At 70.4% G+C, this 104,159-nt stretch carries 102 protein-coding genes and 1 tRNA gene (1 of these 103 only partly in view); 40 read left to right on the forward strand and 63 right to left on the reverse strand.

What is annotated here, in order from left to right:
• Both DEJ02_RS11215 and DEJ02_RS11220 read left to right on the forward strand, forming a co-directional pair.
• Positions 1-851, forward strand: the 3' portion of a protein-coding gene (locus DEJ02_RS11215) for an LLM class flavin-dependent oxidoreductase (RefSeq protein ID WP_111033138.1). Its footprint begins 199 nt before the window's first position; the window shows 851 of its 1,050 coding nt (coding positions 200-1,050); its start codon lies off the left edge, out of view; it ends in the stop codon at positions 849-851.
• A 95-nt stretch (positions 852-946) separates the two neighbouring features.
• Entirely contained in the window at positions 947-1,147 is a 201-nt protein-coding gene (locus tag DEJ02_RS11220) for a hypothetical protein (RefSeq protein ID WP_110864786.1), read from the forward strand.
• Between the two features lie 406 nt (positions 1,148-1,553).
• Here DEJ02_RS11220 and DEJ02_RS11230 read toward each other — a convergent pair whose 3' ends face one another.
• The 3 genes from DEJ02_RS11230 to DEJ02_RS11240 all read right to left on the reverse strand — a co-directional run bounded on the left by DEJ02_RS11230 (position 1,554) and on the right by DEJ02_RS11240 (position 4,134).
• Positions 1,554-2,768, reverse strand: a complete 1,215-nt coding sequence (locus DEJ02_RS11230) for a glycosyl transferase (RefSeq protein WP_111033140.1) — start codon at positions 2,766-2,768, stop codon at positions 1,554-1,556.
• Positions 2,765-3,577 (reverse strand): mannosyl-3-phosphoglycerate phosphatase, encoded by an 813-nt coding sequence (locus DEJ02_RS11235; protein ID WP_111033201.1) that lies wholly within the window; start codon positions 3,575-3,577, stop codon positions 2,765-2,767. Before DEJ02_RS11235 ends, DEJ02_RS11230 begins: the two co-directional genes overlap by 4 nt.
• A 170-nt stretch (positions 3,578-3,747) precedes the next feature.
• Complete coding sequence (locus DEJ02_RS11240) at positions 3,748-4,134, reverse strand: MerR family transcriptional regulator (protein WP_111033141.1); 387 nt, start codon at positions 4,132-4,134, stop codon at positions 3,748-3,750.
• Positions 4,135-4,346: 212 nt separating this feature from the next.
• Between DEJ02_RS11240 and DEJ02_RS11245 the strand changes: the two genes are divergently transcribed.
• From DEJ02_RS11245 to DEJ02_RS11260, 4 genes are all read left to right on the forward strand, one after another.
• Positions 4,347-5,864 carry a SulP family inorganic anion transporter gene (locus DEJ02_RS11245; RefSeq protein ID WP_111033142.1) on the forward strand — a complete coding sequence of 506 codons (1,518 nt, stop codon included), beginning with the start codon at positions 4,347-4,349 and terminating at the stop codon, positions 5,862-5,864.
• 60 nt (positions 5,865-5,924) lie between these two features.
• Positions 5,925-6,707 (forward strand): NADPH-dependent F420 reductase, encoded by a 783-nt coding sequence (locus DEJ02_RS11250; RefSeq protein WP_111033143.1) that lies wholly within the window; start codon positions 5,925-5,927, stop codon positions 6,705-6,707.
• A 133-nt stretch (positions 6,708-6,840) separates the two neighbouring features.
• Positions 6,841-7,380 (forward strand): RNA polymerase sigma factor, encoded by a 540-nt coding sequence (locus DEJ02_RS11255; protein WP_083389453.1) that lies wholly within the window; start codon positions 6,841-6,843, stop codon positions 7,378-7,380.
• Positions 7,381-7,405: 25 nt separating this feature from the next.
• Positions 7,406-8,185, forward strand: a complete 780-nt coding sequence (locus DEJ02_RS11260; RefSeq protein ID WP_111033144.1) for a hypothetical protein — start codon at positions 7,406-7,408, stop codon at positions 8,183-8,185.
• A 61-nt stretch (positions 8,186-8,246) separates the two neighbouring features.
• Here the strand turns inward: DEJ02_RS11260 and DEJ02_RS11265 are convergent, their stop codons facing one another.
• Positions 8,247-9,317, reverse strand: a complete 1,071-nt coding sequence (locus tag DEJ02_RS11265) for a magnesium and cobalt transport protein CorA (protein WP_111033145.1) — start codon at positions 9,315-9,317, stop codon at positions 8,247-8,249.
• A 254-nt stretch (positions 9,318-9,571) separates the two neighbouring features.
• Between DEJ02_RS11265 and DEJ02_RS11270 the strand changes: the two genes are divergently transcribed.
• Together DEJ02_RS11270 and DEJ02_RS11275 are read left to right on the forward strand one after the other, a co-directional pair.
• Positions 9,572-10,267: a YafY family protein gene (locus DEJ02_RS11270; RefSeq protein WP_111033202.1), complete on the forward strand. Its 696-nt coding sequence runs from the start codon at positions 9,572-9,574 to the stop codon at positions 10,265-10,267.
• 112 nt (positions 10,268-10,379) lie between these two features.
• Entirely contained in the window at positions 10,380-10,754 is a 375-nt protein-coding gene (locus tag DEJ02_RS11275) for a VOC family protein (RefSeq protein ID WP_111033146.1), read from the forward strand.
• A 9-nt stretch (positions 10,755-10,763) separates the two neighbouring features.
• On the opposite strand, the gene DEJ02_RS11280 is transcribed toward DEJ02_RS11275, so the two are convergent.
• Complete coding sequence (locus tag DEJ02_RS11280) at positions 10,764-11,159, reverse strand: MerR family transcriptional regulator (RefSeq protein ID WP_111033147.1); 396 nt, start codon at positions 11,157-11,159, stop codon at positions 10,764-10,766.
• Between the two features lie 56 nt (positions 11,160-11,215).
• Between DEJ02_RS11280 and DEJ02_RS11285 the strand changes: the two genes are divergently transcribed.
• Positions 11,216-11,926: an SDR family oxidoreductase gene (locus DEJ02_RS11285; RefSeq protein ID WP_111033148.1), complete on the forward strand. Its 711-nt coding sequence runs from the start codon at positions 11,216-11,218 to the stop codon at positions 11,924-11,926.
• A 9-nt stretch (positions 11,927-11,935) separates the two neighbouring features.
• On the opposite strand, the gene DEJ02_RS18685 is transcribed toward DEJ02_RS11285, so the two are convergent.
• Positions 11,936-12,382 carry a hypothetical protein gene (locus DEJ02_RS18685; RefSeq protein ID WP_309147170.1) on the reverse strand — a complete coding sequence of 149 codons (447 nt, stop codon included), beginning with the start codon at positions 12,380-12,382 and terminating at the stop codon, positions 11,936-11,938.
• Positions 12,383-12,406: 24 nt separating this feature from the next.
• A complete protein-coding gene (locus DEJ02_RS11295; protein WP_111033149.1) occupies positions 12,407-13,597 on the reverse strand; it encodes an FAD-dependent monooxygenase in 1,191 nt (396 codons plus the stop codon).
• A gap of 55 nt (positions 13,598-13,652) precedes the next feature.
• On the opposite strand from DEJ02_RS11295, the gene DEJ02_RS11300 reads away from it, so the two are divergent.
• The 3 genes from DEJ02_RS11300 to DEJ02_RS11310 all read left to right on the forward strand — a co-directional run bounded on the left by DEJ02_RS11300 (position 13,653) and on the right by DEJ02_RS11310 (position 17,058).
• Positions 13,653-14,135: a MarR family winged helix-turn-helix transcriptional regulator gene (locus DEJ02_RS11300; RefSeq protein ID WP_111033150.1), complete on the forward strand. Its 483-nt coding sequence runs from the start codon at positions 13,653-13,655 to the stop codon at positions 14,133-14,135.
• 421 nt (positions 14,136-14,556) lie between these two features.
• Complete coding sequence (locus DEJ02_RS11305) at positions 14,557-15,753, forward strand: MFS transporter (RefSeq protein WP_181440334.1); 1,197 nt, start codon at positions 14,557-14,559, stop codon at positions 15,751-15,753.
• A 57-nt stretch (positions 15,754-15,810) separates the two neighbouring features.
• Positions 15,811-17,058: an MFS transporter gene (locus DEJ02_RS11310; RefSeq protein ID WP_111033152.1), complete on the forward strand. Its 1,248-nt coding sequence runs from the start codon at positions 15,811-15,813 to the stop codon at positions 17,056-17,058.
• A gap of 32 nt (positions 17,059-17,090) precedes the next feature.
• Here the strand turns inward: DEJ02_RS11310 and DEJ02_RS11315 are convergent, their stop codons facing one another.
• On the reverse strand, positions 17,091-17,318 hold the full coding sequence (locus DEJ02_RS11315; RefSeq protein WP_146249272.1) for a hypothetical protein: 228 nt from the start codon (positions 17,316-17,318) through the stop codon (positions 17,091-17,093).
• 421 nt (positions 17,319-17,739) lie between these two features.
• Positions 17,740-18,162 carry an ester cyclase gene (locus DEJ02_RS11320; RefSeq protein ID WP_111033154.1) on the reverse strand — a complete coding sequence of 141 codons (423 nt, stop codon included), beginning with the start codon at positions 18,160-18,162 and terminating at the stop codon, positions 17,740-17,742.
• A 44-nt stretch (positions 18,163-18,206) separates the two neighbouring features.
• Between DEJ02_RS11320 and DEJ02_RS11325 the strand changes: the two genes are divergently transcribed.
• The 8 genes from DEJ02_RS11325 (at position 18,207) to DEJ02_RS11360 (ending at position 29,245) form a co-directional block, all read left to right on the forward strand.
• Complete coding sequence (locus DEJ02_RS11325) at positions 18,207-18,701, forward strand: MarR family transcriptional regulator (RefSeq protein WP_111033155.1); 495 nt, start codon at positions 18,207-18,209, stop codon at positions 18,699-18,701.
• On the forward strand, positions 18,698-19,681 hold the full coding sequence (locus DEJ02_RS11330; RefSeq protein WP_111033156.1) for a zinc-binding alcohol dehydrogenase family protein: 984 nt from the start codon (positions 18,698-18,700) through the stop codon (positions 19,679-19,681). Before DEJ02_RS11325 ends, DEJ02_RS11330 begins: the two co-directional genes overlap by 4 nt.
• Before the next feature lie 89 nt (positions 19,682-19,770).
• Complete coding sequence (locus DEJ02_RS11335) at positions 19,771-19,956, forward strand: hypothetical protein (RefSeq protein WP_071244971.1); 186 nt, start codon at positions 19,771-19,773, stop codon at positions 19,954-19,956.
• A gap of 232 nt (positions 19,957-20,188) precedes the next feature.
• A complete protein-coding gene (locus DEJ02_RS11340; RefSeq protein ID WP_111033157.1) occupies positions 20,189-22,006 on the forward strand; it encodes a histidine-type phosphatase in 1,818 nt (605 codons plus the stop codon).
• A gap of 330 nt (positions 22,007-22,336) precedes the next feature.
• The gene (locus DEJ02_RS11345; protein ID WP_220038383.1) at positions 22,337-26,182 is read left to right on the forward strand and encodes a TIM-barrel domain-containing protein; all 3,846 of its coding nucleotides are present in this window, start codon (positions 22,337-22,339) and stop codon (positions 26,180-26,182) included.
• 218 nt (positions 26,183-26,400) lie between these two features.
• Entirely contained in the window at positions 26,401-27,306 is a 906-nt protein-coding gene (locus DEJ02_RS11350; protein WP_111033158.1) for a hypothetical protein, read from the forward strand.
• Entirely contained in the window at positions 27,294-28,586 is a 1,293-nt protein-coding gene (locus DEJ02_RS11355) for a hypothetical protein (RefSeq protein ID WP_111033159.1), read from the forward strand. Before DEJ02_RS11350 ends, DEJ02_RS11355 begins: the two co-directional genes overlap by 13 nt.
• Complete coding sequence (locus tag DEJ02_RS11360; RefSeq protein WP_111033160.1) at positions 28,583-29,245, forward strand: ABC transporter ATP-binding protein; 663 nt, start codon at positions 28,583-28,585, stop codon at positions 29,243-29,245. The genes DEJ02_RS11355 and DEJ02_RS11360 overlap by 4 nt, the downstream gene beginning before the upstream one ends.
• 382 nt (positions 29,246-29,627) lie before the next feature.
• Here DEJ02_RS11360 and DEJ02_RS18310 read toward each other — a convergent pair whose 3' ends face one another.
• The 5 genes from DEJ02_RS18310 to DEJ02_RS11385 form a co-directional block, all read right to left on the reverse strand.
• Complete coding sequence (locus tag DEJ02_RS18310) at positions 29,628-30,083, reverse strand: hypothetical protein (RefSeq protein ID WP_146249273.1); 456 nt, start codon at positions 30,081-30,083, stop codon at positions 29,628-29,630.
• 490 nt (positions 30,084-30,573) lie between these two features.
• Entirely contained in the window at positions 30,574-31,506 is a 933-nt protein-coding gene (locus DEJ02_RS18315; protein ID WP_146249274.1) for a hypothetical protein, read from the reverse strand.
• 344 nt (positions 31,507-31,850) lie between these two features.
• Positions 31,851-32,276, reverse strand: a complete 426-nt coding sequence (locus DEJ02_RS11375; RefSeq protein WP_111033163.1) for a hypothetical protein — start codon at positions 32,274-32,276, stop codon at positions 31,851-31,853.
• Positions 32,269-32,760 (reverse strand): hypothetical protein, encoded by a 492-nt coding sequence (locus DEJ02_RS11380; RefSeq protein ID WP_146249275.1) that lies wholly within the window; start codon positions 32,758-32,760, stop codon positions 32,269-32,271. Before DEJ02_RS11380 ends, DEJ02_RS11375 begins: the two co-directional genes overlap by 8 nt.
• A 101-nt stretch (positions 32,761-32,861) precedes the next feature.
• Positions 32,862-33,704, reverse strand: a complete 843-nt coding sequence (locus tag DEJ02_RS11385; protein WP_146249276.1) for a hypothetical protein — start codon at positions 33,702-33,704, stop codon at positions 32,862-32,864.
• A 434-nt stretch (positions 33,705-34,138) separates the two neighbouring features.
• Between DEJ02_RS11385 and DEJ02_RS18480 the strand changes: the two genes are divergently transcribed.
• Positions 34,139-34,297 carry a hypothetical protein gene (locus DEJ02_RS18480; RefSeq protein WP_181440335.1) on the forward strand — a complete coding sequence of 53 codons (159 nt, stop codon included), beginning with the start codon at positions 34,139-34,141 and terminating at the stop codon, positions 34,295-34,297.
• Between the two features lie 272 nt (positions 34,298-34,569).
• Here DEJ02_RS18480 and DEJ02_RS11390 read toward each other — a convergent pair.
• From DEJ02_RS11390 to DEJ02_RS11400, 3 genes are all read right to left on the reverse strand, one after another.
• Positions 34,570-34,643, reverse strand: a tRNA-Pro gene (locus DEJ02_RS11390).
• A gap of 83 nt (positions 34,644-34,726) precedes the next feature.
• Positions 34,727-35,362, reverse strand: coding sequence for a hypothetical protein (locus DEJ02_RS11395; protein ID WP_146249277.1), 636 nt, complete (start codon positions 35,360-35,362; stop codon positions 34,727-34,729).
• On the reverse strand, positions 35,359-36,189 hold the full coding sequence (locus DEJ02_RS11400; protein ID WP_111033167.1) for an endonuclease/exonuclease/phosphatase family protein: 831 nt from the start codon (positions 36,187-36,189) through the stop codon (positions 35,359-35,361). The genes DEJ02_RS11395 and DEJ02_RS11400 overlap by 4 nt, the downstream gene beginning before the upstream one ends.
• 70 nt (positions 36,190-36,259) lie before the next feature.
• Here DEJ02_RS11400 and DEJ02_RS11405 point away from each other — a divergent pair, with 70 nt between their 5' ends.
• Positions 36,260-37,735, forward strand: coding sequence for a hypothetical protein (locus tag DEJ02_RS11405; protein ID WP_111033168.1), 1,476 nt, complete (start codon positions 36,260-36,262; stop codon positions 37,733-37,735).
• 65 nt (positions 37,736-37,800) lie between these two features.
• Complete coding sequence (locus DEJ02_RS11410; protein ID WP_181440336.1) at positions 37,801-39,930, forward strand: ATP-dependent DNA helicase RecQ; 2,130 nt, start codon at positions 37,801-37,803, stop codon at positions 39,928-39,930.
• Between the two features lie 234 nt (positions 39,931-40,164).
• Here DEJ02_RS11410 and DEJ02_RS11415 read toward each other — a convergent pair whose 3' ends face one another.
• The 15 genes from DEJ02_RS11415 to DEJ02_RS11485 all read right to left on the reverse strand — a co-directional run bounded on the left by DEJ02_RS11415 (position 40,165) and on the right by DEJ02_RS11485 (position 54,173).
• Positions 40,165-40,686 (reverse strand): hypothetical protein, encoded by a 522-nt coding sequence (locus tag DEJ02_RS11415; RefSeq protein ID WP_017885892.1) that lies wholly within the window; start codon positions 40,684-40,686, stop codon positions 40,165-40,167.
• A 139-nt stretch (positions 40,687-40,825) separates the two neighbouring features.
• Complete coding sequence (locus DEJ02_RS11420; RefSeq protein WP_111033169.1) at positions 40,826-41,452, reverse strand: hypothetical protein; 627 nt, start codon at positions 41,450-41,452, stop codon at positions 40,826-40,828.
• A gap of 114 nt (positions 41,453-41,566) precedes the next feature.
• Positions 41,567-43,087: a ribosome biogenesis GTPase Der gene (gene der, locus DEJ02_RS11425; RefSeq protein WP_071405612.1), complete on the reverse strand. Its 1,521-nt coding sequence runs from the start codon at positions 43,085-43,087 to the stop codon at positions 41,567-41,569.
• 109 nt (positions 43,088-43,196) lie between these two features.
• Positions 43,197-43,892 carry a (d)CMP kinase gene (cmk, locus tag DEJ02_RS11430; protein WP_111033204.1) on the reverse strand — a complete coding sequence of 232 codons (696 nt, stop codon included), beginning with the start codon at positions 43,890-43,892 and terminating at the stop codon, positions 43,197-43,199.
• A 194-nt stretch (positions 43,893-44,086) separates the two neighbouring features.
• Positions 44,087-45,199 carry a prephenate dehydrogenase gene (locus tag DEJ02_RS11435; protein ID WP_111033170.1) on the reverse strand — a complete coding sequence of 371 codons (1,113 nt, stop codon included), beginning with the start codon at positions 45,197-45,199 and terminating at the stop codon, positions 44,087-44,089.
• 58 nt (positions 45,200-45,257) lie between these two features.
• A complete protein-coding gene (locus tag DEJ02_RS18690) occupies positions 45,258-46,046 on the reverse strand; it encodes a pseudouridine synthase (protein WP_228501111.1) in 789 nt (262 codons plus the stop codon).
• 1,279 nt (positions 46,047-47,325) lie between these two features.
• A complete protein-coding gene (gene scpB, locus DEJ02_RS11445) occupies positions 47,326-48,015 on the reverse strand; it encodes an SMC-Scp complex subunit ScpB (protein ID WP_244993436.1) in 690 nt (229 codons plus the stop codon).
• Positions 48,005-48,808 carry a ScpA family protein gene (locus tag DEJ02_RS11450; protein ID WP_181440337.1) on the reverse strand — a complete coding sequence of 268 codons (804 nt, stop codon included), beginning with the start codon at positions 48,806-48,808 and terminating at the stop codon, positions 48,005-48,007. Before DEJ02_RS11450 ends, scpB begins: the two co-directional genes overlap by 11 nt.
• Positions 48,792-49,667, reverse strand: a complete 876-nt coding sequence (locus DEJ02_RS11455) for a ParA family protein (protein WP_017885900.1) — start codon at positions 49,665-49,667, stop codon at positions 48,792-48,794. Before DEJ02_RS11455 ends, DEJ02_RS11450 begins: the two co-directional genes overlap by 17 nt.
• 59 nt (positions 49,668-49,726) lie before the next feature.
• Entirely contained in the window at positions 49,727-50,542 is an 816-nt protein-coding gene (locus tag DEJ02_RS11460) for an SseB family protein (RefSeq protein WP_111033173.1), read from the reverse strand.
• 4 nt (positions 50,543-50,546) lie between these two features.
• Positions 50,547-51,293, reverse strand: coding sequence for a bifunctional 1-(5-phosphoribosyl)-5-((5-phosphoribosylamino)methylideneamino)imidazole-4-carboxamide isomerase/phosphoribosylanthranilate isomerase PriA (gene priA, locus DEJ02_RS11465; RefSeq protein ID WP_017885902.1), 747 nt, complete (start codon positions 51,291-51,293; stop codon positions 50,547-50,549).
• A gap of 97 nt (positions 51,294-51,390) precedes the next feature.
• On the reverse strand, positions 51,391-52,029 hold the full coding sequence (gene hisH, locus DEJ02_RS11470; protein WP_071405609.1) for an imidazole glycerol phosphate synthase subunit HisH: 639 nt from the start codon (positions 52,027-52,029) through the stop codon (positions 51,391-51,393).
• The gene (gene hisB, locus DEJ02_RS11475; protein ID WP_111033174.1) at positions 52,026-52,628 is read right to left on the reverse strand and encodes an imidazoleglycerol-phosphate dehydratase HisB; all 603 of its coding nucleotides are present in this window, start codon (positions 52,626-52,628) and stop codon (positions 52,026-52,028) included. Before hisB ends, hisH begins: the two co-directional genes overlap by 4 nt.
• Complete coding sequence (locus DEJ02_RS11480) at positions 52,625-53,731, reverse strand: histidinol-phosphate transaminase (protein ID WP_111033175.1); 1,107 nt, start codon at positions 53,729-53,731, stop codon at positions 52,625-52,627. Before DEJ02_RS11480 ends, hisB begins: the two co-directional genes overlap by 4 nt.
• Before the next feature lie 64 nt (positions 53,732-53,795).
• Positions 53,796-54,173 (reverse strand): LysM peptidoglycan-binding domain-containing protein, encoded by a 378-nt coding sequence (locus DEJ02_RS11485; protein ID WP_027464774.1) that lies wholly within the window; start codon positions 54,171-54,173, stop codon positions 53,796-53,798.
• 236 nt (positions 54,174-54,409) lie between these two features.
• Between DEJ02_RS11485 and lexA the strand changes: the two genes are divergently transcribed.
• Positions 54,410-55,054 carry a transcriptional repressor LexA gene (lexA, locus tag DEJ02_RS11490; RefSeq protein ID WP_027464773.1) on the forward strand — a complete coding sequence of 215 codons (645 nt, stop codon included), beginning with the start codon at positions 54,410-54,412 and terminating at the stop codon, positions 55,052-55,054.
• A gap of 198 nt (positions 55,055-55,252) precedes the next feature.
• Here lexA and hflX read toward each other — a convergent pair whose 3' ends face one another.
• A complete protein-coding gene (hflX, locus tag DEJ02_RS11495; RefSeq protein WP_111033176.1) occupies positions 55,253-56,794 on the reverse strand; it encodes a GTPase HflX in 1,542 nt (513 codons plus the stop codon).
• Between the two features lie 61 nt (positions 56,795-56,855).
• On the opposite strand from hflX, the gene DEJ02_RS11500 reads away from it, so the two are divergent.
• On the forward strand, positions 56,856-57,467 hold the full coding sequence (locus DEJ02_RS11500; RefSeq protein WP_111033177.1) for a class I SAM-dependent methyltransferase: 612 nt from the start codon (positions 56,856-56,858) through the stop codon (positions 57,465-57,467).
• A 151-nt stretch (positions 57,468-57,618) separates the two neighbouring features.
• On the opposite strand, the gene dapF is transcribed toward DEJ02_RS11500, so the two are convergent.
• From dapF to DEJ02_RS11570, 14 genes are all read right to left on the reverse strand, one after another.
• Complete coding sequence (gene dapF / locus DEJ02_RS11505) at positions 57,619-58,509, reverse strand: diaminopimelate epimerase (protein WP_027464770.1); 891 nt, start codon at positions 58,507-58,509, stop codon at positions 57,619-57,621.
• Positions 58,506-59,417: a tRNA (adenosine(37)-N6)-dimethylallyltransferase MiaA gene (miaA, locus tag DEJ02_RS11510; protein WP_111033178.1), complete on the reverse strand. Its 912-nt coding sequence runs from the start codon at positions 59,415-59,417 to the stop codon at positions 58,506-58,508. Before miaA ends, dapF begins: the two co-directional genes overlap by 4 nt.
• A 58-nt stretch (positions 59,418-59,475) precedes the next feature.
• Complete coding sequence (miaB, locus tag DEJ02_RS11515; protein WP_111033179.1) at positions 59,476-60,972, reverse strand: tRNA (N6-isopentenyl adenosine(37)-C2)-methylthiotransferase MiaB; 1,497 nt, start codon at positions 60,970-60,972, stop codon at positions 59,476-59,478.
• A gap of 26 nt (positions 60,973-60,998) precedes the next feature.
• Complete coding sequence (locus DEJ02_RS11520; RefSeq protein WP_111033180.1) at positions 60,999-61,913, reverse strand: regulatory protein RecX; 915 nt, start codon at positions 61,911-61,913, stop codon at positions 60,999-61,001.
• Complete coding sequence (recA, locus tag DEJ02_RS11525) at positions 61,910-62,971, reverse strand: recombinase RecA (protein ID WP_027464767.1); 1,062 nt, start codon at positions 62,969-62,971, stop codon at positions 61,910-61,912. The genes DEJ02_RS11520 and recA overlap by 4 nt, the downstream gene beginning before the upstream one ends.
• Before the next feature lie 272 nt (positions 62,972-63,243).
• Positions 63,244-63,468, reverse strand: coding sequence for a DUF3046 domain-containing protein (locus DEJ02_RS11530; RefSeq protein ID WP_017885915.1), 225 nt, complete (start codon positions 63,466-63,468; stop codon positions 63,244-63,246).
• A gap of 86 nt (positions 63,469-63,554) precedes the next feature.
• Complete coding sequence (locus tag DEJ02_RS11535; RefSeq protein WP_027464765.1) at positions 63,555-63,863, reverse strand: helix-turn-helix domain-containing protein; 309 nt, start codon at positions 63,861-63,863, stop codon at positions 63,555-63,557.
• Positions 63,864-64,017: 154 nt separating this feature from the next.
• Entirely contained in the window at positions 64,018-64,545 is a 528-nt protein-coding gene (locus DEJ02_RS11540) for a CinA family protein (protein ID WP_110864739.1), read from the reverse strand.
• Complete coding sequence (gene pgsA, locus DEJ02_RS11545; protein WP_164941245.1) at positions 64,542-65,186, reverse strand: CDP-diacylglycerol--glycerol-3-phosphate 3-phosphatidyltransferase; 645 nt, start codon at positions 65,184-65,186, stop codon at positions 64,542-64,544. Before pgsA ends, DEJ02_RS11540 begins: the two co-directional genes overlap by 4 nt.
• Positions 65,187-65,191: 5 nt before the next feature.
• Positions 65,192-68,125 carry a DNA translocase FtsK gene (locus tag DEJ02_RS11550; RefSeq protein WP_111033181.1) on the reverse strand — a complete coding sequence of 978 codons (2,934 nt, stop codon included), beginning with the start codon at positions 68,123-68,125 and terminating at the stop codon, positions 65,192-65,194.
• Between the two features lie 128 nt (positions 68,126-68,253).
• Positions 68,254-69,930 (reverse strand): ribonuclease J, encoded by a 1,677-nt coding sequence (locus tag DEJ02_RS11555; RefSeq protein WP_027464761.1) that lies wholly within the window; start codon positions 69,928-69,930, stop codon positions 68,254-68,256.
• A gap of 49 nt (positions 69,931-69,979) precedes the next feature.
• Positions 69,980-70,957 carry a 4-hydroxy-tetrahydrodipicolinate synthase gene (dapA, locus tag DEJ02_RS11560; RefSeq protein ID WP_017885921.1) on the reverse strand — a complete coding sequence of 326 codons (978 nt, stop codon included), beginning with the start codon at positions 70,955-70,957 and terminating at the stop codon, positions 69,980-69,982.
• A 125-nt stretch (positions 70,958-71,082) separates the two neighbouring features.
• Positions 71,083-71,583, reverse strand: coding sequence for a dihydrofolate reductase (locus DEJ02_RS11565; RefSeq protein WP_111033182.1), 501 nt, complete (start codon positions 71,581-71,583; stop codon positions 71,083-71,085).
• Positions 71,583-72,413: a thymidylate synthase gene (locus tag DEJ02_RS11570; protein WP_111033183.1), complete on the reverse strand. Its 831-nt coding sequence runs from the start codon at positions 72,411-72,413 to the stop codon at positions 71,583-71,585. Before DEJ02_RS11570 ends, DEJ02_RS11565 begins: the two co-directional genes overlap by 1 nt.
• A 38-nt stretch (positions 72,414-72,451) precedes the next feature.
• Here DEJ02_RS11570 and DEJ02_RS11575 point away from each other — a divergent pair, with 38 nt between their 5' ends.
• A complete protein-coding gene (locus DEJ02_RS11575; RefSeq protein WP_111033184.1) occupies positions 72,452-73,366 on the forward strand; it encodes a TIGR01777 family oxidoreductase in 915 nt (304 codons plus the stop codon).
• A gap of 19 nt (positions 73,367-73,385) precedes the next feature.
• On the opposite strand, the gene DEJ02_RS11580 is transcribed toward DEJ02_RS11575, so the two are convergent.
• The gene (locus tag DEJ02_RS11580) at positions 73,386-73,850 is read right to left on the reverse strand and encodes a tetratricopeptide repeat protein (RefSeq protein WP_017885925.1); all 465 of its coding nucleotides are present in this window, start codon (positions 73,848-73,850) and stop codon (positions 73,386-73,388) included.
• A gap of 14 nt (positions 73,851-73,864) precedes the next feature.
• A complete protein-coding gene (locus DEJ02_RS11585) occupies positions 73,865-74,611 on the reverse strand; it encodes a 4-hydroxy-tetrahydrodipicolinate reductase (RefSeq protein WP_228513608.1) in 747 nt (248 codons plus the stop codon).
• 23 nt (positions 74,612-74,634) lie between these two features.
• Here DEJ02_RS11585 and DEJ02_RS11590 point away from each other — a divergent pair, with 23 nt between their 5' ends.
• Positions 74,635-75,126 (forward strand): GNAT family N-acetyltransferase, encoded by a 492-nt coding sequence (locus tag DEJ02_RS11590; RefSeq protein ID WP_111033186.1) that lies wholly within the window; start codon positions 74,635-74,637, stop codon positions 75,124-75,126.
• Positions 75,127-75,175: 49 nt separating this feature from the next.
• Here DEJ02_RS11590 and DEJ02_RS11595 read toward each other — a convergent pair whose 3' ends face one another.
• Positions 75,176-75,778, reverse strand: a complete 603-nt coding sequence (locus DEJ02_RS11595) for a histidine phosphatase family protein (protein WP_027464756.1) — start codon at positions 75,776-75,778, stop codon at positions 75,176-75,178.
• Between the two features lie 8 nt (positions 75,779-75,786).
• Entirely contained in the window at positions 75,787-77,121 is a 1,335-nt protein-coding gene (locus DEJ02_RS11600; RefSeq protein ID WP_111033187.1) for a pitrilysin family protein, read from the reverse strand.
• Between the two features lie 251 nt (positions 77,122-77,372).
• Between DEJ02_RS11600 and DEJ02_RS11605 the strand changes: the two genes are divergently transcribed.
• Entirely contained in the window at positions 77,373-78,020 is a 648-nt protein-coding gene (locus tag DEJ02_RS11605) for a TetR/AcrR family transcriptional regulator (protein WP_110891918.1), read from the forward strand.
• A 287-nt stretch (positions 78,021-78,307) separates the two neighbouring features.
• Positions 78,308-78,835 carry a YbhB/YbcL family Raf kinase inhibitor-like protein gene (locus DEJ02_RS11610; protein ID WP_111033188.1) on the forward strand — a complete coding sequence of 176 codons (528 nt, stop codon included), beginning with the start codon at positions 78,308-78,310 and terminating at the stop codon, positions 78,833-78,835.
• Between the two features lie 184 nt (positions 78,836-79,019).
• Here the strand turns inward: DEJ02_RS11610 and DEJ02_RS11615 are convergent, their stop codons facing one another.
• Positions 79,020-81,299 carry a polyribonucleotide nucleotidyltransferase gene (locus tag DEJ02_RS11615; RefSeq protein ID WP_110864729.1) on the reverse strand — a complete coding sequence of 760 codons (2,280 nt, stop codon included), beginning with the start codon at positions 81,297-81,299 and terminating at the stop codon, positions 79,020-79,022.
• A 281-nt stretch (positions 81,300-81,580) separates the two neighbouring features.
• On the opposite strand from DEJ02_RS11615, the gene DEJ02_RS11620 reads away from it, so the two are divergent.
• Positions 81,581-82,798, forward strand: coding sequence for a hypothetical protein (locus DEJ02_RS11620; protein WP_111033189.1), 1,218 nt, complete (start codon positions 81,581-81,583; stop codon positions 82,796-82,798).
• Positions 82,799-82,817: 19 nt separating this feature from the next.
• On the opposite strand, the gene DEJ02_RS11625 is transcribed toward DEJ02_RS11620, so the two are convergent.
• From DEJ02_RS11625 to DEJ02_RS11635, 3 genes are all read right to left on the reverse strand, one after another.
• Positions 82,818-83,435, reverse strand: a complete 618-nt coding sequence (locus DEJ02_RS11625; protein ID WP_071245007.1) for a CE1759 family FMN reductase — start codon at positions 83,433-83,435, stop codon at positions 82,818-82,820.
• Positions 83,436-83,770: 335 nt separating this feature from the next.
• Positions 83,771-84,040 carry a 30S ribosomal protein S15 gene (rpsO, locus tag DEJ02_RS11630; RefSeq protein WP_017885935.1) on the reverse strand — a complete coding sequence of 90 codons (270 nt, stop codon included), beginning with the start codon at positions 84,038-84,040 and terminating at the stop codon, positions 83,771-83,773.
• Between the two features lie 100 nt (positions 84,041-84,140).
• The gene (locus DEJ02_RS11635) at positions 84,141-84,590 is read right to left on the reverse strand and encodes a VanZ family protein (RefSeq protein ID WP_084741173.1); all 450 of its coding nucleotides are present in this window, start codon (positions 84,588-84,590) and stop codon (positions 84,141-84,143) included.
• A gap of 182 nt (positions 84,591-84,772) precedes the next feature.
• Between DEJ02_RS11635 and DEJ02_RS11640 the strand changes: the two genes are divergently transcribed.
• The 3 genes from DEJ02_RS11640 to DEJ02_RS11650 are packed head-to-tail and all read left to right on the forward strand — an operon-like array spanning position 84,773 to position 87,254.
• On the forward strand, positions 84,773-85,849 hold the full coding sequence (locus DEJ02_RS11640) for a glycoside hydrolase family 6 protein (protein ID WP_128781326.1): 1,077 nt from the start codon (positions 84,773-84,775) through the stop codon (positions 85,847-85,849).
• Between the two features lie 56 nt (positions 85,850-85,905).
• Positions 85,906-86,955 carry a M4 family metallopeptidase gene (locus tag DEJ02_RS11645; RefSeq protein ID WP_111033191.1) on the forward strand — a complete coding sequence of 350 codons (1,050 nt, stop codon included), beginning with the start codon at positions 85,906-85,908 and terminating at the stop codon, positions 86,953-86,955.
• 29 nt (positions 86,956-86,984) lie between these two features.
• The gene (locus tag DEJ02_RS11650; protein ID WP_111033192.1) at positions 86,985-87,254 is read left to right on the forward strand and encodes a protealysin inhibitor emfourin; all 270 of its coding nucleotides are present in this window, start codon (positions 86,985-86,987) and stop codon (positions 87,252-87,254) included.
• A 150-nt stretch (positions 87,255-87,404) separates the two neighbouring features.
• Here the strand turns inward: DEJ02_RS11650 and DEJ02_RS11655 are convergent, their stop codons facing one another.
• The 3 genes from DEJ02_RS11655 to DEJ02_RS11665 all read right to left on the reverse strand — a co-directional run bounded on the left by DEJ02_RS11655 (position 87,405) and on the right by DEJ02_RS11665 (position 90,934).
• Positions 87,405-89,648 (reverse strand): ATP-binding domain-containing protein, encoded by a 2,244-nt coding sequence (locus tag DEJ02_RS11655; RefSeq protein WP_241660464.1) that lies wholly within the window; start codon positions 89,646-89,648, stop codon positions 87,405-87,407.
• A gap of 78 nt (positions 89,649-89,726) precedes the next feature.
• The gene (locus DEJ02_RS11660) at positions 89,727-90,563 is read right to left on the reverse strand and encodes an aldo/keto reductase (RefSeq protein WP_027464743.1); all 837 of its coding nucleotides are present in this window, start codon (positions 90,561-90,563) and stop codon (positions 89,727-89,729) included.
• Positions 90,563-90,934, reverse strand: a complete 372-nt coding sequence (locus DEJ02_RS11665; protein WP_173035534.1) for an FKBP-type peptidyl-prolyl cis-trans isomerase — start codon at positions 90,932-90,934, stop codon at positions 90,563-90,565. Before DEJ02_RS11665 ends, DEJ02_RS11660 begins: the two co-directional genes overlap by 1 nt.
• Before the next feature lie 69 nt (positions 90,935-91,003).
• On the opposite strand from DEJ02_RS11665, the gene DEJ02_RS11670 reads away from it, so the two are divergent.
• Together DEJ02_RS11670 and DEJ02_RS11675 are read left to right on the forward strand one after the other, a co-directional pair.
• A complete protein-coding gene (locus DEJ02_RS11670) occupies positions 91,004-92,323 on the forward strand; it encodes an MFS transporter (protein WP_111033194.1) in 1,320 nt (439 codons plus the stop codon).
• 191 nt (positions 92,324-92,514) lie between these two features.
• The gene (locus tag DEJ02_RS11675; RefSeq protein WP_111033195.1) at positions 92,515-93,600 is read left to right on the forward strand and encodes a YihY/virulence factor BrkB family protein; all 1,086 of its coding nucleotides are present in this window, start codon (positions 92,515-92,517) and stop codon (positions 93,598-93,600) included.
• Positions 93,601-93,659: 59 nt separating this feature from the next.
• Here the strand turns inward: DEJ02_RS11675 and DEJ02_RS11680 are convergent, their stop codons facing one another.
• The 3 genes from DEJ02_RS11680 to DEJ02_RS11690 form a co-directional block, all read right to left on the reverse strand.
• Positions 93,660-95,144: an aspartate ammonia-lyase gene (locus DEJ02_RS11680; protein WP_111023188.1), complete on the reverse strand. Its 1,485-nt coding sequence runs from the start codon at positions 95,142-95,144 to the stop codon at positions 93,660-93,662.
• 555 nt (positions 95,145-95,699) lie between these two features.
• Positions 95,700-95,996, reverse strand: coding sequence for a hypothetical protein (locus tag DEJ02_RS11685; protein ID WP_111030495.1), 297 nt, complete (start codon positions 95,994-95,996; stop codon positions 95,700-95,702).
• On the reverse strand, positions 95,996-97,252 hold the full coding sequence (locus DEJ02_RS11690; RefSeq protein ID WP_035807670.1) for an inorganic phosphate transporter: 1,257 nt from the start codon (positions 97,250-97,252) through the stop codon (positions 95,996-95,998). The genes DEJ02_RS11685 and DEJ02_RS11690 overlap by 1 nt, the downstream gene beginning before the upstream one ends.
• Before the next feature lie 115 nt (positions 97,253-97,367).
• Between DEJ02_RS11690 and DEJ02_RS11695 the strand changes: the two genes are divergently transcribed.
• The 3 genes from DEJ02_RS11695 to DEJ02_RS11705 all read left to right on the forward strand — a co-directional run bounded on the left by DEJ02_RS11695 (position 97,368) and on the right by DEJ02_RS11705 (position 100,891).
• Positions 97,368-99,056: a sodium:proton antiporter gene (locus DEJ02_RS11695; protein ID WP_027464738.1), complete on the forward strand. Its 1,689-nt coding sequence runs from the start codon at positions 97,368-97,370 to the stop codon at positions 99,054-99,056.
• A gap of 229 nt (positions 99,057-99,285) precedes the next feature.
• A complete protein-coding gene (locus DEJ02_RS11700; RefSeq protein WP_111033196.1) occupies positions 99,286-100,587 on the forward strand; it encodes an ABC transporter permease in 1,302 nt (433 codons plus the stop codon).
• 16 nt (positions 100,588-100,603) lie between these two features.
• Positions 100,604-100,891: a hypothetical protein gene (locus DEJ02_RS11705; protein ID WP_027464737.1), complete on the forward strand. Its 288-nt coding sequence runs from the start codon at positions 100,604-100,606 to the stop codon at positions 100,889-100,891.
• Between the two features lie 10 nt (positions 100,892-100,901).
• Here the strand turns inward: DEJ02_RS11705 and DEJ02_RS11710 are convergent, their stop codons facing one another.
• Positions 100,902-101,426 carry an 8-oxo-dGTP diphosphatase gene (locus tag DEJ02_RS11710; protein ID WP_181440338.1) on the reverse strand — a complete coding sequence of 175 codons (525 nt, stop codon included), beginning with the start codon at positions 101,424-101,426 and terminating at the stop codon, positions 100,902-100,904.
• A 64-nt stretch (positions 101,427-101,490) separates the two neighbouring features.
• Between DEJ02_RS11710 and DEJ02_RS11715 the strand changes: the two genes are divergently transcribed.
• On the forward strand, positions 101,491-101,841 hold the full coding sequence (locus DEJ02_RS11715; protein ID WP_027464736.1) for a tryptophan synthase subunit alpha: 351 nt from the start codon (positions 101,491-101,493) through the stop codon (positions 101,839-101,841).
• Between the two features lie 68 nt (positions 101,842-101,909).
• A complete protein-coding gene (locus DEJ02_RS11720; protein ID WP_027464735.1) occupies positions 101,910-102,800 on the forward strand; it encodes an aminodeoxychorismate lyase in 891 nt (296 codons plus the stop codon).
• 88 nt (positions 102,801-102,888) lie between these two features.
• On the opposite strand, the gene DEJ02_RS11725 is transcribed toward DEJ02_RS11720, so the two are convergent.
• Positions 102,889-104,088 carry an amidohydrolase gene (locus DEJ02_RS11725; RefSeq protein WP_111033198.1) on the reverse strand — a complete coding sequence of 400 codons (1,200 nt, stop codon included), beginning with the start codon at positions 104,086-104,088 and terminating at the stop codon, positions 102,889-102,891.
• Between the last annotated feature and the right edge of the window lie 71 nt (positions 104,089-104,159).

The raw sequence follows: 104,159 nt of genomic DNA on the forward strand, positions 1-104,159 counted from the left end.
CCTCGCAGCGCACCTCGCGCATCGACCTCGGCACCGCCGTCACCCCGCTCGGTGCTGAGAACCCGTTCCGCCTGGCGGAGGACCTGAGCACGGTCGACGTCCTGCTCGGCGGCCGTCTGAACCCCGGGTTCTCGGTCGGCACGCCGATGAACTTCGACCTGTACCGCGACGCGATCTACCCCGACACCCTGGAGCACGAGGACCTCGGCAACGACCGGCTCCTACGCTTCCGTGACCTCGTGCGCGGCGACCCGGTGACGGCCACCGAGACCGTCGAACGCCGCGGCATCGAGGAGTTCGCGAGCACCGTCCAGCCGCACAGCGCCGGCCTGGCCGACCGGATCTGGTACGGCACCGGCAGCACGAAGTCGGCCGTGTGGGCAGGTGAGAACGGCTTCCACCTGCTCACCTCGAGCGTCACCCGCAGCGAGGTCGGCACGGACTTCGCCACGAACCAGCGCGCCCAGATCGACGCCTACCTCGACGTCCACCCCGACCCCGCTGCCGCCCGCGTCTCGCAGGGCCTGGTCGTCATCCCCACCGACACCGCGACCGCCGAGCAAGCGGCCCGCTACCGCGCCTACGTCGACAGCCGCTCGGGTCGCGTCGGCGTGCCGCAGGGCCCCGCCGGGATGCTCTTCGCCGCCGACCTGGTGGGCACCTCGGCCGAGATCGCGGACCGGCTGCGTGCCGACGTCGGCTACCAGGCGGTCACCGAGGTCGCCTTCGCGCTCCCCTTCTCGTTCGAGCCCGACGACTACGCGCAGATCATCACCGACATCGCTGAGCGTCTCGGTCCGGAACTCGGTTGGGCGCCGGGATCCGACGGGTGGGACCCGCAGCACGGATGACGAGTCGGCCGATTGCACCGGTGATGGTCAAGGCACCCGATGTCGGGCAAGATCGACGGGAGGGTCATCAGCACCCGTCGACTCTGGGGGGTCACATGCACGACCAGCGTCCCGAAGAACCGGTCCGACAGCACTCGACCGACTTCCTCCCCGGGGTCAGCGGCAACCCGGTCGCCCCGTTCCAGCGAGACCATCAACCGGGTAGCGCGCCGATCCGGAACGACTGGATCTTCTTCGTTCCCATCGGCGGTGTCGTCGTCCTCGGGGTCGTCGCGTACGTCATCTGGGGCTCGTGATGCGGCTCCGGGTGGGGTTCGCAGAGTCAGAGCCCGGCAGCACGCCGACGATCGAACACGATGAACGGCTCGTCCGGACCTTCCGGCACACCGCGAGCCGACTGTTGTTCTGGGGCTGTGTGCTGTGTGCGCTCGGCGGCGCCTCGATCGGCTGGTCGGTAGTCGGTCCGATCCGAATTACGGGGCTGGCTCTGGCGGGCTTCTTCGTCCTCGTGGGCTCGGGCTTCCTCGTCTTGCGGAGCCGCGTGATCCGGCGGGCTCGGCCTGCCGTGGCAGCCGCGCAGGGGCGCATCGACCGTTTCCGATCGTGGCAACGCTCGCAGCCAGGGTGGGTCCCCCTCGACGGCTTGCGCCGGTCTGGTCGTTGACGGCTTCGTCGACGCCGTCACCCGGTCGAGCGAACCGGTCAGTCCTGCTGGTCCGCCTCCACCGCGTCCCGCAGCCGGTCGAGCACGTCCGGAACCGCTGAGCGCACCCGGCTCCAGCTCGGGATGAACGGCTTGTCGTTCGGCCGCGCCGTGAAGGCGCCGCCGGCGTCGAGGATCGCCTTGGTGAAGAGCTCCACGGCGGCTTCCTCGGCGTGCTGGTCGAACGCGAGCCCGCTCATCTCGGCTTCGTGCCGGTAGACCTCGACGATGTCGAGTGCGTTCCGGTAGTACGTCGCCTTGAGCACCCGGAACGAGTCGGACGTGAGCGGGACGCCCATCGTCGCGAGCTTCCGGAGCAGCGACTGCACGATGTCGTTGCCCATCCGGGCGAGGCCGCCGGTGCCGTCGGCTTCGGCGAGGGGCTGGTGCTTGTGGTCGTACGCGTCGGCGATCTCCACCTGGCACACCTGCCGTGTCGCGTAGTCGCGGTAGACCTCGGAGAGCATGCCGATCTCGAGTCCCCAGTCGCCGGGGATCTTCAGGCCGTTCAGCACGTGGGCGCGCATCGCGAACTCGCCGGACAACGGGTACCGGAAGCTGCTGAGGTACTCCAGGTACTCGGACTCCCCGTAGACCTGGCGGAGCGAGCGGAGCAGGGGCCCGACGAGCAGCCGTGCGGCGCGGCCGTTGATCCGGCCGTCGGCGACGCGGGCGTAGTAGCCCTTCGAGAACTCGTAGTCGAACGCGGGGTTCGCGACCGGGTAGAACAGCCGCGCGAGCATGCCCCGCTCGTAGGTGGTGATGTCGCAGTCGTGCAGGGCGATGCAGTCCGCCCGCTCCGACGCCAGGGCGTACCCGGTGCAGTACCAGACGTTCCGGCCCTTGCCGGGCTCCCCCGGCGCCAGGCCCGCGCGCTCCAGTTCGGCGTCGAGCTCGCGCAGTCGCGGCCCGTCGTTCCACAGGATCCGGTGCCGCTGCGGCAGCCGCGAGAAGAACTCGCGGGCGTGCTCGAACTGGGAGCGGTCGGCGCGGTCGAGCCCGATCACGATCTCGCTGAGCCAGTCGGCCTCGGCCAGCTCGTCGACGATCCGCGACAGGGCCGGACGCTCGAGCTCGGAGTACAGCGCCGGCAGGATCAGGCTCATCGGACGCTTCTCGGCGAAGCCCCGCAGGTCGTCCTCGAGGCTCGCGGTGCTGCGGCGACCGAGGTCGTGGAACGTCGTGATGACGCCGTTCTGGTGGAAGTCGCTCATCGGTGGCTCCTGACGGACGGGGTGGTGAACCGGGTGAGGCCCTCGGTCCAGCCCTGCGGGCCGGGGGAGGTCGTGCGGTGGACGCGCTCGGGGCGGTCGTCGGCGAGTGGTCCGGGTGCCGGGCCGTGTCCGCGGACCACGACGGCGAAGTCGACCGCGTCGAGCAGCGCGGTGTCGTTCGGGCCGTCACCGAGTCCGACCGTGCGCGGGACCGTCCCCGTCCGACGCTCGTGGTCGGCGATCAACGTCCTGACGGCCGCGCCCTTGTCGCGGCCCGTCGGCAGCACGTGCCAGAACCGGCCGCCGCGCACCAGGTCGAGGCCGACCGCGGCGAGCGCCGCGCGGAACGCGTCCGCTCGGTCGTCGTCCTCGGCGTGCCAGAGCAGCACCTCGGACGCCTCGCGCTGCTGTGCTCGTCCGGCCGCTTCGAGGTCGAGGCCGGTCCACGCGGCGACGACCGCGTCGGTCACGTCGCCGAAGGTCTCGAACCGCAGCTGAAGTGACTGGCGGACGCGGTCGAGTTCCGCGTGCAGCCGCTCGAGGTCTCCGGCGACCGGTCCGACCAGCACGTCGCCCGCCGGTCCGACGACGACCGCGCCGTTCTCCGCCACGAACGCATGTCCGTCGAGCCCGGTGCGTGCCTGCAGCGCCGTGATCTCGGCACGCGTCTTGCTGCTGCAGAACACCACGGGGACGTCGTCCGCCCGCAGCTGTTCCAGCATCGGCAGGGCCGCGTCGAACGAGTAGTCGTGGTGGTCGAGGAACGTCCCGTCGAGGTCCGTGACGATCATCAGGTCGGGTGTTGGCATCGTGCTCCGCTGGCGGCTGGCTGGGCTGCGGGCGACGATGCCCCGGACCACCCTGCCACGCGCATGCGTCGGTTGGGTGAACAAGCCGGCGTCGGTCGCGCGACGCGACCAGCGGACGGACGGGAGGCACGGCGCCAGCTGGCACCGCGCCTCCAGTCCGTCACGGCGTGTCAGTGCGCGCGCAGGATGCCGAGGAACTCGTCGGCCCACTCGAGGTTGCGGGCGAGCTTCGCGCGGCGCTCCTCGGTGTCCACGACGTACGCGTCGAGCTGCGCCTGCAGCCGGTCCCGCTCGGTGCCGTCCGCCACCTGGAGCCCGTCGAGGATGCCGAGGAGCTCGGCCATCTGCTCGAGGGAGTAGCCGAGGGGCTTCATCCGGCGGATGACGAGCAGGCGTTGCAGGTCGTCGTCGGAGTACAGCCGGAAGCCGCCCTCGGTCCGGCCGGTGGGGTGGAGCAGCCCGACGTCGTCGTAGTGCCGCACGGTCCGGATGGAGAGCCCGGTCAGGTCGGCGAGTTCACCGATCCGCATCGTCGATGCTCCTGCCGCGTCCGTCACTGCTGACCCCTTCCGCCCGGTTGCCCGGTCCCGACCGATCGTACCGATGCTTGCGCAGCAACCCTTCCGTTGCGTTAGAGTCGAACACGACCAACCCTTCCGTAGCGGAAGGTTCGGGTCCCTGGCCGCACTCGGTCAGTGCGCGCGACGAAGCGCCCCACGACATTCCCTCGCGGACGCCGAGCGTCCGCATCCCTCACCGAAGGAGAACCGTGACGACCGTCACGCCCGCACCGGCTCCGGTGCACACAAGCCCCACCGTCCTGTCCGCCCTGCGGAACCCGAAGATCCTGCTCCGCGAGGTCCTCGCCGGCCTCGTCGTGGCCCTCGCGCTGATCCCGGAAGCGATCTCGTTCTCGATCATCGCGGGCGTCGATCCCCGCGTCGGGCTGTTCTCGGCGTTCGTGATGGCCGTGGTCATCTCGTTCGTCGGCGGACGTGCCGCGATGATCACCGGCGCCACCGGAGCCATCGCGCTCGTCGTCGCCCCCGTGGTCAAGGAGCACGGCTTGGACTACCTGATCGCCACCGTCCTGCTCGGCGGCGTGTTCCAGCTCGTCCTCGGTGGGCTCGGCGCGGCCAAGCTGATGCGCTTCGTGCCGAGGTCGGTGATGGTGGGGTTCGTCAACGCCCTCGCGATCCTGATCTTCACCGCGCAGCTGCCGAACATCATCGGCGTCGACTGGCTCGTCTGGCCGATCGGCGCCGTCGGCATCGCGATCATCGTGCTCCTGCCCCGTGTCACCAAGGCCATCCCGGCACCGCTCGTGGCGATCGTCGTCCTGACGCTCGTCACCGTGCTGGCGTCCATCGCCATCCCCACCGTGGGCGACGAGGGCAAGCTCCCGGACAGCCTGCCGACCCTGTTCATCCCGAACGTCCCGCTGACGCTCGAGACGCTGACGATCATCGCCCCCTACGCCCTCGCGATGGCGCTGGTGGGCCTGCTCGAGTCGCTGATGACGGCGAAGCTCGTCGACGAGGTCACCGACACCGGTTCCCGCAAGACCCGCGAAGCCCTCGGGCAGGGGGTGGCGAACATCGCCTCCGGCCTGTTCGGCGGCATGGGCGGTTGCGCGATGATCGGCCAGACGATGATCAACGTCAAGGCCTCCGGCGCCCGTACCCGGATCTCGACGTTCCTGTCCGGGGTCTTCCTGCTGGTCCTCGTCGTCGGACTCGGCGACGTCGTCGCGATCATCCCGATGGCCGCACTCGTCGCCGTGATGGTCATGGTCTCCGTCGGCACCTTCGACTGGCACAGCATCAAGCCGTCCACACTGCGGCGTATGCCGGTCGGCGAGACCATCGTCATGGTCCTCACCGTCGTGATCGTCGTCGCCACGGACAACCTGGCCATCGGCGTGATCATCGGTGTCATCGCCGCGATGATCGTCTTCGCACGCCGCGTTTCCCACTTCACCACCGTGTCGCGGAGCATCGAGACCCTCCCCACCGGTGAGCAGCACGCGCTCTACACGGTCGAGGGCGAACTCTTCTTCGCGTCGAGCAACGACCTCACCACCCAGTTCGACTATGTCGACGACCCCGAACTCGTCGTCATCGACATGACCGGGTCACACATCTGGGACGCCTCCACCGTCGCCGCGCTCGACGCCATCGAGACGAAGTACCACCAGCACGGCAAGCGCGTCGACATCCGCGGTATGAACGACGCCAGCCAGGCGTTCCACAGCCGCCTCGCCGGGAACCTCGGCGCCGGTCACTGACCCCCTGACCCTCCCCCCTACGTCACGTGACGGAAGACACCGGGTCCGAGCCGCCCCACGATGGACCGAGGGCGGCAGGACCGTGGTGCGACCTGTGCCGCACGCCGCCCACGACACGGCAGGAGCGTCGCCATGAAAGTCATCGCAGTGATCGGCACCGGCAAGGTGGGAGCGGGGTTCGCGCGGGCAGCCGTCGCCGCCGGCCACGATGTCGTCCTCGCCAACTCGCGCGGCCCGGAGAGCCTGTCCGAGATCGTGGCCGCACTCGGCGAGCGGGCATCCGCGGACACCGTGGTCGGGGCAGCGGAGCGGGCGGACATGCTGCTGCTCGCCGTCCCGCTGCACCGGTACGACCAGCTCCCGGCGGCCGCGCTGGACGGCCGGATCGTCATGGACGCGGGCAACTACTACACCGACTGGTCCGGACACATCGAAGCGCTCGACGACGAGTCGACCACCACGTCGGAACTCCTGCAGGCTTCGTTCCCGGCCGCTCGTGTGGTGAAGGCGTTCAACAGCATCTACGCCGAGGAGATCGCCACGGACGCACGGCCGGGCGGAGGACCCCGGCGAGCGCTGCCCGTCGCGGGCGACGACGCCGCAGCCAAGGACACCGTCAGCGAGCTCATCCAGAGCATCGGCTTCGACGTCGTGGACGCCGGTCCGCTCCGCGAGGGCTGGCGGTTCCAACGCGGAACCCCGGCGTACGTCGTCCCGCTGACCGCCACCGAACTCGTGCGGGCACTGGCCGACGCGCGCCGCTACCGGGACATGGAGGCGGACGACGTCGTCTCGCGTCGGACCCACCTGATGCCGGAGGCCGAGAGGGAGACCGACATCTGACGCGACCGGGCGACGCGATGGCACCCCTGTGACCGCCGACTCCGGGGTGCCCCTCGGCCACACGACACGCCCGGCGGCGAAGGATCTGTGAGGATGTCCCCTCCGTGCACACTGCGGAGTGAAGGGGGTGGACATGAACCGATCAGCCGAGCCGGACAGCGCGCTCGTGGCGGCAGCAGCGCGCGGCGACCGCAGTGCGGTCACCGCGTTGTTCGACCGTCACGCCGAGACCATGACCCGGTACACGTGGGCACTGGTCACGCGGCGCATGGACGTCGAGGAGATCGTGCAGGACGCGTTCCTGACCCTCTGGCAGAAAGCCGACACCGTGGAGGTCCCCGGGGAGTCACTCCTGCCGTGGCTGCTCGTCGTGTGCCGGAACCACGCCGCGAACCTGCGGCGACAGCAGCGGCGACACGAGGGTGTCGACCTGCCCGACGAGCTCGCCGCGCCCGAGCCGGACGACGACGCCCGCGAACGGCTGCGGTGGGTCCGCGCCGAGATCGACGCGCTCGCACCACTCGATCGCCAGGTGTGCGAGCTCTGCCTCATCGAGGGCCGCTCCTACGCCGAGGCCGCCGACCTGCTCGGCATGAGCGTCGGCGCCGTCACCCAGCGCGTGTGGCGGTCCCGTGCACGGATCAAGAAGGCGGTGACGAACGATGAACGATGAACGACGAACCGACCACGGGTCCCCGATGAGCAACGAGCCGCCCGGAGGCGACGAGATGCAGCGGATGCTCGCCGGCATGCGGCAGCAGGTCGTCCGGGGCATGCACGACAAGCCTCGCCCGGCTTCCACACACCGTCGCGCCGGGCTCATCGTGGCGTTGATCGCCGTGCTCGGCATCGGCACCGCGAGCGGTTCGGTGGCGCTCGGACTCGTTCCGACGCCCTTCGCCGCAGCTCCCGCACCCGCGCCGTCCTCTGCACCGCCGACACCGGCACCGACCGGGTCACCGTCACCGTCCGCGGCCCGCATCACGCCGACCCCCGCGCCGGCCGACACCACGGCGACGATCCCCGGGGCGTGCACCGACGCCGTGCCCGCCGCCGACGCTCCCCGCTTGTTCGGTTCGCTGGAGATCACCCAGTTCCGCCCCCAGGTACCGGGCGGCAGGACCGACTACTACATCGACCCCGAGATCCCGTTCAAGGAGGACGCGGAGCTGGTCTGTTCCTGGACACCGGGCGGTACCTCCGAGGGCGACGAGGGGCTGTTCCTCGAGATGGGCACGGCAGATCGTGACGTCCTGCAGGCTCGCCTCCGCGTCATCGCCGACAAGGGCTGGACCTGCACCGACACGCTCGGTGGACGTTCGTGCCAGCACACCGAGACGGCGATGTACTACTCGGACCGGGTGGAGACGACGCACACGTTCTTCGTGCGCGGCGACACCTGGATCTCGATCACGCAGTCGAACGTCCCGACCGACGGTCTCCTGAAAGCGCTCGTCCAGCAGACCTGGACGGACTGACCGGCGGACTGGAGGCACGGTGCCAGCTGGCACCGCGCCTCCAGTCCGTCGTCACGCACGCTCAGAGCCAGTGCCGCCGCTTGAACACCGCCCACAGCACGACCGCCAACAGGACCATCGCGACGATCGCCGCCGGGTACCCCCACACCCACCGCAGCTCGGGCATGTGCTCGAAGTTCATGCCGTAGATCGACGCGACCAACGTGGGCGCGAACAGGATCGCCGCCCACGACGAGATCTTCTTCACCTCTTCGCCCTGCTCCATTGACGCCCGCGCCAGCCGCCGGCTCTCCTCCCCCTGCGCCAGGCTCGCGCTGGTCATCCGGCGCATCGCGTCGTTCTGCTCCTGCGTCACCAGGGTCGAGTGCAGCGTGAGGGCGTTCTCGAGCAGTGTCCGGAACGTGTCGACCCGCTCGGTCACGCGGATCGCGTGGTCGAGCACGTTCCGCAGCTGGTTCTGCACCTCGATGTCCGTGCCGTACTTCTCGGCGCCGCGCAGCAACGCGTTGAGCATCCCGGAAAGCGGGCCGATGGCGCGCTGGAACCCGATGACCTCGCTGAGCAGCTGGTAGATCCGCCGCGAGGACGCCGGGTCGACGTCACCGTCGAACAGGTCGTCCTCGATGTCGTCGATGTCGTCCTGCAGCCCGGCGACGACCGGGGCGTAGCTGTCGATGACCTCGTCGAGGACCGCGCAGAGCACCGCCTCGGACCCGCGCCCGAGGGCGTCCGGATCGGCTTCGAGTCGTTTCCGCACGTCGGCGAGGTTCGGCTGCTCCGCATGCCGGACGGTCACGACGAAGTCGCGCCCGGTGAACAGGTGCACCTCACCGAACTCGACGGTCGCCTCGTCCTCGTCGTACCAGGCGGGTCGCAGCACCACGAACAGGGTGTCGCCGTAGCGCTCGAGCTTCGCCCGCTGGTGTCCCTTGTGCGCGTCCTCGACCGCGAGCGGGTGCAGCCCGAACTCGTCCGCGACCGAGGCCAGCTCGGCGGCCGTCGGTCGGAAGAGCCCGATCCAGGCCATCGCGCCGCTTCCGGCAGCGTCGAGCGCCTCGTCGGTCAGGCTGAGGTCCTGCGGCGACTCCGTTCGGGTTCCGTTGACGTAGATGCCGTTGTCGATGAGGGCCACCGGTGTCCTCCTGGTTCCGTGGTGCATGCGGGCAACCTGCCGATCATGCCGGACCGCCGACGGCGGCCGCGCTTCCCTGACGGAGCCCTCACGCTTCGCGCCGGATTCCTGTCGGAGTCCTGACACGCCCTGGGCGCGACCCCAGGACGGACTGGAGGCGCGGTGCCAGCTGGCACCGCGCCTCCAGTCCGTCACGTGGCAGACGAGACGGCGTGGATCTGACGGAACGTCGGCACGACGGCGAAGATGGCGAGGTGAATCGCACCGATCGGCTCTACGGCCTCGTGGAGGAGTTGCGCGCCGTCTCCCCGCAGTCGCGGAGCGCGCGTCGTCTCGCGGACCGGTTCGAGGTGTCGGTCCGGACCATCGAACGGGACATCTCCGCGCTGCAGCAGTCGGGTCTGCCCATCTGGGCGGAGCCCGGCCGGACCGGCGGGTACGTCATCGACGCGTCCGCGACGCTCGGCCCGGCGGGCTTCACGCCGGACGAGGCCCTCGCGGTGCTGATCGGGCTCGGCTCGCTGGGGCGGAGTCCGTTCCGGCAGGCGGCGCAGACCGCGGCCAGGAAGACGCTCGCGGTGATGCCCGCCGGGGACGCCGCACGAGCCAGCGCACTGGCATCCCGGGTGCACTTCCTGGAGAACGACGAGGACACGGCCGTCCCGGCCGAGTTCGCGGCGGCCCTGCGCGCGGATCGGGTCGTGCGACTCCGGTACCGGGATGCCGGCGGAGCGGAGTCCGTCCGCGACGTCGAGCCGCTGGGGTCGATCGGGAAGGACGGTCAGTGGTACCTGATCGCCTGGTGCCGGACCCGCGACGGGGTGCGGGCGTTCCGCGGCGACCGGATGCTGTCGGTCGAGGTCACCGACGAGCGGCCGGCGCAGCGCGTCCTGCGATCCGAGGATCTCGCGATCCAGTACGGACGACTCCGGCCGGTCCTCGACGACTAGCGCGGTCGGTTTCCGGAAACGCGGTCGGTTTCCGGAAACACCGACAGGACGGTGTCGCGGCGGCCGGTGAAGCTGGTCGCTCCGAGTCAGCAGCACCACCGTGAGGAACCCCATGTCGTTCGCATCCGTCCGCATCATCGCCGACGACCTCGAGGGCATGGTCGCCTTCTACGAGCGGATCACCGGCCAGCCGGCCGAGCGCCCCGCACCGGTCTTCGCGCAGTTCAGCGGCCCGGGTGCGACCCTCGCGATCGCAAGCACCGCGACAGTGGCCGTGCTCGGAGGCACGCTGACGCCCGCGACGAACCGTTCCGTGTTCATCGAGTTCGAGGTCGCCGACGTCGACGTCGACTTCGCCGGACTGCAGCTCGGCAGCGACGACGTCGTCCTGGAGCCGACAACGATGCCGTGGGGCAACCGCTCCGCACTGGTCCGCGACCCGGACGGCAACGTCGTCAACCTGTTCAGCAGGCCCGCCGCCAGCTAGTCGGGGTGCTCAGGCGGCGGCGGCGTTCGCCGACGAGCGGCACTCCTCCGGCGGTCGCCCAGCAACGGACTCCGCCGCGATGTCGCGGAGCCTCACGAGGCGGTCATGGGTGGCGCCGAGGGCCTCGATCTGGCGCCGGATGCGATCGCTCTCCTCGTCGAAGTGGTCGAGCATCATCCGCGTCGCGACCCCGGTGTCGAGGAAGGGCAGGATCTCGACGATCCGACGACTCGGCATGCCCGCCGCGTAGAGCATCTGCATGAAGCGCACCCGCGCGACATCGGGCTCGCGGTACTCCCGATGTCCGCCCGCGGTCCGCTCGGACTCCAGGAGGCCCTGCTCCTCGTAGTACCGCAGTGACCGGACGCTGACGCCGGCCCGTTCTGCGAGTTCACCAATCCGCATCGTTCTGTCCCTCGGGCTTGATTCTCACGTTGACGTCAGGTTCTACCGTAGCGGGCATGAACCTCTCTGGAGCCACCGCCCTCGTCACCGGCACGAACCGCGGTATCGGACGCCACCTCGCCGCACAGCTGATCGCCCGCGGGGCGAAGGTCTACGCCACCGCCCGACGCCCCGAACTGATCGACCTCGAGGGCGTCGAGCGCCTCGCCCTCGACATCACCTCCCCCGCGTCGGTCGCAGCGGCCGCCGCGGTCGCGACCGACGTCGATCTCCTGATCAACAACGCCGGGATCGCGACCACGGCGACCCTGCTGGGCGATCTGGACGCAGCCCACGCCGACATGGACACGAACGTCTGGGGCACCCTGTCCGTGATCCGCGCGTTCGCACCCGTCCTGGCGGCGAACGGCGGTGGGAGCATCGTGAACATCGCCTCGGGTGCCTCGTGGCTCGCCATGCCCGGAGCCTCCGCCTACGCGGTGTCGAAGGCCGCCCTGTGGAACATGGGCAACGCGTTGCGGCACGAGCTGGCCGGCCAAGGGACCGCGGTGATGTCCGTGCACCTCGGAGTGGCCGACACCGACATGACCGCGGGGATCTCGATGGCCAAGACCGACCCTGCGGATGTGGCGCGCGCCACCTTGGACGGGGTCGAGCGCGACGACTACGAGGTCGTGGTGGACGAGCAGGCCGCGTTGATCAAGCAGATGCTCGCCGGGGACCCCAGGGAGCTGCACGCGGTGGTGGCGCAGATGCTCGCGTCGTAGGAGCCGGCTTCACGCAGCCTTCGGCACGGCCGCCAGCGTGCGGCCGTGCCGAGCCGCCTGCTCCTCGGCGCGGACCCGCAGTTCGTCGGCCAGCTCCGTGAACTGGTCGAGGGCGGGGTTCACCCCGACGAGCGTGAACTCGCGCGTCACCACGTCGAGGTCGGGCTGCGACCACTGAGACGGCCCGGTCGTGAGTTCGGCCACCTCGACGATCGCATCGTCCGGCATGTCGGGGTAGTAGTTCTCACGGAGCTGCTGGCCGAAGCGCCGCATGTCCGTCTCCGGCGGCTGATGCGCCTGTTCTGCCGTGAGGGTGTCGAGCCGGTACCGGTGCACGGCGGTGATCTCGCCGGCCAACGGTTCGGCGGTCGGGTGATCGTCGAAGACGAACGTCGCCGCGCCGACCTGCACGGACTCGTTCCACCGGACGGTGGTGACCTTCTCGCCGCTGATGATCGCTGCCCCTCCCGCGCTGCGGGCTCAGCGATCGAGGAGGACCGGCAACTCCCGATCGGTCTCGGCGACCTGGGTGAGCTTCATGGCGACGGGTCGAAGCGGCCGCGACATCAACACCTTGTTCAGGAGCCCGCGGAGCGCGAGCGCGAGTCGGGACTGCGGGTACGCCAGGGCCTTGAGTCCGCGAGGGAGGTCCTGCACATCGTCGACCAGAGGACGCATCCACTTCTCGTACGCGGTCAGCGCTGCCTCCTGGTCCTGTGTCGCGTCGGCGAGCTCCGCGGCCAGGACGTACCCGGCGGTGAGCGCGAGCGAGGCGCCGCCGCCGCCCATCGGTGTGACGCACCATCCGGCATCCCCGGCCATCACGACGTGGCCGCGGTGCCAGGTCCGCATCCGGATCTGCTGGAGCTGGTCGATGTAGACGTCCGGGGACGTGTCGAGCGCGTCCAGGACCCGCGGCGCCTCCCACCCGACTCCGTCGTACCTGCGCCGCACCGCCGCCAGTGTCTGCTCACGAGTCAGACCGATGACGTTGTCCCCGGGAGAGTAGGCGAGGATCGCGCGGGTGGTGCCGTACGGGTCGGGTCGGAGGTGGACCTGGCGTCCGCGAACGGCGTTGTGCCACCGCCAACGGTCGTCATCGTTGTCGGTCCGCGGGATGGTCCCGAACACCATGGTGACGTCGAGGTCGCGCTGGTCGACGTCGCCCTCGGCGAAGACCATCGCACGGGTCCGGGACCGCACACCTTCGGCGATGACGAACAGGTCCGCGCTCAGGCGCTGTCCCTTCGCGGTCGTCACGGTGACTCCCGCAGCGTCGTCGGCGACGTCCGACACGGTGTCCCCGTAGATGAAGGAGACGCCGACCGGCAGGTTGTCGAGGATCGTCCGAGCGAGGTCGCCGCGCAGGATCTCGAGTTCCGCTGTCGCACCGCCGGCCCCGTCGGAGGGCAGTTCGGCGGTGACGGCCCCTCGCCCGTCGACGAGGACGGTGCCCGTTTCGGTGGTGTTCCGTGCCTTCACGGCGTCGAACAAGCCCATCCTGCGAAGCACGTCGCGCGCGACGCCTCGGACGTCGACGTTCTGTCCGCCGTCACGGAACGCAGCGGCTCGTTCGATGACGGTCACGTCCCATCCGGTCCGTCGGAGCCAGTAGGCGGTCGAGAGTCCAGCGATACTGGCTCCTGAGATGACAGCGGTGCGGTTTGCCATGGTGCTCCTCCGTTGCGAGCTTTACAGTAAAGATACTACACAGTAAAGGAATCTGATGGACGACGTGTTCGGGATGGAGTGGGACGCGCCTCAGGTCGAGGTGATGGAGGCGCTCCAGACATGGGCGGTGGCGTTCGCGGAGCTCAACCAGCTGATGTCCTCCTGGCTCGACCTGCCGACCACAGATGCGAACGCCCTCGGACAGGTGCTCTGGGCCGACTCGTCCGGGGAACCGCTGTCGCCCGCACGGCTCGGGCAGCGGATCGGTATGACCTCCGGCTCCGTGACGGTGCTGCTGAACCGCTTGGAAGCGGCCGGTCTGCTCGCACGCAGCCGCGAGCACACCGACCGGCGCCGGGTGACGCTCCGTCCGACACCGGCGGCACGGGAACGTGCGCGGGCGTTCACGGAGCGGTCGACCGCCGAGATCGCTGCCGCCCTGCAACAGGTGCCTGCAGCGGAGCTCGAGCACCACGCCGCGTTCATCCGCCGCATGGTCGATGCCGCGTCGGATGCCGCGGACCGGCTCCGCGGATAGACACCGGCGAGCTTGGCCGGCCGACCACCGGCCGTCTCGTTGACCGATCGCCAGCTGCTTATTCACGTTGATCTCTCATCTTGAGCGCTGCTAGCGTTCGTTCAACTGGTCCGATGATGGCGAAGGGTGGCAACGATGCCGTTCTGTGCCCCTCGTCGACTGTTCCCCACCAAGCCTGCGCCCGAGCTCGTCGGACCGCGGCCGATCCCTCCCGGAGTCATGGCAACGCAGTACTGAGCTGACCACGAAGGTCGGCCCCTCCCCGACGCGAGCGTCCTGCTCGCGTGCTTCTGCTTGCCCGCGCCGTCGTGCGACGGCGGTGCGACGACTTCACGGGACCACATCCATGCTCTTCACCCCTGCCCGGTTTCGGGCCTCACTCGCGAGCTTGCGCGAACACCGTTTCGTCACCTTCGCAGTCTTGACCGACACCATCGGCGCCGGCCTCACGCTGCCACTGACGATCGTCTACTTCACCATCACCACCGACGTGCCGCTTGCAGTGCTCGGCGCCGTCTCCACCGTCGCGACACTGGTTGCCCTCCCGATCGGACTGGTCGGTGGCGTCCTCACCGATCGATTCGGCGCGAAGGCGTCGATGATCCTCAACAACCTCCTCTCAGCAGCGGGCTTCACGCTCTACCTGTTCGCTCACGATCCGATGATGATCTTCGCGGCGATCTTCCTGGCCAACGGCTCCGAGCGGCTCTACTGGACCTCATGGACCGCGTACGTCCACGACCTCGCTGAAGGCCGCCCGTTCGAGCGGTGGTTCGCGTTCCTCGAAGCGACGAAGGCCGCAGCGCTCGGCGCTGGCGCGATCATCGCCGCGGTCACCCTCGCGAACGGCCACCAAGACGGGTTGCGGTGGCTGGTCCTCGCCAACGTCGTCACCAGCGTTGTGGCGGCCGGCGTGTTCGCGACGCAACCCACCGGGCACCGATCCACGCCGACGTCCGCCCTCGCCGATGCGGAAGGGGCGGACACGACCGGGTCACTTCGTTCCTTCATCGCCGACCGGTCGATGCGACTCATCACGCTCGGACAGTTCCTCATCGGTCCCGCAATGGTGTTGCCGAACGTCGCGTTCAGCGTTCTGTTCGTCGAGCAGTGGGGCATGTCCCCAGCGGTCGCGCCCGTCCAGTTCACTGTCGCTACGGGCCTGTGCGCGTTGCTCCAGACCTCCGTGACCCGCTGGGTTGCTGGTCAGCAGCGTGGAACGCTCATCGCGCTCGGCGCAGTCTTGACTGCCGCGACCGCAGCACCGCTCATCGTTCTTCCTCCGCTGCACGGGCTGGCGGCGTGGTCCTTCGTCATCGTGGTCGCGATCCTGCTGGCAGCTGCGGACATGATCTACCTCCCGGCCGCCAACGCGGTCATGGCCGAAGCTCCACACCCTCGAATCCGCGGCCGAGCGATCGGGGTGTTCCAGACCGCGAGCTCGATCGGCATGGCACTGTTCCCGCTCACTCTCGGACTCTTGGACTCGCGCACGCCCTGGCTGCTCTGGCTCATCGCCACGGGTGTGTTCCTCGCCGCCGCCTGGGCTTGGCACAGAGCGGTCCGGGGTTTGCCGGGACGCGTACAAGTCGCCGAGCCGACCGACATCGACGCTTGAACAGTGTCTTGGGCGAACTGTCTTGCTCGCAGCGTCGCGGTCTGCCAGCGTTGGCGCATGGGCGAGGACGCGACCACGCTGCGTGGAGTGCCCGGGTTCCGCCCGTACTGGTCCGCTGCGACCGTCTCGTCGTTCGGATCCGCAGTCAGTGCGGTCGCCGTACCGGTTCTCGTGGTGACCGTGCTGCACGCCAGCCCGTTCGAGGTGGGGCTGGTGAACGCTGCCCAGTTCCTCCCGTACGCGTTGTTCGGGCTGATCGTCGGCGCGTACGTCGATCGATTCCGGCGCAAGCCACTCCTGATCTGGGCGAGTGTGGGTCGTGGCGTGTGCCTGGGCGCGATCCCGGTGCTCTGGTTCACCGGGCTCTTGAACCTCTGGGTGACGGCGGCGGCGTTGTTCGTGTTCGGCATCCTGTCCGTCATCGGATTCGCCGCAACGCAGTCCCTGCTCCCTCGAATCGTCCCTCGCCCGCTCCTCCTGGCGGCGAACGCGCGGGTCGACCAGAGTGATGCGGCAGCGCAGACGGTGGGGCCGGCTCTCGGAGGTGTCCTGGTCAGCATCGTGACCGCGCCGGTCGCGATCGCCCTCGACGCGGTGAGCTACTTCGTCGACGCCGTTCTCATCGCGCGCGTCCGCGTCGACGAGCAGACGCCAGCGCGCACGGCGGGTGCGCGGTTGCGGAGGGACATCGCCGACGGTCTGCGGTGGACGTACGGTCATGCGACGCTCGCACCGCTGGCGCTGTCGACACATCTCTGGTTCCTCGCCAACGCCGCCGGACTGACGGTGTTCGCGACACTCGCGCTCCGCACCTTCGCGATCCCAGCGGCCGTGTACGGGGGCATCCTCGCCGTCAGCGGTGTCGCGATGCTCCTCGGCGCTACCGCGGCGCCTCGCCTCGGCACCCGCTTCGGCGCCGGCCGGACGATCATCGCCGCTCGAGCCGCGTACCCGATCGCCTGGGCCGCCGTCACGCTCACGACGGTGGGCACCGGCGCCGCAGGAACACCGGCGACCGTCGCGGTGTTGTTCGTCGCCTTCGCCGTGCACGGCGCAGCAGCGGGCTGCGAGAACGCGAACGAGATGAGTCTCCGCCAGACCGTTACACCCGACGCGCTGCTCGGTCGGATGAACGGCACGATGCGCAGCGCGAACAGAACTCTCGCGGCTGCAGGAGCAGTGGGTGGCGGCGCGCTCATGACCGTCGCTGGAGATGGCGTCGCGCTGCTCGCGGTGACCCTCGTGTTCGCCGGCGCCGTCGTCGTGGCGATGTGCTCACCACTCAGGACGATCGCCGTTCGGTAACGGATCGACCACCGAACGAGCCTGTCAGCGACTCAGGTTCGCTTCGTCCGGTCACGCTCGGATCGGGCGGACCCGTGGAGTGCGAAGCCGATCGCGCCGACGATCGCAGCCAGCAATCCCATCGCCGCGATGACCAGCCCTCCCGCTACGAGTCCGACGTCCTGGACGCCCGCACCGAGGAGCGCCATCACGAGCCCCGCGACCAGAGCCCCGAGGCCGAACGCAAGGCCGAACACACGAGGCGGAACGCGAGAGAGCATGCGCCCATCTAACTCTCGACTCTCCGCGATCCGCGCGCGCTGGCGAAGTGACGTCCGTGCCGGGGATGTGGCGGCCACACCCAGTCCGCCGCCGGCTGCGCTCCGGACCTCCTCGACGACGACCGCGGGTCACGCCCGATCACTCGACCGCGGTGCAGTCTCGACTGGAGAACTCGGCGAACTCCCCCGCGAACAGCGTCGGTGACGGAGCTCGGGTGGCGATCTGCCAAGCGTCCTCGGTCTGCATCCATGCACCTTGCCAACGGACGCCGCTGCCGCCCGAGGCTGCGCGCGCATCACCGTAGCGATCGGGGCACGTCCTCGCCGAACCCGAGCAGCATCCACGGTTCCAGGTCACTCACTCCCCCGATGCGCATCTGCGACAACGGGTGGGTCCTCGAGGGCGTTCAACGGTGACCGTTCAGCCGAGTGCCGGCGGGAGCGCCCCGATCTGCCCGAGGATGCTGAGCACGTCAGGCTGGCCGACCTCGTCGACGATCAGTCCCTCGTCGAAACGGTAGAAGTTGCTCGCGTTCGCGACCACCGTCCTCCCCGTAGCGGGGACACCGAGGAACTCGCCGTCGTGCGTGCCGCGGAGTTCGAAACGTGCTGCGACCGTGTCGCCCTCGACGACGATCCGGTCGATGCTCCACTGGATGTCAGAGAACGCGCCCCGCATGATCGTCAGGATCTGCAGGTACCCCGGCAGCCCGCGCAGCGGCTCGGGCGAGAACGGCGTCAAGAACGCCGCTTCCGGTGCGATGACCGTCTCACCGATGGACGGGTCGGCGCTGTTGATGAAGTCGACGAATCGCAGGAAGGACGTGCGCATGTCTGTGGTCATGGACAACTACTTTACATAGCAAGTAGATGCCGTAGAGTCGAAACATGAGCATGGACCTCGCCCCCCTCCCTGGAATCGACGCCCAGGATGACCGGACCGGGCGAGTGGCGCGTCTGCACGAGTACTTCGCCGTGCTGGTGCGGCACGAGACCGACGTGTGGAACGCGGTCGAGAAGCGGATGCGGGGCGAGGGTGTGCTGAGCCTGGCCCGACTGGAAGTGTTGCGGATCGTCCAGGCAGCCTCATCGGGCGCCCGGGTGCAGGACGTCGCGACCGGCGTCGGGACGTCGATCGCTGCAGCCAGTCGCTTGCTGGACCGGCTCGCCGCCGATGGCTTCCTCGAGCGTTCGACGGACCCGGACGATCGGCGCAGCGTCCGCAGTGTGCTCTCGCCCCAGGGGAGAGACGCCTTCGCCCTCGCGGACGAGCGGTTCGACCAAGCGCTGGACGCCGTGCTCTCGGACGCCGATGCCGCGGCGATCGCAGACGGCATCGCGGCACTCGAGCGCCTGCAGTCGACGTTGGAGGCAAGGCGATGACGGCCACCATGCGGGCCGTCGTGATCGACGCACCCGGTGGCCCCGACGTCTTGCACCTCCGTGAGCTGCCGATCCCGATCCCAGGCCCGGGCCAGGTGCTGATCCGTGTAGAAGCGTTCGGGCTCAACCGGTCCGAGCTGCACTTCCGCCGCGGCATGGGCCATTTCGGGACCTTCCCACGGGTGCCCGGGATCGAAGCCGTCGGGACCGTGGAGGCAGCCCCAGGTGGAGAGTTCCCCGCCGGTACCCAAGTAGCCGGGCTGATGGGCGGGATGGGTCGCGACTTCGACGGGGGCTACGCCGAGTACACCGTCGTTCCGGCCAGCAGCGTCGTGCCGTTCCGGAGCGGCCTCGACTGGTCCGTGCTCGGCGCCGTCCCCGAGATGCTGCAGACCGCACACGGGTCGCTCACCGTGGGCGTCGGTGCCCGCCGGGGCGACACGATCCTGATCCGCGGTGGCACGTCGTCGATCGGCCTGGCGTGCATCGTGCTGGCGAAGCAGCAGGGCATGACCGTCATCGCCACCACGCGCAACCCGGACCGCACCGAGCGACTGCACGCCACTGGTGCGGACCACGTCGTGGTGGACTCGGGCCGGATCGCCGACGCGGTCCGTCGAATCGTGCCGGACGGCGTCAACGGAGCGGTCGAGTTGATCGGCACCGACACGCTGCCCGACACGCTCCGGGCGACAGCCGTCCACGGCACCGTGTCGTTCAGCGGGATGCTCTCCGACGTCTGGACCATCCCCGACTTCTACCCGATGGCGGTGATCCCCAACGGGGTGCGCCTCACCGCGTACTCCGGCGAAGCGAGCGACCTGCCGGCATCGGTGCTGCAGACGTACCTCGACACCGTCGCAGCCGGCACCGTGCAGGTCCCGATCGCGAAGGTGTATCCGCTCGAGGAGATCGTGCAGGCCCACCGCGACATGGAGGACGGGACCCGGTCAGGCAAGCTCGTCGTCACCATCCGATGATGGATACGGGCTCTCCGGAACCCCGCTCTCGGGGTGGAACCCGTTCGTCCTCGACAAGGGCGCCGGCCAGTGCAAGTCAGGAAGGTCTGATGTCTCCTCGCAGCTACAAGATCACCTTGGCCGTCCTCGGCCTGGTCAGTCTCTTGCTCGTGCCGTTCTTGGTGCAGGGCGCCCTGCCGGCGATGTACGGCACGGTCGCACTCGTCGTGGTCGTCGCCTGGCTGCTCTACGGCGTCGTCAGCTCGAAGCTGACCCGACGATCCGGGCACAGCTAGGCAGGTCTCGGTGGCCCGCAACTGACGGACTGGAGGCCCGGTGCCAGCTGGCACCGGGCCTCCAGTCCGTCAGCGGCACGCGTCCCGGGCCTGCGCTCCTGTCACGGCGTCCCACGCGCGCCGCCGTACCCGGCAGCACCGTCCGGTCACCCCCAGGTCAAGGGCTGTTCACCCGCTGCCGCTACCTCTGCTTGTCGGACCGCTGCCCGAGGGTCCCGATACCGGAGGACCCATGAACACCCGCACCGCACTGTCCTGCGTTGCCGTCGCCGCCCTCGCCTCGCTGGTGTTCGCGACACCGGCGCACGCCGACGAGGCCAGCTCCTACAGCAGCAAGCAGCCCTACATCGCCCCCAGTCAGTCGGACATCGACGCCTACTCGCCGGCGCCGACGGGCTACGCACCCGTCGCCACGGAGTCGGTCGCTCGACACGGATCCCGGGGACTCTCCGCGTACAAGTACGACGCGCTGCTGCACCGTCTCGCCGCGACCGCGCAGGCCGAGGACGGGTTCCTGACGCCGGAGATCGGGAAGGAGTTCTCCGCGAACCTCGACGCCATCACCGCGGCGAACGTCGCGAACGGCTACGGCATGCTCACCGGTCAGGGCGCCACCCAGCACCAGGGCATCGGAGCACGAGCCGCGCAGCGCAACAAGCAGCTGTTCGCAGCTGCGGCGAAGACGGGCGGGCGTGTCGTCGCCGAGACCTCGGGTGAGTCTCGCGCCACGGAGTCGGGCGAGAACTTCTTGCGGGGCTTCGGGGCTCCGGGCGTCAAGCTCGAACCGCGCCCTGACCTGCTCTACTTCCACGAGGTCGAGAACCCGGACGGCACCGACAAGGCCGAAGGGTCGCCCGAGCGCCAGCGCGCCCAGGCGTACGAGGACTACGTCGCCGCACAGACCGGTGACGGCGGCACGATCGCGGCGGCCTTGCAGTACATCGAGGCGAAGCCGCGATCCGTCGAAGCGGCGAAGGACCTGCTCTCCGGCATCTTCACGCCCGGGTTCATCGCCGCGATCGGCACGGACAAGGCGCACACCTGGTACAACACCGCCGACGGTTCCAAGGGCGGAGCGGTGGCGTGTGCGCCCGGTGCCGACACCAAGGCCGATCCCGATGCCTGCGGCGATCCGAAGAAGTCGATCAAGAGCACCGTCGATGCGGCGATGTCGCTGTACAACCTGTACATCATCGCGGCCGACATGCAACAGGAGAACGTCGCTCCGCACCAGTTCGACTTCGCGCAGTACTTCGCTGGCCGGCCGGCGGATGCCGAGTGGTTCGCGTACCTGCTCGATGCCGAGGACTTCTACGAGAAGGGCCCGAGCCTCGCCGGGCACGACGAGACCTACTCGATCGCCGAGCCCCTGCTCGACGACTTCTTCGCCACGATCGACGCCCGCGTCGCCGGCGGCGACGTGGTCGCGACCTTCCGCTTCGCGCACGCCGAGACGATCATCCCGTTCGCGGCACTACTGCGTCTGCCGGGATCCACCGTCGCCGCGCCCGACAACGCTGCTCCGACCTCGGACGCCGACGTCTACGACGACGCCACCAACCCGTGGCGAGGCTCGAAGGTGACGCCGATGGCGGCGAACGTGCAGTGGGACGTCGTGTCGCGAGCGGGCATCGACCCCGCTACCGGAGCGACCTACACGCCGCTCGTGCGCATGCTCTACAACGAGCGGGAGATCGCGTTCGCCTCCGGATGCCGCGCAGTCGCCGCAGGGTCGCACTGGGTCAAGGAGACCGAGCTCAAGCACTGCCTGACCGGCGCGGCGATGACCGAGAGCCCGCTGATCGCTGCGGCCGTGCCAGGACCGACCGCGACGCCCACCGCGGAGCCCACGCCGACGCCGACCATGACGCCAGCAGCGCAGGGCGCCGGCGCACCGACGACCCCGGCGACGATCCCGGCGGCGGCAACGGGCACGCTGGCCGCGACCGGAGCGGAGTCACCTGTCGGACCGGCGTTGCTCGCGACACTGCTCCTGATGGCCGGCGCCGGGACCCTGGTGCTGCGTCGCCGGCGCCGTCACACCGAGTGACTCCGACGCGGAGTCGCGGCTTCTCGACATGACCAGCCGGTACCGGCGCCCCGCGCCAGCGGGGTGACTGCCGGACAGGAGGCACGGTGCCAGCTGGCACCGTGCCTCCAGTCCGTCAGCGTCTCGAGTCCAGGGCCACGGACGACGCGACCACGCCGCTCACGATCGCGGCGGAAGCCGCGAAACGAGCCGACGCCCAGCGGCCCCTTCCTCGGGAGCCCTCCGGGTCGTATGGTTTACAGCGTTGTAAACGGGCCGCCGCAGGGACGGCCCGCAGGTCACGGCCGTTGCACGGCCCGATGGACGACGACGTCCACGAGGAGCACTCACTTGCGCCCCATCTCCTTCCGATCCCGAGGGCTGCGCCGTGCGCTGTCGTCGGGCATCGTCGCTGCGACCGCCCTCGGCATGCTCGGGATCGCCGCGATCCCGGCCGCCGCGGACCCGGCCGCTGACCGCACCGTCGTCTCGGGCCAGGCCCGGTTCGAGGTGCTCTCCCCCACCCTGATCCGCACCGAGTACGCCGGTGACTCGCAGTTCACCGACGGCAGCACCTTCAACGTCATCGGCCGCGACGACTTCGCACCGACGACGTTCACGAAGACCGAGCGGGACGGCTGGCTGACCCTCGACACGGGCACGATGACCGTCCGGTACAAGGAGGGCTCGGGGGCCTTCACGCAGGACACCCTGCAGACCACCGTGACCACGGCGTCCGGGCAGCGGGTCACCGGCACGCCGTGGGTGTCGACACCCACCCCCTCGTGCACGATCGGGTCGCTCTGCGAGGCCGAGGCGCTCGGACTCACCGGCCTGTCCCTCGCGACGGACCACGCGGGCTTCACCGGAGCCGGGTTCGCCGCGGGCTTCGAGTCCGTCGGCAACGCGATGACCTTCACGACCACGGCGGCACGTACCGGCTCGTACGACCTCGCCCTGCGCTACGCGAACTCTCAGGGCGGCGACGGCCAGGTCGTCACCCGCACCCTCAGCGTGAGGGTCGACGGCGGTACCGCGAAGACGATCCGGCTCGCACCCGGCGCGAACTGGGACGACTGGAAGACCACCGCCGCCACGACGCTCGACCTGACGGCGGGCGAGCACCGCGTGCGCATCGAACGCACCGCGGACGACTCCGGCCGGGTGAACGTCGACAGCCTGGCCCTGGTCAGCACCGGCGACGCCTACCCGGCACCGTCCACCACGGTCACCGGCGAGGACTGCGCGTTCGGCACCGTGTGCCAGGCCGAGGACTCGGCACGCACCGCTCCGGCGACGACCGCCACGAACCACAACGGCTTCGCCGGGGACGGCTTCGTCGCCGGGTTCGAGCGTGCCGGGGCGCAGCTGACGACCCACGTCACCGGGGTGCCGGCCGCGGGCGACTACGCCCTGCAGGTCCGCTACGCCAACGGCTCCGCCGGGGCGCCGACACTCACCGCGGCCCCGACCGGTCAGCAGTCGACCGCTGCACCGCTCCCGAAGACGAGCGGCTGGGACTACTGGAACACCGCCACCGTGCCGGTGCACCTGGCCGCCGGCACGAACAACGTCGTGATCGGGTGCCCGACCGTGGCGAACAACTGCAACGTGAACTTCGACACCGTCGCCGTGGTCGACACCGCGTCGCCGGTCCTCGCCGCACATGCACCGCTCGGCGGGTACCGACGCGACCTCGACACCGCCAACGGATCGGTGAAGACGAACCCGGGTCTGCTCTACCAGGACGGCTGGTCGCTCCTCGACGACAGCGCCTCGGCGCTGTACGACCAGGCGACCGACGCCGTCACCCCCGCCGGCGACCACGGCGGCGAGCGCTACCAGGACGGCTACGTCTTCGGGTACGGCTCGGACTACCGCCACGCGCTCGAGGAGCTCGCCGTCCTGACCGGTCCGACGAAGCTGCTCCCCCGCTGGGCGTACGGCGTCTGGTACTCCGAGTACTACGACCGCTCGCAGGCCGACTACCTGGCGATCGCGAAGCAGTTCGAGGACGAAGGCGTCCCCGTCGACGTCATGGCGATCGACACCGACTACAAGATCGGCAGCCCCACGAACCAGGGCGACAGCAAGTGGAACGGCTGGTCGGTCGACCCGTCCCGGATCCCGGACATGACCGGCCTGCTGGCCGACTGGCACGCCGAGGGCATCCACAACACCCTCAACATCCACCCGTCGATCTCGAGCCAGGACCCGCAGTTCGCGAAGGCCCAGGCCACCGCGAAGGGCAAGCTCACCAAGGGCGACGGCGACCGGTACCTGTTCGACTGGTCCGACCCCGACCAGCTCAAGGCCTACTTCGACCTGCACACCTCGCTGCAGCCGAAGGGCGTCGACATGTGGTGGCTCGACTGGTGCTGCAGCGAGAACTCGAAGTACTCCGCGAACGGCGTCACCCCCGACGCGTTCATCAACCAGCAGTACGCGAAGTACACGGACCAGGCGCTCGGCGGCCGCGGGCTCGCGTTCTCGCGGGCGTACGGCTCGCTGACGGCCGGTGGCTACGGCAATCCGCAGGCGGTCCCGACCGGCCCGTGGGCGGACAAGCGCACGACCGTGCACTTCACCGGCGACACCACGTCGTCGTGGGACATGCTGCTCGCCGAGGTCGGCTACACCCCCGGTGAGTCCGCCGCGACCGGTCTGGCCTCGGTCAGCCACGACATCGGTGGCCACAACGGTGCGCAGTACGGCATCGAGGGCGCCGAAGAGGGCACGACCCAGCTACCCGAGGACCTCTACGCCCGCTGGGTGCAGCTCGGCACCTTCCAGCCGATCGACCGCCTGCACAGCAACCACAGCGACCGACTGCCGTGGCAGTACCCGGCCGCTGCCGAGGCATCGGCGAAGCGGTTCCTGAACCTCCGCGAGGCCCTGGTCCCCCTGACCTACACGCTCGCCGCCCAGGCGACCGAGACGGGCACCCCGATCCTGCAGCCGCTCTACGTGCAGTACCCCGAGGCGCAGGAGTCCTACGCCCAGGCCGGCTCGGAGTACCTGTACGGCCCGGACGTCCTCGTCGCCCCGGTCACCACCGCGAACGACGACTCCGGCAAGGCGACCCGCTCCGTCTGGTTCCCGGCCGGCAGCTCGTGGACGGACTGGTTCACCGGCAAGACGTACGCCGGAGGCACCACCGCCGACGTGACGACCGACCTGAACAGCATGCCCGTGTTCGTGAAGAGCGGCGGCATCGTCCCCACCCGGACGGAGCAGGTCAAGAACGACGCCGCACCGCTCGACGCCGTCACCCTGACGGTGGCGACCGGCGCGAACGGCTCGTTCGACCTGCACGAAGACGCCGGCGAGGACAGCGCCGCGGACGGCGCCGCGAAGTCGAGCGCGATGACCACGGCCACAGCGTCCGCGAAGGCCACGGTGGGCAGCGCCTCCACCGCCGTCCGCTACACGCAGCAGGCGACCGGCGGCTCGCTCGCCATCGCCCCCGCCGACGGCTCCTTCGCCGGCCAGGTGCAGGACCGATCGTGGACGGCGACGTTCACGAACGCGGACCGCCCCCGCACCGTCACCATCGACGGCCGGGTGATCGCGGACACCGCCTGGACGTACGACGCCGACACCCGCACCATCAGCGTGCCGGTCGGCGAACGGTCCGTGACGAAGCGAACGGTCGTCGCCTTCAGCAGCAAGGCGGCGGCGACCCCGGTCCTGCGGGTCGAGTCGCCTCGGGTGGACGCGGGCAACACGCAGACCGTGACCGGCACCGGGTTCCCGGCGGACACCGACGTGGCGCTGGCGACCGCGCCACGCATCGGTGGTGCCACCGCGCACACCGACGCGAGTGGTGCGTTCTCGACCGACCTGCGGGTGCCGGGCACCGCGTCCGGTCGGGTGACCGTCACCGCATCGGTCGGCGGTGTGGCCCTGGCTCGGGCCGCCTTCACCGTGGTGGCTGCGGCTGCTCCGGCGCCGACCACGTCGCCGGGTGCGGGCACGCCGGGCAGCGGCGCTCCGACGCCGGGTGACAGCGGATCCGCTGCACCGGGTGCGGCAGCGCCGGGCAACGGCGGCGCGGATGCGGGCAGCGACCCGGGCGGCGCACTGGCCTGGACGGGCGCGAACCTGCTCCCCCTCGGGCTGTTGGCGGCGGCGCTGCTCGCGGCCGGTGGCCTCGTGTGGACACTGCGGAGCCGGCGACGCCGCGCGCGTGCCTGAGCCCGCCTGAGCGGTCACCCGTCACGGGCGGATGACGGACTGGAGGCCCGGTGCCAGCTGGCACCGGGCCTCCCGTCCGTCCGTGGTCGCGCTGCAGATCCGCGATCATGCGTCCGCAGGACGGTTGCGACGGAGTTTACGCCCGCTCGACAGATCGTTCTACGTCTGACATGTTAACGGCTACCGTCAGCACACCTGCTGCTGCGTGAGGAGAAGACGTGACGAAGCAACAGATCACGGCAATCGCGGGCCTGCTCCTGTTGGCAATGCTGTTGACGGTCTTGATCGGGGTGTTCGACGCTCGCCGGCGTGTCATCGCCGCGGAAGGCAACGACCTCCGTACGGGCCAGAGCGCGTGGGTGACCGCGACACTCGACGAGCTCGAGCGTGCGCGGAGCGCGTTCGAACCGGGGACGAAGGTGTTCGTGGGTCTGGACGGTGACGTCCGCGCCGTTGCGATCCTGTCCGGACGGTGGACAGACGTCCCACTGCACGACGGGCACGCACTGACCGGGCGCCCCGGCGAAGCCCTCGCCGGCGCTGACGTTGCCGTCCGCGACGGGGACATCACCGTCGATGGCAAGACCTACAACGTGGTGGGGCGACTCGGCGTCCGGGCCGACAGTCTGCTGTCCGACGAAGTGGTCCTCGCTGATCCGTCGCGGTTTTCAGCGTCACCACAGCGGCTCCTCCTGGACGGCCCGAGCAGCGCCCACAACTACAGCGCGCAGTTCCCCGGCAGGAGCATCGAGATCATCGACGACGGCACGAACCGCAGGACGAACGTCGACGCCGTGTCGCCGGTCCTGGTCGCGCTCGGGGCGCTCGTCATCATGCTCATCGCCGTGGTCGCAGGTCTTCAGGCCGGACGATGGGAACTCCGCGCCGCCGCCGTCCGCTTCACCACCGGGATCCGACCGCTGAACACCCTTCGCAGCGCGGCCGTCAGAGTCGCAGTGATCGGCACCGCCGCCTGTACGACCGCCCTCACGGGCGCGGCGGTCGTCAAGCAGACCACCATCCTCGACCTCGACGTCACCACCGCAGTCGTCGCGGTCGGAACCGTCGTGCTCGCTGTCTCCGTCGCTTCGTTCTTGCAGGGAACCCGACGATGGAACTGCTGAACGACCTCCGGTCCAACTGGACGATCATCGTCGCCAAGATCGTCCTGCTTGTGCTGCTCGCACTCTGCTGGTACAACGTGGCGTCGTTCACCCAGTCCACATCGCGGGCGGTGGCCCAGGGCCTGTCCGCTGATGCGGATGTCGACCTCTACACGGTGGTCGACGATCTCGGCCCGGATGCTTTCGAAGCGATCCGGCGAGACCAGCACGCGGTCGACGCAGTCGCCTCGTTCGCCGACCGCATCGATGACGAGCCCGGATTCGACTTCATCTCCTCGTACGACCAACCCGTGACCGTCCAGGACTTCCGCGGCGACGACCGCTTCGACATCGGTTACGGCACCGAGTACACGCTCAAGGGGAAGTACCAGGACGAGTCCGGCAGGACCGTTCAGGACATCAAGTCCATCCAGCTCAACGAGACCGCGTACGAGTTTGCGGGGCTCTCCGTGCAGGACGGCGTGCCGATCGAGTGGAACGCCGTCGACTGGGGATCCGGCCGGATCCCAGTGCTGCTCGGCAACGAGTACCGCGGCGTGTACGAGCTCGGAGAGCGACTCACCGGAGCGGTCATCCTGCAGGAGCAGGAGCTCGAGGTCGTCGGATTCCTCGAACCGAACAGCGCCATGTACTTCCGCGGTGAAGCGAACCACTACCTCGACGACACCGCCATCGTGCCCTACCCACCGACACTCGCCGGACTCGACCGAGCAGCACTCGACAGACTGGATCCCGAGCTGTTCGGACGCCTGGTGTTCCAGGTGCTCAACGCCGATCTCGCCGTCGATCACAGCCTGGATTTCGGGGACGTCGTCGCGCGTCTCGACGCGATCGGAGACGACACCGGCTTCCGGTCGTACACGTTGCTCGGAGTTCCGACCTACCTCGTGCAGCTCTCCCTCGTCCGCCAGCTCATCCAGGACAACCTGGTGCTCGTCACCGCGCTGCTCGTCGTCCTCACCGCGGGCGTGGGCATCATCACGGCGTTCCTCCACCGGCTCCTGCATCACCGTCGAGCGCCAGTGGCGCGGGTGCACCATCTCCTCGGGAGGAGCCCGGATGCCACGAACCGACGGTTCCGCGCCAGCCGTCTGACCGAGTACACCGCCGCGCTCGGGCTGTTCCTCGCGATCAGCGCGCTACTCCCCAACGACAGTGCGACGGCTCGACTCGGCGCCGGCACCGCCCTGCTCCTCTGGTGCGTGGCGGACGGCGTACTCGGTCGACGAGCCGTCCGCATCGAACTGGCCACCCAACGCCGAAGAGGTACCCCACGATGATCGTGCTGCGCGACGTCTCGAAGACCATCACCGAGCCCGATGGATCGACCCGAGCGCTGTTCGACCGACTCGACTTCGACCTTCGCGAAGACGATCGCTCGGTCTCGGTCACCGGGCGCAGCGGATCCGGCAAGAGCACGCTGCTCCGGATCCTCGCCGGCCTCGACACCGACTTCGGCGGGACATACGAGCACGACGGGCACGTGCTCGAGCGCACCCCACGCAGGATGGCGGCGCACCGACTCCGACACATCGGCATCGTCACCCAAGACCACAGCCTCCTCGGCGACCGCAGCGTGCTCAACAACGTCCGGCTCGGCGTTCCTGCTCGCGCTGACTCCGCCGCCCGAGCACATGAGGCTCTCGAGGCGGTCGGCATCAGCCACCTCGCTGGCAAGCGCCCACGACGACTGTCAGGAGGAGAAGCGCAGCGCGTCGCGATCGCTCGAGCCATCGCGAAGCGCCCCGCCGTCGTCCTCGCCGACGAGCCCACCGGCGCACTGGACGAGACGACCGAAGACGACGTGCTCGCCCTCTTCGATCGGCTGCAGCAAGCAGGAACCAAGTTCGTGATCGTCACCCACAGTGAGCGCGTTGCACAGCGATGCGGACGTCGACTGCAGCTACAACACGAGCAGCTCATCGCGCGCGACGCGTGACGGACTGGAGGTGGGCCCCACCAGCAGGGACCGGCGCACCGCGCCAGCGGTCGCGCTCCGCTGGCTCAACCCGCTGCGTACGTTGCTGATTTCGAGCAGCACGCGGCCCCAACACGAAGAGAACTGATTTAGCCGCGGCGGCGGCGACCGCAGCGGCGAGCAGAGGCACGCACGACGTGACGCCCGTGCCGCTGCGATGACGGCCACGACGAACAACTCAATGGTCACCGGGCCGAGTATCCGGCCAACGCAGAGTCGATGCGTTCGCCGCCCCCCACTTGTACTCGGCCGTTGTCCCGTCAGCCGATCGCCAACCGAGATCGACTCGAGTGAGACGACGTCGAAAGTCGAATAGGTGAAGCCTCTGGTGGTCAACAGCCAGTCATCCGCTCGCTTTTCGGCCGGTCAGAACCACCCAAAGTTCGCCGACGGTCGAAATCCAGTACCTCGCCCCCCACGATTCGTGGCGAAGTTCCATGTTGACCGTACTCACTAGGACGTGCCGGGACTGAACTTCGTCATCGCGGGCGTGCTTAATCTCGTTCTCGTCCGCGCTGTAGCGACCCTCGTTGTGCTCAATGAAGTCTGCATAGTCGAGCTGAGCTTCAAAGACATCGAGCGACTGCGCCCAGACGCGATGCGCTGCAATCACTCCTTCCGACCCATAGGCGCTCACGATAGCTCGTATCCTCACTCGGATCGGTCGCGGCGGACGGTCCGTGTTTCTGCGCGGTGGTCCATCGATGTAGTCCGGGTCGTCAGTCTCAGTACGGTCATAAGCCTCATCGACCACCCACAGCCCAAAGTGCTCAACATGCTGTACCAGTTCCAGGTACATTTCCGCCCTCTTAGCCCGATCATCTCGCTTCCGCTGCTGCGAACCAGTCGCCGCCGGTACTACAACCGAGAGCAGGGAAATGAGCACAGCGGCAACTGCCAAGGTGGGTGTGAGCCGATCGCTGGCTGATGTAGCCGCCAGAGTCATAGCGTGAGGCACGAGCATTGTCGAAGCCTACGTCGATGTCTGGCGATCATCTCGCGACTCGGACGGATCCGACGCGGATAGGCAAGCGACATCACCCGACGGTCCCCTTGCAGGATGCTCCGCCGATGCATCGCGACTCATCAATCGTCGCGGATGGGGTCCGTGGGCACGTAGGAGTGATGGTTGATCCTGAGCGCCAGCGACCGCGCCGTCGGGAGTCCGCTGACCGCCGCCCCTACCCGCCTCCTGCGGCGCTTGGTGGCCGTATCCGCTTAGCAGTGAGAGGGGGTGGGGCCGTGTTAGCGACAGCCAGACGCCGCCAGCAGCGCCAGCCACGAAATGCTTACGCCGTCCTATGGAGGATCCGTGCTTCGGCTTCGTTTTTCCCGATCACGCTGGCGACGTGCGCGACGCCGAGAACAGCGTTCATCCGAGAGTACTGCCGCCCACGCCCCACGGCGTGAGCGCTTCCGTGTCGGTTGAAATTCGATGGGACGGGACCGTCCCAAAAGCTTTCGTAGATGCTTTGTAGTTGTGTGAGGTGGAAGAAGTTCCGGAACCCGCCTGGTTGGTCGTCGGCGCCAGGCTTGTGGACCCAGCGACGCTGCTCCTTCTGGGTGTAGGTCTTCTGCACGATGGTGTCGAGGATGCTGGCGGCATAGGACTGTCCGAGGTCGGCGTAGCCGTTCCTGATGCCGTCGATCGCGCGTCGAGTGGGCTGAACGAAATTGTTCATCTCACTTGAGGTGACGTCGCTGAGGAGGTCCTCGCACGCGTTGAGGACGTTCATCCAACGTCGACCGTAAACAGCCCGGCGCTGGGCCGGTGTTTCAGCAGCAGCGACTAGCTCGAGTGTTCGCCGGTCAGGCACCCACGCGATCGGAAGGCCCTCCTGCATCCAGAGGCTCCATGCTTTGAGGTCGTACGCGATGTCAGCGTCAGCGATGTTGGGCGGTAGGGCAGCTCGCCGGAGCTGTGCGATGTCGGGGAGCGAGATGCGCGTGCTTGCACGCAGCGCCTCGAAAAAGCTGCCCATCGTCCACTGCGAACCGGCTCCGATGGGCAGCTTGGGTGAGCCGAGAGTTGGCTTGAGTGCGGTTGCAAGAACCTCCTGGCGTCCGGCGTTCAGCGCAGCGTTGTAGACCGCCGATCGGATAGTAACGACAGGCGGCGAGGACACGGCGTGGGTCAGGTTCAGCTTCGCTGGCTTCACCATGTCGACCCACCTCTGCGACCGCAGCGGGACTGACCACGACCAGGGCTGGTTGTTCGACATACTCGGACGGTACCGATAAGCGGACGTAACAATTCATGGTCGCGAGCAGCGCGCGGTCTGTTGAACACGACTACCGGCCCTGTGAGCAGTCGCGCTCGGTCAACGATCGTCTTGTGCGACAGCATCACAGATTGGTCTACAGGGTGGTGCGTACGGCAAATGCCGTCCGGGCACAATCTGGCGCCGGAGGCTCTATGGCGGACACTAGGCGTTCGACCCAGCTCGGGCCTCGGGATCCTGGGAGGAACGCTAGGCAAGTGATGCTCGTGATGCCGATTTCAGCTTCCCGCTCGACCTGGGCAGCAAGGCCTGTCAGAAACGTTGACCTTTCTCGCGCAGACTGATCAGAAGTCGAGAACGAGCCCCCCGAATTCACCCGAATACTGCACTGCGGTGTCTCCCACCTTCACCTTTGAATCCTTCGGGTCGAGCATCTGCTGCAGGCGCCGCTCGTCCGACCGCAACGTCTCTTCTTTCGTGCCCGTGATGCCCGCAAGCGCGCCCAGCCCTAGACCGGACTGACGTGACCGGAAGGTTCTCGCGACAGACAGTCCCGGCTCGACGCGGACGATCTTGAGGACTGTCTTCGCGATGTCCACGGACCCGATGACCTCGTGGGTCTCTGGATCCTCAATGTCGCGCCCGATCGGATCCAGAATGGCGAACTTCATACCAACCTCGACACCGTGCGTCGCACCCTTGTTCAGCGCTAGGTCCGTGCTATTGAGAAGCTGCGCCACCTTCGCCCGGATCCCCTCGTCGTCACTCATCGTTGTCGTCCTCCCGAGGCTCCAACCTCATTTTGTTCAAGCTGTACCAGGCCGCCGCGACGTCATCGTGCTCATCCTCGAGGCCAGAGAGACGCCAGCTCAGCTCCCCTACGGATCGCTTCGTCGTGGGCGCGGTACCGTCCTCCACTGCGGCCTCAGCGATCTGCGTCGCCTGACGTAACTGGCCAGCGATTCGCCTATGGTGCCGGAGTTGCAGCTCAAGGGCATCAGTACTCGGTTGCCCTCTTGAGAACAGAAATGCCGATGCTACCTGGAAGAGACCCGAGATGCCCACGAAGACGGCGCTCTGCGAACCCGACGGAGGCGTCTTCGTCGATGCCAAGAACGCGATCAGCGCTGCGAACCCAATACCCATGGCCAGGGTCAGCACGCCAAGCAGCACGAACCGTCGACGACTTACCCAAGCGAGGAAGCGCGAACCAGATGACTGCACAGGAATAGCGTAGCGATCGAACGGCATCACGACCCAATCCGGTGACGATGCTCTCCCGGCTAATCTGCCCGCGCGAGCATACTGACCTGACCCTCATAGACTTAAAATACGTAGCCAACCCTAGGCGGAAGTTAGGGGTTCCCGGTGCCGTCCGGATCGGGCTCAGCTGTAGGCGACAAGTTGCCCTCCTGACCAGCCTGCTGACTGACTACCCAGTTCTCAGTGATCTCGTTGACCTGTTCCACGACTGAGGGCCTCGCTTGGTCATCGTCTTCGGCCTGCCAGTTGGTTGCGTCGGCCTCGGGCTTCGCCACGCGCTGCTCGTACCACTCCAGATCGGCACGGTCTTTTTCTTCGCCGGACCGCGTGAAGACACGGAGACCCGAGAGTCCCTCCGTCCACTGCTGCATCGTCCGTTCAATCGCGGACAGGGATTTCCCGACGTGGTGTGTGGTCTTGACTCCTACGTTTCGGGTCGGCACTAGCGTATTCCAGTCGATCACAAAGGTCTCGTCTGGCAGTTTCTTACCGCTGGAGTCATGCGAGTGCACAGTGATCTTGTACACCTCGTTCAGTCCGGCCTTGAATCGATCTGGCCCCCAATCGAACAAGGTCTCCCAAGTCTGCCCCGGCACAAGCGCAGGTAGGCGATCGAATAGCTTCAACTCCTCCGGGGACGAGGCGCGCCCCCATGCTCGCCGCATAGGCTGATCGACGGTAACGGTGATATCCCGCGCTGTTGTAGTTCCGAAATTCTTGAACACGAGCTGCAGCATCGACATCTCCACTTCGCGAAGGACCTCGAGGTACACGGCGACGTACGGACGAGTCTGCTCATCGCGGCTTCGGCGCGCTTCTCGGACCTGCTGACCAGCGTAAATCGCAGCGACCACAGCAACGACGAGCGTTCCGACGGCACCGAATGCCTGCCACTCATCGGTAGTCGGTGCCCATCCGAGACGTACGGCGTTCACGCTGGCGCCACGGGACGTACGGCGTCAACGTTGCCGCCACGGCACGAACGTCTAGCAGAGCAGGTCGTCTGGATGGCGTGGCGAGGAGTTGCGCCAGTGGATGGCCTGGCCACGCTCAGCCACCCCTGCTGGGATCGAAGGGCTGGCTACCGTCTTCTACTGGGCCCCTGCGTGCTGATGACATCCCATCACCCTACGAGAGGTCGGGGTGCCGCGTGATGTTCAGAGCTGAATGCGACCTGGCTGAACGCCTCCGGTCCAGAGCGGCTCGCCGACGCCGAACTTCAAGGTCCCAGAGCTTCCGGAAGGCTCGCGTCGGCATAGGCGACGCCGACCTCGACCATCTACAGCAATTCGAGGTTGAGACCGATACGGGTCACCGTTATCTGGTCATCTACGAAGGCCCACCGCTCGGATCTCCCTCGGACTCGAAGGTGACGAGCGCCGATGATGGCCACCTGGTCGGCAGTGTCCGGTTTCTTGGCACAGGCATGCCTGGCGCGATCAACTACCGGCACAAGAAAGCCGGCGCGCTCCTCGCGGGCGGTAAGCAGTTTGATCTGTGGAACGCCGTGCAGTCCCTGTTGCAGTGACGGTGACGGCTTCCTGCTGACCGGATAAGCGACTAGCAATCGGCCACTTGCGGCGCTGTTTAGCGTGTCCGATAGCCGGTCCTCCCACGGACCACGGTGTCCAAATCGGACTCGAACCGGACGATCCGGAGCAGACTCGTGTCGCACATAGGTGGTCCGCTCATCGTCGCAGTGTGGGTACCCTATGCGGGCGACCCAACGACAGCCCCACGAACGAAGAAGCCCACCGAGATCCTCGGTGGGCTTCTGCCGTCGTGTCAGACACGTTTCGGTCGGGCTGACAGGATTTGAACCTGCGACCCCTTGACCCCCAGTCAAGTGCGCTACCAAGCTGCGCCACAGCCCGCGAGTTCCGAAGAACTCAGGATCCCGGAGGATCCTCGCCCACGTCCGACCGGAGCGCGAGCGACCGGTCCAGCATAGCGGACGTCAGACCCCCTCCGTGCCACGGCGAGTCGGAGCAACGCGACCCGAACGACACGCACATCCCGGCCGCACCACCTCGCGCCGCGCCGCCAACCACGGCAACCCGAGCCCGACGAGCAACCCACCGGCCCCGTCCGCCGCCAGGTCCCCGATCGTGTCGTCGTACCCGACGAAGATCTTCGAGTCGACGAAGTTGTGCCCGAGCCACTCCCCCATCTCCCACACGGCCCCGACCGCGAGTCCCGCACACAGCGCGAGCACCGCGACGACCACCCGGCGCTCGGCGTGCGGGGCCGGCACAGCGCGCAGGTCGGCACCGATGACGTAGAGCACCGCCGCGAGCAGCCCCGTCAGCACGACGTGCATGAACTTGTCCCACAGGAAGACGGTCGTGTACCACTCGAGCACGCTCGACCACCCGGCGAGGAGCACGAGCACGCACACCGCCACGTCGAACGCCGGCCGCAGCCCGAGCATCCGCGGCACCACGACGCCGAGCAGCGCCAGCGCCATGACCGGGAACGCCGTCCCGCCCCACCCGACAGTCGCCACGACGACGCTCACGAGCGTCAGCGCCCGCACCACGTCGGCCACCAGGAACCGCGGCCGCAGGAACGTCGGTCCGAGCGTGGCGATCACGACGCCCACCGCACGACCGCGTGCACGGCGGCGTGGTCGGACGGCCACACGCCGCCCGGCCGCCGCACGTCCACGGCGACGCGGTCCACCTCCGCCTCGGACGTCACGAGCACCCCGTCGATCCGCCGGCCACCGACGCGCGGACTCCCGTAGTGCGGGTACGTCCCGTAGGGCTCACCCACCTGCCTGGAGGCCCGCCCCCAGCTGTCCTCGACCCCCGCCTCCGCCAGGGCTCGCCATGGTGCGGAACCGGCGGGGCTGTTCCAGTCGGCCATGACCACGGCGGGCAGGCCGCGCTGCCGGATGATCCGGCCGAGCAGTTCGGCGGACCGCAGTCGGGCCCACGGCGAGGCGACGTCGAGGTGGGTGGCGATCGCCAGGAACCGGATGCCCGTCGCGCGGTCGTCGACGACGGCTCCGACGGCGTGCCGGGGGAAGGACGTGGCCCACGACCGCGAGCCGGGGCGGTGGGGCGCGCGGGAGAGCGCCCAGGTGCGGCGCTCGACGACGTCGAGGCGGGAGCGGTCGAGGAACAGGCCGACCTGTTCGCCACCGCCGCGCGCTCCCCGTCCGGCCAGGACGGGCTCCCAACCCGACCCCAGGCCGTCGGTGAGTTCGTCTGCCTGCGCGGGCAGGGTCTCCTGGACGGCGAGGACGGTGGGCGCTTCGGACGTGACAAGCGCGAGCACGGCGTCGCGGCGGCGCTCCCAGGCGTCCGGGTGGGTCGGCTGTCGCGGCACGCGGCGACGCACGTTGAGCGTCATGCAGTGCACCTCGGGCGACCGGACCGGTCCGATGAGCGGGCGGTCGTCGGGGTGGTGGGGCATGCCTCCCTTCTACGAGACGACACCCGTCGGATTCCCAGGGACCTCTCCGTCTGGCTCGTATGGTGGCTCGATGCGTTCTCGTTCCACCCCTCGTCTCCTGGTCGCGATCGCGGTCTCCGGCCTGCTGCTCGGAGCCGCCGGGTGCACGTCGAGCGGACCGGATACGAGCCGCCCGACGCTGGCGAAGGCCTCGGCCGACACCGTCACGGTGGCCGACGCCTCGGACGCCGCCGCCCGGTCGGTCCGCGTCAGCAAGGCGCTGTTCGCGAGTGCCCCGGGAGCGGTCGTCGCCCGGGCCGGCGACACCGACGGGATCCGTGATGCGGCGAAGGCTGCGGCGAGCGCCCACGTCCCGGTGCTGCTGACGGCCAAGGAGACGAGCGCCGCCGTCGCCCGCGAGCTCGACCGGCTCGGTGCCGACTGGTACCAGGCCGAAGGTGATGTGTCGCTCGACACGGACGTCGAACAGCGGCAGGCGCCGGACGGCGGTGACGCGCCGGAGTCGACCCGGGCCTCCCGGCAGGCGACCGTGGTGGTGGCGGACGCGAGTGCGGACGCTGCTGCCGTGGCGACCGCGAAGGCCGCCGGCGCTCGCGTCGTGACCATGCCGAAGGGCGTGACCGACCCGGCTGCTGCACCCGACGTGGTGACCGCGCTGCACGAGCGGGCGAAGCACCCGACCGTCCTGGTCGGTGCGGCGTTCGACGCCCTGCCGGATCCGGAGTGGACGGTGCGGGCGGCCGAGGGCGGGTTCCAGCTGCGGAACGGCGGCCAGCGGCCGTTCGACGGGCACCGGTACGTCGCGCTGTACGGGGCTCCCGGGGCGCCTGCGCTGGGCGTGCTCGGCGAGCAGGGGCCGAAGGAGACCGTGCAGCGTGCCGAGCAGGTCGCGAAGCCGTACCGGGCGGAGTCCGACGAGCTCGTGACGCCCGCGATGGAGGTCATCGCGACCGTCGCCGCGGGGGACGCCGGAGCCGACGGCGACTACTCGACGGAGCTGCCGGTGTCGACGCTCGAGCCCTACGTCGACGCCGCGCACGAGGCGGACATGCCGGTCATCATCGATCTGCAGCCCGGGCGGTCGGACTTCCTGTCGCAGGCCAAGAAGTACGAGTCGCTGCTCAAGAAGCCCGGCGTCTGGCTGGCGCTCGACCCGGAGTGGCGGCTGACGAAGGACCAGGTGCCCCTCGAGCAGATCGGGAGTGTCTCGGCGTCCGAGGTGAACGAGGTGTCCTCGTGGCTGGCTGGACTCGTGCGCGACGAGGGGCTGCCGCCGAAGGCCCTGGTGCTGCACCAGTTCCGGCTGTCGATGATCCAGGACCGCTCAGCGCTGCAGACCCACCCGGAGCTCGACATGCTCGTGCACGTCGACGGGCAGGGGTCGCAGCCGGACAAGCAGGCGACGTGGAAGGCACTGCACCAGGGCGCGCCGGAGGGGCTGCACTGGGGCTGGAAGAACTTCTACGACGAGGACACGCCCATGCTGACGCCCGCGCAGACCATGCAGCAGGTGCAGCCGACGCCGTCGTTGGTCACCTACCAGTAGGGAGCTTCTCCACAGCTTGGAGGCGCGACCTGCGTTACGTCGGTCGGTGCTGACAGCATGGGGGCATGGAAACCACCGCCCCGCCTTCTGCAGACATCGCCGCCGAGGCGCAGCAGGCGCTCGCTGCGCTCACGGGGCGCCCCGACGCGGTGTTCCACCCCGGCCAGCTCGAGGCGATCTCGGCGCTGGTCGAGCACCGGCAGCGCGCCCTCGTCGTGCAGCGCACCGGGTGGGGCAAGTCCGCGGTGTACTTCCTGGCGACGCTGCTGCTGCGCCGACGCGGGGGCGGCCCGACGGTCCTGGTGTCGCCGCTGCTCGCCCTGATGCGCGACCAGGTCGCCGCCGCCGCGCGGGCCGGTGTCCGTGCGGTGTCGATCAACTCCGCGAACGCCCACGAGTGGGGCGAGACCCAGGCTGCCCTCGCCCGTGACGAGGTCGACGTGCTCCTCGTCTCCCCCGAGCGCCTGAACAACCCGAAGTTCCGGGACGAGCAGATGCCGACCCTGATCGCCCGGATGGGCATGCTCGTGGTCGACGAAGCACACTGCATCTCGGACTGGGGCCACGACTTCCGGCCGGACTACCGTCGACTGGCCGAGCTCATCCGGTCGCTCCCCCACGGCGTCCCCGTCCTGGCGACCACCGCGACGGCGAACGAGCGCGTGGTCGAGGACGTCGCCGAGCAGCTCACCGCCGGCCCGGCCGACCCGGTGTTCACGATCCGCGGGTCCCTGGCCCGCAAGTCCCTGCGCCTCGGCGTGCTCACGCTGCCCGATGCCCGGCAGCGGCTGGGGTGGCTCCTCGCCCATCTGGGTGACCTGCCCGGCAGCGGCATCATCTACACGCTCACCGTTTCGGCGGCCGAGGACATCGCACGGCTGCTGCGCGACAACGGGTACGCCGTCCGTGCCTACACGGGGCGCACCGACACCGACGAGCGCGAACAGCTCGAACAGCAGCTCAAGGGCAACGAGCTGAAGGCCCTGGTCGCCACGAGTGCGCTCGGCATGGGGTTCGACAAGCCCGACCTCGGGTTCGTCGTGCACGTCGGAGCGCCCTCGTCGCCCGTCGCCTACTACCAGCAGATCGGTCGTGCGGGTCGTGCGACCGACAACGCCGACGTCCTGCTCCTGCCCGGGCGTGAGGACCGCGAGATCTGGCAGTACTTCGCCAGCGCCTCGATGCCGACCGAAGCCCGCGCCGCCGCCGTGCTCGGTGCCCTGTCCACCGACACCGCGATGTCGACCGTGGCGCTCGAGGGCCTGGTCGACATCAAGCGCTCCACCCTCGAACTCCTGCTCAAGGTGCTCGACGTCGACGGAGCCGTCCGACGCGTCACCGGCGGCTGGGTGTCGACCGGGCAGCCGTGGGAGTACGACGCGCCCCGGTACGAGCGGGTCGCAGCGGCCCGTGCTGCCGAGGCCGCGTCGATGCTCGACTACGAGTCCACCTCGGCCTGCCGCATGCAGCTGCTGCAGCAGGACCTCGACGACCCCTCGGCCGAGCCCTGCGGCCGGTGCGACAACTGCGCCGGGGCGTGGTTCCCGACCGCCGTGTCCGACACCGACTCGTCCGGAGCCGCGGCCGCACTCGACAAGGTCGGCGTCGAGATCGCCCCGCGTGCCCAGTGGCCCTCGGGGATGTCGTCGCTCGGGGTCTCGGTGCGGGGCAAGATCGGCGCGGACGAGCTCGTGCAGCCCGGCCGTGCGGTGGCGCGTCTGACCGACCTCGGCTGGGGCGGTCCACTGCGCGCACTGTTCTCGCCGTCCACCCCCGATGCCCCGATCTCGCGCGAGCTCGTCGACGGCTGTGTCCGGGCGCTCAAGGACTGGCCGTGGGAGACCCGTCCGACCGGCGTCGTGGCGATGTCCTCGCGGTCACGGCCCGAACTGGTGGGGTCCCTCGCCCAGGCGCTGTCCACCATCGGGCGGCTGCAGTTCCTCGGCACGCTCGGCCGTGCCGGCGGGACCCCTCGTGGCGACGGTGCGACGAACAGCGCCTACCGACTGTCCGGCGTGTGGGACACCTTCGTGGTCGATCCGTCGCTCGCCGCCGCCCTGCAGGCGCACGAGGGCCCGGTGCTGCTCGTCGACGACCTGGTCGACAGCCGGTGGACGATGACCGTCGCCGGTCGGGAGCTCCGACGCGCCGGGGCCTCCGCCGTGCTCCCGTTCGCCCTGGCCACGGTCGCGTAGCCCGACCGCGCCCGTCTCGCACCACCGTTGCGACACTCCACGCGTCGATCGACGCGTGTTCTGTCGCGGAGCCGATCCAACCGCGTGAGCGTCGACGCCGAACGACACTACCGACGTCGTACGACACCGACATCGTCGCTCCTGGGCGTACACAACAGCCCGCGCCCGCAAGAAACGACACCACCGACGTCGTACGACACCGACATGGTCGTTCGGCGTCGACCTGCCGGAGCCCTACCGCCGCGCGGGCTTCGGGAACGTGGCCCGCATGTGGTCGCTCGTCAGCACGTCGCCGATGCCGACCATGAGCACCGAGAACAGGATCTGCTCGATGACCATCCAGAACGGGTAGAGCCCGGGGATCGCCGCGACGATCAGCGTCACGATCGGGAAGATCCGGCTGAACAGCCGCAGCCGCTGGTACGCCCAGTAGTACCCGAGCTGCGCACGCCAGGCGAACACGTAGAGCGTCAGGGTGATGAGCAGCACCACGGTGGACCGGAACCACACCGCCCACGACAGGGACTCCCCCGCGCGGGTCAGCAGCACGGCGACCACGATGGCCGTGAGTCCGACGACCGTCTCCGCGACGAGCAGCCACCGGATCCACCGGAACGAGCGGACGGTGTCGGGGTGTTCGAGCATGTCCTCGCGGATCACGTACCCGGACTGCCGACCTCCGGCCAACCGGTCGAGCCGCAGACGGCACCACACGCGGTCGGCGAGCACACCGAGTCCGTCGTTCTGCTGCGTCACCAGTACATCGTGCCCCATCCCGGCGGTGGCGGCGGACGCGGCACAGGCACGAGCACCGATGCGGAACGACACTGTCGACGTCGGACGACCACGACAGTGTCGTTCGGCGTCGGTTCAGCACGCCCCCAGCGCGCCCCGCTCAGTCCGACGGGACGAGTGCCGCGCCACCCAGCACGGTGCCGGTGTCGGCGTCGAGCAGGACCAGGGAGCGGACCTCGTCGGGCAGTGACCACGGGTCGCTGAGCACGACGGTCAGCCCCTGTTCGACCCCGGCAGCCTGGAACAGGTCGTAGGACTCCCCGGCCGGCGTCCACACCGGCTTCGAGCCACCGCGCACCGTCCCCGCGGACAGCACGACGTCGACCGGGCCGTCCCCGCCGGTCTCCAGGTGGTCGATCTCCACCGAGAGCGTCTCGTCATCCGTGTTCCCGGCGATCCGCACGTGCCCGGAGGCCGCAGCACCGATGCCGACGATGTCACCGGAGACCGGAGGGACGCGACGCCACCACGGGTCGATGGGCGAACCGTCGACCGGACGGACGGGTTCGGGCTCGATCGGTTCCTCGAGGCCGTCGGAGGGCGGCAGTCGGACGTCGGGCGACTGCGCCGGCTCGGAGGGCACGGAGTCGGCACGGGTGACCGAGTCGCCGTCGTCCGGTGCGTGCGAGATCGTCCACAGGGACACCGAACCCACGACGACCACACCGACGAGGACACCCACCAGGGCGAGCCGACGTCGGTCCGCTGCCCACGGCCCGGTGCCCACGCCCCCATGATGCCGCACCGGCGCGCCCGACCGGCCCCGGGCCTCCAGGCCGAACGCGAACGCAGAACGCGCCCCGACGGATCGAGGCGCGTTCTGCGTGACGGGCGGGAGGGCTCAGCGCTTCCGGCGCTCGCGCACCCGCATGTTGACGTTGATCGGCGTGCCGGAGAAGCCCCAGACCTCGCGGAGGCGACGCGTGATGAAGCGTCGGTACTGCGGGTCGAGGAACGCCGACGTGAAGAGCACGAAGGTCGGCGGCTGGCTCGACGCCTGGGTCCCGAACAGGATGCGGGGCTGCTTGCCGCCGCGAACGGGGTGGGGGTGTTCCTGCACGAGCTCGGCGATGAAGGCGTTGACCTTGCCGGTCGGGATGCGGGTGTCCCACGACTCGAGGGCGGTCTCGAGCGCCGGCACGAGCTTCTCGAGGTGGCGGCCGGTGCGGGCGGAGATGTTCACGCGCGGGGCCCAGGCGACGTGCGCCAGGTCCTGCTCGATCTCACGCTCCAGGTAGCGGCGTCGCTCGTCGTCGAGCAGGTCCCACTTGTTGTAGGCCAGCACGAGGGCACGGCCGGACTCGAGGACGAGGTCGATGATTCGGAGGTCCTGCACGGACACCGGCTCGGTGACGTCGAGGACGACGACGGCGACCTCGGCCTTCTCGAGCGCGGCCGTGGTGCGGAGCGAGGCGTAGAAGTCGGCGCCCTGCTGCATGTGCACGCGCTTGCGAATGCCGGCGGTGTCGACGAAGCGCCACACCTTGCCGCCGAGCTCGATCTGCTCGTCCACCGGGTCACGGGTGGTGCCGGCGATGTCGTTCACGACGACCCGCTCTTCACCGGCGGCCTTGTTGAGCAGCGAGCTCTTGCCGACGTTCGGGCGGCCGAGGATGGCCACGCGGCGGGGGCCGCCGACCTCCTGCTTGGCGACGGCCGAGGTGTCGGGCAGCGTCTTGATGATCAGGTCGAGCAGGTCCGCGACGCCACGGCCGTGCAGGGCCGACACCGGGTGCGGCTCGCCGAGCCCCAGGTTCCAGAGTTCGTAGGCGTCGAGTTCACGGCGCTCGTCGTCGGCCTTGTTCGCGACGACGATGACGGGGCGGTCGGTGCCGCGGAGCATCTTGACGACGTGCTCGTCGGTGGCGGTGATCCCGACCGTGACGTCCACGACGAACAGCACGGCGTCGGCGAGGTCGATCGCGACCTCGGCCTGCGCGGCGACGGAGGCGTTGATGCCCTCGGCGCCGGGCTCCCAGCCGCCGGTGTCGACGAGCGTGAAGCGCTTGTCGTTCCAGTCGGCCTTGTAGCTGACACGGTCGCGGGTGACGCCGGGGACGTCCTGCACGACGGCCTCACGACGACCGAGGATGCGGTTCACGAGCGCGGACTTGCCGACGTTCGGGCGGCCGACGATCGCGAGCACCGGGTAGGCGGGCAGGTAGTGGACGCCGTCCTCGCCGACCTGACCGGCCTCGAGCAGGGCGAGGTCCTCGTCCTCGAGGTCGTACTCCTCGAGTCCGGCGCGGAGCGCGGTCGCGCGCTGCTCGGCCTCGGCCTCGTCGAGTCCGGCGAGCCGCTCGCCGAGGGCGTCGTCGTACCGGGGGAAGTCGTCGTTGTCCGGGTTGTCCAGCTGAGCCATCTTGGGTTCCTCGCGAGCGGCCGGGGCCGCGGTGTCGGTGGCCGTTGCCGGCCGGGGCCGGGGGTCCGGCCGTGGTGTGACCAGGCGGCCGAGGCCGTCCGGTCGTGCGTCAGTGCGTGGCCGCGCGGGCCAGGTCGACGACCGCCCGCACGGTCTGGTCGAAGTCGAGGTCGGTGGAGTCGAGCGTCGTGACGCCGTCGGCGGCGTTCATGAAGTCGACGACCTTCGCGTCCGCCGCGTCGCGACGAGCGAGTGCTGCGGAGGTCTCGGCGGCCGACTGGGTCGTGACCTCTGCCGAGCGTCGGGCCATTCTAACCGACTCGTCGGCCGTCAGCAGGATCCGGACCTCGGCGTCAGGTGCGACGACCGTGGTGATGTCCCGGCCCTCGGTGATGATGCCCGGGGCGTCGGTCTTCCGCATGACGTTGCGGAACAGCTGGACCAGCCGCTTCCGGACATCCGGGAGCTTGGCGATGTGGGCGACCGCGCCGGTGACGTCGGGGGTGCGGATGGCCTCGGTCACGTCGGTCTCCCCCACCTTGACGTAGTAGTCGTCGGGGTCGGTGCCGATGGCGTAGTCGAAGGTGTCCCAGCTCGCCAGGACCGCCGCGGCGTCGTCGAGGTCGACCCGCTGCTGCAGGGCGTGCCACGCGAGTGCACGGTAGGCGGCGCCGGTGTCCTGGTAGCCGTACCCCAGGGCGCGGGCGGCTGCACGGGAGACGCTCGACTTGCCGCTGCCGGCGGGGCCGTCGACGGCGATGACGATCTTCGCCACGTAGGCGCCGTCGGCCAGGCCGGACGGCATCGGGGCGCTGGTCGAGCCGGGCTCCCCGCCGGGTTCGCCGAGGCCACCTGCCGGGCCCCCGAGTGCTCCGCCGTCGCCGCTGCCGCTGAGCGGGCCGCCGGCACCGCCCTGGCCCGGGGTCGGGAGGCCGGTGTCGGGCCCGTCCGGTCCGCCGGTCACACCGGAGTCGTTCGTCGCTGCGTTCGTGTCGTCGTTCAGGCCCATGCTGCTGCGATCCTCCATCCGCGCCCCTCGAGTTCCTCGACGAGTCGCTGTTCCTGCTCGGGCAGCACCGACACCTCGACGATGCCGATCTGTGCGCCCGGTGAGTGCTCGAGGCGCATGTCCTCGAGGTTGATGCCGATCTCCCCGATGAACGTCAGGAGTGCGGCGATCTGCCCGGGGGTGTCGTCGACCAGGACGACCACCTGGGCGAAGCGCTTGGTGGTGCCGTGCTTGCCGGGGAGCCGTTCGACCCCGCGGTTGCCGTCGGCGATCGTCTCGGCGATGGTGCGCGGCGAACCGGCACCGTCCGGGTCGCCGAGCGCGTCGATCACGCGGGACAGGTCGTCGCGCAGGTCGGTGAGCACCGGCCGGATGTGCCCGGCGTTCGCCCCGATGATCTGCACCCAGAGCCCCGGGTCGCTCGCGGCGATCCGGGTGACGTCGCGCACGCCGCCACCGGCCAGGCCGAGCGACCCGTCGGGGGCGTCCCGCAGGCGCGAGGCCATCAGGGTCGACACGAGCTGCGGCGCGTGCGAGACGTACGCCACGGCGAGGTCGTGCGACTCGGGGTCCATCGGCACGACGGTGGCGCCGACGTCGAGCGCGAGGTCCTCGACCACCGCGGCGCGCTGGTACGTGATGCCGTCGTGCCCGGCGATCACCCACGGGCGACCGACGAACAGGTCGGCGCGGGCGGCGGTCGGACCGCTGCGCTCGCGTCCGGCCATCGGGTGCGACCCGATGTAGCGGGAGACGTCGGCCCCGGCCGCCACCAGGGCGGCGAGCGGCCCGGACTTCACACTGGCGACGTCGGTCACCACGGCGTCGGGGTGGGCGGCGAGCTCACGCTCGACCACCGTCGCGACGACGTCCGGCGGCACCGCGACGACGATGAGCTCCGGCTGGTCGCCGACGGCCGGTCGACGCCCGGCGCCGTAGTCCACGGCGAGCGCCAGCGCGGCGGGCGAGACGTCGTCGAGGACGACGTCCACGCCCTTCTCACGCAGGGCGAGACCGATCGAGGCACCGAGCAACCCGGCACCGACGATCCGGACCGGGCCGCGCAGACGGCGGTCGATGTCGGTCGGGGTCACGTCGGTCACCGGGCAAGCCTACCGATCGAGGCCCGGGCATCGGTCGATGCCCGGGCCCCGGGGTCGGTCAGTCCGCCGACTCGTCCTCGTACTCGTCGTCGTCCTGGTCGAGCGCGACGTCGCGGTCGTCACGAGCGGACGGCTTCGCGTCACGGACGGTGCTGAGCAGCTTGCCGACCTCGACGGTGCCGAGCTCGCGCATCTTGCCCGGCGGCAGGCTGCCCAGGTGCAGCGGTCCGAACGACCGGCGGACGAGTTCGAGGACCGGGTGGTCGACCGCCTCGAGCATGCGACGGACGATGCGGTTGCGGCCGGAGTGCAGCGTGATCTCGACGAGCGACTCCCCCCGCGAGGACTCGAGCAACCGCACCTTGTCGGCCTTGATCGGACCGTCCTCGAGCTCGACGCCCTCGGTCAGGCGCTGCACCACGGCGGGGTTCACGTTGCCGTGGACCTTCGCGATGTACGTCTTCTGCACGCCGAACGACGGGTGCGCGAGCACGTGTGCCAGGTCGCCGTCGTTCGTCAGGACGAGCAGCCCGGAGGTCTCGGCGTCGAGACGGCCGACGTTGAACAGACGCTCCTCGTAGCGGTCCACGAACTCGGTGAGGTCGCGGCGACCGCGCTCGTCCTGCAGGCTCGAGACGACGCCGGTCGGCTTGTTCAGCACGATGTAGCGCCGCGACGAGTCGATCTGCACGGGCACGCCGTCGACGCTGATCGCGTCCTTCTCGGGGTCGACGCGACGCCCGAGGGCGTCCACGACCTCGCCGTTGACCGTCACGCGGCCCTCGACGATCAGGTTCTCCGCGACCCGGCGGGATGCGACGCCGGCAGCGGCGATCACCTTCTGCAGGCGCTCACCCTCTGCCTGGAGGCTCGGCTCGGCCCCGGCAGGAGCCGTTCCGTCCGCCGCGTCCCAGTCCTCGATGATCGGCCGTTCGGGCGTGCCCTCGGCCGGGTTGCCCCGGTCGTCGCGCTGCCCGCTCGGCTTCGGCGTGGTGCGGTCGCTGTTGCGGACGCTCGTGGTGCCGCCGACGTAGCGGCGGCCGTTGTGCCAGACGCGGCTCTGCTGGCCGTCGGGAGTCCGGCGGTCGTCGCGGCCGCGGTCGTCGCGCCGGTCGTCGCGGGGAGCGGAGCTGCCACGGTCGTCGCGACCCCGGTACCCACCGCGGTCGTCGCGGGGAGCGGAGCTGCCACGGTCGTCGCGGCCGCGGTACCCACCACGGTCGTCACGCGGAGCCGAAGCACCACGGTCGTCCCGGCCGCGGTAGCCACCGCGGTCGTCACGCGGAGCGGAGTTGCCACGGTATCCACCGCGGTCGCCGCCACCGAAACGGTCATCGCGTCCTCGGGAGCCGCCACGGTCGTCACGCGGCGCCGAAGCCCCACGGTCGTCACGGCCGCGGTAGCCACCACGGTCGTCACGCGGAGCCGAGTTGCCGCGGTACCCACCACGGTCATCGCGGGGCGCCGAGCTCCCACGGTCGTCGCGACCCCGGTAGCCACCACGGTCGTCACGCGGAGCCGAGCCCCGGTAGCCACCACGGTCGTCACGCGGAGCCGAAGCCCCACGGTCGTCGCGGCCGCGGTACCCACCGCGGTCGTCACGCGGAGCCGAGTTGCCGCGGTAGCCACCACGGTCGCCGCCACCGGAACGGTCATCGCGACCGCGGTACCCACCACGGTCGTCACGCGGCGCCGAAGCCCCGCGGTACCCACCACGGTCGCCACCGCGGTCGTCGCGCGGCGCGGAAGCCCCACGGTCGTCGCGACCCCGGTAGCCACCACGGTCGTCACGCGGAGCGGAGTTACCCCGGTAGCCACCACGGTCACCGCCACCGGCACGGTCGTCCCGACCCCGGTACCCACCACGGTCGTCACGCGGCGCCGGAGCCCCGCGGTACCCACCACGGTCGCCGCCGCGGTCGTCGCGCGACGGGTACCCGCCACGACGGTCGTCGTCACGCGGCGGGCGTGCGCCCCCGCGGTCGTCGCGACCGTACCCGCCGGAGCGGCCACCGGCACTGGAGCCGGCCCCGCCGCGTGCGCCGGCCGGGCGGCCGGAGCGATCCGGGCCTCCCGAGCGTCCGTTGCGGTCGTCTCGGTCTCGGGGCGCGCCGCGCCCCCGGTCGTCAAACCCTGCCATCGGGGATCCCTTCGTTCTGCTCGAAGCCGTCCGCACCGTCGTCCAGGAGGGGCGAGATGAGCGGCAGCTCGTCGAGCGAGTTGATGCCGAGCTGCTGCAGGAGCAGGTCGGACGTGACGTAGTTGATGGCGCCGGTCTCGGCGTCGGTGAACGACTCCTCGATGAGGCCGCGTGCCACCAGGGTTCGGACGACACCGTCGACGTTGACGGCGCGGATCGCAGCGATCTGCGAGCGGGTGATCGGCTGCTTGTAGGCGACGACCGCGAGGGTCTCGAGTGCGGCCTGCGACAGCCGCGAGGGGCGCTCGGCCTCGACGAACTGCTCGACCACGGGGTCCAGGTCGGCACGGACGTAGAAGCGCCAGCCGCCACCGACCTCGCGCAGTTCGAAGCCGCGGCGGATCGTGCCGTCGACGCCGTCGAAGTCCGCGACCAGGCGTTCGATCGCCTGGCGGACGGCGGGGACGGGCGAGCCGACGGCCGCACCGAGGGCGACGAGTGACTGCGGCTGGTCGGCGATCATCAGGATGGCCTCGAGCTGCCGGTCGATGGGGATGGCGGGGTGAGCCTGCGACGCGGCGCGCTCGTGGATCTCGTGCTCGATGGCGCGTGCGTCGGCCATCTCGTCAGCGCCGCCGGGTTCGGCGCTGGACGTGTCGTGCACGTCATCCGTCATAGTCGGCTCCCAGGTTCGCGAGGCTCTCGTCGGACCAGTCCTCGGCGGTCCACCGCAGTGTCAGCTCCCCGAGCGGCTCGAGCTGCTCGAACGAGATCGACGCGTTCCGGTACAGCTCGAGGATCGCGAGGAAGCGAGCCACCACGATACCCGTCTGGTCGACGCCCGCGACCAGTTCACGGAACGAGACGCCCTCACCATCGCGGGTGCGCAGGATCGAGACGACGATCGCGGCCTGTTCGCGGATGCTGATGAGCGGGGCGTGCAGGTGGTCGAGGCCGACGGACGGGATCTCCCGCGGGGCGAAGGCCAGCGCGGCCAGTGCGGCGAAGTCCTGCACCGACAGGGTCCAGACGAGCTCCGGCGTCCGCGCGCGGAACCGCTCCTCGAGCCGGACGCTGCGGACGTGCCGGCGCGATTCGACGCCCCAGCGCTCCCCGAACCAGTCGGCGGCCTGCTTGAACGCCCGGTACTGCAGCAGCCGGGCGAACAGCAGGTCCCGGGCCTCGAGCAGGGCCACGTCCTCGGCGTCCACGAGCTCGCCCTGGGGCAGCAGCCCGACGATCTTCAGGTCGAGCAGCGTCGCCGCGACGACCAGGAACTCGCTGGCCTCGTCGAGCTCGTCGGCGGACTCGGCCTGCCGGACGTACTGGATGAACTCCCCCGTCACGGCACCGAGTGACACCTCGGTGATGTCGAGCTCGTGCTTCGTGATGAGCGACAGCAGGAGGTCGAACGGTCCGTCGAAGTTGGCGAGCCGGACCCGGAACCCCGCGTCAGGCGACGGCGCCACGCTGGACGAGCTCTCGTGCGAGCTGCCGGTAGGCGTGGGCGGCAGGGTGGTCCGGCGCAGTCTGCGTGATCGGGCGTGCGGACACCGTGGCGTCCGGGAACTTCACGGTGCGGCCGATGACGGTGTCGAGCACGCGGTCGTCGAAGGTGTCGACGACCCGCTCCATGACCTCACGGGAGTGCAGCGTGCGCGAGTCGTACATGGTCGCCAGGATGCCGTCGAGCTTGAGCGCCGGGTTGAGACGGTCGCGCACCTTGTCGATCGTCTCGATGAGCAGCGCGACACCGCGGAGCGCGAAGAACTCGCACTCGAGCGGGATGAGGACGCCGTGCGCCGCCGTGAGGGCGTTCACGGTGAGCAGGCCGAGCGACGGCTGGCAGTCGACCAGGATCACGTCGTAGTCGTTCGCGACCTTGCGCAGCACGCTCGCCAGGATCTGCTCGCGGGCGACCTCGTTGACCAGGTGCACCTCGGCCGCGGACAGGTCGATGTTCGCCGGGATGACGTCGAGGCCGGGGGTGTTCGTCGGCTGGATGACCTGGTTCGGGTCCTTCACGGCGCCCATGAGCAGGTCGTACACGGTGTGGATGTCGTGCGTCCGGACGCCGAGACCCGCGGACAGCGCGCCCTGCGGGTCGAAGTCGACGGCCAGGACCTTGCGGCCGTACTCGGCGAGCGCAGCGCCCAGGTTGATGGCCGTCGTGGTCTTGCCCACGCCGCCCTTCTGGTTGCAGAGCGCGATGATGCGGGCGGGTCCGGTGCTGTCGAGCTCCTCGGGCACGGGGAAGTCCCGGACGGGACGCCCCGTCGGACCGTGGGTGGTCGCGCCGGTGGGGTTGGTCGTCGGGTTCGGGCTCACCCCGTCATCGTACCGGCGACCTCGGGCTGGGCCGGGTCGCACCGCCGCACTGCTGCTCGTCAGGCAGCGCGCAGGGCGACGCGCATGCTGTCGACCCGCTCCGCGATCACGGGGTCGGTCGACCACCGCTGCTGCAGCCGACCGACGAGCTCGCCGACCTGCTCGCGGTCGAGCCCCGGGTGCAGGGCCAGTCCCACCGTCAGCTCCGGCCCGGCGAACCGGCCGACCGGGTCGCCCGGCGCGAGTTCGACACGGGCGACGCTGGACTCCCCCTCGACCGAGGCCGCGAAGGCGCGAGCCACCTCGGGGTCCTCGAAGCACGGGGTCCACGGAAGGTCCTGCCCGAGCGCCCACACCGCCGGACGACGCAGCACGAACTCGGTCGGCGACTTCGGGTCGAGCACGACGAGCTGGGTGTCCTCGCTCGCCGCGGCCATCGCCACACGGCGGGACTCCACCGGCACCGGACGCGCGTCCGGGTCCCACGCGTGCATGGCGTCCACCGAGGTGAACGCCGGCATCACGCTGCGACCGTCCGGACCGGCGACCGTCACGATCGAGAGTTCCTGGGTCTTGTCGACGAGCTTGCCCTCGTCGGTCTCCCCCACGTCACCGGCCTCGGCGATGAGCGGGATGAGCAGCCGGGCGGTCCGGAGCGCCTCGACGATCGCCGCCTGGGACGCACCGTCGGCGATCGCACCGATGGCCGCGACCACCGCGGGATCGGCGAGTCCGTCGTCCTCGGCGAACGCGGTGTCGTGGTGGTCGAACGTGCGGCCTTCCCACGAGAAGCCCGCCGAGTCCGCCGCCCCGCCGGGGGTGTGCGCGTCGTCGGCGTCCGGCCCGGTGCCGCGGCCGTTCGAGATGCCCGCCACGGCGTTACTCGGAGGCGATGTCGAGTGCGGCCGGCAGCGTGAACGCCCCGGAGTACAGCGCCTTGCCGATGATCGCGCCCTCGAGCCCGTACGGCACGAGTTCGCGGAGCGCACGGAGGTCGTCGAGCGTGGAGATCCCGCCGGAGGCCACCACGGGCTGGTCGGTCCGGTCGCACACCTGGCGGAGCAGTTCGACGTTGGGCCCCTGCAGCGTGCCGTCCTTCGTGACGTCGGTCACCACGTAGCGGGCGCACCCGGCGGCTTCCAGCCGGTCGAGCACCTCCCACAGGTCACCGGCGTCCTCGGTCCAGCCGCGGCTCGACAGCGTGGTGCCGCGGACGTCCAGCCCGACGGCGATCTGCTCGCCGTACTCACCGATCACCCGCGCGGCCCAGTCCGGGTTCTCGAGCGCCGCGGTGCCGAGGTTCACGCGCGCCGCACCGGTCGCCAGTGCCGCTTCGAGCGAGGCGTCGTCGCGGATGCCGCCGGACAGCTCGACCGAGACACCCTCGACCTCGCGGACGGCGTGCGCGATCACCCGGCGGTTGTCGCCACGACCGAAGGCTGCGTCGAGGTCGACGAGGTGGATCCACTCGGCACCCTGGTCGCGCCAGGTCCGGGCAGCGGCGACGGGGTCGCCGTAGCCGGTCTCGCTCCCCGCCTCGCCCTGGGTGAGTCGCACGGCCTGTCCGTCGACGACGTCGACAGCCGGCAGCAGGACGAGGGGCGGGGTGTCGGTGAGGTCGGTCATGGTCCTGTCGGTTTCGTTGCGGTGGAGAAGGGGCTGCGGACAGCCGGGAGGCCCGGTGCGCGTCCGGCACGGCCGTCGCGCCCGGCACCGGCCGGGTTCAGAGCGAACGCACCCAGTTGGAGAGCAGGCGGATGCCCGGCTCGCCGGACTTCTCGGGGTGGAACTGCGTGGCGGTGAGCGGCCCGTTCTCGACCGCGGCGATGAACGGCTGCCCGTGCTCCGCCCAGGTCAGACGGGGCGCACGGAACGGCCCGTACGCCTCGAGCGGGAAGTCGGTCACGCCGTAGGAGTGCACGAAGTAGAAACGCTCGTCGTGCAGCCCGTCGAACAGCACGGAGTCCTCGGGGGCCTGCACGGTGTTCCAGCCCATGTGCGGCAGCACCTCGGCCTGGATCTCCTGCACGGTGCCGGGCCACTGCCCGAGCCCTTCGACGTCGGCACCACGCTCGATGCCCCGCGAGAACAGGACCTGCATGCCGACGCAGATGCCGAGCACGGGTCGCCCGCCGGCCAGACGGTGGTCGACGATCTCGCCGCCCTGCACGCCCTCGAGCTGGTCGATCACGGCGGCGAACGCCCCGACGCCGGGGACGAGCAGGCCGTCGGCCTTGAGCGCCGCCTGCTTGTCCGAGGTCAGGGTGACCTCGGCGCCGGCGCGCTCGAGTGCCTTGGCGGCGGAGTGGACGTTCCCCGACCCGTAGTCGAGGACGACGACGTTCGGCTTGGCGGCGGTCACAGGGCACCCTTCGTGGAGGGGATGCCGTCGACGCGCGGGTCCAGTTCGACCGCCTTGCGCACGGCACGGGCGAACGCCTTGAACTCGGCTTCGGCGATGTGGTGGGGGTCGCGGCCCTCGAGCACGCGGACGTGGACGGTGATGCCGGCGTTGAACGTGATCGCCTCGAACACGTGGCGGACCATCGAGCCGGTGAAGTGGCCGCCGATGCGGTGGAACTCGAAGCCCGCGGGCTCGCCGGAGTGCACCAGGAACGGACGCCCGGAGACGTCGACGACGGCCTGGGCCAGCGCTTCGTCCAACGGGACCAGGGCGTCGCCGTACCGGCCGATGCCGGAGCGGTCGCCGAGGGCCTGCTTGATCGCCTGACCGAGCACGATGCCGGTGTCCTCGACCGTGTGGTGCACGTCGATGTCGGTGTCACCCGTCGAACGCACCCGCAGGTCGATCAGGGAGTGCTTGCTGAACGCGGTCAGCATGTGGTCGAAGAACGGGACGGAGGTCGAGATCGACGAGGTCCCGGTGCCGTCCAGGTCGAGCTCGAGTTCGACACTCGATTCGCTCGTCGAACGGCTGATCGAGGCGGTGCGGGCGGTCATGCCTCAACCCTAACCGGCGGCTGCTCGGCGGCGACCTGCCGCATGGCGTCGAGGAACGCGGTCGTCTCGGCTTCGGTCCCCGCACTCACACGCAGGTGGTTCGGGATCCCGAGGTCGCGCACGATGACGTCGCGCTCGAGCAGCGCCTCGAACGCGGCGTTCGGGTCGGCGACACCACCGAAGAGGACGAAGTTCGACCAGGTCTCGTAGGTGCGGTACCCCATGGCCTGGAGCTCGGTGACCATGCGGTCACGCTGCCCCTTGATGTCGTCGACCATCGCCAGCATCTCGGGGGCGTGCCGGAGTGCCGCGATCGCCGCCGCCTGGGTCAGCGCGGACAGGTGGTACGGCAGCCGGACCAGCCGGACGGCGTCGACGACGGCGGGGTGTGCGGCCATGTAGCCGACCCGGGCACCGGCGAACGCGAACGCCTTGCTCATCGTGCGGGAGACCACCAGGCGCTCACGACCGGGCAGCAGCGTGAGGGCGCTCGGGGCGTCGGACGGCATGAACTCGGCGTACGCCTCGTCCACCATCACGATGCCGTCGGTCGCGTCGTAGGCGGCCGCGATCGTCTCGATGTCGAGCGGGGTCCCCGTCGGGTTGTTCGGCCCGCACAGGAACACGATGTCCGGCTGGTGCTCTCGGATCGCCGCCACGACGGTCTCGGGCGAGATGCGGAACTCATCGTCCCGCTGGGCCGGGATCCACGTGGTGCCGGTGCCCGACGCGAGGATCGAGTGCATCGAGTAGGTGGGCGGGAACCCGAGCACCGAGCGACCGGGCCCGCCGAACGCCTGGAGGAGCTGCTGCAACACCTCGTTCGACCCGTTCGCCGCCCAGAGCTGCTCGGCGGTCAGGTCGTGTCCGAGGTAGTCGGCGAGCGACTGCCGGAGCTCGGTGAACTCGCGGTCCGGGTAGCGGTTGACCGTCAGCAGGGCCTGCCGGATCGACTCGACGATGTCGGCAGCGACGTCGTCCGGAACGGGATGCGTGTTCTCGTTGACGTTGAGCTGCACGCGGACGTGTTTCTGCGGGGCGCCGTACGGACTCTGCCCGCGCAGGTCGTCTCGGATCGGGAGGTCTTCGAGCGTGAATGCCACCGATCCATCGTAGGCCGCTGTCACCGTGCGACGACCAGCCGTCTGGACGGCACTGCCAGAGTGGCTACTCGCCGTCGGTGTACTTGGTGGGGATGGCGATCTCTTCGCCGGCCTGCAGCGCGGAGCCGTCGAGCGCGTTGAGGCTCACGACGTCCTGCACGAAGTCACGCGGGTCCGAGTTCGGGGCCGTCTGCTCGGCGAGCTGCCAGAGCGTCTCGCCCGGCTGGATCGTCACGGTCTCGAACTGGGTGCGGGCGCCGCCGGCGGTGGCGTCTCCGGCGGAGGCCTGCCCGCCGTTCAGCACGCCGAGGGCGACGACGATGAGGAGCGGGAGCGCGGCGAGCGTCGTGAAGACGATGCGGCCGCGACGCGTCAGACGCAGGCGGGTACGCACGGCGGGCGCCGCGGTGCGCTGGATGTCAGCGATGGCGATGGTGCTCATGTCGTTCTTGCCTTCCCGTTCGGTGGAACCGAAGTCGTGTACCGAACATAGTTTCGAATCAGCGGACGCACAAGTCCTGGGAGTGGATTTCTGCGGGGTTTTCTTGCGACACGCTCGAACAGGTGTTTGTCCGGCCCTGGCTGGTCGGATACTGTTTCGATCGACTGGGACAAGCCTGACGGGGACCACCGACATTCCCGCCGCGGCCGGACCGGCACCGACGAAAGCGAGACGACGTGGTGGACGAACTGCGGGGCCAGAAGCCGCTGACGCCGAAGCAGCAGGCGATCTTCGACGCGATCCGTGCGTCGATCGCCTCACGGGGCTACCCGCCGAGCATGCGCGAGATCGGCGACGCCGCCGGGCTCTCCTCGCTCTCCAGCGTCTCCCACCAGCTCGGCCAGCTCGAGCTCGGTGGCTGGATCCGCCGCGACCCGAACCGCCCGCGCGCGCTCGAGGTCCTGGTCGACGAGCCGTCGTCCGACGTCGGCGGCCCGGACATCGACGCCACCACGCTCGTGCCGCTCGTCGGCCGGATCGCCGCCGGTGTCCCGATCACCGCCGAGCAGCACGTCGACGAGATCATCCCGCTCCCCCGACAGCTCGTCGGCACCGGCGAGCTGTTCATGCTCAAGGTCGTCGGTGAGTCGATGATCGACGCCGCGATCTGCGACGGTGACTGGGTCGTCGTCCGGTCGCAGCAGACCGCCGAGAACGGTGACATCGTCGCGGCCATGCTCGACGAAGAGGCGACGGTCAAGGTCTTCCGCCAGCGCGACGGTCACACGTGGCTGCTGCCGCGCAACTCCGCCTTCGAGCCGATCCTCGGCGACGCGGCCTCGGTCCTCGGCAAGGTCGTCGCGGTCCTCCGCTCCCTCTGACCGCGGCCCGCGCTGCACCAGCGCGAGACGCCGTCGTCCCCGTATGACGCCCCCAGCACGGCGAAACGCCGCCGGATCCGGCGGCGTTTCGTGTGTTCCGGGGCGTCTCGGCGACGTGACGGCGTCCGGCGGACCCGTCACGGGCCTCCAGGCCGCGCGGCAGCGCTTCCCAGCGCCAGCGCCCGCCAGAGCCGGTCGTCAGACGGTGGGGACCGGCGTGACCACGTAGGGCTCGAGCTCGGAGACCTGCCGCTGGAAGACGCGCACCCGCAGGCGCGTGCCGTCCTCGACGTAGTCGACGGACTCGACCGAGCCGGTGTCGTGCAGCGACGACACCAGGTCGCCGCGGTCGTACGGCACCACGATCGTCAGGTCGACGTCGGGCTCCGGCAGGCGGTCCTCGATGACGCTGAGGAGCTCCGGGATGCCCTCGCCCGTGCGCGCCGACACGAACACCGCGTCCGGCACGAGTCCGATGAGCACGAGGCGCTGCGCGTCGTCGATCAGATCGGCCTTGTTGAAGACGACGATCTCCGGGATGTCACCCGCACCGACGTCGCCGATGACCTCGCGCACGGTGGACAGCTGCGCACCGGGGTCGGGGTGCGAGCCGTCGACCACGTGCACGATGACGTCGGCGTCGCCGACCTCTTCGAGGGTGGAGCGGAAGGCCTCGACGAGCTGGTGCGGCAGGTTGCGGACGAAGCCGACCGTGTCGACGAACGTGAACTCCCGGCCCTTGGCGCTCTCGGTCCGACGGACGGTGGCATCCAGCGTCGCGAACAGCTGATTCTGCACCAGCACGCCCGCGCTCGTCAGCCGGTTGAGCAGCGACGACTTGCCGGCGTTGGTGTAGCCCGCGATCGCGACGCTCGGCACCTCGTTGCGGTTGCGCTCGGCACGCTTGGCCTCACGGGCCGGGGTGAACCCGGCGATCTGCCGGCGGAGCTTCGCCATCCGCGTGTGGATCTTGCGGCGGTCGAGCTCCATCTTCGTCTCACCGGGGCCACGAGAGCCCATGCCAGCGCCTCCGGAGACCTGGCCGCCGGCCTGCCGGGACATCGAGTCACCCCAACCGCGCAGTCGAGGCAGCAGGTACTGCAGCTGGGCGAGTTCGACCTGCGCCTTCCCCTCGCGGGTCTTCGCGTGCTGGCTGAAGATGTCGAGGATCACGGCCGTGCGGTCGATGACCTTCACCTTCACGACGTCCTCGAGCGCACGACGCTGCGAGGGTGCCAGTTCGGTGTCGGCGATGACGGTGTCGGCGCCGGTGGCTTTGACGACCATCGCGAGCTCCTGGGCTTTGCCCTTGCCCAGGTAGGTGGCCGGGTCCGGGTTCGGCCGGCGCTGGAGGAGCCCGTCGAGCACCACGGCGCCCGCGGTCTCGGCGAGTGCCGCGAGCTCGCGGAGGGAGTTCTCGGCGTCCGAGGCGTCGCCCTGGGGGTACACGCCGATCAGGACGACCTGCTCGAGCCGCAGCTGGCGGTACTCGACCTCGGTGACGTCCTCGAGTTCGGTGGAGAGGCCGGCGACACGGCGCAGCGCCGCTCGGTCCTCACGGTCGTACTGGTCGCCGTCGCCGGTCCAGCTGCGGTCGTCGACCGACTGCGTCTGGATGGCCTGGGCGGGTGCGAAGATGGACGATGCTGCGCGGTGGTCTGCGTTGCGCAACACCCTCTCGACGACACCGTCTGCGCTGTCGTCGTTGGTCTGGTGGTTCTGCTGATGGGTATCCGTCATCCTGTGCACAGGCTACCTCTGGAGGCCCTCCGACACACTCGGTTGCCGGTACGGTTCATCCATGGCGAACGACCACTACTTCTCGGCCACCCCCGAGAGCGAACTCCGGCCGCGCCAGGTGCACGTCACGCTCGCCGGTCAGCCCCTCACCCTGTCGACCGCGGCGGGGGTCTTCAGCCCCGACGGCGTCGACCGCGGCACGAAGGTCCTGCTCGGTTCGGTGCCGGCACCCGCTGCCGACGGTGCCCTGCTCGACATCGGCTGCGGCTGGGGCCCGATCGCGATCACCATGGCCCTGCAGTCCCCCGAGGCCCAGGTGTGGGGCGTCGACGTCAACGATCGGGTGCTCGGGCTCGCGCGCGCCAACGCTGCTGCTGCTGGGGCATCGAACGTCACGATCGCGCTGCCCGACGACGTGCCGGCCGACCTGCGCTTCCGCACGATCTGGTCGAACCCGCCGATCCGTGTCGGCAAGGACGAGCTGCACCAGATCCTGCTGACGTGGCTGCCCCGGCTCGAGGTCGGGGGCGACGCCTGGCTCGTCGTGTCGAAGGACCTCGGGGGCGACTCGTTGCAGAAGTGGCTCGTCGGCGCGCTCGGCTCGGGGTTCGCGGTCACGCGGGAGTCGACGGCGAAGGGGTTCCGCGTGATCCGGGTGCGGCGCAGCGCGTAGGGCGCGAGCGCACTTCGTGTGCGTGCGCGAGCGCGGGCGTGCACTTCGTGTGCGTGCACTTCGTGAGCAGGAATGGTCGGGTCGCCGCTGGGCACCCGACCATTTCTGCTCACGAAACGGCAACGAGGCTCCGCGTCCGACCGTCAGACCGTCAGACCGTCAGGTCGCCGGAGAACACGAGCTCGGCGGGACCGGACAGCGAGACGTGCTCGCCGTCCTCGGTCGCCGTCATCCGCACCGTCAGCAGCCCGCCCGGCACCCGCACGCGCCAGGTGTCCGGCGCCCCCGCACCGACCCAGTAGCGCGTCGCGAGGGCCGCAGCGACGGCCCCGGTGCCGCACGAGAGCGTCTCACCGCTCCCCCGCTCGTGCACCCGCATCGTGATCTCGCCGACGCCGTCCTTGATGAGGGGGTCGCCGGGCAGCACGAACTCGACGTTCGCACCGTGCTCCGGTGCCGGGTCGAGCACCGGCAGGAAGGTCAGGTCGAGGTCGGCCAGTTCGTCCTCGGTCTCGACGGCGACGACCACGTGCGGGTTGCCCACGTCGATGCCGATGCCGGGCCGCGCCCCGTCGAGGTTCTTGGCCCGGACGAGCACGTCGTCGGAGCCACCGCCCTCGATGCCCAGGCCCCATCGACCGAGGTCGGCGGCGAACCCGTTCGTGGTGCGCTGGATGTCGACCAGCCCCTTGCGACTGCCGACGGTGAGCGTCTCGCCGGGAGCAAGCTCGACCAGGCCGGACTCGGTCAGGTACCTGGCGAACACGCGGATGCCGTTGCCGCACATCTCCGCGACCGTGCCGTCGGCGTTGTGGTAGTCCATGAACCAGGTCGCCTCGGGCTCGACGGCCACGAGCGCCCGCCCCTCGGGGATCGCCTCGGACCGCACCGCGCGGATCACGCCGTCGCCGCCAACGCCGAAGCGTCGGTCCGCGATGGCGCGGATCCGCTCGGGGGTCAGGTCGACGGTGGCGTCGGGGTCGGCGAACAGGACGAAGTCGTTGCCGGTCCCCTGGCCCTTGGTGAAGTGCAGCTCGGTCACGGCACGATCCTACGGGCCAGTTCCGACAGGTCGCCGCGGTCCGCGCCCGTGACGTCGAGCGTCTCGGCATCGGCGTACCGGCGGAACCACGACACCTGCCGCCGGGCGTACTTGCGGGTCGCGATGCCGGTCGCCTCGACCGCCTGATCGCGGGTCGCCGTGCCGGCGAGCACCTCGAGCGCCTGCGAGTACCCGATGGCACCCCGCGCGGTCTTGCCCTGCTCGAGTCCCTGCTCGCGGAGCGCCGCGACCTCATCGACGAGTCCGGCCTCGAACATCCGCGCGGCCCGCTCGTGCAGCGCCGACACGAGCTGCTCGCGGTCACGCCGCAGGTGCAGGATCCGGGACGGTCGCCAGGCGCTGGGCGCGGCCGGGAGGCTCGGGGTCACGACCTCGGATCGGCTCGCTATCTCGAGTGCACGGATCAACCGCCGTGGGTTGCGCGCGTCGATCGTCGCGGCGGCCGCCGGGTCGAGGGCGCGGAGTCGGTCGAGCAGGATGCCCGGGCCGAGCTCCTCGTGCTCGCGCTCGAGCTGCGCGCGGAGCGCGGGATCGGTGCCCGGGAACGCCAGGTCGAACAGCACCGCGGAGACGTACAGGCCGCTGCCGCCGACGAGGACGGCCACGCCACCGTCGGCCTGGATCCGGTCGACGTCGGCTCGGGCGGCGACCTGGTAGGCGGCGACGCTCGCCTCGTCGGTGACCTCGAGCACGTCGAGCTGGTGGTGCGGGATGCCGTGCCGTTCCGCCGGCGGGAGCTTCGCAGTGCCGATGTCCATGCCCCGGTACAGCTGCATGGCATCCGCGTTGATGATCTCCGCGGGGCGGCCGGCAGCACGCAGCCGCTCTGCGATCGCGATGCCGAGGTCGGACTTGCCGGTCCCCGTCGCGCCGACCACTGCGATCATGTCCGGGGCGTCTCCGGATGTCGGCGACGCGGCGCTCGTCGGCACAGACCCGGGGAGCTCAGCGGCCGACACGGAGCGTGGGCAGCCCGAGCGAGACCGGACGGGGCCCGTCGCCGGCGGCGGCAGCGGGCGTGGGCACGCCGCAGCTCTCGGCCTGCGCGCGGTCCCAGGCGTCGCCGGCCCGGGTGCGTCGGATGCGCAGCGGCGCGTCGTCGTCGGCGAGCAGGAAGTGCGGTGCGGCACGGGTGATGTCGACGGTGACCACGTCGCCCGGGCGCGGGACCTCGGACCCGGCGGGCACGGTGAAGTGCACGAGCCGGGAGTCCTCCGCGCGACCGGAGAGCCGGCGGGTGGCGTCGTCCTTACGCCCTTCGCCCGAGGCGACGAGCACCTCGACGCTCCGGCCGACCTGCAGCGCATTCTCTTCCGCGGTGATGCGTTCCTGCAGGGCGACGAGTCGCTCGTAGCGCTCCTGCACGATGTGCTTCGGCAGCTGGTCGTCCATCGTCGCCGCCGGCGTACCCGGGCGGATCGAGTACTGGAACGTGAACGCCGAGGCAAACCGTGCCTGCTCGACGACGCGCAGGGTGTCCTCGAAGTCGGCGTCGGTCTCGCCGGGGAACCCGACGATGATGTCGGTGGAGATCGCCGCGTGCGGGATCTTCGCGCGGACGCGGTCGAGGATGCCGAGGAACCGCTCGCTGCGGTAGCTCCGGCGCATGGCCTTGAGCACCCGGTCGGAACCCGACTGCAACGGCATGTGCAGCTGGGGCATCACGTTCGGGGTCTCGGCCATCGCATCGATGACGTCGTCGGTGAACGCCGCCGGGTGCGGGCTGGTGAAGCGGACGCGCTCGAGCCCCTCGATGGCCCCGGTGGCCCGCAGCAGCTTGCCGAACGCCTGTCGGTCGCCGAACTCGACCCCGTAGGAGTTCACGTTCTGCCCGAGCAGCGTGACCTCGATCGCGCCGTCGTCGACGAGCGCCTGGATCTCGGCCAGGACGTCACCGGGACGGCGGTCCTTCTCCTTGCCACGGAGCGAGGGGACGATGCAGAACGTGCAGGTGTTGTTGCAGCCGACCGAGATGGAGACCCAGCCGCTGTGCGTCGAGTCGCGCTTGGTCGGCAGCGTCGACGGGAAGACGTCGAGCGCCTCGAGGATCTCGATCTGCGCCTCGTCGTTGTGCCGCGCCCGCTCGAGCAGGGTCGGCAGCGACCCCATGTTGTGCGTGCCGAAGACGACGTCGACCCACGGCGCCTTCTCGAGGATGACGTTCTTGTCCTTCTGCGCCAGGCACCCGCCGACGGCGATCTGCATGCCGGGATGCTCGCGCTTGACGCCCGCGAGCTGCCCGAGGTTGCCGTACAGCCGGTTGTCCGCGTTCTCGCGCACCGCGCAGGTGTTGATGACGACGACGTCGGCCTGCGCACCGTCCGCAGCGGTGTAGCCCGCGGCCTGCAGTGAGCCGCTCAACCGCTCGGAGTCGTGGACGTTCATCTGGCACCCGTAGGTGCGGACTTCGTAGGTGCGGGGGCGCGCTTCGACGGTGGCCATGGTCGTCCCAGTGTAGGTCGGAGCGGCTACTCGAACCGGACGGTCCCGCGGCCGGAAGGCGGCCGTTTCCCGCCGCCGTCGAGTGCCCGCGCGACGGCGATCCGGACGACACCGGAGCTGTAGCCCTTGCGCATCAGGAAGCCGGACAGCCGGCGTTCCGCGGTCGCCCGGTCGAGTCCGCGCATCTGCGGCGCCCGCTTGTCGGCGAGCTCCTGCGCGCGGAGGAACTCGTCGTCCTCGTCGTCGGCTGCTTCGTCGAGCGCGGTGTCGATCGCCACCTGGTCGATCCCCCGGCGACGGAGCTCGGTCACGACACCCTGTCGACCGAGGCCCTTGCGGGCGTGCAGTCGATCCACCAGGTCGGTGGCGAGGGCGACGTCGTCGAGGAGCCCGACACGGGTCAACCGCTCGATCTCGTGCTCGACCACGTCGGGGTCGAGGTCCTGCTGCAGCAGCAGGGTCCGCATCTCGGACTCGCTCACGCCCTTGCGCCCGAGGGCACGCAGGCTGAGCCGTTCGGCGTCCGCGCGCTGTTCGTCGAGCGGACGGGGTGCGTCGGCCGGGTCGATCTCCTCGCCGCCGGCGATGGAGAACACCGACGCCGTGGTGGCGTCAGCCGTCTCGGAGTCGTAGCCGTTCTGCTCCGCACGGTTCGAGCGCCCGCTGCCGTCTCCGATGACGGGCGACACCCATGCTGCCGGCCCGCGGGCACCGTGCAGGGGCACCGGCGAATCGGCGTCGAACGATGCGGGGAACTCGTCCGCACGACCTTCGTCCGACTCGGGCAGCGCCCAGCCGTCGGTGTCGCGCGGTTCGTCCGGTGACACCGGAGGCTCGGGGATCGCGGGCGTCACCGGAGTGACGGGGGCACGGCGACGAGACCTCGCACCGAACAGGTCGGTGACCGGTGCGAGGCCGTCGTCGTCGTGGTCGGTGCTCACGCGCCCTTGCGCTCCGCGAGCTTCGGCGCGATCGACTCGACCGGGGCGTCCTCGGCCTTGGCGCCGCCGACGCCGAGCTTGGCGAGGATCTTGCCTTCGATGTCGGCAGCGATCTCGGGGTTCTGGATCAGGAAGGAACGCGAGTTCTCCTTGCCCTGCCCGAGCTGGTCGCCGTCGTAGGTGTACCAGGCGCCCGACTTCTTGACGATGCCGTGGTCGACACCGAAGTCGAGCAGCGAGCCTTCGCGCGAGATGCCGACGCCGTACAGGATGTCGAACTCGGCCTGCTTGAAGGGCGGCGCCATCTTGTTCTTGACGACCTTGACACGCGTGCGGTTGCCCACCGCGTCGGTGCCGCTCTTGAGCGTCTCGATGCGGCGGATGTCGAGGCGGACGGACGCGTAGAACTTCAGCGCCTTACCGCCCGAGGTGGTCTCGGGCGAACCGAAGAACACGCCGATCTTCTCGCGCAGCTGGTTGATGAAGATCATCGTGGTCTGCGTCTGGTTCAGGCCACCGGCGAGCTTCCGCAGGGCCTGGGACATGAGGCGGGCCTGCAGACCGACGTGCGAGTCACCCATCTCGCCCTCGATCTCGGCACGGGGCACGAGGGCCGCGACGGAGTCGATGACGATGAGGTCGATGGAACCGGAGCGGACCAGCATGTCCGCGATCTCGAGCGCCTGCTCGGCGGTGTCGGGCTGCGACACGAGCAGGGCGTCGATGTCGACACCGAGCTTCTTGGCGTACTCGGGGTCGAGCGCGTGCTCGGCGTCGATGAAGGCCGCGATGCCACCGGCGCGCTGGGCGTTGGCGATGGCGTGGATGGTGAGGGTCGTCTTACCCGACGACTCCGGGCCGTAGATCTCGACGATGCGGCCGCGGGGCAGGCCACCGATGCCGAGCGCGACGTCCAGCGCCACCGACCCGGTCTGGATGACGTTGACGGGGGCGCGTTCGTCCGAACCGAGGCGCATGATCGCACCCTTGCCGAACTGCCTGTCGATCTGTGCGAGTGCGGTCTCGAGGGCCTTCTCGCGGTCTGCCGGTGATGGCATGGGGTGCTCCTTCGTGCTCGTGTTCGGCCGCCTGTAGGCTGTCGCGTCCACGCCGGCCGATGGTGCAAGGCCGATGGTTCTGCGACAAGGCTTCGGGCTGTTCCCGATGTCCATCAACCTATGGCGAGCCACCGACATCACTGCCGACGGTCACGCGATCTGTGGATGGAACATCCGGGCGACGCCGCTGTGGAGGAAGCTACCACCGATCGAACACGCGTTCGAGCAACACGCCGAACACAGTTTCGGGTGCGCCGCCCCGCGGAACCCGCTCAGTCCTGGGGTTCGGCGAGGCCCTTGCCGTGCCGACGGTCCATCGGGACGTCCTGCGAGTCGCACAGTGCGTCCCACACCCGGCGGGCGTCGATGCCGGCGGCGAGGGCGTCCACGGCGGAGCGACCACCGAGCCCTTCGAGCACGACGTCACGGGTGACCACGGAACCGTAGGCCTCGCCGAACACCTGGTCGACGGCTCGCCAGAACTCACTCACGCGCATCCGACCAGCCTAGGCGCGTGGTCGTGGACCGGAACGCAGAACGCCCCCGCCGGGAAGGACCGGCGAGGGCGTTCGGTGCGGTGCGCTCAGCGAACCGCGAGGTCGTTGTCGAACTCGGCGACGAGGTCGTCCGGGAGCGTGTCGGGAACGGGGGTCAGCCCCTCGACGATCGCGAGGCGGTCGCCCACTTCGCGCATGATGGTCGAGATGGGCGTGTCCAGAGCATCCGCGACGGACGCGAGGATCTCCGAGCTGGCTTCCTTCTGCCCGCGCTCGACCTCACTGAGGTACCCGAGCGCGACACTGGCCTTGGACGCGACCTGACGGAGGGTCCGGCCCTTCTGCAAGCGGAAGTCCCGGAGCACATCGCCGATTTCCTGACGAACGAGAACCATGAGAACTCCTCCTCTCTGTCGTCTCCGCGCCCGCTCGGTCCGGTGGATCGAGTTCGGGTTCAGCAACAATAGCGTTGCCGGTTGCAGCATGTTAGCCAGGCTGGCTGCCGTACTGCTGGAGATTTCGTGAGATGTAACCCAGTGGAAACGGGACCTATTCCCGGCCCCGGACCTCGGACGACATCCGTGCAAGGAGTTCGGAGACGGTGGCGTGCCGGATTGCTCCCCGGTCACCGTCGAGGTGCAGCTCGAAGGCCTCGGCCCCCGCGGCGGAGGCGATCCCCACGTACACGGTGCCGACGGGCTTGCCGTCCTGCGGGTCCGGGCCGGCGACGCCCGTCGTGCTGATCCCCCACGTCGCGGGTTCTCCGTCGACGGACAGCGCGATCCGGACACCGGCGGCCATCTGCCGAGCGACCTCGGGGTGCACGGCGCCCTCGGCCTCGAGCAGCTCCGCCGAGACCCCGAGCACCGAGTGCTTCACGGGCGTCGCGTACGCCACGACGCCGCCGCGGACGACGGCGCTCGCGCCCGGCACGTCGACGAGCGTCGCGACGACGAGTCCGCCGGTCAGCGACTCCGCCACGGCGAGGGTCTCGCCCCGTGCCGTCAGTTCGGCGATGAGTCCCGGTGCGACCGGGACGGGAGGCGCGGCCTGCGTCGAGCGGTCGGGCCCGGTCATGCGGTGGTGCGGTTGTGCTTCCATGCCTGCCAGAGGTAGTCGATCCCGCTCAGGATCGTTGCCAGGAACGCGGCCGTCATCAGGATCCCGTTGACCCAGTGCGCCCAGTCGCCGACCAGGTTCCACCACGGGAACAGCGCTGCCGTCAGGGCGACGGCCTGCAGCACGGTCTTGATCTTGCCGCCGCGGCTGGCCGGGATCACCCGGTCGGAGAGCACCGCGAACCGGAAGACCGTGATGCCGATCTCGCGCACCATGATCAGCACGGTCACGTACCAGGGCAACTCGGCCAGGATCGACAGCGCGACGAGCGCACCACCGATGAGCACCTTGTCGGCGATCGGGTCGACGAGCTTGCCGAAGTCCGTGACCAGGTTCTGCCGACGGGCGATGATGCCGTCGGCGCTGTCCGTGACGATGGCCACGACGAACACGACCGCGGCCCAGATGCGCAGCGGCCCGTCGTTGCCGGCGTCGGTGAGCAGCAGGACGAAGAACAGCGGCGCCATGAGGATGCGCACCACCGTGATGATGTTCGCGACGTTCGCGGTCGACGCCGGGCCGGGGCCCTTGCGCAGCAGCCGCCCGCGCCACGGGAACCGTGCGCCGTGCGTGGTGTTCGTGCTGTCCGAGGCGGTCATCGCCGTCACTCCCTGCCCGTCAGTCCCCACGCGTCCTCATCAGGCTCGTCGTGGACTTCATCGTACCCGCGGGTCATGTCCCCGACGGGGTCTGCTCCGTAGCGGTCACCGTCGCCGGACGGCGTCGGGGCCGGCGCCGCCGGAGCAGCCGCGGCGGGCGGCTCCTCGCCACGGAGCTTCGCGAGCACCGCGGGCAGCTGGTCGGCGGTCACCAGGACGTCGCGGGCCTTCGAGCCCTCGGACGGCCCGACGATGTCGCGCGACTCCATCAGGTCCATCAGGCGACCGGCCTTGGCGAAGCCGACGCGGAGCTTGCGCTGCAGCATCGACGTCGAGCCGAACTGGGTCGACACGACCTGCTCGACGGCCGCGAGCAGCAGTTCCAGGTCGTCACCGATGTCGGCGTCGATCTCCTTGCGCTCGACCACGGCCTGGACGTCCTGGCGGTACTCGGGCTGCGCCTGCCGCGTGACGTGCTGGACGACCTCGGCGACCTCGCCCTCCTGCACCCAGGCACCCTGCACGCGGAGCGACTTGGACGAGCCCATCGGCAGGAAGAGCGCGTCGCCCTGACCGATGAGCTTGTCGGCGCCCGGCTGGTCGAGGATGACGCGGGAGTCCGTGACGCTCGTCACCGCGAAGGCGATGCGCGACGGCACGTTCGCCTTGATCAGGCCGGTGATGACGTCGACCGAGGGGCGCTGCGTCGCGAGCACCAGGTGGATGCCGGCGGCGCGGGCGAGCTGGGTGATGCGGACGATCGACTCCTCGACGTCCCGCGGCGCCACGAGCATGAGGTCGGCGAGCTCGTCGACGACGACGAGCAGGTACGGGTACGGCTTGAGCTTCCGCTCGCTGCCCGCCGGCAGGACGATCTCGTTGTTCTCGATCGCCTTGTTGAAGTCGTCGACGTGGCGGAACCCGAACGACGCCAGGTCGTCGTACCGCATGTCCATCTCCTTCACGACCCACTGCAGCGCTTCGGCCGCCTTCTTCGGGTTCGTGATGATGGGCGTGATGAGGTGCGGGACACCGGCGTAGATCGAGAGCTCGACGCGCTTCGGGTCGACCAGGACCATGCGGACCTCGGACGGCTTCGCGCGCATCAGCAGCGACGTGATCATCGAGTTGATGAACACCGACTTGCCGGAACCGGTGGAGCCGGCGACGAGCAGGTGCGGCATCTTCGCGAGGTTCGCGACGACGAAGCCGCCCTCGACGTCCTTGCCGACGCCGATCGTCATCGGGTGCTTCGACTTGCGGGCGGCGTTCGAGCGCAGCACGTCACCGAGCGAGACGATCTCGCGGTCGGTGTTCGGGATCTCGACGCCGATGGCGCTCTTGCCCGGGATCGGCGACAGGATGCGGACCTCGTTGGAGGCGACCGCGTACGACAGGTTCTTCGACAGGGCCGTGACCCGCTCGACCTTGACGCCGGGGCCGAGCTCGATCTCGTACCGGGTCACCGTCGGCCCGCGGGAGAACCCGGTGACCTTCGCGTCGACCTTGAACTCGGTGAGCACCCCGGTGATGGCGGCGACGATGTCGTCGTTCGCCTGGCTCCGCGCGACCGAGGGCGTTCCGGAGCTCAGCGTCGTGGCGGCGGGCAGCCGGTAGGGCTTCGACGGATCGTCGTCGGAACCGGCGGCGGCGGCGCTCAGCTCGGCGGCGGCGTCGATGTCCTCCGGCTCGTCGACGATCTCGGGCTCGGCCAGCACCTCGGGGACCGCGGGACGGATGTCGGCGGTCGGCTCCGGCCGCGCGGGGACGTCGGTGCCGAACGCGCGGAGCGCCTGCTCGGCGTCCTGCAGGTCCTGCTCGACGGAGTCGTTGAGGTTGACCGACGCGGGCTCGGCCGGCGTGAGGTCGACGAGCCCGGCGGCGGCACCGGCGTTCGGGCTCACCGCGGGCGCAGCGGGCACGACGGGGGCAGCTGGTGCGACGGCAGCGGCAGCCGGGGCGACCCCGGTGGCCGGGGGCAGCACGGGGCTGTCGTACGCCGGGTCCTCTTCGCGCCCGGACTTGTTCCGGCGCCACCACGGCACGTTGTCGCCACCGGCTTCGGCGTCGGCAGCGGCCTGCTCGTCACCGAACCCGAGGTCGTCGAACAGCTGGAAGTCGGTGTCGCCCTTCTTGCCACGCTTCGACGTGCGGGCGCGGGCAGCGGGCTCCGCCACGGCGGCGGCGTCGGCCTCGGGTTCTGCTGCGGGGGCCGGGGCGCCGAACAGGTAGGCGTAGAGCTCGTGCAGGCGTCGCCCGAGCTTGTTCGGCGGCGTCTTGGTGATGATGAAGAGCGAGAGCACCAGCAGCACGATCGCCACGGGGACGGCCACCCAGGCGGTCGCGATCGTGACGAGCCAGCCGATGACCACCCAGCCCAGCACCCCACCGGCGGCGGCCAGCGCGGGCATGCCGTCGGCCGCGCTCGGACGGCCGCCGAAGACGTGGCAGAGCGAGGCGATCGACACGATCAGGATGCCCAGGCCGATGCCGATCCGGGTGTTGTCGTGCACCGAGGCCGGGTGCCGGAACAACCACCCGGCGAACACGATCATGATGACGGGCAGGGCGAACGCCAGGCGGCCGAACAGCCCACCGAACGTGTACGCGTCGAGTGCGACGGAGACACTGTTGGTCGGGTTGAGCCACTCGACGACCCCGCCGGCGATGGCCAGCAGGAACAGCAGGAACGGGAACCCGTCGCGCCGCTGGTCCTTCTCGAGGGTCTCCTTGCCGAGCAGCCGGAACATCGCGCCGACCCCGTGCGCCATCGCGAGCCAGAAGGTCACGAGCGGGTTCTGCTCGCGGAACACCGGCGTGGGTGCGGCCTGCGGCAGCTTCTTCGTCGTGGCCTGGGTGCGCGACGAACCGCGCGTCCCGTTGCCACGGGACGACGTGGACGCGCGCGAGCGCGTGGTCGACTTGGTGCCTCCGGCCATGGGCAGAACCCTAACGCCCGCTCAGGACAAACGCAGGAAGGCCCGCCGCAGCGTCCGTGACGGACGCTGGACGGGCCTCCCGGGCCGGACGGACGCGAACGCGAACGCCGCCCACCCGCGCACGGGCCCTACGCCTCGATGACCACCGGGACGATCATCGGACGACGACGGTGCTTCGTGTTCACCCAGCGACCGACCGTGCGACGGACGACCTGCGCGAAGGCGTGCGAGTCACGCGTGCCGTTGGCCGCAGCCTCGGAGATCGCCTTGGCGATCTGCGGGCGGACGTCGTCGAAGACGGAGTCGTCCTCGGCGAAGCCGCGCGACTGGATCTCCGGGCCGATCACGCACTGCCCGGTGGTGAAGTCCACCGCGCAGAAGATCGAGATGAAGCCCTCTTCCGCCAGGACGCGGCGGTCCTTCAGGTCGGCGTCGGTGATCTCGCCGACGGTGGAGCCGTCGACGTAGACGTAGCCGATGTCGAGCTGGCCGGCGACCGTCGCGACGCCGTCCTTCAGGTCGACGACGATGCCGTCCTGCCCGAGGATCACGTTGCGCGGCGGGACACCCGTCTGGATCGCCAGGTCGGCGTTCGCGTACAGGTGGCGGTGCTCGCCGTGGACGGGGAGCACGTTGCGCGGCCGCAGGATGTTGTAGCAGTAGAGCAGCTCGCCGGCGGAGGCGTGTCCGGAGACGTGCACCTTCGCGTTGCCCTTGTGCACGACCTTCGCACCGAGCTTGGTCAGCCCGTCGATGACGCGGTACACGGCGTTCTCGTTGCCCGGGATGAGCGACGACGCGAGGATGACGGTGTCGCCCTCGCCGATCTCGATCTGGTGCTCGAGGTTCGCCATGCGGGCCAGGACGGCCATCGGCTCACCCTGCGACCCGGTCGACATGTAGACGATCTGGTCGTCGGGGACGTTCTTCGCCTTCTTCGTGTCGATGAGCACGTTCTCCGGCACCCGCAGGTACCCGAGGTCGGCGGCGATCGTCATGTTGCGGATCATCGAGCGGCCCATGAACGCGACCTTGCGGTTCGCGGCTGCGGCGGCGTCGAGGACCTGCTGCACGCGGTGCACATGCGACGAGAAGCTCGCCACGACGACCTTCTTGCGGGCGCGCATGATGATGTTCTCGAGCACCGGGCCGATGTCGCGCTCCGGAGCGGTGAAGCCCGGCACGTCGGCGTTCGTGGAGTCCGGCAGGAACAGGTCCACGCCGGCCTCGCCCAGACGGGCGAACGCACGGAGGTCGGTGATGCGGTCGTCCAGCGGGAGCTGGTCCATCTTGAAGTCACCCGTGTGCAGCACACGACCGGCGGGGGTCGTGATCGCGACGGCGAGGGCGTCCGGGATGGAGTGGTTCACGGCGACGAACTCGAGGTGGAACGGGCCGATCTGCTCGGTCTGGTCCTCGGCCACGACGAGCGTGTACGGCTTGATCCGGTGTTCCTTGAGCTTCGCCTCGACCAGCGCCAGGGTCAGCGTGGAGCCGATCAGCGGGATGTCGTCGCGGAGCTTGAGCAGGTACGGGACGGCGCCGATGTGGTCTTCGTGGCCGTGCGTGAGCACGACACCGAGCACGTCGTCGAGACGGTCACGGATCGGCGAGAAGTCCGGCAGGATCAGGTCGACACCGGGCTGGTGCTCCTCGGGGAACAGCACGCCGGCGTCGACGATGAGCAGCTTGCCCTCGTACTCGTAGACGGTCATGTTGCGACCGATCTCGCCGAGGCCCCCGATGGGGACGACGCGGAGGGTGCCGGCTTCGAGCGGCTGCGGTTCGGAGATCTGTGTGGGCATTCGGTCCTACGGATTCGGGCGACGCGCGTGCTGCGCGCCGCGGTGTTCGCTAGCGGGTGGTGCCTGGCACCTTCGGTAGTGCACCGCCGGCCGCCGCGTTGCGGTCGGGGCGGAAGTTCGAGAAGTCGGCGCCGGGCACGTCGCGCACGGCTTCGAGGGAGGTCTCGATGGCGTACGCCTCGGAGTCCTCGGGGCCGACGAGCGGCAGTCGGACGCGCGGGCTTCCGATGCGGCCGAGCCCGTGCAGGATGTACTTGGCGGCCACGGTACCGGGAACGTGCGTCATCACGGCGCGGACGAGCGGCTCGAGTCGCTTGTGCTCGGCCGTCGCGGTGGCCAGGTCGCCCCGGTTCACCGCATCGACGATGGTGCGGTACGGCGCGCTCGTGATGTTCGCGGTCACGCCGATCAGGCCGGTGGCGCCGATCGACAGGTGCGGGAGCACGTTCGTGTCGTCGCCGGAGAAGTACATGAGGTCGGTGTTGTTCAGCACCCGCGAGACCTCGGCGAAGTCACCCTTGGCGTCCTTCACGGCGAGGATGTTCGGGTGCTTGGACGCACGCAGGATCGTGTCGTACGTGATCGGGATGCCGGTGCGGCCCGGGATGTCGTACAGGATCACCGGCAGGTCGGTGGCGTCCGCGATCATCCGGAAGTGGGTGAGGACACCCGACTGCGTCGGCTTGTTGTAGTACGGCGTGACGATCATCACGCCGTCGGCGCCGGCCTTCTCGCTCTGCTTGTACAGGTGGATCGCGTGCGCGGTCTCGTTCGAGCCACCGCCCGTGATGATCTTCGCGCGGCCGGCGGCGACGGACTTGCCGACCTCGACCAGACGGAGCTTCTCCGGGTCGGTCAGCGTCGACGTCTCGCCGGTCGTGCCGGTGACGACGATGCCGTCGGCGCCGGCGGTGATGCAGTCGTCGATGTGCTGCTCGACGCCGGGCCAGTCGACCTCGCCGTCGGCCGTGAACGGGGTCACGAGGGCGACGAGGACCTGACCGAAGGGATTCTCACGCGGGGACACGGGCACCAGCGTACCGGGGATGCGCGCGAGGACCGCCGTCCGTGTGGACGGTGGACCGCCTGCGGCGCGGCCGGGAGGCCCGGATCACGTCCGTCCCGCCGGTCACGCCCGGCCCGTGCGGGCGCTCAGGCGCGGCGCTGCCACTCCAGGAACCGGTAGCGGGTGCCGTCGTTCCGGGACTCCTGCCAGGGGCCCTCGTCGGTGAGCATCCAGCCGGCCCCCTCGTCGAGCGTGGGTGCGACGGTGTCACCGGGCACGTCGACGTCGATCAGCGTCTCGGAGACGTGGTCGGCCGCGTCGAGTGCGGCGGCGTAGACCTGACCGCCGCCGATGACCCACACGGTCGCGTCGGCGCCCTCGGCACGCTCGAGTTCGGCCTGCAGGTCGTGCACGACCTCGGCGCCGTCGGCCGTCCACGACGTGTCCCGGGTGAGCACGACGTTGCGCCGACCGGGCAGCGGCCGGAAGCGCTCGGGCAGGGACTCCCAGGTGCGCCGGCCCATCAGCACGGTCGCGTCGCCGGTGACCTGCTTGAAGTGCGCCAGGTCTTCGGGCACGTGCCAGGGCATGCCGCCGTCGGCACCGATGACACCGGTGGTCGATCGGGCCCAGACCATGCCGATCATCAGACGGCGACCGCGGCCTTGATCGCCGGGTGGTGCTCGTAGCCGACGACGGTGAAGTCCTCGTACTCGTAGTCGTCGATCGAGTCGCGCGGTGCGAGTTCGAGCGTCGGCATCGGGTACGCCGTGCGGGACAGCTGCTCCTCGACCTGTTCGACGTGGTTGTCGTAGATGTGGCAGTCGCCGCCGGTCCAGACGAAGTCGCCGACCTCGAGCCCGGTCTGCGCCGCGATCATGTGGGTCAGCAGCGCGTACGAGGCGATGTTGAACGGGACGCCGAGGAACATGTCGGCGCTCCGCTGGTAGAGCTGGCACGAGAGCTTGCCGTCGTTGACGAAGAACTGGAAGAAGGCGTGGCACGGGGCGAGCGCCATGTCCGGCACGTCGGCGACGTTCCACGCCGAGACGATGAGCCGGCGGCTGTCCGGGTTGGTCTTGATCTGCTCGATGACCTGGGCGATCTGGTCGACGTGCTCGCCCGAGGGGGTCGGCCACGAGCGCCACTGCACGCCGTACACCGGGCCGAGGTCGCCGTCGGCGTCCGCCCACTCGTTCCAGATCCGGACACCGTGCTCCTGCAGCCAGGTGGCGTTGCCCTCGCCACGGAGGAACCAGAGGAGCTCGTACGCGACCGACTTGAAGTGCACGCGCTTCGTGCTGACGAGGGGGAAGCCCTTCGACAGGTCGTAGCGGAGCTGTGCACCGAACAGGCTGCGGGTGCCGGTGCCGGTGCGGTCACCCTTCGGCGAGCCCTCCGTCAGGACCCGGCGGAGCAGGTCTTCGTAGGGTGTCGGGACGGAGGCGTCGGGCTGTACGGTCTCGCTGTCGGTCACACGCAGAATCCTACGTCGGTGTGAGTAGCGTTGCGGGCATGCCCGACACGACGGAACAACCGCTCTCGATCCTGGTGGCCGGCTCGTCCGGGTTCATCGGGACGCCCCTCGTCCGCGCCCTGCGCGAGGCGGGGCACCACGTCACCACGCTCGTCCGCCGCGAAGCACGCACCGCGACCGAGTTCCGCTGGGCACCGGGGCGGCGTCCGCTCGACCCGGCGATCCTCGACGGTGCCGACGTGGTGATCAACCTGGCCGGCGCGAACATCGGCAAGCTGCCGTGGACGGACGCGTACCGCAAGGAGATCCGCAGCTCGCGCATCGACGCCACCGACACCCTGGTCGAGGCGATGCGGCACGCCGCCACTCCCCCGGCGCTGTTCCTGTCGGGCTCGGCCTCGGGCGTGTACGGCGACCGCCCGGCCGACGTGCTGCAGGACGACGCCGCCGCGGGCACGGGCTTCCTCGCCGACGTCTGCACCGCGTGGGAAGCCTCCGCGAACGCCGCTCCCGCCGGGGTCCGGGTCGTCACGCTCCGCACCGGCATCGTCATCGGCAAGGGCGGCGGTGCGCTCGCGCCGCTCGTCCCGCTGACGAAGCTCGGCGTCGGCAGCCGGCTCGGCACCGGTGGCCAGCACTGGCCCTGGATCGCACTCGAGGACGAGGTCGGCGCGATCGTGCACCTGGCGACCGCGGCACCGGACGTGTCCGGTCCGGTGAACCTGGCGGGCCCCGAGCCCGTCGTGGCCGACCGCATCACGAAGCACGTCGCCGAGGTCCTGCACCGCCCGTACCTCTTCCGGATCCCCGAGTTCGCCCTGCGCCTGGCGCTGCGGGACGCCGCCGACGACATGCTCCTGTCGAGCCAGCGGATGGTGCCCACGAAGCTGCTCGAGTCCGGCTACACGTTCCGGTACACGCAGGCGGCGGACGCGATCGACGCCGTCTTCTGATCCGCCTCCGGCCCCGGGGTCAGCGGTCGGCGGCGCGCGCCAGGGCGGTGCGCATCGCCGAACGCGCGCGCTTGCGGTCACCGGCGGCGTCGTAGACCACACCGAGCCGGTACCAGGCACGCCAGTCGGCCGGGTCCTGCTCGACCGCGTCGCGGTACCGCGGGAACAGCTCGTCGGCGGCGTCGCGGATCGGCCGGCCCGACGGCCGCACCGGGACGACGTCGTCCGGGGTGCCGCCCTCGGCCTCGAGCCGCGCGCCGAGCCGGGTGATGCGGATGCCGAAGCGGAACTCCAGCACGAGCAGGAGCGCCCCGATCGCGGCGACGACGAACAGCGCGACGCCGATGCCGATGCCGATCGGGATCCCGGTCGCGATGAAGGCGACGGCGCGCTGCCCGACGAGCACGATGTACAGGGCGAGCAGCACCGCCATCAGCGCTGCACCCCAGAACGGCGAGCGGATCGTGCGCCCGGCCCGCTCCATCCGACCCACGGCGGTCAGCCGATGCCGAGGACGCTGCCGAGGCCCACGGTGAGGCCGCGCGCCGACACCACGTTCGCCAGCGCCGCACGGATGCCCGCGACGTAGGCGACGTCGTCGTTGGTGTCGTGCCGGATCGTCAGCGTCTCGCCGGGTCCGCTCAGCACGACGTCCTGCACGGCCTTCACCCCGGGGAGCCGGAGCGAGTGGATGGGCACGCTGGCGACCTGCTGGCCGCGGGCGCGCTGGTCGACGTGCGGGGCGTCCACGGGACCGACCTCGCGCCGGGCGTCGGCCATCAGCTCGGCGGTGCGCACCGCGGTGCCCGAGGGCGAGTCGATCTTGCCGGCGTGGTGGGTCTCGACGATCTCGGCGGCGGGGAACCACGGTGCCGCGATCGTCGCCAGGTGGGTGCCGAGCACGGAGCCGATCGAGAAGTTCGGGACCACGAGCACCCCCTGGTCCGGGCGTTCCCGCAGCCCGGTTCGGAGCTTCGCGAGCCGGTCGAGCGACCAGCCGGAGGTGCCGACGAGCACGTTCGCGCCGCTCGAGAGCGCGTTCTCCACGATCGCCGGGCTGAGCGACGGCACCGTCACGTCGACCACCAGGGCCGCGCCGCCGAAGACCGACGGCGGCGCCTCGTGCGCGCCGTCCTTCGACGACAGGCGGGCGACGAGCTCGAACTCCGGGAGTTCCTCGACGACGGACGCCACGAGGCCCCCGAGACGACCGGTGGCGCCGACGACGGCGACGGGAGTGACCATGCGGTCCATCCTAGGATCGACGCATGTCAGTCGAGGTCAGGACCGTGCCGGCCGATCTGCCCGAGGTCGACGCGCTGCTCGACGCGTACCTGGACGAGCGCGAGGCGACGTTCCCGAGCACGCAGGGCACGTACTCGCGGAAGCGCACCCCCGCGGCCGAGTTCACGCCGCCGAACGGGGTGTTCGCGGTGGCGTACGACGACGACGTCGCGGTCGGCTGCGGCGGCATCCGTCGGATCGCGGACGGGGTCGACCCGACCGGCGCCGTCGACGTCCGGTTCGAGGTCAAGCACGTCTTCGTGGCGCCGACCGGGCGCGGCACGGGCGTGGCGACGGCGGTGATGGACCTGCTCGAGCGGGCCGGGGCGGACCTCGGCGCGACGAGCATCGTCCTCGACACGAACGACTCGCTCGTGGCGGCCGGCGCGATGTACCGCGGCCGCGGGTACCAGCGGGTCGAGCCGTTCAACGACAACCCGAACGCGACCGCCTGGTACCGCAAGCCGATCGCCTGAGCCGCCACGGGCCTCCCGGCCGCGCCGCCGCGGACCGGACGGGCAGCCGCTAGACGGGCTGGTCGACGGGCAGACCCGTGCGCAGTTCCACCGGCAGGTGGGCCAGGTCGTTCAGCGTGACGACCTCGGCGGGCTTCGCCGAACGGATCCGGATGATCGTGAGCGCGGTGTGGGCGACGTTCGTGCCCATCCAGCGCCACTCGGGGGCCTGGAACGCCTCGCGCACGAACCAGCCGATCACGGCGTTGTGGGTGATCAGCAGGTCGTGCCGGTCCTCGCGCGCGGGGGTGAACCACTCCGACACGGCGTCGCCCATCTGAGCCTGCCCGGCGACGATCTCCTCTTCGGTGATGCCGCCGTACCAGCCCTGGTAGGCGTGCGGCATGTCCGGGGTCGGGCCCGAGGGGATGCAGTCGAACAGCAAAGTGGAGGGCTCGGGCTGGATCGACGGCAGGCGCTGCGACAGGAACGCGGCGGTCTCGCTCGGGGCCTCGAGTGGCGAGTGGTACACGCCGTCGAACGGCACGCCACCGAGACGGTCCGCGATCAGGGTCGCCTGACGCTTGCCGCGTTCGGAGAGCTTGCCGTCCCGCAGGCCGTGTTCGGCGTCCTGGTGTTCGCCGTGCCGGACGAGGTACAGGTAGTGCGACATGTCCGTGCTCAGCTGCCGATCCCGATGGCCGCGGCGAGTTCGTCCTGCTGCACGGCACCGACGACCGAGGTGATCGTCGGGCGGGTGAGCAGGTCGCGTGCGAGTTCGAGCACGCCGTCGGTCGTGACGCCGTCGACACGCTCGAGCGCCGTCGACAGGTCGGTGTACTCGCCGGTGCCGAGCTCGGAGCGGCCGAGGCGGGTCATGCGGGCGTCGGAGTCCTCGAGCGAGAGCGTCAGCGCGCCCTCGATCTGGCCCTTGGCACGTCGGAGCTCGTCGTCGGTGATGCCGTGGTCGACCATCCGGCGGAACTCGGCGTCGACGATGTCGATGACACCGGCGACGTTGTCCGGCGCACAGCCCGCGTAGACACCGAACGCACCGTTGTCCAGGTAGGCCGGGGCGAACGACGACACCGCGTAGGCCAGACCGCGGCGCTCACGGACCTCCTGGAAGAGACGCGAACTCATGCCGCCACCGAGCACGGCGTTCAGGACGCTGAGCGAGGGACGGCGGTCGTCGCGCAGGTCGAGGCCCTGCGAGCCGCGGAGCATGCTGACCTGCTCGGTCGGGCGGTGCACCACCGTCAGCTTCGCCTCGACCGGGTCGGCCACGGTCTCGGGCGTGCGGCGCGGCAGCGGCTCGGCGTCCGGGGCGTCGTGGAAGACGCCGGCGACGAGCTCGCAGAACCGGTCGTGGTCGACGGCACCGGCGGCGGTGACGACGATGCCGTTCGGCGCGTAGTGCTCGCGGTAGTGGGCCAGCACCTCGTCGCGCTGGACCGCACGGATGCTGTCCGGGGTGCCGCCGATCGGACGGCCAAGGGGGTGTCCACCGAAGGCCGCGGCGAAGAACGCCTCGCCCGCGAGGTCGGCCGGATCGTCGGCGGCCATCGCGAGTTCTTCGAGGATGACCCCGCGCTCGACGGCGAAGGCGTCCGGTTCGAGCACCGAGCCGGTGACCATGTCACCGATGACGTTCACGGCCATCGGGACGTCGGTGTCCCGGACCCGTGCGTAGTAGCAGGTGTACTCCTTGGCGGTCGCAGCGTTGTGCTCACCGCCGACCGAGTCGAACGCGATGGCGATGTCGAGCGCCGACCGGGTCTCGGTGCCCTTGAAGAGCAGGTGTTCGAGGAAGTGCGTCGACCCGAACTGCCCGTCGCGCTCGTCACGCGAACCGACGCCGACCCAGAACCCGATGCTCGTTGACGCGGCACCCGGCACCGCCTCGGTCAGCACACGGACGCCCGAGGGCAGCACGGTGCGACGGACGAAGGCCCCGCCGGACGTCAGGAACGACGTGTCCGGGGCCCCGAGCGGCAGTGGCACTGGCTGGTTCATCGCAGACGAGCCTAGTGATCCGTCGATGCCTCCCGCCCAGTTTCCCGGTCTCGGTCGCGTGCCACTCGAAGTGGGGTACAGAAAATGTGGACAGACCGACTCGTCTGTCTGTCCTCCTTGTGCTACTGTTGGCCACGCCGGATCGAAAGCCCCCCTAAGTTCCGATCCGGCGGCTCGGGACATCAGTCCTGCGCGACCACCGAGTCCCCCCACTCCGGTCGCGGAGCCGATGAGTCCGAGGAGTACACGCTGTGACGGTCGATTCCCCCCAACCGGCCGTCCAGCGTCTCCCCGGCCCGAGCACGAACCTCGCGTCGCCGGACGGGTCGAGCGTCCCCCCGACTCCCCGCTCCGGCGGCGCGAAGGTCCGTGTCCTCGAGACCGCCACGCGACTCTTCTACGAAGAGGGCATCCACAGCGTCGGCGTCGACCGTCTCATCTCCGAGGCGAGCGTCACGAAGGCGACGTTCTACAAGCACTACGGGTCGAAGGACAACCTGATCCTGGCTTACATCCGCACCCAGCACGAGCGCGTGCAGGAGCGGATGGAGCAGCTCATCGCCGACGCCGGCTCCCCCGAGCGGGCCGTCCGCGCGTGGGTCGCCGCGCTGGCCGACGACGTCAACGACCCGGCATTCCGCGGCTGTGCGTTCCTGCACGCCGCCGCCGAGTACCACGACCCGCGCGACCCGGTCCGCCAGGTCGTCGCCGTGCACCGCGACTGGTACACCGAGCGACTCGCGACGCTGCTGCAGGAGGCCGGACACCCCCTGCCCGGCGACGGTGCCGACGAGCTCATGCTCGCGCGCGACGGTGCGATGGCCGGCGCGTACGCCGGTGACGCGATCGCCGCCACCGCCGCGCTCAACCGCGTGGTCGACCGGGTGCTCGCGGGCTGACGCCAGGCTCTCCGCCAGCGCTGTCACCGTCGGCTGTCGGCTGTCACTGTCACTGTCGCGAAAGCGGCAGATCACCGCGAACCGTTCGCGGCATCCTGTCGCCTTCGCGGCACGGACGCACCCGCGCGACGCACATCCGTCGCTTCCGCGGGGCGGCCGAGGCGACCGCGGGCGGACGGGAGGCCCGTGGCGGCGCCGCACCGCGCCTCCAGGCCGTCACGTGCGAACTCCCACAGCCCCGCGCGCGCACCGAGCGCAGCCCGAGCCGGCGGGTGTTGGCTGGGGGCATGGCCAACGACCCCAACTGGAACCTGCCCGACGTCCCGTCCTTCACCCTGACGAGCCCCGACTTCACCGACGGAGGCGAGCTGCCCACCTCGGCACGCGGCTCCGACGTCGGCGGTGAGGACCGCTCCCCCGCACTCGAGTGGTCGGACGCGCCCGAGGGCACGAAGAGCTTCGTCCTGACCGTCTACGACCCCGATGCCCCGACCGGCTCGGGCTTCTGGCACTGGAGCCTGACGGACATCCCGGGCTCGGCGACCTCGCTCCCCGCAGGTGCCGGCACCGACGACGCCCTGCTGCCCGCCGAGGCACTCCGCCGCCGCAACGAGTTCGGCACGGACACGTTCCTCGGGGCTGCTCCGCCCGCGGGCCACGGTGTGCACCGCTACTTCTTCACGCTGAGCGCCCTCGACGTCCCCGTGCTCGAGGTCCCCGCCGACGCGACCCCCGCGGTGGTGGGCTTCATGCTCCGCGGGCACCTGCTCGGGCGCGCCCAGCTCATGGGCACGCAGGAGACCCCCGCGGCCTGACGGGCACGCGTGGCACGGTGCCGCGATCGTTCGCGCACAGCGACCGTTCACGCGGCGCCGTGCCCGTGAGGTGTCGCTGGCCGCGAAAGCACGCGCGGCCAAAACGCACACACGCCCCGCAACGGCGAACGGCCGCCGCCCCGGAAGGGACGGCGGCCGTTCGTGCGTCAGGACGCGGAGAGGATCAGCCCTCGGCCGGGTCCTCGGCGTGGGCGCGGACCGTCTCGGCCGAGGTGGAGTCACCCTCGGTCTCGTCGGCCACGACCGGCGCGAGCGACAGCTTGCCGCGGTCGTCCACCTTGGTGACCTCGACGAGGACCTTCTGGCCGACGCCGAGCACGTCTTCGACGTTCTCCACACGCTTGCCACCGGCGAGCTTGCGGACCTCGGAGACGTGGAGCAGACCGTCACGGCCCGGGAGCAGCGACACGAAGGCGCCGAAGGTGGCGATCTTCACGACGGTGCCGAGGAACTGGTCCCCGATCTCCGGGTTGGTCGGGTTCGCGATCGCGTTGACCTGGGCACGAGCGGCCTCGGCCGACGGACCGTCGACGGCGCCGATGTAGACGGTGCCGTTGTCCTCGATCGAGATGTCGGCACCGGTGGTGTCCTGGATCCCGTTGATCGTCTTGCCCTTCGGGCCGATCAGCTCGCCGATCTTGTCGACGGGGATCTGCACCGAGATGACGCGAGGAGCGGTGTCCGCCATCTCGTCGGGGGCGTCGATGGCCTCGTTCAGCACACCGAGGATGGCCGAGCGGGCCTCCTTGGCCTGCTTGAGCGCCGCGTCGAGCACCGTCGACGGGATGCCGTCGAGCTTGGTGTCGAGCTGGATCGCGGTGACGAACTCCGAGGTACCGGCGACCTTGAAGTCCATGTCGCCGAGGGCGTCTTCCGCACCGAGGATGTCGGTCAGGGCCGCGTAGCGGGTCTGGCCGTCGACGGTGTCGGAGACCAGGCCCATCGCGATGCCGGCAACCGGGGCCTTGAGGGGCACACCGGCGTTGAGCAGCGAGAGGGTCGAGGCGCAGACGGAACCCATCGAGGTCGAGCCGTTGGAGCTGAGCGCCTCGGAGACCTGACGGATGGCGTAGGGGAACTCGTCACGCGACGGCAGCACCGGCACGAGGGCGCGCTCGGCGAGGAAGCCGTGCCCGATCTCGCGACGCTTCGGCGAACCCACGCGGCCGGTCTCACCGGTCGAGTAGGGCGGGAAGTTGTAGTGGTGCAGGTAGCGCTTCTTCGTGACGGGCGACAGCGAGTCGATCTGCTGCTCCATCTTGAGCATGTTCAGCGTGGTGACGCCGAGGATCTGCGTCTCGCCGCGCTGGAAGATCGCCGAACCGTGGACGCGCGGGATCACGGCGACCTCGGCGTCGAGCGGACGGATGTCGGCGAGGCCGCGGCCGTCCATGCGGATCTGCTCGGTCAGGATGCGGCCGCGGACGACCTTCTTCGTGACCGACTTGTACGCGGCGCCGACCTGCGAGTTGGCGACCTCGGGCAGCGAGCCCGCGGTGACCTGCTCGGCGATGGCGGCCTTGACGCGCGACTTGAGCGCGTCGTCGGCGTCCTGACGCTCGGTCTTGGCGGCGATCTTGTAGACGTCACCGAGCTCGGAGAGCGCGAGTGCCTCGACGGCGGAGTAGACCTCGGGCGCGTACGGCGGGAAGACCGGGAAGTCCTGGATCTCCTTGGCCGACTGCGCGGCGAGCTTGGCCTGCGCGTCGACGAGGGACTTGAGGAACGGCTTCGCCGCCTCGAGGCCCTGCGCGACGATGGCCTCGTCGGGCTTGGTGGCGCCGCCCTGGATGAGGTCCCAGGCGTGCTCGGTGGCTTCCGCCTCGACCATCATGATCGCGACGTCCTCGTTGCCGGCTTCGTCCGTGACGACACGACCGGCGACGGTCAGGTCGAACACGGCGTCGGCGAGCTGCGAGGCCTTCGGGAACGCGACCCACTGGTCGCCGATGAGCGCGAGGCGCACACCGGCGATCGGGCCGGAGAACGGCAGACCGGAGATCTGCGTCGACGCGGACGCGGCGTTGATCGCCAGCGCGTCGTAGAACTCGTCCGGAGCGATGCTCAGGACGGTGATGACGATCTGCACCTCGTTGCGGAGGCCGTCGACGAACGACGGACGCAGCGGCCGGTCGATCAGACGGCAGACGAGGATGGCCTCGGTCGACGGACGGCCTTCGCGACGGAAGAACGAACCGGGGATCTTGCCGGCGGCGTAGGAACGCTCCTCGACGTCGACGGTCAGCGGGAAGAAGTCGAAGCCCTCACGCGGGTGCTTGCCGGCGCTGGTGGCCGAGAGGAGCATCGTTTCCTCGTCCAGGTACGCGGCGACCGCGCCCTGGGCCTGCTGTGCGAGCCGACCGGTCTCGAACCGGACGGTGCGCTTGCCGTACTTGCCGTTGTCGATGACGGCTTCGGCGAACTTGATCTCGGGACCCTCCAAAAGGGCGCCTCCTTGATGTGTTTCCGGCAGGCCGTGGCGACGGCACTCGATGGTGCGTGCGCGCCGATCGTTCCGGACGCATGTCTGGCCAGCAGTAGAAGCACTCGGGAAACCGTTCCGGCCCGCGAGCCACCACCGATGACCAGCTCCGTGCCCGGCCTGCGCAGTGTTGTGTGTGACGTCCGGGGAATGAGTCCTCGGACACGATGGACTTTACCAGTCCTCAGGCTGTCGGCGGCGCGGCTCGCTGGACTCCTGGTGAACATCGGTAGCCTGCCGACATGCGCCTCACCCCCTCGCGGGGCGTGCTCGTCGCGGCCGCCGTGGTCGTCGGCGCGCTCGTCGCCCCAGCCCTGACCGCTGCCCCCGCGAACGCCACCGAGTACCCCACCTGGCAGGACGTCCAGCGCGCCAAGGGCAACGAGACCGCCAAGCGCGCCGAGGTGCAGAAGGTGCAGGCGGCGCTGCAGTCGGCGCAGGACGAAGCCGCCGCGAAGTCGCAGGCCGCCCTGGTGGCCTCGTCGAAGGCGGACGCGGCCGAGTCGGAGCTGGCGTCGGCCACCCAGGCCGCCACGAGCCTCCAGGCCCAGGCGCAGCACGCGAGCGAGACGGCGGACCGGGCCCAGCAGCGGGCCGGCCAACTGGCCGCGAACCTGTACCGCGACGGCAGCACGAACCAGATGACCACCCGCATCGCGACCGCGAAGAACCCGGACCAGCTGCTCTACCAGCTCGGCGCGCTCGACCAGCTGTCGGAAACCTGGTCCGGTGTCATGGACGAGGCGTCCGTCGCGGCCGGCACGGCGTCGTCGCTGCACGAGCAGGCCGAGCGAGCCGAGACGGAACGCGCGACGCGCGCGCAGGCGGCCGAGGAACGCTCGGCCGCGGCGAAGTCGGCGGAACAGGCGGCGGACGCCGCCGTCGAGTCGACGGAGCAGCACAGCGACGAGCTGTACGCGCAGCTCGCGTCGCTCAAGGACAGCACCGCGAAGCAGGAGGCCGGGTACGAGCTCGGCCAGCGGGTCGCCGCGCAGAAGGCGGAGCAGCAGCGCAAGCGGGCCGCAGCGGCGGCGGCCGAGGCGGAGGCGAACGCGAACGCGGCGAACGCCAGCAGCAGCGCTTCCAGCGGCGGCGCGACCAGCGGCGGCACCGGCTCGTCCTACCCGAGCACCGGGGGCGTCGCCGTGGACCCCGCGGCCGCGCAGGCCTACGCACGGAGCGCGCTCGGATCGTACGGGTGGGGCTCCGACCAGTTCTCGTGCCTGGTGTCGCTCTGGACGCAGGAGTCCGGGTGGCGGGCGAACGCCCTGAACGCCTCGAGCGGCGCCTACGGCATCCCGCAGTCGCTGCCGGCCGAGAAGATGGCGGTCGCCGGAGCAGACTGGCGCACCAACGCGAACACGCAGATCGACTGGGGGCTCGCGTACATCAAGAGCGCCTACGGATCACCCTGCGGGGCGTGGGGCCACGAGATGAGCGTCAACCCGCACTGGTACTGAGCCAGGGGCCGGCCGGCGGTCAGTGACCGAGGCCGCCGAGCAGGCTCGCGAAGTCCGGGGTCGCGGGGAGCGCATCGGCTTCCTGCGGGGCCCGCCTGGAGGCCCGGATCGCCCAGGCCAGGTCGGCTCCGGCCCGGCGGATGCGACCGTCCAGGGCGGCCGCGTCACCGTCGGTCCCCCAGTCGTCGGTCGCGGCGAAGACCCCCGTGGGCACGATCGCCGCGCGCAGGTACGCGAAGACCGGCCGGAGGGCGTGGTCGATCGCGAGGGAGTGCCGCGAGGTCCCGCCGGTGGCACCGAGCAGGACGGGCATGTCGGCCATCGAGTCCTTGTCGAGCACGTCCAGGAACGACTTCGCGAGTCCGCTGACGCCCGCGGTGAAGATCGGCGTGACGAACACGACGGCGTCGGCCTCGACCACGGCGGCCATCGCTGCGGAGAGCGCCGGGGCCGCGAAGCCGGTGAGCATCGCGTCGGTGATCTCGTGCGCGAGCGGCCGGAGTTCGACGTGCACGACGTGTGCCGGGGTGCCCTCGGCGACGAGCGACGCGACGGCGGCCTCGCCCAGACGGTCGGCGAGCAGGCGGGTGGAGCTGGGCTCGGAGAGTCCGGCGGAGACGACGGCGATGGTGGTCATGATGCTTCCCGACTTTCGATGCGTTTGCATGAACATAGCATCCAACCGGGCTCCCCTCGCAACCATTCCCGCCATCGAACAGCGTGCCGATCGGTCACGACTCCCCGCGCGGTGACTGCGGAGCGGTCACGAAGTGTCGACTGGGACCGTTGTGGCCGACGAGTCGTGACCGCCGCACGAGCGCGGGCGACGTGTCGTGACCGACCTCGCGACCGACCGAGGACGGAGCGCGGTCGGGGCGGGGCCCCGCCGAGCGCCGAACGCCCCGCGGAACGAAGAACGCCCCGGTCCTCTCGAAGAGGTCCGGGGCGTTCGGTCAAGCGTGTGTCGGTCGACTAGCGACGCAGGCCGAGGCGCTCGATGAGCGTGCGGTAGCGGGCGATGTCGACGTCGGAGAGGTAGCCGAGGAGACGGCGACGCTGACCGACCATGAGGAGCAGGCCACGACGCGAGTGGTGGTCGTGCTTGTGCTCCTTGAGGTGCTCGTTCAGGTCGTTGATACGACGCGTCAGAACGGCGACCTGGACCTCGGGGGATCCGGTGTCGCCCGGGTGGGTCGCGTACTCTTCGATGATCTCCTGCTTGACCTGTGCGTCAAGTGCCATGGTGATCCCCTTCCTGTCCGTTGCGCGGTGCCCGTGCCTGATGCACGAGCGCTCTTTGTCCGCGGCCGTTCGACGGCAACCGCACAAGACTACCAGAGTCCTAGGCGGTCCTGGGGTGCAGACGGCGTCGGCGACGACGCTCCGGCAGCAGGCTGCGGACGAGTCCGACCAGCGTCGCGCCGAGCAGTCCGCCGAGGCCGTTCGACAGCACGTCGCGCGGGTCCGCCACGCGGTACGGCAGGTAGGTGGCCTGCGCGAACTCGATGCCCGTGGACAGGGCGACCGCGACGAGCGCGCCGAGGATCCACCAGCGCCGGGGCAACCACAGCGCCGCGAGCATCCCCACGGGCACGAACATCGCGATGTTGGCGAGGAACTCGGTGCGCTCGTACGTGAACCAGGCACCGTGCGGCAGCTGCTGCACCCAGGCGATCGCGTGCAGCACGAGGGAGTTCTGGGCCGAGGTGAAGACCTGCGGGGTCAGCGTCATCCGCCAGATCACCCAGGCGTAGCCCGCGGTCAGGGCGAGGAGGAGGAGTCGACGGAACATCCGCACAGTGTGCTGCACGGTCCTGCGCGGTCGCTGGAGCGCTCCTGTCAGCCGTCGGTGCGACACCTGGGCGATCGCGGATCGGCGCTGGTCAGGACTCCCCCGCACCTGTCAGCATGGGTCCGGGCGCGATCGGTGCCCGCACCACCGACACCGCACGGTCAGATCAGGAGCACCGCAGCATGCCGGAGCACGAGGCACCCAGCACCCCACGCCGCAACCGCACCGGCGGCCTGCGGCAGTGGGGGTGGATCGCCGCTGCGGCCGTCGTCGTCGCCGCGGTCGTCACGACCCTCGTGGTCGTCGGCCCGTGGAACGGCGGCCAGCCGGACGGCGACCGTACCCCGAGCGGCCGCAGCGTCGCCGAGCGGAAGTCCGCGGCCGAGGCGTTCCCGGGCGGGCTCGCGCGCCAGCCGACCGCCGTGAACCAGGCCGGCCTCCGCGAGCGCCAGGCCCGGGCCGAGGGCGACGCCGAGACCGCCGAGCAGATCGCGGTGATCGCCGACCAGCCGATCGCGACCTGGCTGACGAACACCTCGCGGGCCGAGACCCGCTCGACGATCCGGTCGGTGGTCAGCACGGCGGAGGAACGTGGGGGCACCCCCGTGTTCGTCCTCTACAACATCCCGGACCGTGACTGCGGCAGCTACTCGAAGGGCGGCACCGAGGACGACGCCTACCTGCCGTGGGTCCGGTCCGCCGTCCGTGCGATGGCCGGTTCGCACGCCGTCGTGCTCGTCGAACCCGACTCGATCGCCCAGATCCAGAACTGCGAGCGGCTGCGCGACGAACGCCTGCCCCTGCTGCGGAAGGCCGTCGACGCGCTGACCGGCCACGGGCTCACCGTGTACCTGGACGGCGGCAACGAGAACCGCGTGCCGACCGCGACCATGGCGGACTGGCTGCGGCAGGCCGGCGTCGACGAGGTGCAGGGCTTCTTCACGAACGTGTCGAACTTCTACCGCGTCGACCAGGAGCGCGCGTACGCCGACGAGCTCGCCGACGCGATCGGCGGCGACCCGCACTTCGTCATCGACGTCTCGCGCAACGGGCAGGGGTGGCGGGGCACCTGGTGCAACCCCGAGGGTGCCGGCCTCGGCCAGGAGCCGCACGTCACCGGCGGCAGCACCCGACTCGACGCCCTGCTCTGGGTGAAGACGCCGGGGCTCAGCGACGGCACCTGCAACGGTGGCCCCGCAGCCGGCCAGTGGTGGGAGTCGTACGCGCTGGCCCTCGTCGAGCACCGCAAGCGCGACTGACCGCCGCCCGACAGCCCGCGCAGGGCCGTGTCGGTGCCCGGTGGTTGCATGTGCGCATGACCGCGACCGACCGCATCCGCTCCGTCGTCCCGCCCTACCTGCTCCGCGCCGTCGCCGGTGCCGACGCGTTCCCCCGGGCGGCCTCGGCGGCACGCACCGCACTGGCCTCGCTCGACGCCGTGCAGGCGCCGAAGCACGAGCACCTGGTCGCACCGCGCGGCGTCAGCGGCGCCGTCGACCGCTCGCCGCAGCGGACGATCACCGACGCGCACGGCACCACGACGCTGCCCGGCACCGTCGTCCGGCGCGAGGGTGACGCCGACTCCGGTGACGCCGCGGTCGACGAGGCGTACGCGGGCCTCGGCGCCACGCACGCCTTCTGGCTCGAGGTGTTCGACCGGGTGTCGATCGACGGTGCCGGGCTCCCCCTCGACGCGACCGTGCACTACGGCCAGGACTACGACAACGCCTACTGGGACGGCCGCCGGATGGTGTTCGGCGACGGCGACGACGAGGTGTTCCGCCGCTTCACCGTCGCGCTCGACGTCATCGGCCACGAGCTGGCGCACGGCGTCACGCAGTACACCGCCGACCTGACCTACCAGGGCCAGTCGGGCGCCCTCAACGAGTCGATCAGCGACGTCTTCGGCTCCCTGGTCGCCCAGTACGCGGCGGGGCAGACGGCGGAGCAGGCGAGCTGGCTCATCGGCGAGGGGCTGTTCACCGACGCCGTGCAGGGCGACGCGCTCCGGTCGATGCGGGCCCCCGGCACCGCGTACGACGACCCGGTGCTCGGGAAGGACCCGCAGCCGGCGACCATGGCCGGCTTCGTCGTCACCACGGACGACGCCGGCGGGGTCCACACGAACTCCGGCATCCCGAACCACGCGTTCTTCCTGGCGGCCACGGCCATCGGCGGCCCCGCGTGGCTGGGCGCCGGTGCCGTCTGGTGGGACGCTCTGACGTCGCCCGAGGTGACCGCCTCGATCGACTTCGCGGGCTTCGCCACCGTCAGCGTCGACGCGGCCGGGCGGCGGTTCGGGGACGGTTCCGCCGAGCAGACCGCGGTCCGTCAGGCCTGGCAGCAGGTGGGCGTGCTCGACTGAGCAGGCCACCCGGGCGTAGCGTCGCGGGCATGCGCATCGAGGTCCGCCGCTCCGGGGGCTTCGCCGGCACCACACGGCGCTGGCGGGTCGACACCGACACGAGCAGCGACCCCACGGCGTGGTCCGACGTCGTCGACGCGCTGCGGCGTACCCCGGCACCGACGGCCGAGCCCGTCCCCGACGACTTCAGCTGGACGATCACCGTCGAGCGCACCACCGTGACGATCCCGGGTCGCCGCCTCGACGGCCCGTGGGCCGACCTGGTCGCGCGGGTGCGGTCCGAAGGCGACCCGACCTGAGCCGGGAGGCCCGTGGCGGACCCGCACCGGGCCTCCCGTCCGCCCCGCGGGGACGCCACCGCCCACCGATCGTGCGCAGGAACGGTCGCGTGGGACCGACGGACCCGACCGTTCCTGCTCACGAAGTGCGCGGGGACACGCGCACGACCGTCAGTCGACGTCGATGACCGTCAGGCGACGGGTCGGACGCGTCATCGCGACGTACACCGCGGCGGCGGCACGGGCGGCGTCGGCACCCACGCCGTCCGGGTCGACGAGCAGCACGCCGTCGAACTCCAGACCCTTGGCGTCCGCACCCGTCAGCACCGTGAGCGAGCCGGCGTTCGGCGAGGCGAGGCCCCGGACGTCCGCCTCGGTGCGGGCGAGCCGCTGCCGGACCGTGTCGACCTGGGCCTCGGGCACGATGACGCCGATGGTGCCGGATCCGATCCGGGCACGCTCGGCGTCGGCAACGGCCACGACGGTGTCGAGCAGGTCGGCCCGGGCGACGCGGACGCGCTCGACGGGGTCACCGTCTCGAACGGCCTCGTTGCGGGTGACCGTGAGGCCGGCGCTGTCCGCGAAGGCCCCGGCGGCCTCGACGATGGAGCGCGGGGTGCGGTAGTTCACCGTGAGCTGCTCGATGCGGTGGTCGAGCGGCACCTGCGGCGCACGGCCGCGTCGGCGACGCGCGAGCGCCCCGATGACGTCGTCCCAGGTGCGTGCGGCACCGGGCGAGGAACCCTGCGCCATGTCGCCGACGATCGTGAAGGAGCGCAGCGGGTTGCGGCGGGCGAGCACGCGCCACTGCATCGGCGAGAGCTCCTGCGCTTCGTCGACGACGATGTGCCCGTAGGTCCACTCGCGGTCGTCGGCGGCGCGCTCGGCGGTGGAGCGGGGGTCGCCGCCCTCGGCGAACGAGCCGGCGACCTGCTCGGCGCTGACGATGCCCTCGACGCCCATGTTCTCGATGGCCTGGCGGGCGTTCTCGATGTCACGGTTCCGGCTGGCCTTCGCCGCGCGCTTGGCGGCGCCGCCGGTCGGGTCGAACGGGCCGAGCAGTTCGGCGGCCTCGTCGAGCAGGGGGACGTCCTCGACGGTCCAGGCCGTGCCGCGGGCGCGCTGCAGCAGGGCGCGGCGCTCCGGGGTCCAGTCGGGGGTGAGCGACGCGAGCCAGTTCGGCCGGGCGTAGAGGTCCTCGAGGAACTTCTCCGGTGGCAGGGGCAGCCACGCGGTGTTGAGCAGCACACGGGCGTCGTACGAACTCCGGATGTCCTCGCGCAGGACCTTCTCGTCGGCCTCGTCCACCGTGGTGCCGCGCTCCCGCAGCTGCTCGGCGAGCAGGCGGGTCATCGCGTCGAGGGCGGTCTTGTTGAACGTGACGCGGGCGGCGTTGTGCGGCTTGCCGCGGTCCTGCGCGCGCTTCATGGCGTCGGCGACGAGCTGCGGCGGCACGACGAGCCGCTCGCCCTCGATGTCGAGCGTGACCGACTCGGTCGGCACGACCTGGCGCGAGCGCACGGCCCGGCGCAGCAGGGACGCCATCTGCGCGGCGCCCTTCACGGCAGCGACGTCGCGGGTGTCGTGCGTCGTCGCGTGCACGCCCGGGTAGAGCGAGCCGAGCGACGCCATCACGACACCGGTCTCGCCGAGCGACGGGAGCACCTGCTCGATGTACGTCAGGAACGCCGGGGACGGGCCGACCATGAGCACGCCGGAGCCCCGCAGCCGTTCGCGGTACGAGTACAGCAGGTAGGCGGCCCGGTGCAGCGCCACGGCGGTCTTGCCGGTGCCGGGGCCGCCCTGCACGATGAGCACGCCCTCGAGCGGGGAGCGGATGATGCGGTCCTGCTCACCCTGGATCGTCGCGACGATGTCGGTCATCCGGCCGGTGCGTTCGGCGGTCACCGCGGCGAGCAGCGCCCCCTCGCCCTGCAGGTGGGTGCGCTCGTCGTCGTAGAGCGAGGCGTCGAACACCTCGTCCTCGACGCCGACCACGCGACGGCCCTGCAGGGACAGGTGCCGGCGGGAGCGCATGCCCATCGGGTGCGCCGCGGTGGCCTGGTAGAAGGCGCTCGCACCGGGGACGCGCCAGTCGAGCAGCAGCGGCCGGTGCTCGGCGTCGCGGAGCCCCACGCGGCCGATGTAGCGGAAGGTGTCGTCGGGGTTGTCGGGCTCGGCGACCTCGAGCCGGCCGAAGACCAGACGGTCCCCCACCCGCTCGAGCGTCGCGACGGTGTCCTCGTAGAGCCGCGCGTACGCGTCGCGCTCGCTGCGGCTCTGGTGGTTCCCGCCGACCGCCTGTCGGCGGGTCTCGGCGAGGCGCTGTTCGGCCTCGGCGGTCAGCTCGTCGAGACGACGGAAGAGGCCGTCGACGTAGCCGCGTTCACGGTCGATCTCGGTCGGTTCGGACACACGCAACCCTTCGGGAAGAGGGGGAACCAGTGTACTGCCCACCGGGAGCCCCGCTGTCCCCGAAGGGTCGCGTCGGAGTCACATCTCTTCGTGCGTGTCCGGGTCGCCGTCCCACAGACGACCGCGCTCGAGCGCGGAGATCGCCTGCACCTCGTCGTCGGTCAGCTCGAAGCCGAAGACGTCGAGGTTCTCCTTCTGGCGGGCGGCGTCGCCCGACTTCGGCACCGGCACGGCACCGAGCTGGACGTGCCAGCGCAGCACGACCTGGCCGGGTGCCACACCGTGCGCCGCGGCGGCGTCGACGATCGGCTGCTCGGTGAGCAGTTCCGACCGCTTCGCGAGCGGGCTCCAGCTCTCGGTCACGATGCCGAGCTCCTGGTGCACCTTCCGCAGTTCCGCCTGGGGGAAGTACGGGTGCAGCTCCACCTGGTTGACGGCCGGGGCGACCCCGGTGGCGTCGACGATGCGGCGGAGGTGCTCCGGCGTGAAGTTCGAGACGCCGATCGAGCGGACCTTGCCGCTGTCGCGGAGGTCGACGAACGCCTTCCAGGTGTCGACGAACTTGTCCACCGACGGGTTCGGCCAGTGGATCAGGTACAGGTCGACGTGGTCGAGCCCCAGGTTGCCGAGGGTCTCGTCGATCGAGCGGTGCGCCTCGTCGTAGCCGTGGTGCCGGCCGGGGAGCTTCGACGTGACGACGAGGTCCTCGCGCGCCACCTCGGATTCGCGGACGGCCTTGCCGACGGCGTCCTCGTTGCCGTAGTTCAGCGCCGTGTCGAGCAGCCGGTAGCCGCTCGCGATCGCGGTGCCGACCGCCGCCGCGCCCTCGTCGCCGTTCAGGCCGTAGGTGCCGAGGCCGAGCTCCGGGAACCGGTGGCCGTCGTTCAGCTCGATCGTCGGGGCACCGACCTGCATCAGCGGACCCCGAGCAGGTCGATCACGAAGATGAGGGTCTTGCCGGACAGGAAGTGGCCACCACCGGCGGGGCCGTAGGCGAGCTCCGGCGGGACGACGAGCTTGCGGCGACCGCCGACCTTCATGCCGGGGATGCCCTCCTGCCAGCCGCGCACCAGGGCCGCGAGCGGGAAGTCGATGGGCTCGCCGCGGTTCCAGGAGCTGTCGAACTCCTCGCCGGTCTCGTACTCGACGCCGGCGTAGTGGACCTTGACGGTCGAGCCGGCGGACGCTTCCTCGCCGGAACCCTCGACGATGTCGGTGATGACGAGCTCGGTGGGGGCGGGGCCCTCGGGGGCGTCGAACTCGGGCTTGCTGTTCAGGTCAGTCATGCGGATCAGTCAACCAGAGCGCGCACCGGGCACACGCAACGAGCGTCCAGCCCGCAGAATGGTTCCACCGTGACACCATCGACTCCCGCACCGCCGCGCCGCCGCCTGCTCGCCGATCTCACCCCGCTCCGCCGCTCCCCCGCCTTTGCACGGCTCTGGGCCGGCACGGCGATCGCCGGCATCGGTACCCAGATGACCACCGTCGCCGTCGGGCTCGAGGTCTACGAGATCACCCGCTCGACCTTCGCCGTGGCCCTGGTGGGTGTCATCGCGCTCGTGCCGATGATCGTCGCCGGGCTGTACGGCGGGATGCTCGCGGACGCCTTCGACCGACGCCTCGTCGCGCTCGTGTCGTCGATCATCGCGTGGGTCGCCGTCGCCCTGATCGCCACGCACGCCTGGCTCGACCTGCACAGCGTCGCACTGCTCTACGTGCTCGCGACGGTCAACGCCGTGGCCGCCACCGTCAGCAACGCCTCCCGCTCGGCCATCGTCCCGCGGCTCGTCGGCACCGACCTGCTGCCCGCGGCGAGCGCCCTGGGCGGGATCGCGTCCGGGTTCCAGGTCACCGTGGGCCCGGCGATCGCCGGTGTGCTCATCGCGAGCGTCGGGTTCGCGCCGACGTACACGATCGACGTCGTGCTGTTCACGTTCGCGTTCCTCGGGGTGTTCACGCTGCCCCGGATGGCCGCCGACCACGACGCACTGCGGCCGGGGCTCGGCTCGCTCATCGAGGGCGCGAAGTTCCTGCGGCGGTCGCGCAACATCACGATGACGTTCGTGCTCGACATCATCGCGATGACCTTCGGGCAGCCACGTGTGCTGTTCCCCGCGATCGGAGCGCTCGTCATCGGCGGCGGGTCGATCACCGTCGGCACCCTGACTGCCGCGTACGCGATCGGGGCGCTGCTGTCGAGCGTGTTCTCCGGGCCGCTCGGGCACGTCCGACGCCAGGGTGAGGCCGTCGGCTGGGCCATCACGGCGTACGGCGGGGCGATCGCGGCCTTCGGTGTGGTCATCGCGCTGGCGCACGTGCTCGGCGGCCGCTCGGGCGAGGCGTTCGGGGTCGAGATCCTGCCGGCGCTCGGGCTCGCGGCGCTGTTCCTGGCGATGGCCGGCGGTGCGGACAACGTCAGCTCGGTGTTCCGGAACACGATCCTGCAGGCGGCGTCGCCGGACGGCATGCGCGGTCGGCTGCAGGGCATCTTCATCGTGGTGGTCACGGGCGGCCCGCGGCTCGGCGACCTGTACGCCGGCCTGGTCGTCGCGGCCGGCATCGCGTACCCGCCGGTCATCGGCGGCGTGCTGATCGTCGGCCTCGTCGCGCTGCTGCTCCGGATGGTCCCGTCGTTCCGCCGCTACGACGCCCTGCACCCCCACGCCAACTGACGGCGGGCCGCGGTCGAGTGCGGGTCCGCAAGACACCGGTGTTCGCGCGTGGAACACCCGCGTTCCGCGGTGCGGAGCGTGAACACCGGTGTCTTGCAGGAGCTCGCGACGCGACCGAAGGGCGGACGGGAGGCGCGGGGCGGGCCCGCCACGGGCCTCCAGGCCGTCACGTGTCGGGTACCGTACGACACATGCCGGACAGCGCATCGCGCGACCTCCAGCGGACGGGAGTCCGCGCCGTCGTCCGGCGCACCTACCACTCGGTCATCCGGCACCGCGTCGTCGACGCGGCCGCGTCGCTGACGTTCTTCGCGCTGCTGACGGTGTTCCCGACCGCGCTGGCGGTCGTGTCGGCGCTGTCCATCGTCGACCGCAAGGGCGACAGCCTGACCGACATCGTCGAGGTCCTCGGGTTCATCGTCCGTCCCGAGACCGCCGAGCACCTCGAGGGGCCGCTCCGGCAGCTGCTGACCCTGGACAACCCGTGGCTCGGGTTCACGATCGGCGTCGTGCTGACGCTCTGGTCGCTGTCCGGCTACGCGACGGCGTTCGGGCGGGCGATGAACACCGCCTACGAGGTCGAGGAGGGCCGGCGGATCTGGAAGTTCCGCAGCATGATGCTCCTCGTCACGCTGCTCGTCATGGGCGGCGGTGCCGTGGCCATCGTCATCCTGCTCGGGACGCCGACGATCTCCGAGGCCGTGATCCGGCAGCTCGGGTGGGCGCCCTGGATCGACGACGTGTGGAACGTGGTGAAGTGGCCCGTGCTGGCGGCCGACCTCGTCGTGATGGTGGCGGTGCTCTACTACGCGACGCCGAACGTGAAGACCCCGCAGCTGCGGTGGGTGTCGGCCGGTGCCGCGTTCGCGATCGTGACCTGGGCCATCGCCACGGTGGGGTTCGCGCTCTACGTGGAGACCCTCGGTGGCGGGAACCGCGCCTACGGGTGGCTCGGTGGCGCGATCCTGCTGCTCGTGTACCTGTACATCTCGAACTTCGTGCTCGTGGTCGGCGGGGAGCTCGACTCCGAGGTGATCCGGATGCGGCAGCTGCTCGCCGGCATCGAGGCGGACGAGTCGATCCGGCTGCCGCTGCGCGACGTCACGCGGAACTTCACGCTCGCGCGCTGGCGGGACCAGGACATCGCGGCCGCGCAGCACGTCCGGGCCGAGGCCGCGCGGGTGGCCGAGGAAGAGGACGCCGAGCTGACCCCGAACGAGGAGCACCTGCGGGCGATGGCGCAGCAGGTGCGGGTGGGCGAGCGGCCGCTGCCCTGACGGGGGTGTGTGTGCGTGCGGTGCTTGTGCGCGCGTACTTGTGGCGCGGACGCTCCGCGTCAGCGCTTGCGCGCCTCGGCGTCCAGCATCTCCTCGGTGACGATCGGGATCGCGCCCGTCGCCAGCTCGATCCCCGACAGCCGCGCCGGGCTGAGCACCCGCATGACCTGGTCCTCGTCCATCAGCCCAGCGGCCACGACGAGCGTCGAGATCGGCGTCGAGGTGGTCAGCGCCGTGTGCGCGATCGACGCCGCGGCAGCGTACCCGATGTACGGCGTCAGCGCGGTGACGACGCCGACGTTCGTGTCGACCTGGGCCGCGAGCTTCGCCTCGTTCGCCTCGATGCCGACGACGCAGTGCTCGCGCAGGGTCGCGCAGCCGCGGGACATCCACTGCAGCGACTGCAGGATCGAGTGGGCGATGATCGGCTCGAAGGCGTTGAGCTGCAGCTGCCCGCTCTCCGCCGCCATCGTCACGGTGGTGTCGGCCCCGGCGACCGCGTAGGCGATCTGGTTCACGACCTCGGGGATCACCGGGTTGACCTTGCCCGGCATGATCGACGAACCGGCCTGGCGAGCAGGCAACGTGATCTCGCCGAGACCCGCCTGCGGGCCGGACGACAGCAGCCGCAGGTCGTTGCAGATCTTCGAGAGCTTCGCGGCGCTGCGCTTCACCGTGCCGGACAGGGTCATGAACGCACCGGCGTCACTCGTCGCCTCGATGAGGTCGGGGGCGGTGACGACGTCGATGCCGCTCGCCTCCTGCAGCTGTCGGCGGACCTCGTCGCGGTAGAGCGGGTCCGCGGTGATCCCGGTGCCGATCGCCGTCGCGCCGAGGTTCATCTCGGCGAGCAGCGGCATCACCTTGCGGAGCAGGTCAGCGTCCTCCTGGATCGTGTGCGAGAACCCGGTGAACTCCTGCCCGAGGGTCATCGGCACGGCGTCCTGCAGCTGCGTCCGGCCCACCTTCAGCACGTCGGCGAAGGCGCGGCCCCGCTCGGCGAACGCCGCGGAGAGCTCCTCGAGCTGCACGATCAGACGTCGGACCCCGAAGATCATCGCGATCTTGATGCTCGTCGGGTACGTGTCGTTCGTGGACTGGCTGCGGTTCACGTGGTCGATCGGGTGCAGGTACGCGTAGTCGCCCCGCTCCCGGCCCAGGAGTTCGAGGGCCCGGTTCGCGAGCACCTCGTTCGTGTTCATGTTCGTGCTCGTCCCGGCGCCGCCCTGCACGACGTCGACGACGAACTGCTCGCGGAGTGCTCCGTCGCGGACCTCCTGCGCTGCACGGTCGATCGCGTCGGCGCGCTCTTCGTCGAGGACACCGATCGCCCGGTTCGCCCGCGCCGCCGCCTGCTTCACCGTGACGAGCGCCTCGATGAGGTCCGGGTACACGGCGATCGGCACGGAGGTGATCGGGAAGTTCTCGAGTGCCCGCAACGTGTTGATGCCCCAGTACGCGTCGTTCGGGACCTCCCGTGATCCCAGCGAGTCGCTCTCGGTCCTCGTCGTCGTCGTCACAGGTGCCTCCTCGTTGCCGGTCACACGTCGAGGCTAGTCCCGTCCGTCCGGCCGGTCCGGGAACGCGCCGGGGCTGGGCGGAGCGGGCGGCGGGCCCGCGCGAGCGGGCGGAATGCCGCGGTCGCCTCGGCAACGCACGCTGGCATTTCGCCCACTCGCCCGGGGACCGCCTGGAGGCCCGGTGCCAGGCCGCCACGGGCCTCCCGTCCGACCCGCCCGCGCACTTCGTGAGCAGAAGGGGTCGGGTCCCACCCGGCGACGCGACATCTTCTGCTCACCAAGCGCGCCGCCTGCGAGCGGGCGGAATGCCGGGGTCACCTCAGCACGCACGGCGGCATTTCGCCCGCTCGCCCGCGACGGCCTGGAGGCGCGGTGCCAGGCCGCCACGCGCCTCCCGTCCGTCCGCCCGCGCACTTCGTGAGCAGAAGGGGTCGGGTCACGGACGGGGACGCGACATCTTCTGCTCACCAAACGCGCCGCCCGCGTGCGCGGGCGCGACGAACCCGCGACGAGTGAGCAGAAGACGCCGGGTCGCGAGGGGCGACCCGGCGTCTTCTGCTCACACGGTGAGCGTGCCCGTCAGTGGAACTGCGGGACGATGAGGTAGATGCCGTAGAGCACGACGGCGCCGCACACGACGAAGCACGCGATGGCCGCGGCGCGGAGCGCGCGTGCGGCCGCCGAGGCTCCGGCGGGGTTCGGGAAGCCGGCGGTCGCCGGGCCGATCGTGCCGTCCTCCTTCACGGTGAACTTGCCTTCGCGGGTGTCGGCGGCGCTCCAGAGACGGAGGCCGACCGAGTACACGGCGACGACGAAGCACGACGAGACCACGGCGACGAGCGCCACGGTGAGGAATGCGAACCAGTCGATGCCCATCAGCGACGGCCTCCCTTGCGGGCCGCCATGCGACGGAGCGTGCGCTCGCGGCTCAGTTCGGCGCGACGCTGGGCGACCGCGTCGGCACGCTTCTTGCGCTGCATGTCACGCAGCTCCTTGCGGGTCAGGACCGCGTTCGCGGCGACGTCGACCTCGATCGCGGAGGCCTGCTCGTGCGGCTTGCGGAGCGACCACAGGTACAGGCCGAGGATGACGACGGCACCGATCACGGCGTCGAGCACGAGCCCGATGACGCCGAGGCGGGCGATGCCCGAGGCGACCGCACCGACCGCGGCGGCCGCGGGCAGGGTGATGAACCAGGCGATGACGATCTTGCCGGCGGTCGACCACTGGATCTTCGAGCCGCGGCGGCCGAGCCCGGCGCCGATGATGGAGCCCGAGGACACCTGCGTTGTCGACAGCGCGAAGCCGAGGTGGCTGGAGGCGAGGATCGTCGCGGCGGTCGAGGCCTCGGCTGCGAAGCCCTGCGTCGCACGGATCTCGGTGATGCCCGAGCCGAGTGTGCGGATGATGCGCCAGCCGCCCGTGTAGGTACCGAGAGCGATCGCGAGGGCACAGGCGACGACGACCCAGAACTGCACGCCCTGGTTCGACGACTGCGCGCCCGAGGCGATGAGCGTCAGCGTGATGACACCCATCGTCTTCTGCGCGTCGTTGGTGCCGTGTGCCAGGGACACCATCGAGCTGGTGAAGACCTGCCCGATGCGGAACCCGCCGCGCTCGTTCGGGAACACCGGACGCTTCGTGATCCGGTACGCGATGCGCGTCGACAGGAACGACACGAGCGCGGCGATCACGGGCGAGGCGAACGCCGGGATGATCACCACCGTCAGCAGCGCGACGTAGTTGACCGACTGGAACCCGGCACCGACGATCGCGGCACCGATCAGCCCGCCGAACAGCGCGTGCGACGACGACGACGGCAGCCCGCGGAGCCACGTGATCATGTTCCAGACGACTGCCCCGATCAGGCCCGCGAAGATCATCTCCGGGCTGATGGCGACGCCACCGGGCCCCTCGTTGATCAACCCGTGCGAGATCGACGTCGCCACGGCGGTGCTGAGGAACGCACCGACCAGGTTGAGCACCGCAGCGACGGTGACCGCCACCTTGGGCTTCATGGCGCCGGTCGCGATCGGGGTCGCCATCGCGTTGGCGGTGTCGTGAAAACCGTTTGTGAAGTCGAAGAAGAGGGCCAACGCGATGACCAGGACGACTATGAGTGTGATGTCCACCGCGGGCAAGTGTCCCAGGCGTCGGCCCTTCGAGCAAACCTGATCGTCCACCTGTTGTTCACCGCAGCTTCACACTCGTTCAGCTTCGGAACCATGCCGATGGGAGAATGCGTCCATGGACACCGCTGAGCTCCTCATCCTGCTGATCGGATCGCTCGCGGTGACGGGGTTCGCCCGGGCCAAGGGACTCCCCGCTCCACTGCTCGTCACGGCGGTCGCCCTGGCCGCCTCGTTCCTGCCCGGGCTGCCGCCGATGGAGATCGACTCCGAGGTCATCCTCACGGTGATCCTGCCGCCGCTGCTCTACTCGGCGGCCCTCGACGTGTCGTGGCAGAGCTTCCGCGGCTCGATCAAGCAGATCCGACGGCTCGGCATCTTCCTGGTGATCGTCACCGCCCTGGTCGTCGGCGGGGTGGCGTACCTGCTCATCCCGGACATGACCCTGCCGGCGGCGATCCTGCTCGGTGCGATCGTCGCCCCGCCGGACGCGGTGTCCGCCGCCGCGATCGGCCGGAAGCTCGGACTCCCCCGCCGCGTCATGACCGTGCTGTCCGGCGAGAGCCTGATCAACGACGCGGCCTCGCTGACCCTGGTGCGGGTGTTCACGCTCATCATCGCGGGCACGTCGCTGACGATCTGGCAGGACCTCGGCATCTTCGGCCTGGCGATCGGCGTCGGTCTGGTCGTCGGCATCGTCCTCGGCGTCGTCGTGCACTGGATCCGGATGCGCATCAACGACCCCGTGGTCGAGACGATCATGAGCATCCTGCTGCCCTTCGTCGCCTACATCCTCGCCGAGGACCTGTCCGGCTCCGGGGTCATCGCGGTCGTCACGGCCGGCCTGTACATCGGCTACAACTCGCCGAAGGAGGGCTACGCCACCCGCCTGCAGGAGCGCCCGCTCTGGACGAGCATCGACGTCATCCTCGAGGGCTTCGTGTTCGCGCTCATCGGCCTGCAGCTCAACACCGTCGTGCAGGACCTGGTCGAGAGCGAGCGGAGCCTCGGGCAGACGCTCACCGCCGCGGCCGTCGTGCTCGCGGTGGTGATCCTGGTGCGGCCGCTGTTCGTGTTCGAGTCCTACGCGCGCAACCGGTTCAACGGGAAGTGGCTCCGGCCGCTGCGGATCAAGCTGTCCCGCGGGCACCCGTCGCTGCGCTGGATGCGTGGTTCCGCCGAGCCGAAGCTCAACTGGCGGGAGCTCACCGTCATCTCGTGGACGGGCATGCGCGGCGTGGTGACCCTGGCCGCAGCGGTGTCGGTCGTGGCCAGCCCGACGCAGATCCCGGCCCAGGACACCATCTTCATCATCGCCTTCTTCGTCACCGTCGGGACCCTGCTGCTGCAGGGACTCACCCTGCCCTTCGTCATCCGCGCGCTCAAGGTGCAGGACCCGGCCGAGGGCGAGGAGGACGTGCGCAGCGAGATGCGACTCAACCAGCGCACCACCGAGGCCGCGATCGAGCTGCTCGAGAAGCGGCGTCCGGCGTGGGCGAAGCAGTACGGCTCGGAAGCCGTCGACTCGGTGGTGAACCGACTGAAGGCGCGACTCGAGCGTCAGGCCGAGACGTTCCGTCAGGACGCCGAGGAAGAAGAGGACGAGGGGCGGAACGTCGCACTGCGCCTGCGTGGCTCGCAGATCCAGGACATCCGGCGCGAGCTCCTCGACCGCCGCCGCGAGATCGTGCTCGAGGAGCGGGAGAAGGGGAACCTCGACGAGGAGGTCATGCGCCGCGTGCTCGTGACCCTCGACGCGGAAGAGCTCGCGATGGACTCGGCGCAGGCGTCGCGCAGTCGCTCCTGAGCGCCCCGGGCGTATCCTGGCGCTCCGATCGAGAGCAGGAGCAGAGCGCCGAGTGAGCACGCCGCGGAACGACGTCCCCAGGAACGACGACGGACCGGAGCGCCCCGGCGGTTCTCGTCCCACGCCGCCGAAGCCGCGTGGGACCAGGCCCTCCGCACGTGGGACCAAGCCGCGTCGTGGCGGCAAGGTCGCCGGGCACACGCGTTCGGGACCCCGGCGACAGGCTCCGGTGCCCGCGCCCCAGCAGCACGGTGCCTACCGCCGGTGGTACTCGACCCTGCACCCGTCGCTGCAGCTGATCGGCCTGCAGCTCTGGATGCCGCTGTTCTTCATCGTCGGGTTCTGCCTGTGCTACGTCTTCGCGTTCCACGCCCCGCACCCGCACGACGTCCCGATCGCCCTGATCGGCAGCGACCCGGCGTTCGTGCAGGCGGTGCAGCAGGCGTTGCCCGGCGAGTTCGTGTTCCACACGTACGACTCGCTCGCGCAGGCGAAGCGCGACGTGGTGGGCGGCTCGATGGCGGTCGCGTACGACCCCGCCGCGAACGAGTTCTTCAAGGCGAGCGCCCACCAGTTCCAGGTCGCGAGCCTCGTCCCGGCCACCCTCACCGCGGTGCTGACCGGCCTGGGCGTCGCGACCCCGAAGGTCACCGAGCTCGCACCCCTGCCGGCGTGGGACGAGTACGGCACCGTGGCGATGTACGTCATGCTCGCGTGGTGCATCGGCGGCTACATGGTCGCGATGTTCATCGGCATCATGGGCGGCCCGCTCCGGCACCGCACCCGGATGACGGTCATCGTGGTCGGTGGCCTCGTCATCTCGCTCATCACGAACACCCTCGCCGGGCCCGTGCTCGGCGCCATCCACGGGCACTGGATCCAGCTCGTGCTCATCGCCTGGGGCTGGATCGTGGCGATCGGCCTGGCGGTGAACGGCCTGAGCTACTTCGTCGGCCGGTTCATCGCCGCACCCGCGATGATCTGCTTCGTCTTCCTGTCCATGCCGTCGTCCGGCGGCGCCTACCCGAAGTGGTTCATGCCCGAGCCCTTCGCCTGGCTGAACAACGTCGTCGTCGGCTCGAGCATGGTCGACATGATCAAGCACCAGGTCTACGGCGTCGGCCCCGGCCCGGCTCGCGGCCTGATCACGATGGCCTGCTACGCCACGGCCGGCCTGGTGCTGATGTACTTCGGCAAGAAGTGGTGGGAGCGCCGACGGATCCGCGCGATCGTCACCGGCCGGACCACGATGTTCCAGGACGCCAACACCGCCAACCGCGAGTTCCTCGGCCGACAGCGCGACGCCGAGCTCGAGCGCCACGGCCTGACCTCCACCGAGACCGGCACCCTGAGCGTGCTGCGGGACGACGACTGGGAGGACGACCGCACCGGCGGTGACGTCTTCACCGGCGGTCGCGACGGCCTGGAGCCGGACGCGACGCCGACCGGTCGCATCGCCGTGCAGCGCCCCGCGAACCGGAAGGAACCGCGACCAGCGGCGGCTCCGCACGGCAAGCACGCCGACCGCTGACGCGTATCCTGATCGGATGAACCCGCGCATCACCTGGCACCGCGTCCTCATCACCGTCGTCGTCGTGTTCCTCGTGCTGACGGTCGGCTTCTACGCCGCGAGCGTCCTGCTCGCGCCCGCCGACGGCCGCGGCACCGCCGGGCTGTTCGTCGGGTGGGCGATGTTCTCGATGATCGGCGCGATCGTCGTCGGCATCATCGACTTCTTCGTGCGGCCCCTGGGTGGCCGGAGCGGCGACGCCGACGTCATGGCCGCCGCCGAGGAAGCGCGCACCGGCAGCACCCGCACCCAGCAGCCGCGCTAGCAGCCAGCAGCTAGTCCTCCACGCCGACGCCGACGCCCGTCCCGGTGAACCCGGCGACCGTCGCGTCGTCCTCGGCGAACGTGAACCGCGCCCGGACGCTGCCGCCCGCGAGCACCCCCGGCAACCAGTAGCGGGCGTCGTCCCACATCGCGTCGTACGGGACGGCGTCGACCGGGATCCACCGCGGCTCCAGTTCGTCGGAGCCCGACGGGTCGCCCTGCCAGCGGCGGCAGACGAAGACGTCCGAGACCTGGGACCAGGACGGTCGGTACGGGAACCGGTAGTCCAACGTGCCACGGGCCTCCAGGTCGACCGCGTCGAGCCGCAGGCCGACCTCTTCACGCACCTCGCGCACGGCGGTCTCGACCGCCGACTCGCCGGGCTCGCGCTTGCCGCCGGGGCCGACCAGACGGCCCGTGCCGAGGCCGCGGCGCTTCTCCCCCAGCAGGACCTCGGGGCCTGCCTCGCCGTCGCGCAGCAGGTACACGACCACCACCCGGGGATGCTGGGACTTGCTCTCGTCGCGAAGGGTCACGCGTCCAGTGTGACCGATGGAGTGTCGTACGCTTTTCCCATGGCAGGCGTGCTGCGGGGGCACCATGGCTGAGCCCCGCAGGACCGGGCGCAGCCTCGAAGTGCTGCGCGCCGAGGCCGCCGAGGAGATCTCGATGCTCGTCGAGCACCGGAGCCGTCAGGGCGAGGACCCGTGGGAGTTCATGCCGACGCTCCCCACCGTCGACGAGCAGGTCGTGCTGATCCTGCGCGCGGACGCCGTCGACCTGGACGAGGCGATCGGCAAGCGGCACGCGCAGTGGTCGAGCCACCCGGCGTCCGGGCAGGGCACCCGGCTGGGCGAGGAGTACCACCGGCTGCGCCGGATCGCGCTGCAGCACCCCGAGCTGACGCCCGCCGTGTGGAAGCTGCTGGGCGCGCTGCCCGAAGCCGGCTGACGCGCGCGTCGGCGCACGCACACCCCGGCCCCGCGCACGCACGCACCCGCGTGGGGTTGGATGGACGCATGACCGAAACCGTGCTCGCCGTCCTCAACCAGCCCTCCCGCGACGCCGCGCCGCACGACCCCGCGGCCGACGCCTTCACCTGGGCGAAGCCACTCGAGGAGCACGTGCAGGTGCAGGACCTCGGCGTCACGCGCGGCGACGGCGTGTTCGAGACGATCACGGTGATCGACGGTCGGCCCCAGGCCCTCGAGGCGCACCTCGCCCGTTTCGGCCGCTCCGCCGCGATGCTCGACCTGCCCGCTCCCGACCCGGAGGCCTGGCGCCAGGCCATCGAGGCCGTCTGCGCCCGCCTCGACCCGGTGCGCGAGGCCTTCGCCAAGACCGTCCTGACCCGCGGCGTCGAGGGCACCGACCGCCCGACCGGGTGGGTCTACGCCGCGCCGTCGGGCGACTCCACGGCCGCCCGCACCGAGGGCATCTCCGTCGTCGTCCTGGACCGCGGGTACCGGCACGACGTCGAGCGCACCTCGCCGTGGCTGCTGCAGGGCGCGAAGACGCTGTCGTACGGCGTCAACATGGCCGCTCTGCGCGAGGCCGTCCGCCGCGGCGCCGACGACGCCCTGTTCGTCTCGAGCGACGGCTACGTGCTCGAGGGCACGCGCGCGAACCTGATCATGAAGGTCGGCGACCGGCTCGTCACGCCCCGCACCGACATCGGGATCCTGGCCGGCACGACGCAGGCGGACGTGTTCCGCTTCGCCGAGCAGGAGGGCATCGAGACCGCCTACGAGCTCGTCACCCTCGCCGACCTGGCGGCGGCGGACGCGCTCTGGCTCGTGTCGAGCGTGCGGCAGGCTGCGCCGATCCGTTCGGTGAACGGCGACGCGCGGCCGATCGACGCCGAGCTCACGACCCGCATCAACGACTTCCTGCTGGCGCGCGAGGTCTGAGCACGCGGCGCCCCCGGCGCAACGGCCTGGAGGCCCGGATCGCGACTCGCAGGCACGTCGCGATCCGGGCCTCCCGGCTGTGCACCCGCTACCAGCGCGGGGTGGTGACGCCGGCCCCGTCGGCCCACGCGAAGACGGACTTGCCGTCGATCCATACGCGCGTCGCGCGGCTGGTCGCGTCGAGCGGGTCACCGTCCCAGAGCACGAGGTCGGCGTCGTAGCCCTCGGCCAGCCGCCCGACGCGGTCCCCGAACCCGAGGAACTCGGCCGGGTTGACGGTGAGCGCCTCGAGTGCGGTCTGGGCGGGCAGGCCCTCCTTCACGGCGGCGGTCGCCTGGTCGACGAGCATGTTGATCGGCACGACCGGCGCGTCCGTCGTGATCGCGACCCGCACCCCCGCCGCCGCGATGGTGGCGAGGTTCGGGATGCCGCGGTCGCGGAGCTCGACCTTCGAGCGGCTGGTGAAGAGCGGGCCGTAGATGACCGGGATGTCCTTGGCGGCCAGCACGTCGGCGATCTTGTGCGCCTCGGTGCCGTGGTTCACGACGAGGCGGTAGCCGAACTCCTCGGACAGGCGGATCGCGGTGGCGATGTCGTCGTGGCGGTGGGTGTGCTGGTCCCAGACGAGCTCGCCGTCGAGCACCCGGACGAGCGTCTCCTTCGTCAGGTCGCGGGCGAACGGCTCGTCCTTCGCGGCTGCGGCGTCGCGGGCGGCCTTGTAGTTCTGCGCCTCCACGAAGGCGTCGCGGATGATCTTCGCGACACCGAGCCGGGTCGAGGGCGTCTGGCCCTTGCCGCCGTAGACGCGCTTCGGGTTCTCGCCGAGGGCGCTCTTCACGCTCACCGAGTCGGAGATGAGCTGCTCGTCGATCGTCCGGCCACCCCAGGTCTTGATGGCGACGCTCTGCCCGCCGATCGGGTTGCCGGAGCCGGGCTTGACGACGATGCTCGTGATCCCGCCGGCCAGGGCGTCCCGGAAGCCCTCGTCGTCGATGTCGATCGCGTCGATCGCGCGGACGCCGGCCATGTTCGGGGCGGTCATCTCGTTCGTGTCGTTGCCGGCCTCGCCGTTGGCCTCCTCGTGGATGCCGACGTGGCCGTGCGCCTCGACGAACCCGGGCACCAGCCACGAACCGGTGGCGTCGATGACCGTCATCCCCTCGGGCGGGGAGACGTCCGGACCGATCGCGGTGATCCGGCCGTCCTCGACGACGACCGCGCCGCCGTCGAAGGCTGGAGCGGAGACGGGGACGACGTGGGCACCGGTGATCGCGAAGGAGTTGCTCATGGCACCAACGGTACGCGGGGCGCGGTGCGCGGGCGGGCGCCGTCGCACGGGCGCGCGCGGCGGGGCCGGGG

Source organism: Curtobacterium sp. MCLR17_042 (assembly GCF_003234695.1).
Taxonomy (GTDB): Bacteria; Actinomycetota; Actinomycetes; order Actinomycetales; family Microbacteriaceae; genus Curtobacterium; species Curtobacterium flaccumfaciens.

Coding starts and splice junctions, on each gene's coding strand:
- DEJ02_RS11295 (WP_111033149.1), bottom strand. CDS start 13,597: ATGGCAAACCGCACCGCTGTCATCTCAGGAGCCAGTATCGCTGGACTC.
- DEJ02_RS11555 (WP_027464761.1), bottom strand. CDS start 69,930: ATGCCCACACAGATCTCCGAACCGCAGCCGCTCGAAGCCGGCACCCTC.
- DEJ02_RS11725 (WP_111033198.1), bottom strand. CDS start 104,088: ATGAGCAACTCCTTCGCGATCACCGGTGCCCACGTCGTCCCCGTCTCC.
- DEJ02_RS11400 (WP_111033167.1), bottom strand. CDS start 36,189: ATGCCCCACCACCCCGACGACCGCCCGCTCATCGGACCGGTCCGGTCG.
- DEJ02_RS11665 (WP_173035534.1), bottom strand. CDS start 90,934: ATGACTGACCTGAACAGCAAGCCCGAGTTCGACGCCCCCGAGGGCCCC.
- recA (WP_027464767.1), bottom strand. CDS start 62,971: ATGCCATCACCGGCAGACCGCGAGAAGGCCCTCGAGACCGCACTCGCA.
- DEJ02_RS11675 (WP_111033195.1), top strand. CDS start 92,515: ATGCCGGACAGCGCATCGCGCGACCTCCAGCGGACGGGAGTCCGCGCC.
- priA (WP_017885902.1), bottom strand. CDS start 51,293: ATGACCGACCTCACCGACACCCCGCCCCTCGTCCTGCTGCCGGCTGTC.
- DEJ02_RS11355 (WP_111033159.1), top strand. CDS start 27,294: ATGGAACTGCTGAACGACCTCCGGTCCAACTGGACGATCATCGTCGCC.
- DEJ02_RS11340 (WP_111033157.1), top strand. CDS start 20,189: ATGAACACCCGCACCGCACTGTCCTGCGTTGCCGTCGCCGCCCTCGCC.
- DEJ02_RS11330 (WP_111033156.1), top strand. CDS start 18,698: ATGACGGCCACCATGCGGGCCGTCGTGATCGACGCACCCGGTGGCCCC.
- DEJ02_RS11550 (WP_111033181.1), bottom strand. CDS start 68,125: ATGGCCGGAGGCACCAAGTCGACCACGCGCTCGCGCGCGTCCACGTCG.
- DEJ02_RS11660 (WP_027464743.1), bottom strand. CDS start 90,563: ATGCAGGTCGGTGCCCCGACGATCGAGCTGAACGACGGCCACCGGTTC.
- DEJ02_RS11325 (WP_111033155.1), top strand. CDS start 18,207: ATGAGCATGGACCTCGCCCCCCTCCCTGGAATCGACGCCCAGGATGAC.
- DEJ02_RS11375 (WP_111033163.1), bottom strand. CDS start 32,276: ATGAGTGACGACGAGGGGATCCGGGCGAAGGTGGCGCAGCTTCTCAAT.
- DEJ02_RS11500 (WP_111033177.1), top strand. CDS start 56,856: ATGGCGAACGACCACTACTTCTCGGCCACCCCCGAGAGCGAACTCCGG.
- DEJ02_RS11275 (WP_111033146.1), top strand. CDS start 10,380: ATGTCGTTCGCATCCGTCCGCATCATCGCCGACGACCTCGAGGGCATG.
- DEJ02_RS11640 (WP_128781326.1), top strand. CDS start 84,773: ATGCCGGAGCACGAGGCACCCAGCACCCCACGCCGCAACCGCACCGGC.
- DEJ02_RS11540 (WP_110864739.1), bottom strand. CDS start 64,545: ATGACCGGGCCCGACCGCTCGACGCAGGCCGCGCCTCCCGTCCCGGTC.
- DEJ02_RS11715 (WP_027464736.1), top strand. CDS start 101,491: ATGGCTGAGCCCCGCAGGACCGGGCGCAGCCTCGAAGTGCTGCGCGCC.
- DEJ02_RS11310 (WP_111033152.1), top strand. CDS start 15,811: ATGGGCGAGGACGCGACCACGCTGCGTGGAGTGCCCGGGTTCCGCCCG.
- cmk (WP_111033204.1), bottom strand. CDS start 43,892: ATGCCGTCCGGCCTGGCCGACGGCGCCTACGTGGCGAAGATCGTCATC.
- DEJ02_RS11235 (WP_111033201.1), bottom strand. CDS start 3,577: ATGCCAACACCCGACCTGATGATCGTCACGGACCTCGACGGGACGTTC.
- DEJ02_RS11635 (WP_084741173.1), bottom strand. CDS start 84,590: ATGTTCCGTCGACTCCTCCTCCTCGCCCTGACCGCGGGCTACGCCTGG.
- DEJ02_RS11645 (WP_111033191.1), top strand. CDS start 85,906: ATGACCGCGACCGACCGCATCCGCTCCGTCGTCCCGCCCTACCTGCTC.
- DEJ02_RS11335 (WP_071244971.1), top strand. CDS start 19,771: ATGTCTCCTCGCAGCTACAAGATCACCTTGGCCGTCCTCGGCCTGGTC.
- rpsO (WP_017885935.1), bottom strand. CDS start 84,040: ATGGCACTTGACGCACAGGTCAAGCAGGAGATCATCGAAGAGTACGCG.
- DEJ02_RS11695 (WP_027464738.1), top strand. CDS start 97,368: ATGGACACCGCTGAGCTCCTCATCCTGCTGATCGGATCGCTCGCGGTG.
- DEJ02_RS11625 (WP_071245007.1), bottom strand. CDS start 83,435: ATGACCACCATCGCCGTCGTCTCCGCCGGACTCTCCGAGCCCAGCTCC.
- pgsA (WP_164941245.1), bottom strand. CDS start 65,186: ATGACCGCCTCGGACAGCACGAACACCACGCACGGCGCACGGTTCCCG.
- DEJ02_RS11720 (WP_027464735.1), top strand. CDS start 101,910: ATGACCGAAACCGTGCTCGCCGTCCTCAACCAGCCCTCCCGCGACGCC.
- DEJ02_RS11575 (WP_111033184.1), top strand. CDS start 72,452: ATGCCCGACACGACGGAACAACCGCTCTCGATCCTGGTGGCCGGCTCG.
- DEJ02_RS11530 (WP_017885915.1), bottom strand. CDS start 63,468: ATGCGCGTGAGTGAGTTCTGGCGAGCCGTCGACCAGGTGTTCGGCGAG.
- DEJ02_RS11580 (WP_017885925.1), bottom strand. CDS start 73,850: ATGGAGCGGGCCGGGCGCACGATCCGCTCGCCGTTCTGGGGTGCAGCG.
- DEJ02_RS11610 (WP_111033188.1), top strand. CDS start 78,308: ATGGCCAACGACCCCAACTGGAACCTGCCCGACGTCCCGTCCTTCACC.
- DEJ02_RS11565 (WP_111033182.1), bottom strand. CDS start 71,583: ATGATCGGCATGGTCTGGGCCCGATCGACCACCGGTGTCATCGGTGCC.
- DEJ02_RS11595 (WP_027464756.1), bottom strand. CDS start 75,778: ATGTCGCACTACCTGTACCTCGTCCGGCACGGCGAACACCAGGACGCC.
- DEJ02_RS18310 (WP_146249273.1), bottom strand. CDS start 30,083: ATGTACCTGGAACTGGTACAGCATGTTGAGCACTTTGGGCTGTGGGTG.
- DEJ02_RS11250 (WP_111033143.1), top strand. CDS start 5,925: ATGGACCGAGGGCGGCAGGACCGTGGTGCGACCTGTGCCGCACGCCGC.
- scpB (WP_244993436.1), bottom strand. CDS start 48,015: ATGACGGATGACGTGCACGACACGTCCAGCGCCGAACCCGGCGGCGCT.
- miaB (WP_111033179.1), bottom strand. CDS start 60,972: ATGGCCACCGTCGAAGCGCGCCCCCGCACCTACGAAGTCCGCACCTAC.
- DEJ02_RS11300 (WP_111033150.1), top strand. CDS start 13,653: ATGGACGACGTGTTCGGGATGGAGTGGGACGCGCCTCAGGTCGAGGTG.
- DEJ02_RS11600 (WP_111033187.1), bottom strand. CDS start 77,121: ATGAACCAGCCAGTGCCACTGCCGCTCGGGGCCCCGGACACGTCGTTC.
- DEJ02_RS11360 (WP_111033160.1), top strand. CDS start 28,583: ATGATCGTGCTGCGCGACGTCTCGAAGACCATCACCGAGCCCGATGGA.
- DEJ02_RS11315 (WP_146249272.1), bottom strand. CDS start 17,318: ATGCTCTCTCGCGTTCCGCCTCGTGTGTTCGGCCTTGCGTTCGGCCTC.
- DEJ02_RS11280 (WP_111033147.1), bottom strand. CDS start 11,159: ATGCGGATTGGTGAACTCGCAGAACGGGCCGGCGTCAGCGTCCGGTCA.
- DEJ02_RS11255 (WP_083389453.1), top strand. CDS start 6,841: ATGAACCGATCAGCCGAGCCGGACAGCGCGCTCGTGGCGGCAGCAGCG.
- DEJ02_RS11320 (WP_111033154.1), bottom strand. CDS start 18,162: ATGACCACAGACATGCGCACGTCCTTCCTGCGATTCGTCGACTTCATC.
- DEJ02_RS11260 (WP_111033144.1), top strand. CDS start 7,406: ATGAGCAACGAGCCGCCCGGAGGCGACGAGATGCAGCGGATGCTCGCC.
- DEJ02_RS11620 (WP_111033189.1), top strand. CDS start 81,581: ATGCGCCTCACCCCCTCGCGGGGCGTGCTCGTCGCGGCCGCCGTGGTC.
- DEJ02_RS11585 (WP_228513608.1), bottom strand. CDS start 74,611: ATGGTCACTCCCGTCGCCGTCGTCGGCGCCACCGGTCGTCTCGGGGGC.
- DEJ02_RS11590 (WP_111033186.1), top strand. CDS start 74,635: ATGTCAGTCGAGGTCAGGACCGTGCCGGCCGATCTGCCCGAGGTCGAC.
- DEJ02_RS11410 (WP_181440336.1), top strand. CDS start 37,801: ATGGAAACCACCGCCCCGCCTTCTGCAGACATCGCCGCCGAGGCGCAG.
- miaA (WP_111033178.1), bottom strand. CDS start 59,417: ATGATCGCAGTGGTCGGCGCGACGGGGACCGGCAAGTCCGACCTCGGC.
- DEJ02_RS11685 (WP_111030495.1), bottom strand. CDS start 95,996: ATGGGCATCGACTGGTTCGCATTCCTCACCGTGGCGCTCGTCGCCGTG.
- DEJ02_RS11220 (WP_110864786.1), top strand. CDS start 947: ATGCACGACCAGCGTCCCGAAGAACCGGTCCGACAGCACTCGACCGAC.
- hisB (WP_111033174.1), bottom strand. CDS start 52,628: ATGACCGCCCGCACCGCCTCGATCAGCCGTTCGACGAGCGAATCGAGT.
- DEJ02_RS11485 (WP_027464774.1), bottom strand. CDS start 54,173: ATGAGCACCATCGCCATCGCTGACATCCAGCGCACCGCGGCGCCCGCC.
- DEJ02_RS11705 (WP_027464737.1), top strand. CDS start 100,604: ATGAACCCGCGCATCACCTGGCACCGCGTCCTCATCACCGTCGTCGTC.
- der (WP_071405612.1), bottom strand. CDS start 43,087: ATGGCTCAGCTGGACAACCCGGACAACGACGACTTCCCCCGGTACGAC.
- DEJ02_RS18315 (WP_146249274.1), bottom strand. CDS start 31,506: ATGTCGAACAACCAGCCCTGGTCGTGGTCAGTCCCGCTGCGGTCGCAG.
- DEJ02_RS11650 (WP_111033192.1), top strand. CDS start 86,985: ATGCGCATCGAGGTCCGCCGCTCCGGGGGCTTCGCCGGCACCACACGG.
- DEJ02_RS11405 (WP_111033168.1), top strand. CDS start 36,260: ATGCGTTCTCGTTCCACCCCTCGTCTCCTGGTCGCGATCGCGGTCTCC.
- DEJ02_RS11535 (WP_027464765.1), bottom strand. CDS start 63,863: ATGGTTCTCGTTCGTCAGGAAATCGGCGATGTGCTCCGGGACTTCCGC.
- DEJ02_RS11285 (WP_111033148.1), top strand. CDS start 11,216: ATGAACCTCTCTGGAGCCACCGCCCTCGTCACCGGCACGAACCGCGGT.
- hflX (WP_111033176.1), bottom strand. CDS start 56,794: ATGACGGATACCCATCAGCAGAACCACCAGACCAACGACGACAGCGCA.
- DEJ02_RS11230 (WP_111033140.1), bottom strand. CDS start 2,768: ATGAGCGACTTCCACCAGAACGGCGTCATCACGACGTTCCACGACCTC.